Source organism: Vibrio sp. 10N.222.55.C7, from assembly GCF_041473335.1.
GTDB lineage: Bacteria > Pseudomonadota > Gammaproteobacteria > Enterobacterales > Vibrionaceae > Vibrio > Vibrio crassostreae_C.
In genome coordinates this window covers 8,462-101,027 of the sequence record NZ_JBFRSC010000040.1, presented here as the reverse complement: position 1 = coordinate 101,027, position 92,566 = coordinate 8,462, and the positions used below count along the sequence as shown (strand labels likewise).

General features: G+C 45.8%; 69 protein-coding genes, 1 tRNA gene and 1 pseudogene. 48 read left to right on the top strand and 23 right to left on the bottom strand.

What is annotated here, in order from left to right:
• From AB4482_RS14840 to AB4482_RS14780, 13 genes are all read left to right on the top strand, one after another.
• On the top strand, window positions 1-925 hold a 925-nt coding region (locus AB4482_RS14840; RefSeq protein ID WP_372082571.1), incomplete at its 5' end, for a chemotaxis protein CheW.
• A gap of 72 nt (window positions 926-997) precedes the next feature.
• Window positions 998-1,492 (top strand): chemotaxis protein CheW, encoded by a 495-nt coding sequence (locus AB4482_RS14835; RefSeq protein ID WP_017064109.1) that lies wholly within the window; start codon window positions 998-1,000, stop codon window positions 1,490-1,492.
• On the top strand, window positions 1,492-2,004 hold the full coding sequence (locus tag AB4482_RS14830; protein ID WP_017060660.1) for a DUF2802 domain-containing protein: 513 nt from the start codon (window positions 1,492-1,494) through the stop codon (window positions 2,002-2,004). The genes AB4482_RS14835 and AB4482_RS14830 overlap by 1 nt, the downstream gene beginning before the upstream one ends.
• Window positions 2,005-2,282: 278 nt before the next feature.
• Window positions 2,283-2,900, top strand: a complete 618-nt coding sequence (ccmA, locus tag AB4482_RS14825) for a cytochrome c biogenesis heme-transporting ATPase CcmA (RefSeq protein WP_017060659.1) — start codon at window positions 2,283-2,285, stop codon at window positions 2,898-2,900.
• Window position 2,901: 1 nt separating this feature from the next.
• Window positions 2,902-3,570: a heme exporter protein CcmB gene (ccmB, locus tag AB4482_RS14820; protein ID WP_017060658.1), complete on the top strand. Its 669-nt coding sequence runs from the start codon at window positions 2,902-2,904 to the stop codon at window positions 3,568-3,570.
• 148 nt (window positions 3,571-3,718) lie between these two features.
• Window positions 3,719-4,459 carry a heme ABC transporter permease gene (locus tag AB4482_RS14815; protein ID WP_102332830.1) on the top strand — a complete coding sequence of 247 codons (741 nt, stop codon included), beginning with the start codon at window positions 3,719-3,721 and terminating at the stop codon, window positions 4,457-4,459.
• Between the two features lie 14 nt (window positions 4,460-4,473).
• Window positions 4,474-4,680: a heme exporter protein CcmD gene (gene ccmD, locus AB4482_RS14810; RefSeq protein WP_009848525.1), complete on the top strand. Its 207-nt coding sequence runs from the start codon at window positions 4,474-4,476 to the stop codon at window positions 4,678-4,680.
• Window positions 4,677-5,159: a cytochrome c maturation protein CcmE gene (gene ccmE / locus AB4482_RS14805; protein ID WP_017064106.1), complete on the top strand. Its 483-nt coding sequence runs from the start codon at window positions 4,677-4,679 to the stop codon at window positions 5,157-5,159. The genes ccmD and ccmE overlap by 4 nt, the downstream gene beginning before the upstream one ends.
• Window positions 5,156-7,126 (top strand): heme lyase CcmF/NrfE family subunit, encoded by a 1,971-nt coding sequence (locus tag AB4482_RS14800; RefSeq protein WP_372181154.1) that lies wholly within the window; start codon window positions 5,156-5,158, stop codon window positions 7,124-7,126. The genes ccmE and AB4482_RS14800 overlap by 4 nt, the downstream gene beginning before the upstream one ends.
• 5 nt (window positions 7,127-7,131) lie before the next feature.
• Window positions 7,132-7,683 carry a DsbE family thiol:disulfide interchange protein gene (locus tag AB4482_RS14795; protein ID WP_017060653.1) on the top strand — a complete coding sequence of 184 codons (552 nt, stop codon included), beginning with the start codon at window positions 7,132-7,134 and terminating at the stop codon, window positions 7,681-7,683.
• Complete coding sequence (locus AB4482_RS14790; RefSeq protein ID WP_017066364.1) at window positions 7,680-8,171, top strand: cytochrome c-type biogenesis protein; 492 nt, start codon at window positions 7,680-7,682, stop codon at window positions 8,169-8,171. Before AB4482_RS14795 ends, AB4482_RS14790 begins: the two co-directional genes overlap by 4 nt.
• Window positions 8,171-9,391 carry a c-type cytochrome biogenesis protein CcmI gene (gene ccmI / locus AB4482_RS14785; RefSeq protein ID WP_372181152.1) on the top strand — a complete coding sequence of 407 codons (1,221 nt, stop codon included), beginning with the start codon at window positions 8,171-8,173 and terminating at the stop codon, window positions 9,389-9,391. Before AB4482_RS14790 ends, ccmI begins: the two co-directional genes overlap by 1 nt.
• A 124-nt stretch (window positions 9,392-9,515) precedes the next feature.
• Window positions 9,516-10,301, top strand: a complete 786-nt coding sequence (locus AB4482_RS14780; protein ID WP_372136980.1) for a VacJ family lipoprotein — start codon at window positions 9,516-9,518, stop codon at window positions 10,299-10,301.
• A gap of 89 nt (window positions 10,302-10,390) precedes the next feature.
• Here the strand turns inward: AB4482_RS14780 and AB4482_RS14775 are convergent, their stop codons facing one another.
• The 4 genes from AB4482_RS14775 to AB4482_RS14760 all read right to left on the bottom strand — a co-directional run bounded on the left by AB4482_RS14775 (window position 10,391) and on the right by AB4482_RS14760 (window position 14,826).
• Window positions 10,391-11,695, bottom strand: a complete 1,305-nt coding sequence (locus tag AB4482_RS14775) for an outer membrane protein transport protein (RefSeq protein WP_372181150.1) — start codon at window positions 11,693-11,695, stop codon at window positions 10,391-10,393.
• Between the two features lie 296 nt (window positions 11,696-11,991).
• Window positions 11,992-13,260, bottom strand: coding sequence for an outer membrane protein transport protein (locus AB4482_RS14770; RefSeq protein WP_069597167.1), 1,269 nt, complete (start codon window positions 13,258-13,260; stop codon window positions 11,992-11,994).
• A gap of 296 nt (window positions 13,261-13,556) precedes the next feature.
• The gene (locus tag AB4482_RS14765) at window positions 13,557-14,285 is read right to left on the bottom strand and encodes a DUF3379 domain-containing protein (RefSeq protein WP_372181148.1); all 729 of its coding nucleotides are present in this window, start codon (window positions 14,283-14,285) and stop codon (window positions 13,557-13,559) included.
• Window positions 14,278-14,826: a sigma-70 family RNA polymerase sigma factor gene (locus AB4482_RS14760; RefSeq protein ID WP_017060646.1), complete on the bottom strand. Its 549-nt coding sequence runs from the start codon at window positions 14,824-14,826 to the stop codon at window positions 14,278-14,280. Before AB4482_RS14760 ends, AB4482_RS14765 begins: the two co-directional genes overlap by 8 nt.
• Before the next feature lie 553 nt (window positions 14,827-15,379).
• Here AB4482_RS14760 and fadI point away from each other — a divergent pair.
• Both fadI and fadJ read left to right on the top strand, forming a co-directional pair.
• Window positions 15,380-16,687, top strand: a complete 1,308-nt coding sequence (gene fadI / locus AB4482_RS14755; protein ID WP_017060645.1) for an acetyl-CoA C-acyltransferase FadI — start codon at window positions 15,380-15,382, stop codon at window positions 16,685-16,687.
• Window positions 16,687-18,903 (top strand): fatty acid oxidation complex subunit alpha FadJ, encoded by a 2,217-nt coding sequence (fadJ, locus tag AB4482_RS14750; protein ID WP_372181146.1) that lies wholly within the window; start codon window positions 16,687-16,689, stop codon window positions 18,901-18,903. The genes fadI and fadJ overlap by 1 nt, the downstream gene beginning before the upstream one ends.
• Window positions 18,904-19,206: 303 nt before the next feature.
• Here the strand turns inward: fadJ and AB4482_RS14745 are convergent, their stop codons facing one another.
• Complete coding sequence (locus tag AB4482_RS14745; protein WP_372181145.1) at window positions 19,207-21,984, bottom strand: insulinase family protein; 2,778 nt, start codon at window positions 21,982-21,984, stop codon at window positions 19,207-19,209.
• 305 nt (window positions 21,985-22,289) lie between these two features.
• Between AB4482_RS14745 and sixA the strand changes: the two genes are divergently transcribed.
• Complete coding sequence (sixA, locus tag AB4482_RS14740) at window positions 22,290-22,754, top strand: phosphohistidine phosphatase SixA (protein ID WP_372181143.1); 465 nt, start codon at window positions 22,290-22,292, stop codon at window positions 22,752-22,754.
• A gap of 111 nt (window positions 22,755-22,865) precedes the next feature.
• On the opposite strand, the gene smrB is transcribed toward sixA, so the two are convergent.
• Window positions 22,866-23,396, bottom strand: a complete 531-nt coding sequence (gene smrB / locus AB4482_RS14735; RefSeq protein WP_017064096.1) for an endonuclease SmrB — start codon at window positions 23,394-23,396, stop codon at window positions 22,866-22,868.
• 62 nt (window positions 23,397-23,458) lie between these two features.
• Here smrB and prmB point away from each other — a divergent pair, with 62 nt between their 5' ends.
• From prmB to hflX, 10 genes are all read left to right on the top strand, one after another.
• The gene (gene prmB / locus AB4482_RS14730) at window positions 23,459-24,391 is read left to right on the top strand and encodes a 50S ribosomal protein L3 N(5)-glutamine methyltransferase (RefSeq protein WP_017060640.1); all 933 of its coding nucleotides are present in this window, start codon (window positions 23,459-23,461) and stop codon (window positions 24,389-24,391) included.
• A 253-nt stretch (window positions 24,392-24,644) separates the two neighbouring features.
• Window positions 24,645-25,286, top strand: coding sequence for a LysE family translocator (locus AB4482_RS14725; protein ID WP_372181141.1), 642 nt, complete (start codon window positions 24,645-24,647; stop codon window positions 25,284-25,286).
• A 535-nt stretch (window positions 25,287-25,821) separates the two neighbouring features.
• Complete coding sequence (locus AB4482_RS14720) at window positions 25,822-27,279, top strand: protein adenylyltransferase SelO (RefSeq protein ID WP_372181139.1); 1,458 nt, start codon at window positions 25,822-25,824, stop codon at window positions 27,277-27,279.
• 159 nt (window positions 27,280-27,438) lie between these two features.
• Window positions 27,439-28,167, top strand: a complete 729-nt coding sequence (locus AB4482_RS14715; protein WP_017060637.1) for a response regulator — start codon at window positions 27,439-27,441, stop codon at window positions 28,165-28,167.
• Between the two features lie 45 nt (window positions 28,168-28,212).
• A complete protein-coding gene (locus AB4482_RS14710) occupies window positions 28,213-29,658 on the top strand; it encodes an ATP-binding protein (RefSeq protein ID WP_372181138.1) in 1,446 nt (481 codons plus the stop codon).
• A 111-nt stretch (window positions 29,659-29,769) separates the two neighbouring features.
• On the top strand, window positions 29,770-31,017 hold the full coding sequence (locus AB4482_RS14705) for an ABC transporter substrate-binding protein (protein ID WP_017066147.1): 1,248 nt from the start codon (window positions 29,770-29,772) through the stop codon (window positions 31,015-31,017).
• Window positions 31,018-31,198: 181 nt separating this feature from the next.
• The gene (locus AB4482_RS14700) at window positions 31,199-32,137 is read left to right on the top strand and encodes a carbohydrate ABC transporter permease (protein ID WP_017060634.1); all 939 of its coding nucleotides are present in this window, start codon (window positions 31,199-31,201) and stop codon (window positions 32,135-32,137) included.
• A complete protein-coding gene (locus AB4482_RS14695) occupies window positions 32,134-32,991 on the top strand; it encodes a carbohydrate ABC transporter permease (RefSeq protein WP_009848502.1) in 858 nt (285 codons plus the stop codon). Before AB4482_RS14700 ends, AB4482_RS14695 begins: the two co-directional genes overlap by 4 nt.
• A 6-nt stretch (window positions 32,992-32,997) precedes the next feature.
• Entirely contained in the window at window positions 32,998-34,110 is a 1,113-nt protein-coding gene (locus tag AB4482_RS14690) for an ABC transporter ATP-binding protein (protein WP_372181137.1), read from the top strand.
• 270 nt (window positions 34,111-34,380) lie between these two features.
• A complete protein-coding gene (gene hflX, locus AB4482_RS14685) occupies window positions 34,381-35,748 on the top strand; it encodes a GTPase HflX (RefSeq protein WP_371713634.1) in 1,368 nt (455 codons plus the stop codon).
• 113 nt (window positions 35,749-35,861) lie between these two features.
• On the opposite strand, the gene pfaD is transcribed toward hflX, so the two are convergent.
• Genes pfaD through AB4482_RS14665 form a run of 4 tightly spaced genes read right to left on the bottom strand, consistent with a single transcriptional unit; the run spans window position 35,862 to window position 53,352 of the window.
• Complete coding sequence (gene pfaD, locus AB4482_RS14680; protein WP_372181134.1) at window positions 35,862-37,499, bottom strand: eicosapentaenoate synthase subunit PfaD; 1,638 nt, start codon at window positions 37,497-37,499, stop codon at window positions 35,862-35,864.
• A gap of 30 nt (window positions 37,500-37,529) precedes the next feature.
• Window positions 37,530-43,448, bottom strand: coding sequence for a beta-ketoacyl synthase N-terminal-like domain-containing protein (locus AB4482_RS14675; RefSeq protein WP_372181132.1), 5,919 nt, complete (start codon window positions 43,446-43,448; stop codon window positions 37,530-37,532).
• Window positions 43,445-45,493, bottom strand: coding sequence for a PfaB family protein (locus tag AB4482_RS14670; protein ID WP_372181130.1), 2,049 nt, complete (start codon window positions 45,491-45,493; stop codon window positions 43,445-43,447). Before AB4482_RS14670 ends, AB4482_RS14675 begins: the two co-directional genes overlap by 4 nt.
• Window positions 45,493-53,352: a phosphopantetheine-binding protein gene (locus AB4482_RS14665; protein ID WP_372181129.1), complete on the bottom strand. Its 7,860-nt coding sequence runs from the start codon at window positions 53,350-53,352 to the stop codon at window positions 45,493-45,495. Before AB4482_RS14665 ends, AB4482_RS14670 begins: the two co-directional genes overlap by 1 nt.
• Window positions 53,353-54,073: 721 nt before the next feature.
• On the opposite strand from AB4482_RS14665, the gene AB4482_RS14660 reads away from it, so the two are divergent.
• The gene (locus AB4482_RS14660) at window positions 54,074-54,886 is read left to right on the top strand and encodes a 4'-phosphopantetheinyl transferase superfamily protein (RefSeq protein ID WP_017060627.1); all 813 of its coding nucleotides are present in this window, start codon (window positions 54,074-54,076) and stop codon (window positions 54,884-54,886) included.
• 75 nt (window positions 54,887-54,961) lie between these two features.
• Here AB4482_RS14660 and AB4482_RS14655 read toward each other — a convergent pair whose 3' ends face one another.
• Window positions 54,962-55,369, bottom strand: a complete 408-nt coding sequence (locus AB4482_RS14655; RefSeq protein WP_004736070.1) for a thioesterase family protein — start codon at window positions 55,367-55,369, stop codon at window positions 54,962-54,964.
• A gap of 346 nt (window positions 55,370-55,715) precedes the next feature.
• Between AB4482_RS14655 and AB4482_RS14650 the strand changes: the two genes are divergently transcribed.
• From AB4482_RS14650 to AB4482_RS14640, 3 genes are all read left to right on the top strand, one after another.
• Complete coding sequence (locus tag AB4482_RS14650; protein WP_016788636.1) at window positions 55,716-56,711, top strand: TRAP transporter substrate-binding protein; 996 nt, start codon at window positions 55,716-55,718, stop codon at window positions 56,709-56,711.
• A gap of 64 nt (window positions 56,712-56,775) precedes the next feature.
• Complete coding sequence (locus tag AB4482_RS14645; protein ID WP_029235189.1) at window positions 56,776-57,531, top strand: TRAP transporter small permease; 756 nt, start codon at window positions 56,776-56,778, stop codon at window positions 57,529-57,531.
• Between the two features lie 2 nt (window positions 57,532-57,533).
• A complete protein-coding gene (locus AB4482_RS14640; RefSeq protein ID WP_136981877.1) occupies window positions 57,534-58,895 on the top strand; it encodes a TRAP transporter large permease in 1,362 nt (453 codons plus the stop codon).
• Between the two features lie 54 nt (window positions 58,896-58,949).
• Here the strand turns inward: AB4482_RS14640 and AB4482_RS14635 are convergent, their stop codons facing one another.
• From AB4482_RS14635 to AB4482_RS14625, 3 genes are all read right to left on the bottom strand, one after another.
• The gene (locus AB4482_RS14635; protein WP_017060624.1) at window positions 58,950-59,123 is read right to left on the bottom strand and encodes a hypothetical protein; all 174 of its coding nucleotides are present in this window, start codon (window positions 59,121-59,123) and stop codon (window positions 58,950-58,952) included.
• Between the two features lie 78 nt (window positions 59,124-59,201).
• Complete coding sequence (locus AB4482_RS14630; RefSeq protein ID WP_102393527.1) at window positions 59,202-60,551, bottom strand: sigma-54 dependent transcriptional regulator; 1,350 nt, start codon at window positions 60,549-60,551, stop codon at window positions 59,202-59,204.
• 29 nt (window positions 60,552-60,580) lie between these two features.
• Window positions 60,581-62,401, bottom strand: coding sequence for an ATP-binding protein (locus tag AB4482_RS14625; protein ID WP_017060622.1), 1,821 nt, complete (start codon window positions 62,399-62,401; stop codon window positions 60,581-60,583).
• Window positions 62,402-62,564: 163 nt separating this feature from the next.
• On the opposite strand from AB4482_RS14625, the pseudogene AB4482_RS14620 reads away from it, so the two are divergent.
• The 8 genes and pseudogenes from AB4482_RS14620 to AB4482_RS14585 all read left to right on the top strand — a co-directional run.
• Window positions 62,565-62,747, top strand: a pseudogene (locus tag AB4482_RS14620) (hypothetical protein); the annotation flags it as partial.
• Between the two features lie 294 nt (window positions 62,748-63,041).
• Window positions 63,042-64,340 (top strand): trigger factor, encoded by a 1,299-nt coding sequence (gene tig, locus AB4482_RS14615; RefSeq protein WP_372181127.1) that lies wholly within the window; start codon window positions 63,042-63,044, stop codon window positions 64,338-64,340.
• Window positions 64,341-64,445: 105 nt separating this feature from the next.
• The gene (gene clpP / locus AB4482_RS14610; RefSeq protein ID WP_004736080.1) at window positions 64,446-65,072 is read left to right on the top strand and encodes an ATP-dependent Clp endopeptidase proteolytic subunit ClpP; all 627 of its coding nucleotides are present in this window, start codon (window positions 64,446-64,448) and stop codon (window positions 65,070-65,072) included.
• Between the two features lie 81 nt (window positions 65,073-65,153).
• On the top strand, window positions 65,154-66,434 hold the full coding sequence (gene clpX / locus AB4482_RS14605; RefSeq protein ID WP_009847283.1) for an ATP-dependent protease ATP-binding subunit ClpX: 1,281 nt from the start codon (window positions 65,154-65,156) through the stop codon (window positions 66,432-66,434).
• 132 nt (window positions 66,435-66,566) lie between these two features.
• On the top strand, window positions 66,567-68,918 hold the full coding sequence (gene lon / locus AB4482_RS14600) for an endopeptidase La (RefSeq protein ID WP_017060619.1): 2,352 nt from the start codon (window positions 66,567-66,569) through the stop codon (window positions 68,916-68,918).
• Window positions 68,919-69,087: 169 nt separating this feature from the next.
• The gene (locus AB4482_RS14595; protein WP_012604504.1) at window positions 69,088-69,381 is read left to right on the top strand and encodes an HU family DNA-binding protein; all 294 of its coding nucleotides are present in this window, start codon (window positions 69,088-69,090) and stop codon (window positions 69,379-69,381) included.
• Window positions 69,382-69,600: 219 nt separating this feature from the next.
• Complete coding sequence (gene ppiD / locus AB4482_RS14590; protein ID WP_372181126.1) at window positions 69,601-71,466, top strand: peptidylprolyl isomerase; 1,866 nt, start codon at window positions 69,601-69,603, stop codon at window positions 71,464-71,466.
• Between the two features lie 246 nt (window positions 71,467-71,712).
• Entirely contained in the window at window positions 71,713-72,012 is a 300-nt protein-coding gene (locus AB4482_RS14585) for a ComEA family DNA-binding protein (protein ID WP_102432832.1), read from the top strand.
• On the opposite strand, the gene rrtA is transcribed toward AB4482_RS14585, so the two are convergent.
• Window positions 72,003-72,551 carry a rhombosortase gene (gene rrtA / locus AB4482_RS14580; RefSeq protein ID WP_102432831.1) on the bottom strand — a complete coding sequence of 183 codons (549 nt, stop codon included), beginning with the start codon at window positions 72,549-72,551 and terminating at the stop codon, window positions 72,003-72,005. The genes AB4482_RS14585 and rrtA overlap by 10 nt on opposite strands.
• A gap of 9 nt (window positions 72,552-72,560) precedes the next feature.
• Here rrtA and AB4482_RS14575 point away from each other — a divergent pair, with 9 nt between their 5' ends.
• Window positions 72,561-73,160, top strand: a complete 600-nt coding sequence (locus AB4482_RS14575; protein ID WP_372181124.1) for a tRNA-uridine aminocarboxypropyltransferase — start codon at window positions 72,561-72,563, stop codon at window positions 73,158-73,160.
• 26 nt (window positions 73,161-73,186) lie between these two features.
• On the opposite strand, the gene AB4482_RS14570 is transcribed toward AB4482_RS14575, so the two are convergent.
• The 3 genes from AB4482_RS14570 to AB4482_RS14560 form a co-directional block, all read right to left on the bottom strand.
• Window positions 73,187-74,530 carry an anti-phage deoxyguanosine triphosphatase gene (locus AB4482_RS14570; RefSeq protein ID WP_048616031.1) on the bottom strand — a complete coding sequence of 448 codons (1,344 nt, stop codon included), beginning with the start codon at window positions 74,528-74,530 and terminating at the stop codon, window positions 73,187-73,189.
• Window positions 74,531-74,585: 55 nt separating this feature from the next.
• Window positions 74,586-75,170 carry a 5'-deoxynucleotidase gene (yfbR, locus tag AB4482_RS14565; RefSeq protein WP_017080360.1) on the bottom strand — a complete coding sequence of 195 codons (585 nt, stop codon included), beginning with the start codon at window positions 75,168-75,170 and terminating at the stop codon, window positions 74,586-74,588.
• A gap of 169 nt (window positions 75,171-75,339) precedes the next feature.
• Window positions 75,340-76,572 (bottom strand): pyridoxal phosphate-dependent aminotransferase, encoded by a 1,233-nt coding sequence (locus AB4482_RS14560; protein WP_048613093.1) that lies wholly within the window; start codon window positions 76,570-76,572, stop codon window positions 75,340-75,342.
• Between the two features lie 296 nt (window positions 76,573-76,868).
• Here AB4482_RS14560 and AB4482_RS14555 point away from each other — a divergent pair, with 296 nt between their 5' ends.
• The 6 genes from AB4482_RS14555 to menE all read left to right on the top strand — a co-directional run bounded on the left by AB4482_RS14555 (window position 76,869) and on the right by menE (window position 84,260).
• Window positions 76,869-78,176, top strand: coding sequence for an isochorismate synthase MenF (locus AB4482_RS14555; RefSeq protein ID WP_372181122.1), 1,308 nt, complete (start codon window positions 76,869-76,871; stop codon window positions 78,174-78,176).
• Complete coding sequence (gene menD / locus AB4482_RS14550; protein ID WP_372181120.1) at window positions 78,173-79,897, top strand: 2-succinyl-5-enolpyruvyl-6-hydroxy-3-cyclohexene-1-carboxylic-acid synthase; 1,725 nt, start codon at window positions 78,173-78,175, stop codon at window positions 79,895-79,897. The genes AB4482_RS14555 and menD overlap by 4 nt, the downstream gene beginning before the upstream one ends.
• Window positions 79,898-79,906: 9 nt before the next feature.
• Window positions 79,907-80,707 carry a 2-succinyl-6-hydroxy-2,4-cyclohexadiene-1-carboxylate synthase gene (gene menH / locus AB4482_RS14545; protein ID WP_048661466.1) on the top strand — a complete coding sequence of 267 codons (801 nt, stop codon included), beginning with the start codon at window positions 79,907-79,909 and terminating at the stop codon, window positions 80,705-80,707.
• Between the two features lie 102 nt (window positions 80,708-80,809).
• Window positions 80,810-81,676 carry a 1,4-dihydroxy-2-naphthoyl-CoA synthase gene (menB, locus tag AB4482_RS14540; RefSeq protein ID WP_017060170.1) on the top strand — a complete coding sequence of 289 codons (867 nt, stop codon included), beginning with the start codon at window positions 80,810-80,812 and terminating at the stop codon, window positions 81,674-81,676.
• Window positions 81,677-81,751: 75 nt separating this feature from the next.
• Window positions 81,752-82,759 (top strand): o-succinylbenzoate synthase, encoded by a 1,008-nt coding sequence (menC, locus tag AB4482_RS14535; RefSeq protein WP_017060171.1) that lies wholly within the window; start codon window positions 81,752-81,754, stop codon window positions 82,757-82,759.
• 64 nt (window positions 82,760-82,823) lie between these two features.
• Window positions 82,824-84,260 (top strand): o-succinylbenzoate--CoA ligase, encoded by a 1,437-nt coding sequence (gene menE, locus AB4482_RS14530; protein ID WP_017060172.1) that lies wholly within the window; start codon window positions 82,824-82,826, stop codon window positions 84,258-84,260.
• Window positions 84,261-84,384: 124 nt separating this feature from the next.
• Here the strand turns inward: menE and nagE are convergent, their stop codons facing one another.
• Window positions 84,385-85,830 (bottom strand): N-acetylglucosamine-specific PTS transporter subunit IIBC, encoded by a 1,446-nt coding sequence (nagE, locus tag AB4482_RS14525; RefSeq protein WP_017064077.1) that lies wholly within the window; start codon window positions 85,828-85,830, stop codon window positions 84,385-84,387.
• A 193-nt stretch (window positions 85,831-86,023) separates the two neighbouring features.
• On the opposite strand from nagE, the gene AB4482_RS14520 reads away from it, so the two are divergent.
• The gene (locus tag AB4482_RS14520; RefSeq protein WP_017064076.1) at window positions 86,024-86,902 is read left to right on the top strand and encodes a LysR substrate-binding domain-containing protein; all 879 of its coding nucleotides are present in this window, start codon (window positions 86,024-86,026) and stop codon (window positions 86,900-86,902) included.
• A gap of 106 nt (window positions 86,903-87,008) precedes the next feature.
• Entirely contained in the window at window positions 87,009-87,176 is a 168-nt protein-coding gene (locus AB4482_RS14515) for a hypothetical protein (protein ID WP_372181118.1), read from the top strand.
• Between the two features lie 133 nt (window positions 87,177-87,309).
• On the opposite strand, the gene AB4482_RS14510 is transcribed toward AB4482_RS14515, so the two are convergent.
• The 3 genes from AB4482_RS14510 to AB4482_RS14500 form a co-directional block, all read right to left on the bottom strand.
• Window positions 87,310-88,230, bottom strand: a complete 921-nt coding sequence (locus AB4482_RS14510) for a YeiH family protein (protein WP_017060176.1) — start codon at window positions 88,228-88,230, stop codon at window positions 87,310-87,312.
• A gap of 146 nt (window positions 88,231-88,376) precedes the next feature.
• On the bottom strand, window positions 88,377-90,251 hold the full coding sequence (locus AB4482_RS14505) for an MFS transporter (RefSeq protein ID WP_372181116.1): 1,875 nt from the start codon (window positions 90,249-90,251) through the stop codon (window positions 88,377-88,379).
• A 17-nt stretch (window positions 90,252-90,268) separates the two neighbouring features.
• Window positions 90,269-90,859, bottom strand: a complete 591-nt coding sequence (locus AB4482_RS14500) for a TetR/AcrR family transcriptional regulator (protein ID WP_048613073.1) — start codon at window positions 90,857-90,859, stop codon at window positions 90,269-90,271.
• Between the two features lie 196 nt (window positions 90,860-91,055).
• Here AB4482_RS14500 and AB4482_RS14495 point away from each other — a divergent pair, with 196 nt between their 5' ends.
• A complete protein-coding gene (locus tag AB4482_RS14495) occupies window positions 91,056-91,964 on the top strand; it encodes a Tim44 domain-containing protein (RefSeq protein ID WP_371721892.1) in 909 nt (302 codons plus the stop codon).
• 502 nt (window positions 91,965-92,466) lie between these two features.
• Here the strand turns inward: AB4482_RS14495 and AB4482_RS14490 are convergent.
• A tRNA-Tyr gene (locus AB4482_RS14490) sits at window positions 92,467-92,551 on the bottom strand.
• Window positions 92,552-92,566 lie beyond the last annotated feature (15 nt).

Sequence of the window (92,566 nt, the reverse complement as noted above, 5' to 3'; positions counted from 1 at the left end):
GCCAGAGCCAGAGCCAGAGCGCCAATTTTCGAGTCACCACTCAAGCTACGCAGAAATACGCGCGGCTGAGTTTGAGGTTCCTAACCTTGAAGATGTTCAGAAACTACTGAGTCGTTTAGAGGCGACCAATGTTGTTGATGAACTGAACCTTGATGAGTTGATGGATCAGAACACCCAGAAAATCGCCCAGCAAGCAGACATGCAAATGTTTGATGCCGCGGTTGAGTCTGTTCAAGTGTTCGAAGAGCCAGAGATTCAGGATTGGAATCTTCCAGAACCCGATTTATCAATTGTTGTCGAGCCACCTGTTGAATCGCAGCAAATTGAAGAGTTACAAGCTGAATCGTTGGAGACGGAACAAGTAGAAGTTAAGGCTGTTGAGCCTGAACTTGACGTTCCTGATCCCGAGACAGTTATTGAACCCGAAACTCAAGCAGGAGGTGCTGACCAGTTTACCTCTTGGGAAAGTACGGTTCGCAAAGAAGACTTTCAAGTCTTGTATTTTGATGTAAACGGCGTGACCTTTGCGGTGCCACTTGATGAGCTTGGCGGCATCCATCGCCTTGAAGAGTTAAGTCATATCATTGGTAAGCCAGCTTGGTATTTGGGTTTACAAACCAACCGTGATAGTCAGCTAGATGTGGTCGACACCGCAAAATGGGTGATGTCTGAGAAACTATCAGGTGACGAATACAAAGAAAACTATCAATATATAGTGATGCTTGGAGAGAGCTTGTGGGGCCTGGCGGGCACAGAGCTCAAAGGCACCGAGCTACTTAATACAGACAAAGTACGTTGGCGAGAAATGGCAGGGAAACGCCCATGGCTCGCTGGTATGGTAAAAGAAAAAATGTGTGCTTTGATTCATGTTGAAGCATTAATCGCCATGCTAAACGCAGGGCTAGATGTAAAAGCATTAAGCTAGTAATAAGCATTGGGCTAACAATAAGCATCAAGTTAATAATAGTGGTCGGTAACGACGGCAAGAGGATTATCTATGTCTCATATGAGTGAAGTTGAAGTAAGAAAAGAGCAAACGAATGATGAAGTACTTCAATGGGTGACTTTCCAGCTAGAAGAAGAAACTTACGGCATCAACGTAATGCAAGTACGTGAAGTACTACGTTACAGCGAAATTGCTCCAGTACCGGGTGCTCCAGATTACGTTCTAGGTATTATTAACCTACGTGGTAACGTTGTTACTGTTATCGACACTCGTTCTCGCTTTGGTTTGATGCAAGGTGAAATCACAGACAACACTCGTATCATCGTTATTGAATCTGAGCGTCAAGTAATTGGCATTCTAGTAGATAGCGTTGCTGAAGTGGTTTACCTGCGTTCTTCTGAAATCGACACAACGCCAAGTGTTGGTACTGATGAAAGTGCTAAGTTCATCCAAGGTGTAAGTAACCGAGATGGCAAGCTACTTATCTTAGTAGATCTAAACAAACTACTAAGCGAAGACGAATGGGATGAGATGGCTCACCTGTAATGTTTGAAGCGCTTCCTTTAAGCCCTGTCGCTCTGATATCAGGCGTTGGGGTTTTTACGTTATTTATCCTGATTTTGATTAGCAAAGTAAAACGTGCGATTCAAAAGCAGCTCGATCAGTCACGCCTGCAAGTTCGTAACTTGGACAAAGAGCTTCAAAAATCGAGTAAGCAATTACTTGAGGTTCGCTCTGTTGTGGTTGGCCTTGGCCAGAAAGTGACTGAACAACAAGATCTTATCAAACATTTGAATGAACGTATTGTTGAGCTGGAACATGCGGATACCGATGGACGTTTGTACACACGTGCAACGAAAATGGTTCAGCTTGGCGCTGGGATTAACGAGTTAATTGAAGAATGTGAATTACCCAAAGCAGAAGCTGAGCTGATGATGTCTCTGCAGAACAAGCTTGCTGGTAAAGAGAAAATTCCTTCATTACGAAGCGACCCTTCATCGTACGATCAGCAACCCGATGCCTCTCGCGATCGCAGAGACCCGCCTCGACGTCGTTAAATTGAGCGCTTAATTCGTATTGAGCAATTGATGTTTATTACGTATTCCTCTTAAAAGAAGCTTCGGCTTCTTTTTTTATGCCTGTCCGATCTATATAGAACGATGTTTATAAGTGCTTGTATCTACGACAATATCTTGTTTGTTGATGAAAATGTGTAAATTGTGATGAGGTGGTAACAGTTTCTTACCGACTTTGTTCTATCGAAAACGCCTAGTCCTGTTTTGTCACCATGTTGGTGTGCTACTATAGTGCTCTCATTACTCGACTAAATTTACCTATGCTAGAAGTCTCAAATTTAACTGCTATTCGTGACGACAGGATTCTGTTTGAATCGTTGTCTTTTCAATTGAAACCAGGTGAGCTGGTTCAAGTTGAAGGTCGTAACGGTACCGGGAAAACGACACTCCTTAGGATTATTACTGGCTTAGGCGATCGCGATGACGGCACTATCTCTTGGGACGGTGAGTCTATTGAATCGAGTCGAGATGTTTATCATCAAAATTTACTTTTTCTTGGTCACCAAACAGGCGTAAAGCGCGAGCTTAGTGCTTATGAGAATCTGAGCTTTTATCAGTCGATTCACAGTGGCGGTACCAGCAAAGAAGAGCTTTATCACGCGCTGGCTCAAGTGGGGCTTGCGGGCAGAGAAGACGTACCTGCGGGGCAACTTTCAGCAGGCCAACAACGCCGAGTTGCGTTGGCTCGCCTTTGGTTGAGCAAGCAAATGTTGTGGATTCTTGATGAGCCGCTGACTGCCATTGATAAGCAGGGCGTGAAAGTTCTCGAATCTCTTTTTTCTCAGCATGCAGACAACGGTGGCATTGTGTTGTTAACCACACACCAAGATATGTTTGCTGATAGCCCGAAACTAAGAAAAATAAAGTTGGGTGAGTAATATGATCTCTTCAATGACCACGATTATCCGACGCGAACTGCTTATCGCGTTTCGACGTCAAGCGGATATCTTTAACCCTTTGTGGTTCTTCATCATTGTTATCACGCTTTTCCCTTTGAGTATTGGCCCAGAGCCAAACCTACTTGCGCGTATTGCTGCGGGTATTGTTTGGGTGGCCGCTTTGCTCTCGGCATTGCTCTCTTTAGAGCGTCTTTTCCGTGATGATTTTCAAGATGGCGCCCTTGAACAGATGATGCTGATGCCCATCCCGTTGCAGTTGGTAGTCTTGTCCAAAGTCATAGCACACTGGTTGTTGACCGGGTTACCATTGATTTTAATCAGCCCATTATTGGCTGTTTTGTTGTCTTTAGATTTTGATACATGGCTCTCAGTTGTGTTGACCTTGCTGGTAGGAACACCCGCATTGAGTTTTATTGGTGCGATTGGTGTTGCGTTAACCGTTGGGTTACAGAAGGGCGGAGTCCTGTTAAGCCTGTTAATCTTGCCGCTTTACATCCCCATTTTAATCTTCGCGACGTCAGCAATTGACGCTGCGGCTTTGGGCGTTGCATACAACGGTCAATTGGCGGTGCTTGGGGCAATGTTAATGGGTGCGATGACTATGACGCCTTTTGCGATCAGTGCCGCACTTAGAGTAAGTGTGAACTGATTGGGGTTCCGTTATCGTATAGCCAATGTGAACCAAATGTGTCGATTGGACTCATAGAGTCAATAAAACTGAAAGCAAGACAAATAAAATTATTATAATTATAGCTTTAATAGCTGTAAGCAATATGAAGTAAGAGTGAGATTACAACATGTGGAAATGGCTCCATCCCTATGCCAAAGCAGAAACCTCTTATCAGCTTGCTGGTAAACTTTTGCCATGGTTTTCGATCCTAGCGCTATTGTGTCTATCCGTCGGTACCGTGTGGGGGCTTGCATTTGCGCCTTCTGATTACCAACAAGGCGATAGCTTCCGTATCATCTACATCCATGTTCCGTCTGCAATCTGGTCGATGGGCGTTTACATGTCGATGGCGATTGCTGCCTTTATCGGTTTGGTATGGCAGGTAAGGCTATCAGACATGGCCGCACTGGCGATGGCGCCGATTGGCGCTGTGTTTACCTTCATTGCGTTACTAACTGGCGCAGTTTGGGGTAAACCAATGTGGGGTGCTTGGTGGGTTTGGGATGCGCGTTTAACCTCAGAGCTGATTCTTCTATTCCTATACTTGGGTGTGATCGCACTACACCACGCATTTGATGACCAAAAAACAGCAGCGAAAGCGGCAGGCATTTTGGCTATCGTTGGTGTCATCAACCTCCCTATCATTCACTTCTCTGTAGAGTGGTGGAATACACTTCATCAAGGCGCGACGATTACTAAGTTCGCAAAACCTTCGATCTCAAGTGACATGCTATGGCCGCTTCTTCTTAACATCTTCGGCTTCGCTTTCTTCTTTGGCGCTGTGACTATGGTTCGTTTCCGTAACGAAATCATCAGTAAAGAGAGTCACCGTCCATGGGTTCGCAAGCTTGCGGCCGAAAAAGCGTAGTAGGGTAGGTAATTATGTATTTTGAATCTTTGAGTGATTTCTTTGCCATGGGGGGCTACGCCTCATATGTATGGAGTGCATTTGGAATCACATTTCTCGCGATGATCATTTTACTGGTCGTAAGCGTTCGTCGTGGTAAGCAATTACTAAATGAAGTACAAGCTAAGATTGATCGTCAGGCTCGTATCGATGCAGCAAAAAATATGGAGAACACTCTATGAACCCAAGACGTAAAAAGAGGCTGGGCATTGTCTTAGCGATCTTTTTTGGTATCAGTGCGACTGTTGGATTGATGGTTTACGCACTTAACCAGAACATGGATCTGTTCTACACACCAACTGAGCTGGTCAACGGCAAAGATGGTAAAAAACCTGAAGTTGGTCAACGCCTACGTATTGGTGGCATGGTCGTAGTCGGCTCTGTAAGCCGTGACAATGAATCACTACGTGTAAGCTTTGATTTGCAAGATGTAGGCCCTAAAGTAACGATACTATACGATGGCATCCTTCCTGATCTTTTCCGTGAAGGCCAAGGTATTGTTGCTCAGGGTGTGCTTAAAAATGCAACGACAATCGAAGCGTTTGAGGTGTTGGCAAAGCACGATGAAGAGTACATGCCTTCTGAAGTTGCGGAAGCAATGAAGAAAACCCATGAGCCTTTGCAATACACGACTGAACAAAAAGAAGGAAATGCTCAATGATAGCCGAGATCGGCCATTTTGCGATGATCCTGTCCTTGGGACTTGCATTGCTGCTAAGCGTGCTCCCATTATATGGAGCCGCTCGAAATAACACATTATTGATGAACAGCGCACGACCGTTGTCGTGGGGTATGTTCGGATTCTTAGCGATTTCGTTCTTTATCTTGTGTTACGCGTTCTACACCAATGATTTTACGATTCAATACGTAGCAAGTAACTCGAATAGCCAACTGCCTTGGTACTACCGAATTACGGCGGTTTGGGGCGCTCACGAAGGTTCATTACTGCTTTGGGTTCTTATCCAAGCGGGTTGGACAGTTGCAGTAGCGACGTTTAGCCGTGGTATGCCTCAAGAGTCTGTGGCTCGCGTACTGGCTATCATGGGTTTGATTACTGTCGGCTTCTTGCTGTTCATTATCGTAACGTCTAACCCGTTCCTACGTACATTGCCTTTCTTCCCTGTAGATGGCCGCGACTTGAACCCACTACTGCAAGACCCGGGTTTGATTATTCACCCGCCAATGCTTTACATGGGTTATGTAGGTTTCTCGGTAGCGTTCTCTTTCGCCATCGCTTCTCTAATGAGTGGTCGTTTAGATACGGCATGGGCTCGTTGGTCTCGTCCTTGGACAATCGCAGCTTGGTTATTCCTAACAGTAGGTATCGCACTAGGCTCTTGGTGGGCTTACTACGAACTTGGCTGGGGTGGCTGGTGGTTCTGGGATCCAGTAGAAAACGCTTCATTCATGCCTTGGTTGGCTGGTACTGCGCTGATGCACTCACTAGCGGTAACAGAAAAGCGTGGCACATTTAAAGCTTGGACAGTATTGCTGGCTATCTCTGCATTCTCGCTAAGCTTACTAGGTACATTCTTAGTTCGTTCAGGCATCTTGGTATCGGTTCACGCGTTTGCGTCGGATCCTGCTCGCGGTATGTTTATCCTAGGTTTCCTAGTCTTCGTTATCGGTGGTTCACTGCTGTTGTTTGCTGTTAAAGGCGCATCGGTTCGTGTTCGTGGTAACTTCGATCTGGTTTCTCGTGAAAACGCACTGCTTGGCAACAACATCTTATTGATTGCAGCCCTAGTGGTTGTGTTAGTAGGTACGTTATTACCACTAGTTCACAAACAGTTAGGCTTGGGATCGGTATCTATCGGTGCTCCATTCTTTGACATGCTGTTCTTTTGGTTAATGATTCCGTTCTCGTTCTTGCTTGGTATCGGTCCTCTGATCCGCTGGAAACGTGACAACCTGTCTAAGCTTGTTAAACCAATGCTGATTTCAGGTGCATTCTCACTGGGCTTGAGTGCGCTAATGGTTGCTCTATTGGCTGACCGCTTCAGTGGTACTGCGTTTGCTGGCTGGGTAATGGCATTCTGGATCATCTTCATGCACGGCTTTGAGCTGCATGAACGTGCGACTCACCGTCATACGTTTATGAAAGGTCTAACTAAGTTGCCTCGTAGTCACTGGGCGATGGTGTGTGGTCACATCGGTTTAGCTGTGACAGTGATTGGTATCGCGATGGTGCAAAACTACAGCATCGAACGCGATGTTCGTCTGGCACCTGGTGAAAGCTACCAGCTTGAAGAATACAGCTTCCTGTTTACAGGGGTTCGTGACAAAGATGGTCCTAACTACGATGGTTACATTGCTGACTTTGAAATTACTAAAGAAGGCAAATACATCAACACGCTTCACGCTGAAAAACGTTTCTACACCACCGCTAAGTCTATGATGACAGAAGCAGCGATTGACCGTGGCGTAACGCGCGACCTTTACATTGCAATGGGTGAACGTTTAGACGACAACAAATCTTGGGCTGTACGTATCTACTACAAACCATTTGTACGTTGGATCTGGGCAGGTTCTTTGATTATGTCGATTGGTGGCGCTATTGCTATCAGTGACCGTCGTTACCGTTTCCGTAAGCCAATCAAAAAGTCGGCTGAAGAGCAGGAGGCTTAATTCGAATGAACAAGAAGATTTTATTCATTCCATTGATTGCGTTCATGGTTCTAGCTGGAATCTTTGCAACGCAATTAATGCGCAACCAGTCGGGCGATGACCCAACTAAGCTAGAATCCGTATTGATTGGTAAGCCTGTTCCTGAGTTTGGTCTAGAAGACTTAGAACAACCAGGTAAGTTTCATGATCAAGCGATCTTTAAAGGCGAGCCACTGCTTCTTAACGTGTGGGCGACTTGGTGTCCTACTTGTTATGCAGAGCACTCTTACCTGAACAAGCTTGCGGATCAAGGCGTTAAGATCATTGGTCTTAACTACAAAGATGATCGCAACAAAGCGGTTGGTTGGCTAAAAGAGTTGGGTAACCCGTACCTAATTAGCCTGTTTGATGGTAATGGCATGCTAGGCCTTGACCTTGGCGTGTATGGCGCGCCTGAAACTTTCCTAATCGATGCTAACGGCGTAGTTCGCTACCGCCATGTTGGTGACGTGAACCCAACCAACTGGGCATCGACGCTTGAGCCGATGTATCAAGAGTTGTTGGAGGAATCGAAATGATTAGAAAGGCATTGATTACTCTATTTGCTACGTTCGCAATCTCAGCGACGGTTTCTGCTGCACCTATCGAATTTCATGAATTTGATACCGTAGATCAAGAGCAGCAGTTCAAAGAGCTAAGCAATACATTACGCTGCCCTAAATGTCAGAACAACACGATTGGTGATTCGAACGCTGAGTTAGCGGTCGACTTACGTCAAAAAGTGTACGAGATGACAAAAGACGGTAAGTCGAAGCAAGATATCATTGATTACATGATTGCTCGCTACGGTAACTTTGTGACTTACAATCCACCACTGACACTAGCAACATCGATCCTTTGGATTGGTCCGTTTGCGGTGGTTGTGTTTGGATTTGGCTTGATCATTTTGCGAAGCAGAAAGTCAAAATCGAAAGCGGCAGTAGAGTCAGATAAAGACTGGGATGCAGACAAAGAAGCTCGCTTAAAAGCGTTACTCGATGAAGAGAACGACGGAGATAAGAAGTAATGACTCTATTTTGGATTTCTACCATTATCCTTTCGCTAGCGGCAATTTTCTTAATTGTTCTGCCTTTCATTAACAAGAAGGCAAACAATGACGAAATGCTTCGCGACGAGTTGAACAAAGCATTCTATAAAGACCGTCTTGTCGAGTTAGAAGTAGAAGCAGAGGAAGGTCTTGTTGATAACCAACAAGAACTGATCGATGATTTGAAACAGTCTCTGCTTGATGATGTTCCTGCACAAGAAGAGATGAAGAAGACTCAAATCTCTACGCTTGGTGTGGTTGTACCGTCGATCATCCTTGTCGTCGTTGTGACTTATGGTATGTACTTTAAGTTCGGTGCGTTGGACAAAGTTCAACACTGGCAAGAAGTGAGCTCGAACCTTCCTGAATTGTCTAAAAAGCTAATGTCATCGGAAGGTGGTGCACTAACGGATGATGAGTTGGAAGATTTGACTCTAGCGCTTCGTACTCGTCTGCATTACCAACCAAAAGATTCAACAGGTTGGTTACTACTCGGTCGTATTGCACTGGCTAACCGTGATGCTGAAACAGCAAAAGATTCTATGGAGCGAGCTTACAAGCTTGAACCTAAGAATGAAGATGTTCAGTTAGGTTTCGCACAAGCACTGATGCTTTCACCTGATGAAGCGGATCAAAACCAAGCTCGTTTGATTTTGAGCCGTTTGGTTCAAAACGATTACGTCGACCTTCGTGTGTTCTCACTGCTAGCGTTCGATGCATTTGAGCGTCAAGACTACCCGGGTGCGGTGAAGTACTGGAGCATCATGCAACAGATGATTGGTCCACAAGACAGTCGCTATGAAATGCTTTCGCGCAGTATTGAAAGTGCTCAGAAGAAAATGGGCGACACTATGGGTGTCGACCAAGGTAAGACTGTTGCTGTAACGCTCGATCTATCTGCAGACGTGAATGCTGACCCTAACTCAGTGTTAATTGTGTCAGTACACAGAGCTGATGGTTCTCCAATGCCTATCGCAGCGGCACGCTACCCACTAGGGACTTTCCCTCGTACGGTTGTGCTAGATGACGGCAACAGCATGCTGGAAGGGCAAGAGCTGTCTAGCCTTGAAACACTGATGGTTAGAGCTAGGCTTGATACAGACGGCAACGTTTCAACTCGCGAAGGTGATTGGTACGGTGAAAGTGAAGTGGTTGAATTGGGCGCTCCAGTTACCATTGATATCAATAAGCAATATTAATCATCACTTTGCATAGGTGTTATCTATTCCGATTTGCAGATAAACGGTATAGACTTAGCCAAACAATTGAGGCCAGCGATTGCTGGCCTTTTTTATTATTTGAATTCCTTATGGAAAAGGTGATATGTCTGTCAGTGTTTTAAGACTCTCGAGTTTACTTTTTATCGCAAGCTTAACGGTTGGGTGTTCAAGCGCGCCGGACGAAAGTGTTGACGATGATAACCTCGAAACCTCTGAATACGTCGAAGAGTCCCACTCCAATGATCCTTTTGAAGGTTTCAACCGAGCGATGTGGGATATCAACTACGAATATCTAGATCCTTACTTAGTTCGCCCTGTTTCCCTCGCTTATGTTGACTACACCCCTGTGCCAGTGCGTTCTGGTATATCCAATTTTCTAGCCAACTTAGACGAACCATCAAGCATGGTGAATAACCTTATTATGGGCAATGGTGAAAAAGCACTCGACCATTTCAATCGTTTTTGGATTAACTCAACGATTGGTTTGTTAGGCTTAATCGATATTGCCAGCGAAGCGGGGATCACCAAATACGATGATAAGTCGTTCTCTGATGCGATTGGTCATTACGGGGTAGGGAATGGTCCGTACTTCATGGTGCCGGGTTATGGCCCAATAACAACGCGTGAAGTAACTGAAACCGTTGATGGTATGTATGTGCCTCTGTCTTTCTTGAACTTCTGGGCTAGCTTAGGAAAGTGGGCATTCGAAGGCATGGAAACTCGTGCTCAGTTAGTGTCACAAGAAGCGCTGTTGGATGACTCGCCAGATCCATATGCGTTAACGCGAGATGTTTATATTCAACGTCGTGACTTTAAAGCCGAGATCGAGCCTGAAGAGGTCGACCTTGAAGAAGAAGATTTGATCGATGGTTATCTAGAAGATTACTAGAAACATGATTTAGAAAATCGATAAAAGACAGGCTCGATGTTGATGCAACATCGAGCCTTTTTAATGCTTTCTACTTTTAGGGAGGTAGATTAGAAGCGGTAGTTAGCTTGGATACCTACTAGCCAGATGCTACCTGTTACTTCACCTTCGAAGTCACCACCAAATGGTGCAGAACTTGCGTCATCTTCAACCATTTTTGCGTCTTTAGCTAGAATGTAAGTGAAGCCAGCATCTAGAGTTAGTTGCTCAGACCATTGATATCCAGCACCAATGCTTAACCAAGTGCGGTCTGTTTCTGGGATCGTTGCCGTACGGTGCTCATCGCTTACCGCTGAAGTATCGTATGCGATACCAGAGCGTAGAGCTAACTTAGGCGTCATTTGGTAAGTAGTACCAAGAGCAAAGCGGTAGTTATCTTCCCAGTTCTCTTGCTTGATATCTTGAGTTCGAGCAGGACCGAATTCAGGGATGTCAGCTACTAGTTCTTTAAAGCTGCTCCAGTTAGTCCAGTTAACGCTCGCATGTACAGCGACCTTATCTGATAGTTGATGGAAGCTTGCAAGCTCGGCGGTTGCTGGCAATGCAAGTTGCATAGAGCCGTTATATTTTGACTTCACAGGAGTACCTAAAGCGCCTGCAACAGCATCAAAAGCGACACCATTTGCGTGGCCCTCAAGCGTTAGGTCTACTTCTGACTTGTAGGTAAAACCAAGGCGGTTGTTTTCATTGATCTGCCAAGCGGTACCAACTTGCCAGCCCCACGCTGTGTCATCACCTTCCATGTATTTTAAAGCTGTACCTTGAGGCATAGGAACTAGAGAGTTAGCTGTAGATACCGCACCAAAGCTACCTTCAGCCATGATGTAACGAATACCACCACCAATAGATACGCTTTCAAGTACTTGGTAAGCCGCGTTTAGGTTTAGCTCCATTGTCGTAACGCTTGCTTCGTTACCATGGTTAGCGCCACCAAAGTCTTTACCTAGGTCTGTTTCCATACCGTAGTTAGTACCCGCAGCAAAGCCTAATGCGAACTTGTCATTGTACTTATGAGAAACATAAAAGTTTGGGATTACTGCACTGTGCGCAAAATCGCTAGAATTTGACGAAGTAGATTGTCCCATCATGGACGTAGAAGTACCGTCGATATCGATGTTCGGGTCAACATAGATAGCACCAACAGAAACCTGAGTGCCTTCTAGGTAAGTCAGCATTGCAGGGTTACGCCATTGTGCGTCTGCACCGTCAGCCATTGCTGCTTCACCCGCGTATGCGCGGCCTAGGCCTGTTGCTGAGTATTCTGCTAGTTGAAAACCTGCCGCGTGAGTCACGGTAGAAGTCGAAAGTAGTCCAACTGCCACTGCAGCAGATAGAAGAGTCTTATTCATTTTCATTATTATGTTCGCTGAATCATAAGTATTTAGTGGCGTGATTCTACTTTTAGAGTCATTACTTTAAAAATGAAATTCGAATAAAACAGTGTTTTAGGGATTTAATGAGTAAATGTGTTTAATTATTAGAGAAATAATCTAAATGTTTCGGCTGTGTTGCGAAATTTGAGCGTACACTTGTAGTCATATATTGACCTTGCAGGCTACAACTGTAAGCTTAAATTGATGTGAGTCAGTGGTTTAGGCAATGAAAAAGGGTCGCATAATGCGACCCTTTGGGGATAAATTATTAGCTTATATTAGAAGCTACGGCTGTACTGCAGACCCATCAGGATTGCATCAGCATGTGTTGTTGCGTTAACACCGGTTGAAAGCCCAGGAGCGACTGGCGTAGTTTCTGATACATCTACATCATCACCCATTAGGTATGTGAAGCCGAAGTCAACATTAGAAACTGTGTCAATGTGGTATGTGAAACCAGCAGAGAACCATTGACGATCAGAATCTGGAACAGAAATTGAAGTCAGTTCATCCTGTGCACTTGTGTCGTACATGTAACCTGCACGAAGAGTCCAATCAGAGTTTAGGTAGTATGTACCACCAATAGCGTAGTGCCAGCCATCTTGCCATTGGTATTGTTTCGCATACGACGAGCCAAGAGGTGAGCCTTGTAAGTTTTCAAAGTCGATTTGATCGAATGCACCCCAACCAATCCATTGTACAGAGTAGTGAACTGCGAATTTAGTATCTTCGATTTTGTGGTAACCCGAGAATTCAGCGATATCAGGTAAAGGTAAGGTGATTTCTTGGCCTTTATCATCTTTAGCTGTGATCTCTGGACTGTAGCGGTAAGCTAAGCCGAAGCGGTTGTTTTCGTCTAGTTCATATACAGTACCAACATTGAAGCCCACAGCCCAACCATCAGCCTCATCAACATCGACTAATGTTGTTCCGGCAGGAACTAAACCGCCACTAGCTACACCTAGAGCTGCACTAGTTTCTCTTTTCATGGTGCCTTGACCGTAAATAAGGTCTAAACCTGCACCAAAGCTCCATTGTTTATTCAGTCGGTATGAACCAGCAAGGCCAAAGTTAATGCTCTGAACATCTGTTAAGCCGCCGTATTCAGCTGCAGTATAACTATCATCAAACTCTGTCTTAGTACCGAAGTTTGAGTACGCATTAACACCCCAAGCGAATTTATCGTTTACTGGAACGATAAGGTGGATATTTGGCGCGATAGATGTATCACCAACATCATCCGTGTCGGCAACCGGAATTGGACTGCCATTAATATTGTATTCAGCATCGTTTACTTCAATCATTGAAGTAATGCTTTCAAAACCAAGCGAAAGCTCAGTTTTGTCAAATAGTGCCATTGCTGCAGGGTTACGTGCCATTACTGACGCGTTATCTGCGATTACTGCATCACCAGCGAAAGCACGGCCGATGCCGGTTGCTGATTGTGCGTTAAGTTGGAAACCTGCTGCCATCGCTTGCGAAGACGCCAGTGTAATTGTTACTGCTAAAAGAGACTTTTTAAACAGACGCGTGTTGTTGGTAGTCATTCATTTATTCCTTTATATATCCGCCTCTACAGGGCGATTAATTTGAGCAATTGCTCAATGGTGGCTGATCCTATTCGCAAGTATACGATATACAAATCCGACCATTGGGAGTTTTGAGTGGAAAATTATGGAAATGACGCCTATCTGGCACGAAAATGGTGCGAAATGCTGATTTTTAGAGTTTTAACTCTAGAGGTATTGATGGTGTGAATGGTTTCTGATTTATTTATAAATAAAGCCCAGCGATATCAGTAATATAATTGCTGGGCCTTTTGTGACGGGGCTTTAAGAGTGAATTAGCTCATTGGTTTGATCATTTTTGTCAGCTTTTCGGCGATTTTGGAAACATCCTCACCATTTTCACCAACCAGGATTAAGCTGCTGCCATCGACGGGTGTTACCGAGCCGGACATGCCTTTTTCATCAAAGTCGATAGACTTGTCAGTCGGAATTCCAGTTAAAAACAGAGTGACCTTGCCTTTTGCGCCTTGGAAGACCATATGTACCGCGTTGGATTTACCAAAGCCACAGTGGTTTAGGTAATAAACGTGGTAAGGGAAAGCGTCATCAAACTGAAAAGCAAATGGATTCATTTTTGCATTGATCTGCTGCGATGTGACCTGTTCATCGATGTTACTAACAAAGCTCTTCTCATCAACAACATGCTTCATCGCCGTATCAACTAAACTCGCTTGCGCAGGTGAAACGAATGCATTTCCCCAATTCACTTGGCCAACTAATAAACCAGCAACAAACGCCACCGAGGCAGCCATTGCCATTGCTCGTCTCGCAAACGTAGGCCTTACTACTTTGCTCTCTTCGCTTGAGGTCTGATTGAACAGAATACGATCAGCAAGATCGTCTGGCACATCCACATTCATTGCAGAGTGGATCTGTTTATCAAGCGCTAGTACATCGTCTAAGAAGTTACTATTGGCTTCGCTATTCGCGGTCGCATCAACAATATCTTGTGTACGTTGTTTAGGTTCCGACAATACACGACGACGAAATTCCAAATCATCCATTATGTTGTCCCCTCTCTGCCTCTTCTGTATCCAACAGCTCTTTCAACTGATTTCGAGCTCTGAATAAACGTGTCATCACCGTGTTTTTGTTGAGATCGAGAATATCGGCAATCTCATCACCACTAAAACCACCAATCACTTGCAAGAAGAGAGGTTCACGGTAATCAATTTCAAGTTTCATGATCTGGGCTTGCAACCACTGATGCTGATGGTGCGGGTCATCACTGACACTAGCATCGTTACCGTGATCGTCGATATCAACCAGATCAAACTGTTTGCGTTCAAAACGTCGAGCGTTCTCGCGTCTCAAGATGGTAATCAGCCAAGATTTAGCGGCTTTTTCATCTTGAAGGCTATCGAGTGACTTCCATGCACGAAGGCAAGTTTCTTGAACTAAGTCTTCGGCAATGCTTTTGTCTTTGCATAACCAATAGGCGTAGCGAAAGAGGTCACGATGATAGGCACGCACGAGTGCTTCGTATTTTCTTTGTTTGTCCATATCAGAGTTGACCGGACGCTTGGCTGTTTTCTTTCCAAACATTTTTATTATTGACACACGAGCCTCCATAATTGCTCTGCGTATAGCTGTCCTCTATACGTTGTGCTTCGTTTTTTATATTTTTAGAGCTAACGATCGGCAGGAAATCGTAAAATCACATTAAAATTGATCTACTTCAAAATTTAAGGCCTCGAACCCGTTATAGTACACCTTGTCGTCTAGTTAGTCATTCGTGGCTAGCATGTTGAGCAAGACGACACTTCCTTTTGAAGGCTGACTTTACTTTCTCCTAATCAGGAAACTGATTATTTCAATTGGCGCTAAGTTAATTGCTTTATATACATTCCGACCACACAGCTTTGTGTGGTTTTTTTTTGCCTCAAGAAAACCATTCCCTACACAGCGATAACAGTCTTTGCTTACAATAGTTTAGTCTCTTACGACAACCTTTCCCCCAAAAAGGTTCGCCTGAATGCGCAGTTATATTTTCAAACAGTGAGATACTCGTATCACGTTTATTTAAACGCTCGTTTGATTTAATTAACAACTTCTTTACAATGCTTCAGGTCAGACCTCTTAACTTTAAGGAGAAACCATGGGCAAACAGGAAGTCAAAACGCGTTCTGGAGAACGTGTTGCCGTTGTCGCTGGATTACGAACCCCATTTGCTCGTCAGAGCACAGAATTTAGCCAAGTGCCTGCGGTTGACCTAGGCAAAATGGTTGTGAGCGAAATGCTTGCAAGAACGGATGTCGATCCTGCGCTTATCGAACAAGTTGTGTTCGGCCAAGTAGTGCAAATGCCAGAAGCGCCGAACATTGCGCGTGAAATCGTGTTGGGCACAGGCATGAACATCAATACCGATGCCTACAGTGTCACACGAGCATGTGCGACCAGCTTCCAAGCGGCAGTTAACGTGACCGAAAGCATTATGGCTGGCACGATTGATATCGGTATTGCGGGCGGTGCGGACTCTTCTTCTGTATTGCCTATCGGTGTTTCGAAAAAGTTAGCGGCAAATCTATTAGCGCTGAGTAAAACGAAAACTATGGGTCAAAAGCTGAAGATTCTTAAAACGCTTTCCGTAAAAGATTTGATGCCAGTACCACCTGCAGTTGCAGAGTACTCGACCGGTTTATCCATGGGACAAACGGCTGAGCAAATGGCTAAGACGCATGGTATTACTCGCGAAGCTCAAGACGCACTTGCTCACCGTTCTCACTCTTTGGCTTCTCAGGCATGGAAAGAAGGCAAGATTAAAGACGAAGTGATGACTGCATTCCCGGCGCCTTACAAAAAGTATCTAGCGGAAGACAACAACATTCGCCACGACTCAACGGTTGAAGGTTACGCTAAGCTGCGTCCTGCTTTTGATAGAAAGTACGGCAGTGTAACGGCAGCCAATGCTACGCCTCTTACCGATGGCGGTGCAGCAGTGATGTTGATGCGCGAAGGTAAAGCGAAAGAACTAGGCTTAGAAGTGCTTGGTTATATTCGTGGTTATGCGTTCTCAGCGATTGGTGTTGAAACAGATATGCTGATGGGCCCGACTTACGCGACCTCACAAGTATTAAAGAACACCGGTTTAGAGTTGTCAGACCTAACACTGATCGAAATGCACGAAGCATTCGCTGCCCAAGTTTTGGCTAACGTGAAAATGTTCGCAAGCGATGAGTTTGCACAGAAGAATCTTGGCCGCGATAAAGCGATCGGTGAGATTGATATGGAGAAGTTCAACGTGCTGGGTAGCTCGATTGCTTACGGACATCCGTTTGCAGCGACTGGCGCACGCATGATGACTCAAACATTACGTGAACTGAAACGTCGCGGTGGCGGCTTGGCACTGAACACAGCGTGTGCGGCTGGTGGTTTAGGTGCAGCAATGATCTTGGAGGTAGAATAATGTCTACGACTCTTGATGCAACAACAGAAAAAGAAACAGTCGCTCAACCAGATTCAACCTCTGCGACTGAATCAACCAAAAAGAAAGCGACAGCATTTACTCTCAATATCGATGAGCAAGATATTGCTTGGTTAGCGATTGATGTACCAAACGAGAAAATGAACACGCTGCAAGCGGCTTTTGCTGAAGAAATGAAAGCCATCTTCGAGCAACTCAAAGAAAAGCAAAGCCGAGTTAAGGGCCTAATCGTTCATTCTCTTAAGCCAGATAACTTTATCGCTGGTGCTGATGTAAGAATGCTTGATGCGTGTAAAACGGCTGACGAAGCACAGTCTCTGGCTCGCCAAGGGCAGGAGATGTTCCAAACGCTTTCTGAACTACCGTACCCAGTAGTCGCAGCGATTCACGGCCCATGTTTAGGTGGTGGTTTAGAGCTTGCACTGGCGTGTGATTACCGTGTATGTACCGATTCAGATAAGACTCGCGTTGGTCTGCCAGAAGTACAGTTAGGTCTGTTACCAGGCTCTGGCGGTACACAGCGTCTACCTCGCCTTATTGGTTTGCTGCCATCTCTTGACCTAATCCTTACGGGTAAGCAACTGCGCGCTAAGAAAGCGAAATCGCTCGGTGTTGTCGATGCTTGTGTGCCTGAAACTATCCTGCTTGAAGTCGCTAAAAGCTTTGTTGAAAAGAATACGGGCAGTAAAAAAGGTAAGCGCCTTGCGTCGAAAAGCCAAGCGTCGACCAAAGAAAAGCTGATTTCACGTAACGGCCTTGGTCGTAAAGTGATTTTTGAACAAGCTTCTAAGAAGATCAATCAGAAAACACGCGGCAATTACCCAGCAGCGGATGCGATTTTAGACGTGATTCGTTATGGCCTTGAGAACGGCTTTGATAAAGGTCTTCAGTATGAAGCGAAGCGTTTCTCAGAACTGGTTATGACTTCAGAGTCTAAAGCCCTTCGTTCGATTTTCTTTGCAACCACGGAAATGAAAAAAGAACACGGCGCAGACGCAGAACCCAAAGCGGTTAAGCGTGTTGGTGTGCTAGGCGGTGGTCTTATGGGCGCAGGCATCAGCCATGTCAGTGTTGCTAAGGCGAAAGTGCCTGTACGCATTAAAGACGTATCAAATGAAGGTGTACTGAACGCGCTTAACTACAACTTCAAGTTGTTCGATAAGCAGCGTAAGCGTCGCATTCTGAGCCGAGCGGGCCTTGAAAGTAAGATGCTTCAGCTATCTGGTGGTATCGACTTTACGAGTTTCAACCACACTGATGTAGTGATTGAAGCGGTATTTGAAGACCTCGACCTTAAGCAATCAATGGTTGCGGATATCGAAGCCAATGCCAAGCCAGAGACTATCTTTGCGACCAACACGTCTTCGCTGCCAATCCATAAGATTGCGGAGAAGGCGCAGCGACCAGAAAACGTGGTCGGTCTTCACTACTTCAGCCCAGCCGAAAAAATGCCGCTAGTAGAAGTTATCCCTCATGAAACTACGTCAGAAGAGACGATTTCTACGGTTGTTGCATTAGCGAAGAAGCAAGGTAAAACGCCGATTGTTGTGAAAGACACGGCTGGTTTTTATGTGAACCGTATTCTTGCTCCGTACATGAACGAAGCAGCGCATTTACTGCTAGCGAACGAGCCGATTGAAAAGCTCGACAGCACGTTATTGGACTTCGGTTTCCCGGTTGGTCCTATCACTTTATTAGATGAGGTGGGTGTTGATATCGGTGCGAAGATCATTCCGATTTTAGTGAATGAGCTTGGCGATCGTTTCCAAGGTCCTGATGTGTTCGATATTCTTTTGAATGACAACCGTAAAGGCCGCAAGAGTGGTAAAGGTTTCTACACTTACAAAGGCAAGAAGAAGGAAGTGGATAAGTCAGTTTACAAGCTGCTTAAGCTGCAACCAGATCCTAAGTTGAGCGATAACGATATCGCGATGCGCTGTGTGTTACCTATGCTAAACGAAGCGGTTCGTTGTCTAGACGACGGCATTATCCGCAGCCCTCGTGATGGTGATATCGGTGCGATTTTCGGTATCGGTTTCCCGCCATTCCTAGGTGGTCCGTTCCGTTATATGGATCAAATCGGCATTAAGTCACTGGTTGAGATGATGAACGATTTCGCTAAGAAGTACGGTGATCGTTTCGCGCCATGTGATGGCCTACTGACACGTGCTGGATTGGGTGAGTCTTTCTACAAGTAACTCTCTAACTCATTGATTAAGAAGCCCGTATCAAGCAATTGATGCGGGCTTTTCTGTTTTATGAACGAGTGTGAAAGGAATGAGATTCCCGACTCAGTCGTTCCTCCTTCTCGGGAATGATGATTGAGAGATAAAAAGTAAGTTATTGCGTTGATTAGAAAGGTGGTCAAACACACGTCAATCAAAACTACCGTCATCTCCTAAAGCGACGAAGGAGCGTAATAGGAGATCTGCTTTTGGGCTGCATCCAATAAAAAAGGTTGATGCTTTCACATCAACCTTATGATTTTCATTCCAGCTTTATCAGCCTAGCTCAGTATCTTTCGGGCGTAACTGAAACTCATCAATAGAGCCAATTTCAACACCTGCTGACAGCTTCTCTTCCTCATTATGAGCATTACCGTGAGCATGCATAATCAGGCGATTTGCCGTGCGTGGTTTTAGCTGGCTAACCACAAAACGCATCATGTCTGAGCGAGTTAACCCCTTAAGGTCTTCCAATACGCGCTCTCTCTGGTTGAACTCAACATCCTTATTGCCTATCGCAACCCATAAGCGCTGAGCTCGCCCTCGCAAAGTCGTATCTGGTGTCGAAATCTGATTCCAGAGACCGCGCTTACTGCTGTGCCATTGATAGTCGTTAAGCTCCAACAGCACCATGTAAAAGGCATTGAGGAACTCATCTATTGAAGCTAACAAGTCAGCAGGGGCGGCATTCGGTGATTGCACATACAACACAATACCAGGGTGTCGGTTGAGCGGCATATTGCCAGTACCGACCATGTAACCTAGCTGCTGCTTGGTTCGTATCTCATGGAAGAAAGTGGCCGACATCAAATGGTTTGCCAATGAATACAGCGCGATATTTTTAGGTGAAATATCAGGGCATTGGTAATAAACCACAATTGCTGAATCATCTTGGTTACACACCACTTCACGTTGGAAGCTGCCGTTTTCACCGAGCATGATGAGCGGACGCAGTGATTCTTCGTAAGCCTGATCTTGAACACGCAGTGCATCTTTTAGCGTTTCAGCCATCTTGTGTGCATCGGCTTTTTTCCAGTCGCCATACACAAACATCTCAACATGAAGTTCCGCCAAGATTGCTTGAACAAAAGAGGAGAGCTCATCGACCTCTATCGTTTCTAGGGCTTCAATTAACACGGAATAAGGCGGGTTATTTGGTTGAAGTATCCCAGTCATTGCATTAAACAACTGCGAAATAGGGCGATCTTGCGACGCGTTGTTCCAGTTTCTGAGCAATTGATGCTTGATGGTTTCGAAGCGTGTTGGACTAAAGTCGCGTGCTTGGAAACGTTCAAGAATCATATTGAGCAGTTGTGGCTGTTTCTCGCTAAACCCGGACAGAGTGAGCGTTACACCGCCCTGATGGGTGTACATGTTGTAGCCCATTCCGGCGATTTCAGCCTGATACGTATCTTTTTCGAGTGAGTCTAAGAACATCTCTACGCACAAGCGTGTTTTAACGATATTTCTTGGGCTAGCAACTGAGTGCGGGCTATCGATAGCAACATACACCACACCTTTAGGAACTCGAAATTGATGGTCTTGCAGGTGCCACAGCTTAAAGCCGTCGAGCTCTTCTAACAGTTGTGGGAACTTAGCGTCACCTTCCAGTTCAGTCGGGTCTAGATCGTAGCAAATAAACGGGTTTTTGCTTGGGAGTTCAAACTGCCAACCGGGGTTAATGCACGTAAAGCATTGAACTTGTTCAGCGCTAAAAGGTGTGACCGAGTAGGGAGTAAAGTACCACTTCGCTTCCCTGTCATACTCGAATCCCTGAGCAACAATGGTCGCTCGCATGTTGTCTACGGTTAAGTAAGGCAGCAAAGAACGCTGTAATTCGTCATCGAAATGCGACATTTTGTAATCGCCATACACCACATCTTGCTCTTGGTAGTGCTGCATGTTGATGACGAGGTGGCTGACGACATCAAGCGGTCTTGCTGGCTCTTGAAAGCGGAAAGCAGACTCTAAAACGGCGCGTTTTTCTAGGTAGCGCCACTCTTCTATGCCTTGTTGTTCGACTAACTTGATGTACTGAAATATCGCTTGGATGATGTTATCGGTTTTGGTTAAACCTTCTATGGTCAATGAGCAACTGACTGTGAAATCACGGTAGTTACTGCCACTCGCGCCACCACCTGCAGAGAGAGATGTTATCCAGCCTTTCTCTTTGAGTTGCATCATCAAACTGCCTCCACCTTCGTAACCTAAAAGGTGGGCAAAGAACGACAATGGCTTAACGCCGTAGTGTTCGTCCATGCTTGGCATCGGGAAGGTTAAGATCAGTTTGCGCACTTCTTTAATCGGCTCAACGCGGACTTGTACACCCGTACTTAACTCGCCGACAATCGGAACTTCAACCTTTTTGCCTTGTAGGTTGTGATTGGTGATTGAGCTAAAGCGATCCTCAACCCAGCTTTGCATCTCATCTAACGACTGATTGCCAGACAGTGTCAGTGTCATCAAGTCAGCAGAGTATTGTTGCTGGTGGAAAGCCAAGATCTCTTGTCGAATCGTCTCGCCGTTTCTGTCACCCAACGTATCGATATTACCGACAGAAAACTTCGAGAATGGGTGATTGTGATTCACCAGTTCTTTGGTAACTTGGTACAAGCGTCGTGAGTCGTCGTTGAGTTTCATCTTGTATTCGGAGTCAACGGCTTGGCGTTCTTTGTCTAACGCTTCTTCGTTGAAAAGGGGAGCGGTAAAAAATTGGCTGAAGCGATCGAGTGCGGTTTCAAAGGCATTCAATTCAACATCAAAAAAGAAGCAGGTGTGCTCTGTTCCTGTCCAAGCGTTGTTGCTACCGCCATGCTGGCTGATAAAACTTTGGAACTCTCCGACCTTTGGATACTTTTCAGTTCCCAAAAATAGCATATGCTCTAAGTAGTGAGCTAAACCCTCTCGGTCTGTAGGGTCATCAAAATGCCCCACATTGACGGCTAATGCGGCTGCTGCTTTTTGAGCATTTTGATCCTGAACTAACAGTACACGTAACCCGTTATTTAAGGTTATGTAGCGGTATTGATGTTCATCATTTGGGCTTAAGTGCACAGGAGCATCTCCAGAGAAGGTGGTTTTTAAATTATGTACCCGATGATTCGGCGTGCAAACCTTGTGATCATATTTTGGGATATGAAGTGCTTTTTGGCGATTTCTAAATCACTTTTATCGATTTTTATCAGTAATTTATTTTCTTTTAACAAGATTGTTAAGAAAGTCGAACTCTTTGGCAAGTGACTTGATATAATTATTTATATTGACTGCGGTTTCTCTGGATTGAGAGCCAAACCTAAGTAGCGTTTCGCTGATATATGGGATATATCGACTTTCGACATGTTACGAAGACAGGATTGAACATGAAAATATTCATTATGCGCCACGGTGAAGCAGAACATTTTGCCAACTCGGATGCAGAAAGAGCGTTGACCAAGCGCGGGAAAATGGCTTCTCTTGCCGTGGCACAAGCTGCAAATGAGCAGGGGATTAGTCAATTCGATAAAGTGCTGGTGAGCCCATATTTAAGGGCACAAGAAACGTGGTTAGAGATCTCTCAGGCGTTTTCTGGAAAGAAAGTAGAAACCTGTGATGATATTACGCCTTATGGAATGTCCGACGATGTGTTTGATTTGACCTTAGCAATGGCTGAAGTAGAAAAACTAGAGACCATTTTATTTGTTTCTCATTTACCTCTAGTTGGCTACCTAACTGCAGAGTTTGCAACAGGCATGGCGCCGCCTATGTTTCCCACTTCGGGCCTAGCGTGTATCGACTTCAGCCTTGAGACACAAAAAGGTGAGTTGCTTTGGAACATCAATCCATAAGCTCGTTGAGCTCTGTTTGATGACAAAGTTGCAGACAATTAGAAAGGGCATCTCAATATGATTGGGATGCCCTTTGTTGTTTTTTGGTGAGAGAGAGTTTGTTAACCAGAATTACTTCTCAGGAACCGAAAGCAAGACTAACAGCGCGCCATTGCCGCCAAACTCTAACGGTGCTTGGTGGAAAGCCATCACGTCTGGGTGCTGTGCTAACCACAAAGGCACCTTCTGTTTAAGGATGTGTTTACCGATACCGTGCTGAACGCAGGCACACGCCACGCTCTCTTTCACGCAGTGCGCAATCATCGCGCCAAGCTCACGTTTGGCTTCTTGTTGAGTCATACCATGCATATCGAGATACACGTCAGGCACGTAGACACCACGACGGAGGCGCTTGACCTCATATTTAGAGACATCATCACGCGCATAGCGCGTCGGACCGTCTTCGCTAAGATGCGGAATGAACTCATCCGAGAAATAAAACTCGCTATCACTGGCTTGTCTTGCCGTTCGAGTAATTTCTTTTTGCTTGGCATTTCTTTTTGGCTGCTGGACTATGGTATCCTGTTGCAACTTTTTAACGCCCTTTACTGCATCGTTGAACAGGGCGAAATCGTCATCGAAGTCGGTGTCTTTTTTGCTCATCAGGTTATGAATTCTAATTAGAAACGTAATTAGCAGTATTGTAGCGCTTTTCGGAGACAATTTTGGATAAGATTTTTGTAGAAGAAGCGGTATCAGAACTACACACGCTTCAAGATGTGATTCGTTGGACTGTTAGCCGCTTTAACGCAGCGGGCCTATTTTATGGTCACGGCACTGATAACGCGTGGGATGAGGCAGTACAACTTATCTTACCTACTCTTTATCTGCCGATTGATGTTCCTTCGCATGTGATGAACTCCCGTCTAACGAGCAGCGAACGTCTACGTATTGTTGAGCGCGTAATCAAGCGTATTAATGATCGTACACCAACGGCTTACCTAACCAACAAAGCTTGGTTCTGTGGTCTTGAGTTCTTCGTTGATGAGCGCGTTCTTGTGCCTCGTTCTCCAATTGGTGAGCTGATCGAAGCTCAATTCCAACCTTGGTTAACTGAAGAGCCAACTCGCATCATGGATATGTGTACGGGTAGTGGTTGTATCGCTATTGCTTGTGCTCACGCATTCCCAGACGCTGAAGTAGATGCGATTGATATCTCTACTGACGCATTGCAAGTTGCAGAGCAAAACGTTCAAGATCACGGCATGGAGCAGCAAGTGTTCCCAATCCGTTCAGATCTTTTCCGTGATTTGCCAAAAGAGAAATACAACCTGATCGTATCTAACCCACCTTACGTGGACGAAGAAGATATGAACAGCCTGCCAGATGAGTTTACTCACGAGCCAGAACTTGGCCTAGCAGCGGGTACAGACGGTCTGAAATTGGTTCGTCGCATCTTAGCTAATGCACCAGACTACCTAACTGACGACGGTATTCTTATCTGTGAAGTTGGTAACTCAATGGTTCATATGATGGATCAGTACCCAGAGATTCCATTCACTTGGATTGAATTCTCTAACGGTGGTCATGGCGTATTCATGATCACTCGTGAGCAGCTTGTTGCTTGCGCTGATGAGTTCTCTATCTACAAAGACTAGGTTTCAATTATTAGGTTAGTGCCCCTATCTTAGGGCTGTAAGCTTAGAACCTGACATCTAGTAAGACGTTCGATTTGAAACGTTTTTATTTAAACGCCATGCAGCAATGCATGGCGTTTTTTATTGCCTAGATTAAAGATGTTTGCATTTATATCGAAGACGTTAAGCGCAATATTTAGTTGATTAATATGAGGGCTTATTACATATTGGTGTTTAATATTTAGTCGTTTTAGTGAGTTAAGGAGGATTCACGATGAGCTTTGATACATGGATTTATTATTTATTAGCGGTGCTAATTTTAACGGCATCACCAGGCCCAAGTTCTTTATTGTGCATGACCAAAGGTGTGCAATCTGGCTTTAAATTATCGATATTTACTGCCTTGGGGAGCTTAACTGCGATTACTGGTATTTTAACTTTATCGTTTACCGGGCTAGGGGTAATTATTGCTTCGTCTGAAGTGGTATTTAATGTCATAAAATGGACTGGTGCAGCTTATCTGATCTTCCTCGGTTGGAAGTCTCTGCGCTCTAGCCAACAAGATTATGACAAGTTATCGGATCAACAAGGCGGTGCTCAATCTGTCAAAGAAAGCGCTGCGCAGCATTACTTAAGTGGCTTTATTGTTGGCGCGAGTAACCCCAAAGCTATCTTGTTTTTTACTGCACTTTTCCCACAGTTTATTGATCCCTCAATTGTGCTATTACCACAGTTTACCGTGTTTGCTTTTACCTTCGCAGTGATGGAATTGTCTTGGTTATTGGTGTATGCCTACTTGGGGGCGAAGTCGTCAAATTGGTTGTTTGCGAAAGGTCGAGCCAAGGTCTTTAATCGTGTCACTGGAGGTGTCTTTATTGGGGCTGGCGCACTGCTTTCGACGACCAGTCGAGCATAACTTTCTGTTTTATCAGAGAGGTGAATGGTTACAGAATATTCTTGATGCTGTCATAAAAGGTTAATATTAATGTGCTTGCTGCTTTTGGCGAAAAGCCGATATATTGTAGTTACACCATCACGTTCTCAAGGAGAGACATATGCAGCATCAAGAAATGATTCAACACAGTAACTTTGGCGTAATCAGTCGTACTTGGATTTTCTCTACCCTTTCTCTAGTGGGTATTCTTGCTCTAATGTAGTCAGCTTCATGGCTCTATAGTTTTAGTTTTTATTATGAAATCACTTGTTAAAAAGTCTTCAAAGTCAGAACTCTTTCTCTTATAAATGTGGCTTTTCTCATCAGGCTAGCCACTTAACTTTTTCTTAGTCATCTTCTTCTAGCAAGCATCCCCCAGTAATTTACTCCTAGTCACCACTTTCTTCTTGTGGAATGGTTTATCACCTTACCTCTATAAACAAGCGCCATCGCACTTCTGAAGTTGTTACGAAACTGTGATAATCTTAAGTTATCTTTTATCTACAGTGTATCTCTCATGTCTGTCTGGGATTCTATTTCATTTAACAATCGATTTACTGCATTACCTCGACTGTTCTATACCCCAATTCAACCTACACCGCTCAGCAATGTCCAATGGCTCGCATGGAATCATAAGCTTGCGGATGAACTCGGTTTTTTGTCATTTGATGATGCTTCCGAGGAATTGCTTGAAACGTTATCTGGCAATGTTGAACCTGAGCAGTTTTCGCCTGTAGCAATGAAATACGCAGGCCACCAGTTTGGTTCTTATAACCCGGATTTAGGTGATGGAAGAGGGCTGTTATTAGCTCAAATTGTCGCGAAAAGTGGCGAAACGTTCGATTTACACCTTAAAGGTGCCGGTAAAACGCCCTATTCACGTATGGGCGATGGACGCGCTGTTATTCGATCAACCGTTCGTGAGTACTTATGTAGCGAAGCGATGGCAGGGCTCAATATCCCAACCACTCGCGCGTTGGCTATGATGACCAGCGACACACCGGTATATCGAGAGAAGCAAGAGTGGGGCGCATTGTTGGTGCGTGCTGCCGAATCACACATCCGTTTCGGTCACTTTGAACATCTGTTTTATACCAATCAGTTGGCTGAGCATAAGTTGCTGGCCGATAAAGTCATTGAATGGCACTTCCCTGAGTGTCTCGATGAAGAGAAACCCTACGCTGCTATGTTTAATCAGATTGTTGACCGTACCGTGGAGATGATTGCGTTGTGGCAAGCGAATGGTTTTGCTCATGGCGTGATGAACACCGATAACATGTCGATCATCGGGCAAACTTTCGATTATGGTCCGTTCGCGTTTCTTGATGAATATGACCCAAGATTGATCTGTAATCACTCGGATTACCAAGGTCGTTATGCTTTTAACCAGCAGCCAAGAATAGGGCTTTGGAACCTGTCGGCACTGGCTCACTCACTTTCTCCGCTGGTGGATAAGGCCGACTTAGAGGCGGCTTTAGAGCAGTACGAACCGCAAATGAACGGTTACTTTAGTCAGATGATGCGTCGTAAGTTGGGGCTACTTTCGAAACAAGAAGGTGACAGTCGTTTGTTTGAATCTATGTTCGAGCTGATGTCGCAAAACAAAGTCGACTACCCAAGATTTTTTAGAACGTTGTCGAATTTGGATACCTTGCAGCCGCAAGAAGTGATTGATTTGGTTATCGATCGCGAGGCCGCGAAGCTATGGGTAGATAACTATTTACAGCGCTGCGAATTAGAAGAGAGTTCAGTGGTAAAGCGCTGCGAAAACATGCGACAGGTAAACCCGAAATACATTCTCAGAAACTATCTAGCTCAACTAGCTATCGATAAAGCTGAGCGCGGTGATAGTAGCGACATTGACGCTTTGATGGTGGTGCTTGCAAACCCTTATGCGGAACATCCGGACTATGAACATCTAGCGGCTTTACCTCCTGAGTGGGGCAAAGCCATGGAGATCAGCTGCTCGTCATAATCAACTAATAGCGGATTAAGCCGTTAAGATTCAGATAGAGGTCACTAAGTTGTGATCTTTATCTGTTTGTTCTTCTAACTTTACAAACATGTCAATAATCAAACAATCGGCCAGCCTATACACTATGTGAATAAGTTGTAAATTTAATAGGTTTGGGCGATGCCAACAAATACTCGAATTCTCGTGGTGGATGATGATCAAGAAATCCGCGAGCTGCTGGAAGAGTACCTCACAAAATCTGGTTTCGATGTTTCTTCTGTGGGAGACGGTGTTGAACTAGAAGCTCATCTGCAAAACCAAGGTTATCCAGATCTGATTCTGCTTGATGTGATGCTACCCGGTGACGATGGTTTTACCTTGTGTCAACGCGTCCGTAAGCAATCGAATGTGCCTATCATCATGCTGACTGCCGTATCGGATGAAACCGACCAAATTATCGGCTTAGAAATTGGTGCTGATGATTACATTGCCAAGCCGTTTAGCCCTCGTCAGTTAATGGCGCGTATCAAAGCGTTGTTGCGCCGCGTTCAAGTGGTGGATGACAAGACAAGTGATGCATTGCCAAAACAGATTGTTTTTGGTGATTGGACGCTTGATACGTTAGCGCATCGAATTTCCCACAATGAAAACTCGGAAGAGATGGATTTGTCGGGCAGTGATTTTTCTCTGTTGATGTTGTTCTTAACTCGCCCTAACGAAGTTCTCGACCGTGACACTATCTCATTCGCGACCAGAGGCCGTGAAGCGTTGCCTTTTGAGCGAGGCATTGATGTGCAGCTTAGTCGTCTGAGAAGCCGATTGGGCGACAGTGGCAAGTATCCTCACTACATCAAAACCATGCGCGGTAATGGCTATATCCTCGCTGTGCCTGTTCAGTATGAACACTGATAATCAAGTGATGTTAATGAGCACCTCGGCAATGAAGTATTTCCTATGAACGGGTTGAGTCGGTTAAAGCCAAACTCTTTGGTTGCCAGAACATTGTTACTGACCTTGTTAGCTGTGGTGATAGCTCAAGGTATCGCAACGTCTATTTGGTATAGCGAATCCAAACACAAAGAACTGGAGGGGATTCGTTCTGCCTCTTCAAGCATGGCCAATATGTTTGCCTCGACGGTGACTTTCTTCCAGTCTCTGCCCGTTAAATATCGCCATATCGTGTTGGATCAAATCCGCAATATGGGCGGTACGCGCTTCTTCGTTTCTTTCAATAAAGAGGCGTTGATTGTCGAACCGATCCCTGATACCCGTTTAAAAACCGCCTCGATTGAAGCGATAGAAAGTGTTTTGAGTAGCAAGCTCAATAAAGTCGAATCAGTGCGGGTTGATTTCTCTCACCCTGAACATCTTCGTTTGCTTAAAAATGATATCTACTTGAGCGATCTCCCACGATCGTGGGCACATCATACTTTAACCTTAGAACCTCTTAACCCTCCTATTCTGGTTGTTCAGATAGAATTAGCCAGTCATGAATGGGTGTATATCGCCGCGTTGTTGCCTGCGCCTTACGTCAAACTCGACGATACGATTCTCGGCAGAGAACAGGTGATCTTCTTAGTTTCCTCGACCCTCATTCTTTTGGTTTTGACTTACTTGATGATTCGTCGGCAAGTACGCCCTCTTAAAAAATTAGCAAGAGCGGCCAATGAGATGAGTATGGATATTCAGCAGCCGCCACTTAACGAAGAGGGGGCTACTGAGCTGGTGACGGCGACCCGAGCGTTTAATCGAATGCAGCAACGGATTCGTCGCTATGTTGCCGACCGTGAGCACCTTTTCTCTGCAATCTCACATGATTTAAAGACACCAATAACACGGCTTAGATTGCGTGCAGAGTTGTTGGAGAGTGAAGTAAAGAAAGACAAATTCAACAAAGATCTCGATGAGCTTGAGATGATGGTTAAAGGTGCTTTGCAAGCGGTAAGAGACACCGATCTACACGAGAATAATGCCATAATTGACCTCAACGAAATGGTACTTGCAGTGATTGAATCTCATAACCAGTATCAGACAAAGGTTGAGTTCGAGCCGGTCGTCATTGAGCCATTGGTCGCTAAACCACTGGCGATAAAGCGTGTACTCACCAACTTAATCGACAACGCGGTTAAGTATGGTTCCTCAGCAGTTGTTGAAATCAGCGGTGATGATCTTTGGGTGGTCGTGACCATTCAAGACCGTGGTCTCGGTATTCCAGAAGACAAGCTAGAGTTAGTTTTTGAACCTTACTTTAGGTTAGCAACGGATGATCAAGGACACGGTCTTGGCCTCGGGATCTGCCGAAATATCCTGCATGGACACGGCGGAGATCTCATTATTCGTAACTCCCCTCAAGGCGGCTTAGAAGCTAAAGTCTATATTCCACGCGGCCTAGAAGTTTAATGTAACAATTGTGTTACATTGAGCTTACCTTTTGTTTCAATCTTACAAATCAGAATAAGTAGACTCTGTATTGAACCGGACGTCGAGTCCGCTAAAACATGGAAGATAATAATGAAAATCAATAAAACCCTACTTACTCTATCTCTTCTTGCTGCCTCAACATTTTCTCAAGCTGGTGAAGTGGAAGTGCTTCACTGGTGGACTGCCGGTGGCGAAGCGAAATCCGCAGCTGTACTGAAAGAGATGATTGAAGAACAAGGCCATACTTGGAAAGATTTCGCTGTTGCTGGTGGCGGCGGTGAAAGTGCGATGACTGTTTTGAAAACTCGAGCAGTGTCGGGCAATCCTCCATCTGCGGCGCAGATTAAAGGTCATGATATTCAAGAGTGGGGTGGTTTAGGTTTTCTAACGTCTCTCGATGCAACTGCGAAACAAGAAAAATGGGATGAGCTACTGCCAGAAGTGGTCACTAAAGTGATGAAGTGGGATGGCGAATATGTCGCAGTTCCTGTCAACGTTCACCGTGTTAACTGGCTTTGGGCTAACCCTGTTGTTTTAGAAAAATCAGGAGTGACGGTTCCAACTACGTTAGATGAGTTCTTTGTTGCCGCAGACAAGATTAAAGCGGCTGGCTTCATTCCACTGGCTCACGGTGGTCAACCTTGGCAAGACGCTACGGTATTCGAAGCTGTAGCACTTGATGTACTAGGCAGTGAAGATTACAACAAAGCGTTCGTTGATCTGGATATGGACGTGTTATCTGGCGACAAAATGGTGGAAGTGTTCACCAAGTTCAAAAAGATGCGTGATTACATCGACAGCAACTCTCCGGGTCGTGATTGGAACGTAGCAACTTCGATGGTTATCAATGGCGAAGCGGCAATGCAGATCATGGGTGACTGGGCGAAAGGTGAATTTACTGCGGCAGGCAAAGTACCGGGTAAAGATTACATCTGTGCACCAGCACCGGGCACTGATGGCCAATTCACTTTCAACATCGATAGCTTTGCGTTCTTTGAGCTGAGTGACAAAGAGAACCAAAAAGCGCAGCAAGACCTAGCGAAAACCATTCTTACCAAAGATTTCCAAGAAGTCTTCAACCTTAACAAGGGTTCTATCCCTGTACGTCTAGATATGGACATGTCTAAGTTCGACCAATGTGCGTTGGATTCAATGGCAACCTTCAAAGCGAGTGCGAAATCTGGCGATCTTGTTCCGAGTATGGCTCACGGCCTAGCGACAACAAGCTACGCTCAAGGCGCGATTTACGACGTGGTAACCAACTTCTTCAACGAAAAAGATGCCGATCCAAAACAAGCGGCGGCTAAGTTAGCGAAAGCTGTGAAAGCGGCTATCTAATATAACTTGATAAGCGACACACAACGCACGTGAGTGACGGGTTGTGTTGCTTTACCAAACCCCCAGGGTGGGTAGGCTCGTAGGGAGCCTATCTACTCTTCACTCCCAATTCTGATATGCGTGATGCTGATGTGGTGCCGAAAGGTAAGCCATTGGCTCGATTGTGCAACAAGGATAAGTTATGGAGCATGTTTTGACTGAGTCGACTCCAAAACCCACAAGGAGCCAGCCTGCGCCCAAGCCTAGCTTTGCTGACAGGTTGCAACATTGGTTACCCAAGATTGTACTGGCGCCGACCGCGTTAGTGACCGTGGTGTGTATCTACGGCTATATATTCTGGACGGCGGCGCTGTCGTTTACGAATTCTCGATTTTTACCGAGCTTCAACTTTGTTGGTTTAGCTCAATATGAAAAGCTGATGGACAACGATCGCTGGATCACCTCAATCACCAACCTCGGTGTGTTTGGTTTTCTGTTCATGGCGATTGCTATCTTGTTGGGTGTGGGTTTGGCGGTATTGCTTGACCAGAACATCCGTCAAGAAGGCGCGATTCGTACCATTTATTTATACCCAATGGCCTTGTCATTCATCGTGACGGGTACCGCTTGGAAATGGATTCTCAATCCGGGTCTTGGCATTGAAAAACTGATGCAAGATTGGGGCTTTACCGACTTCAAATTCGATTGGTTAGTCGACTCTGAAATGTCGGTCTATACCTTGGTTATCGCAGCACTTTGGCAGTCGTCAGGCTTCGTGATGGCGATGTTCTTAGCCGGCCTTCGTGGCATTGATTCTTCAATCATCAAAGCCGCTCAAATTGATGGGGCAAGCTTACCCACTATTTATCTGAAAATCATTCTACCTTGCTTGCGCCCTGTGGTTTTCAGCGCGGTGATCATCACCTCACACATTGCGATTAAGAGTTTCGACCTTGTGACCGCGATGACAGCGGGTGGCCCAGGTTATTCATCGGATCTTCCTGCGCTATTCATGTACGCACACTCATTTACGCGTGGACAAATCGGCCTTGGTGCTGCCAGTGCCATGATGATGCTTGCTGGTATCTTAGCGATTCTCGTGCCTTATCTTTACTCTGAACTTAGGGAGAAAAAGTCATGATGAATAACATCAATTTTGCTCGAATCTTTATTTATTCAGCACTGCTTTTCTTCTGCTTGGTGTATCTAATGCCATTGTTTGTCATGGCGCTGACCTCATTCAAAACTCTGCCAGACATTAAGGCAGGTAACTTGATGAGCTTACCGAAAGAGTGGGTGTTTGATGCTTGGTATAAAGCGTGGGACACCGCCTGTACGGGCGTGAAATGTGAAGGCATCAAAGGCTACTTCTGGAACTCGTTCCAAATGGTGATTCCTGCGGTTGCGATTTCAACATTGCTCGGTGCATTCAATGGTTATGTAGTGACGAAATGGCAATTCCGAGGCTCGAATCTGTTCTTCAGCTTACTGTTGTTTGGTTGCTTCATTCCGTTCCAAGTGGTGCTACTACCAATGGCAACCATGCTCGGCAAGATGGGGCTAGCGAACACAACCATCGGCTTGGTGATTGTGCACGTTATCTACGGCATGGCGTTTACAACTCTGTTTTTCCGTAACTTCTACATCTCGATTCCGGATGAATTGATCAAAGCAGCAAAACTGGATGGTGCAGGCTTCTTTACCATTTTCTTCAAGATCTTATTACCGATCTCTACGCCTATCATCATGGTGACGGTGATCTGGCAGTTCACCGCAATCTGGAACGATTTCTTGTTCGGGGTGGTGTATTCCGGCTCAGAGACTCAGCCAATCACCGTAGCATTAAATAACTTAGTCAACACCAGCACGGGCGTTAAAGAATACAACGTTGATATGGCTGCCGCGATCATCGCCGCGCTGCCAACGCTGTTGGTGTATGTCTTCGCAGGAAAATATTTTGTTCGTGGCCTAACGGCAGGATCAGTAAAAGGATAATTACCCATGGCAACATTAGATTTAAAACAGATCCGTAAAACCTATCGCAACGCGGACAACGAAACGTTAAAGGGCATCGACATCAGTATCGATTCGGGGGAGTTCTTGATACTTGTCGGCCCTTCGGGGTGTGGAAAATCCACCCTAATGAACACCATTGCTGGGCTAGAAAATATTAGCTCGGGTGAAATCGTGATTGATGGTGTTGACGTGGCCCAGGTTGAACCTAAAGACCGCGACATCGCGATGGTATTCCAGTCGTACGCACTTTACCCAAACATGACGGTACGCGGCAATATCGCCTTCGGCTTGAAGATCCGCAAGATGCCACAAGACGAAATCGACGCAGAAGTGAATCGCGTCGCTGAAATGCTACAAATCGAACAACTGCTTGATCGTAAACCATCGCAGCTATCTGGTGGTCAGCGTCAACGTGTCGCTATGGGGCGCGCTTTGGCGCGTCGTCCTAAGCTGTATCTGTTCGATGAGCCGCTTTCTAACTTGGATGCCAAGCTACGTGTCGAGATGCGACACCAGATCAAACGTCTGCACCAAAAGCTGAACACCACCATTGTCTACGTGACCCATGACCAAATCGAGGCGATGACCTTGGCTGACCGTATTGCGGTGATGAAAGATGGTGAACTGCAGCAACTCGGTACGCCGCAAGAGATCTACACCAAGCCAAATAACATGTTCGTGGCGGGCTTTATGGGTTCACCATCTATGAACTTCATTAAGACCATGGTGGATTTGGATGATGAGCAGAATCCGATCGTCAAAGTAACGGGTACAGCTGAGCAAGAGCACCACATTCGATTACCACAAAGCATGCGTGAGCAAGATGGCAAAGAAGTGGTGATTGGCCTGCGCCCTGAACATATTACCGAGCAGGAAAGTGAAGATGTGTCGGCAACGACCAAGCTAGACTTGCAGTTAGAAGTGCTAGAACCAACAGGGCCAGATACGATTGCGATGGTGAAAGTGAACGACCAAGAAGTGGCATGTCGCTTGTCGCCAGAATTTGAAGTGTCAGTTGGGCAAATGGCGCCGCTGCATTTTGACTTATCAAAGGCGGTATTCTTTGATGCTCAGACTGAAGCGAGAATTGATTTTTAGTTTTTGAGACAGTAGCTCAATGAGAGTCTAAGCTTAAGCAAAGGCAGTATCACTAATTACTAATAAGTAACGTGATGCTGTCTTTTTTGTTGTTTTAGCCTGTTTTATTTCCTCACGAAAACAGAGGGATAAACGAGATAAATGGATTAACTGCAATAATATCGCCAAATAGCCTCCGTTAGCTCTATAAAGCTGACCGAGAACAGCGTAGGATCGCGCTACTTTAGACCAAATACTAGGTTGCACATTAGTGCATAAACAGAAGAATACATGAAACTAACAGCAAAACCCTCAGCTAGTAACGCTTTACTTATTTCTATTACGACACCGGACTTCAAAGGTGACGAAGCAAAAGAGTCTCTTGCCGAACTTGCTCGCTTAGTAACAACCCTAGGGTTTAAAGTGGTCGGTACTCAATCGCAGCACCACAGTTCAACTCAACGACAAAACGTGTTGGGTGCTGGTAAGCTTGCGGAAATTGCACACCTAACCGGCTACCAAGGTTCGATTGAAGAAGCAGAAGATGAAGACTTCCTTGATGAATCTGGTCTGTTTGATTCAGAAATCGACGAGCTAGATTTTGATGATCTTCCAACGGGCGACTTTCAATACGGCGCTGCTGATGTTGTGGTATTCGACTGTGATTTGAGCCCGTCTCAACTGCGTAATGTCGAATCTCACCTAGGTGTCGAAGTTTTTGACCGTACAGGCATCATCATTGAGATCTTCAGTCGCCACGCTCGTACTCGTACTGCTCGTCTGCAAGTTGATATCGCTCGTCTAAACTATTTAGTGCCACGACTTCGTGAAACGGCTGAGGGTGACAAAGAGCGCCAGATGGGTCAGGGCGCTGGTGAAACTTCACTAGAGCTAGACCGTCGTAACGTACGTGACCAAATTGCTGCGCTTAAGCGTGAGCTAGTAAGCGTACAAGATGAAATGAAGACCCGACGCACAAGGCGTGCGGAGCTTTTCACTGTTGCTTTAGTTGGCTACACCAATGCCGGTAAGTCTTCGATGATGCGTGCAATGACCGCAACCGAAGTGGTGGGTGAAGATAAACTGTTCGCAACGCTAGACACCACGGTTCGTGCGCTTCAACCAATTACTCAGCCGCGTATTCTGGTTTCAGATACAGTAGGTTTCATCAAGAAACTGCCACACGATTTGGTTGCTTCGTTCCACTCTACGCTAGCAGAAGCGCATGATGCTTCATTGCTGCTTTATGTCGTTGATGCTTCTGACGTTTCATTCCGCGCACAACTTGATGTGGTACACGACGTATTGGCACAAGTGGGCGTTGAAGGTAGCGAAAAACTATTGGTGCTGAATAAGTGCGATAGATTGACGGAAGAACAGCAGTTAGAGCTGATCGAAGAATTCCCAGATGCGATGCTAACGTCGACTCGTGATCCGTTAGATATCACTAAACTGCACAAGTACATCGTTGGTGTTGCTGAAGAAGGCATGATCGAAGAAGAGATCACTATCCCTTATTCTGGACAAGGCATCATCGGTGAGATTCGCTCAAACATGAGTGTGGTGAAGGAAGAATACGACTACGAATGCATCAAGCTTACTGTACGCTCAAGTGCAATTGATTTAGCGCGCTTGAAAAAGCGTATGCAGAAGTCTTAATTTTGTAGCGAGCCTGGCAAGAACAACCAAAAGAAAAGCGACCCGATAAGGTCGCTTTTTTGTTTCCTGTCGCTGAGTAATTAGTTACTCGTCAACCAGTCCATTTAGGTCATTTACGCCATTCTTTGAGTTGGCTTCCATCGTGCTAGTTCTGGATCAAGCTTGATGCCTTGCGAAGTCAGCAGGTTAACACGTGCTAAGTAAGCCGCACCGTGCATCAGGTGCTTAGCAAGGTCGACCGCATTACGCTGCTGGTAATCATCTAGGTAGCTGTCTTTTGCCCACGCGTTGAATGCGCCAAGTGCAGGGCCAGCCCATACTTGATAATCCATTTCACGACCTTGTTCGCCCGTGTTTGACCAGCGGCTAGAAAGCCCCAAGTACCAGCGGAAAATCAACGCCATTTTACGCTTCGGGTTGCCTTCAGCGCGTTCGATCTGTTTAGGGTCGCGCTCGTTAAAGTGAGCAACAGTACCTGCCCAGATGTCATCCAATGTTGAACGGAATACCTGCTTCTCTAGCTTTTGACGTTCTTCAACTGGAATCGCTTCAATGGAGTCGTAGCGTGTGTAGATCTCGTAAAGCTTGTTTGCACGCATTGGGAACAAGGTACCGCGCTTAACCACTTGCAGCTTCACGCCCATTTCGAACATGTCTGCTGCCGGAGCCATAGTCACGTCAGCCATTTCAGTTGTCGAAAGCAGCTTACGTGTGTGTTCGCTCGCGCCAGCTTCAACACAGGCTTGGTTAATAGAACCAGTAACAATGTATGCCGCGCCCATGTTAAACGTTGCTAGAGCTGCGTCAGGCGTGCCGACGCCACCACCACAACCAACACGCAGCGGTGTTTTGAATTGGTACTGAGCTTGGATCTGTTCTTTCAACGCAAGAATCGTTGGTAACAGGGTAACTAGAGGGCGGTTATCGGTGTGACCACCAGAATCCGCTTCTGCAGTAATGTCATCCGCCATTGGAACCAACTGTGCTAGCTCCATCTGTTCTGCTGTGATTCGACCTTCATCAACCAAAGCTTGCAGCATTTTCACAGGAGCAGGCTGCATGAACTTGCTTGCGACTTCAGTACGGCTCACTTTTGCGATGACTTTGTTGCCAATCTGGATTTCGCCTTTTGCATCACGGCTTAGACCAGCAGCACGATAGTGAACAATTTGCGGTGTTAAACCTAAGAAGGCTGAAGCCTCAACCGTTTTCACTTTGTGCTTCAAAAACAGCTCTACACTGCCGCGCTCTAGTGCAGGTTCACTTGGGCTGTGAATCAGGTTAAACGCGTAAGGGCCGTTTGGTAGCGCTGCTTGAATACGGTTGATCGCTTGCTCAACGCGAGACGGGATTAAGCCTGCCGCGCCAAATGAACAAAGAATGCCTGCCTGACCAAGCGCAATTACAAGCTCTTCAGATGAGATGCCGTTGGCCATTGCGCCTGCGTAGTACGCGTATTTTACGCCATGACAGCGACGAAACTCTTCGTCGCCCAAGCTTTGTGTACCGAGTGCAGGAGCAAATGCGCCAACAGGTTGGCTGTTCGCTGCACTTGCTGAATCACCCGATGTAATTTCAGCTTGTTGGCTGACGCCTAAGCCTTTTTCTGGGTGGCTCACTACGTAACAAGCAAGGCTTAAGTCTTTTAAGATGGTCGACATTGCCGCGCTATCAAAATGAGTTGTGTTCTCTTCAATCTGCCAAGGCCACGGAGATAGCTTTTCGTTATTGATAGTAGTTTGAGTTGTCATAATTATTTCTTTCCTAGTTCCGTGTCAGGCTTATGCTTCTTCGATACAAATGGCGATGTCTTTCACTTCGTAAATACGCAGACCATCTTTGCTCAGGTTTGCGTCACCAACGATGGTGCGTTTGCCGTCTTCGTCTTTAACCGCTGTGATATGTACATCGAGAGACATCTGTTTGTTCAGAGGGTTAATCTGACCACGGTATTTCCATTTCACTTCAGATTGGATTTGACCGAACTTTGGATTGCGGAAGTCAGCGCCAAGATCTTTGTTTAGCGCATAGGTTTGCATCAGCTCGATGATCGCTTCGACACCTAGAGAACCTGGCATTACAGGATCTTGATGGAAGTGGAATTGGAAGAACCAATCACTTGGGTCAATCGTACGCTCAGCGTATAGGTAACCAAGACCGTCTTTACCACCATCGCTAGTGATCTGCACGGTATCGATAAAGTTCAAACGACCGCCGGCCAATTTGTAGTGCTCTTGTACTTCACCAGTAGACGAGACAGGTGCATTGAAGTAACGCGTCGTTTTGTCTAGCAGGTTGATGTTTACATCCGGCGTGCGGTTGTTATCAACGTGCCAAGGATGAGTCACCTTACCGTTGTCCAAACCCAGTTGGTCTTTCAGTGCTGCGCCTTTGAAGTAACCAAATACCGCTGTACCTTCGTAGAATGGCACGCCGTCAGTGCTCAGTTCGAAGCTAAAGCTCTGTACGATGTTTGTACCCATCATTACGGTTGAAAGCAGGCGAGAATCGTTGGTGATCGTTTTGCCACGCAAGTCGACGTTACGCAGCATTTTGCCGCTGCCGTCTAGGTTACGGAAAAACAGTTCTTCACCTGGGAAGCCTAGTGTGGTGCCCATGTAGCCAGAGATGAAGCCGTTTGGCTGCAGTGAAATCTCCATCAACACCGAGTAAGGCATCAAGGTATGGTGGCTGTTTTCATCAAAGTACCATGCATTTTCTGGCACTTCGTATTCAGCGATACACGATGAAGGTTTCTTGAAGTCGCCACGCTTGCCGTCGATCTCAACGACACGAGTGGTTAACTGCAAGTCGCCACACGGAGTACGTGGTGGAATCATCCCACGGTAGATAGAGAAATCAGGGCCGAAACATTTTTCGATGTCGCCAGTCGCGAATTCGAACATGTGGTATGGCGTGAATGGAACCGTATCGGGTGTGCGGTTCGGGTAATCAGGCGTTACCGGAGCTTCAACATGTTGAAGAGGAATCACGCCTTTATTTGGCGCTGTTTCTAGGTCTTCAATTTGCGCCATGAGTGGTGCATTCGCTGAAGCCTGTTGGTTCACTGCTGGTGTATGGCCCAAGCTTTTATGGTCCAAGCTTTCGATAACAGGGGTCGCGACAGCTGTTTCTAAAGAAGGCAGATAACGAGTACATTCGTCGTCTTCTTTGATCATCACACCCAAGTTTTGGAAATCAACAATCACTTTGCCGTTCAGCAAGATATCGATGTTAGCTTTCGCGTATGGGCGAGGGTTTAGACCAATCTCAGTCACTTCCATGCGGTAAGTCAGTTCTGCCGATTGTGGTAGCACTTGTCCACGACAGCGTACTTGTTGAGGCGCATTTTCAAGCGGTTGGAAACGACCATTTTGAACAAGCGTATGCATGCCAAGGTGCATCATGAAGAATTGAAGCAGTTGACCACAACCTTCTGCCATCAAAGAACCAGCCATTACCGAGTCATCTTTGAAGTGGCAAGGGAAGTACCAGTGCTCAGGCTCTAGCTGCTTGTGACCTTCAATCAGACCAAGTCCCCATGTGCCGCCTTGCGGTTCAACACGGCTAACCTTTTCGATCATCATGAACTTCTCTGAGCTGAAGCACAAAGAAGGCTGGTGGCGATCAGATTGGTGAGTTGGGCCAAAACACTCTGCAATGTTTGCAGTCAGTAGGTGGCGCAGTTCTTGGTGGTTAAACTGGGTTTTAGGGCAGTGCAACATAGGGTCGAAGCGTTGCTTAGTCGCAAGTTTACGAGCCTTGATTTCATCTTCAGTGTGAATCACACCTTTGCCGTCTGCTAGCTCTTCATCAGTGAAGAAGCCCGCACAGCCGTTATCCATTTTCAGGATCATCTTGTCGCCAACGAAACATTCGTACGAGAAGAAGAACAGTAGCGTGTCGCCATTGCGAGCAAAGCTGTTGATTGAGATGTCGTAACGCAGCGTATCGCCACCACGAGGCAAGTCGCCAAGGAAGGTCAGTGTACAATCAAGCAGGCGATAAACACGCTCGCCTTTGTTTTCGAAATCAATGCCTAAGTAGCTGATCAGCATTAGGTCACACTGACCAGATTCTACCGCTACAGCCCAAGGGATTTGACCATCAACAAGATACGGCGCATCAACTGGGATGTCGTACTCTGTGGTCATGGTGCTTGGCTTGTATTCGTTCACTGTCGCGTTGAGCTTGGTTACACGAGATACCAATAGGTAGTCTGTGGTTGGTAGGCGAACGCGGCGCGAGTAGCTATCGATGATCGCGTAGTCAGGGCCAAATACATTGGCGATGTCGCCTTCAGCGTATTCAACCAGATCATCGTAATCCCAGATACATGGTTTACGGATAGGTTTTACTGGTGCTGGTGTCGCAAGTGCGTTTACTGGCGCTGACTGAACCTGAGCTGGTTGAGCTTGCACAGGCTGAGTTGATGTTTCGGCTGAGCTATCTAAACCAGACGTAATTGCGTTTAACTGTGCTTTTAATAGCGCATCAGCCATCTGCATGCCTTGGGCTCGAGTGTGCAGGAATGCTTTGTGTACCTGTTGAGCTGCTTGCTGATTTTGAGCAAAAGCTTGGTTGTGTGGTGTTACAGACGGCTGTGATGCTGCATCCGTATTAGCGTCGATATTTGATACGCCATTTTTAGCGGATAGGACATGAGTCATATTGCTGTGGTTACCTGTTAGCTGACTGTGGCGAGTTGGCGCCAGAGTAGGGGATACTGATGTAGGAGTTTCGATGACTGGCTCTACCGCGTTCTGCGCTAATGCCTTCTTCTCTAACTCTTTTTGCGCAAGGGCTGCTTTGATGTTTGCTGTCGTTGGAATCGACGCCACTTTTGCTGCTTGTTTGCCAGAAGCTTTCTGCTGAATCGTTGCCAAGTGAGTCACTGGGGTTTGGGTAATATGTTGATAGATATCGCGACCACCAAGAGTCACTTGCTTAACCAATTGACGTTTAGCATCGCTCGCCAGTTCATTGCTTAAACGAACGGAAAGTGACTGAGATTCAACACTCGACTGGCTTAGTAGCAGCTGTGAACATTGTCCTTCGCTGATGTTGGCAACAATCGCGCTCTTAGAGCTGATATTTGGATTCAGAGACTCAAGGTTCAGGTTGAGGAGACCGTGTAGCAGGCTTGCCATGCCAGAAGCTGCAGAGCAGTGACCAACACGTTGGCTCGCTTGAGTGGTCTTGGTAACTTCTAAGTTGAGAGATACAAGCTCGTGTGACAAAGACTCAGGTGCATGGTTAAGCTCAAGCAGAGAAACATCGTTTGAGCTCATACCGACTTGAGTCAGTAACTCATCAACAACGGCGTTGTTACGCTCGCTTGAGCCAAAGGCCAAGGCGTTAATGCTGCCGTAAGCTGTGTCTTGGTTGCTCGCTACTCGACCTTCTTCCACAAGAACAATTGCACCTGCGCCTTCGCCCACATTCCAACTGCCGTCTTGCGGTTGTCCGAATTTTGGATCAAGCGACACTGGGCTCACGCTGTTCTTCAGAATCACATGTTCCGCACTGCCGCTTAGGTCGACGGCTGCAATTACGACTGCATCCATCGATTCTTGCGACATTAGGTTTTGCGCGACATCGATACAACGAGCAACCGACTGTTCAGCGGCTGAAATCGTAAAGGCAGGGCCGTTAAAGTCCCACAACGAAGAGATGCGCGAAGCCATGATGTTGCCGATGAAACTGGTGTATTGGTTCAGCTTGGCTGCGTCCATCACACTGTCCATCGCGATGGTTTCTAGCGCTTGGTATTCGTCTTGAGTTAGTTCGATACCCATGTTGGCAAAGCTGTCAGCCAATTGGCTATGCAGGTTTACGCGTCCACGGAATTGGTGCATCTCAAGCTCTGTTTCCATCGCAACTAAAACCGCAACCTTTTGGCCTGCAATAAGCTTGGCATCTTTGATGGCTTCGTCTGCAACTTTCATCAGTAGCAATTGCTGAGAGATCAAACGGTCATCTTCATTAGGCGGCACTTTAAAGCGCAGGAAGTCGAGATCGAACTGATCGATATAGGCTCCGTTTGGAATGCCGTGTAAACCAAACTGATTCAGTAGTTCTGGATGTTGGTCTAAGCCTTTCCAGCGTTTCTTAGGCAAAGCAATGAAAGCATCGTTGTTGGTTTCAATCGCAGTGCTCAGCGCATTGATACTTTGCAGAGAACCGAAGTGAGATGCGAGACCAGTAATGCTTAAATTAGACGGCTGTAGGCTTGGAGAAACCGATTCTTGAGTCTGGTTTACATGACTGGTGTCTGAATACGCTTCAAGCAGTAAGTGAGCATTACAACCACCGAAACCAAATACAGAAACACCCGCACAGCGCTCTTGGTTGCCCGCTTTACTTGGCCAAGGTTGAACCTGCGTTGGTAGCGTCTGTGAGCCAAATAAACCTTCAGGCGACGATAGTGGCTTGTCCAAATTAATACTTGGAGGAAGCACGCCTTCTTTCATCGCAAAGATCATTTTCATGATCCCCGGCATACCCGCAGCAGTCAGTAAGTGGCCGAGGTTTGACTTCGCAGAGCCAATCAATGGCGGGTTAGAACCATTCAATTTGTCAGCAAAGAAACGCTCCATTGAGGTTAACTCAACCTTGTCACCTAATGGCGTGCCGGTTGCGTGACACTCAATCACTTCGATGCTGTCTGGTGTTAGGTTTGATGCCTCGTAAGCGCGTTCAAAGGCTTGTATTTGTCCTTTGCTGTTTGGGCTTAATACGAACTGGCCACGGCCATCGTTCGACAAGCCAATACCGCTGACGACTGCGTAGATATTGTCGCCATCACGCTCTGCATCAGCTAAGCGTTTTAGGACTAAAACACCAGCACCTTCGCCAGCAAACAAACCTTTACTGTTGCTATCAAACGGAACCGACACACCGTGGTCAGGGTAAGCGTGGAAGATGGAAAAACCCATGTTGATAAAGAATGGGTCAGCACCGGATACCGCGCCTGCCAACATCATGTCGGCCTTGCCCGTGTTCAAGTAATCACATGCTAACTTCAATGAATACACTGAGCTTGCACATGCCGCATCTAGGCTAAGTTGCACGTTGCCTAAACCTAGCGCATCAGCCACTAACTTAGAGGCGTTGTGTGCTGCAGCGCCATTGATAGGGTTGAGATCTTGCGCGGTTTCATTGGTTGGTAGCAGTGAAAATTGGTCATTAGCCAATTTATCTTTAAGTGCTTTCTCGACCACTGAGTGATACATCGGCAGAAACAAGTCGTTTGAGCGTGTCGTTGGGAACGAAAGGGCACCCATGATCACGCCTGTACGCTCTAAAACATCGGCATTTAAACTAATGCCTGCGTCAACTAACGCCTTACGACTGGTATCCAAAGCCCAAAGGAAACTCTGGTCAACACCGTTGAACGATTCTGCTGTTAAGCGGTAGCCATTGCTGTCGAAATTGAAGTTTTCGATGTAGCCGCCTTTATCACAGTAAAAGCGGTCTGATTCGCCTTGCACGCCCTGATAGCTTTCAGGTTTAGCACCTAACTTTTCAGCGCTTAATGTGGTGCGAGAATCTTTTTTATCTAGCAAGTTTTGCCAAAAGTCTTTTGGCGTATCCGCTTCTGGATACTGGTTAGCAATACCAACAATCGCGATCTTATTGCACTTCACTTGCTGCTTATTCTTAGTTTGAGCCTGATACTGGTTCGATTGAGAACTCATACTAGCTCTCCTTGATGATTCACTGCGCTGCCTTGAGGCACACCACGTAATTGCTTAGCGGCGGTGATCTGTTGTTCTAGCCCTTGAATAAGTGGCTCGACAGACAGTGGAATTTGATGAGTAATGAGCTGGCCAATACACTTGATGAGCGTGACAACATCGTCACCGCCTTTGGCATTGGAAGCGATTGTGCAGTACTGGTCGGCTACGTCGTCGCTACGATTGATCTTGTCGATCAATGTGCTGGTTTGACGATCGGCACCTACTTCGACAAACAGACGCGCACCTTGTTGACGCGCACTCTGGATCAACGCGGTGAAATCTAACGTTGAACAGAAAGTGTCGGCAATCGAAAGGGCGATGCTGTCGCTGTCGATATCGATTGGTGCGCCAGTCGGTAGACCTGCTGCGCTGATAAAGCGGATATGCTTTGGCAATTCGTCGAACAGTGGTTGCGTGTAAAACTCACGCACTTGGCTATGCTGACTCAGCGCTGGTGTAGTGTGCATTGCGGTAACACGATTCGCGGCAATGCCACGTTTACCTAGTTTTTTGAGTAGTGCACGACATGTGCTTTCACAACCAGCCAGTACGCAGGTGTCACCTTGGATGATAGCGAGATAAGCGCGTGGGAATTCTGGTAACAGAGCCTCAATCGCTTGTGCATCACTGCGAACCACAAAGCTATTCCATTGGATGCTTTCGTTGCCGTTCAGCTGCCAATCTTGACGCACTGCGGTGAGTTCGCCAGAAATAGCCGTGGTGAAGATAGGACTGGTTTGAGTCATCTCGATCAGCGCATGTGGGTTTTTCCAAACATTTAAGCTGGCCCACATGGAAGCTTCACCTTTGGAGTAGCCCAAGGCGAAATCTGGCTGCACTTTGAATTCATCACATAGCAGTTGTGTTAACAGATAACTGCTGCCCACACCTGCAATTGCCAGCTCGCTGAGCGACATTTCTTGCGAGTCCTCAGCGTAGGTTTTTTCAGCCTGCAGCATCTCTTTCAAGTTACCCTCACGTTCTAAACGAGCAAATAACTGTGGGAAATGGTGGTGAAAATCGCGCAACATACCGGGATAAACCGTGCCAACACCAGGGTAAACAAATGCAACGCCACCTTTGCTTTGAGGCTTTGGTGAGAAACAACTGCCTGCTGGAGTCTTGTATTGGCTATTGTCAGCCATTATTTTTGGCAACGCATTTTCTAGCGCTGTGATCTCTTGCAGTGCAGCATCGATTGAAGCCGCCTGAATCACGATATTCGCACCACAGTCAGCATTGTGTTGAGCGCTTTGGAAATGACTTAGGTTTGAATACATCAAGCTGGCGATAGCAAGTTCTCTGTCTGCCGAATCACTAACGCATTTAAGCTCAGCTCTTAGTGAGGCCAACTGAGAAACCAATTCAGTTTGCTCGCAGCCAGAAACCACAAACATCAAACTCTCGCTGGATAGCAATGGCTTTGGCTCGTGCAAACCGGTCGCTTGAGTCAATATCAGGCTGGTGGCTTTTGGGCTATCGTCACTGAAAGTTAACGCAGCAACACGTGCTTTGTTTGGCTCAGTGAACCAGTAATGGTTAGGTAATGAATGGCTCGGTAATGAACGGCTCGATATCGCATTAACTATATTCAACAATTCATCAAACTGCTGCGAAGCCGATAAGTCAGAGTGTTGCTGTTGATGACTTAAATCTGAAGCGGGGCGGCGTGCAATATCCAGAGCTAGCTGAATGCTATTTCCGGTAGCTGTATCTACAAAGCTCGCCAAATTCGCGTGTGGGTGAATCTTATTCTGAGCAGCATTCAGCGCACTTAACATCAACAATGATGGTGAGTGATGATCCAAACAGAGCTTAACGACATTACCTTGATTGACTGTCTCGATGGCGTGAGCAAGTGCTTGATTAAAATTGCCATCAACCACAACAGTTATCATCTCTGGGAACGAGGGAAATAAGTCGGCAGAAAGCTCAGCCGCGTTTGCTGGCTGAGCTAAAAGAGCGATGCGCAATGGCATCGCTTTATTAGTAGGAACAGTCACTATGACAATTGCTCCTTTTCTGGGTTCTTAGTCGCTTCTTTCTTCGGCACTGCTGAGCTAGATTTTGGCAAAAATGCGTCATTTAAGCTCTTGCTGATGGTGACTTTGGCACCTTTCATTACTGCGCTTAAACGACCATCTTGGTGGTAAAGCGAGATATCAGCTTGCAGAGACCGAGCCGTGCTTTTTATCACGTTCAGCTCTAGCCAACCTTGGTCACCATTGCGCATCGGTGCGTAGCAAACAAACTCACCAATTGAAGACGGTAGGCTTGCCGCGCCGTATTTCAATCGAGCCCATACCAACATGGCTTGCAACAGATAATCTTCAGCAAATGGCTGACTATCGCCAAAACCTTGCTTCGGAATAAATGATCCGCAGTCGCTGTTTTCAATCCGAGGCAATTGGCACTGAGCCAGTAAGCCTAAGTCGTCAAAGCGTTCAACTGAAGTAATACCTTGCAGTCTTGGTCCATGAAACAGAGTGCCGTCACTGTATAGAGCTTGTGCCGTTGTTACTGGTGTTGAAGAGTTAGCTTCAAAGCGTTTTGTCGACGCTTGTTGAACATCTTCATACACTTGCACAGAGGCAACTTGCAACTGAGCTTGATACTGTGGTCGCCCTTGGCAGCTGATTACTGCTTTTAGCTGATCTTTTGATTTAGCATCAGAGGAAAGAACCAGTTTCAGCTCTTTCACTTCATCAGTATCAAAAATCACACCTTTCAGCAGTTTGTAGTTGTGAACGCTAACGTTCACCCCTAACAGTTGCTCTGCGACTTCACGCATCCATTGGATGGCACACACTGTCGGTAACACTGGGTTACCGGCAATGCAGTGATCTTGAATGAAAGGCAATGCCTTTGGATCAAGATGACGTGTCACAGTAATGCTTGTATTCAGCGGACTCTCTGCAAGGTGCACAGACTCCGCATTAAGCTTTTTTACAGCAGCTTCCTTGTTGTCAGAACCTTGCATGCTCGTACCAACCAGCAGTTGAATGCCAGTTTCGTTCAGTAGTTGAGAACTAAATAGCTCTGCACCCGCCTGAAGAGGAATTACGTACACACCGCGCTCTGTAAACATACGTTTCAGTGCTGCGTTGACCATGCCACCGTCCCACGGTCCCCAGTTGAAGCTCATCACTTTCGCTTGAGGGTTACGAGCAGACAGCTGTAGAGCCGCTTTGTTCAGGATCTCGTTGGACATTGAGTAATCGCTTTGGCCTGTGTTTCCGTAGAAACCCGCCGCCGAAGAGAACATCGCAATCAGTTTTAGCTTGCTGCTATCAAGACCACCAAGAACCGCTTCTAGTCCGCCCACTTTGGTGCCGTAAACCATGTTCAGTTCATCAAGCGTTTTGTCTTGAATATGCTTGTCAGCCAGTACACCTGCACCGTGGATAAGACCTGTGATGCCTTCGAAGTTTGCCAGTGTTTTTGCTACTGACTCATGGTTCGATACATCTAGGCTTAGGTATTCAGCGCTCGCGCCAATCTCGTTGAAAGCGGCAAGTGCTGCGTTGATTTCAAGGCTGCTCAATACCGGTTTTAGCAAGGCATCAACTTTCTTAGGCGTTGGTTTGTCACCTGTTGCTTGTAGGTGAGCGATAGCCGCTGGTTTTAGCTCTTTCTCTTGCTTGTCTTGTGCCCACTGAGGTAGCTCAACTGAAGTAATATGCTTACTACGACCTGCAAGAACGAAATGAGATTTACATTGCTTAGCAAGCGTCAGTGCACATTCAAACGTCACGCCTTTAGCGCCACCAGTTACGAGAACTTTGTCGCTCTTGGTGAGTTGAGCGCCTGTGTTTTTAGTTTGTGCAGCGCCTGGTGTTGTCGCAATCAGTTTTGCACGACCAGATTCACCGTTTTCCGTATGGCTAAGGCCGATTTCAACCGTGTTGGTATCGATATCGAACAGTTCACCTGTGATAGCTTCAGCTAGGTGACGAGCATCAATAGAAGCGTCAGCATCCAATGCACGGCAGAATACGTTTGACCATTCATGGCTCAGTGTCTTAGTTAGACCAGATAGAGCCGCTTGGTTAAGTTCTGCATTCGCTAATTGCTTAGTATCTAGGTAACCAAAGCCACCATCGATACGGCTTAGTGTGAAGAACACGCTACGACCAGAAACGGCATTCAGTTGGCCATTTAGGTGCTTGGCGAATAAGAACGCTGTCGTCAGTGAAGCTCTTGAGTCTGCATTCAAGTTAACCGCTTGCTCGTTGCTTTGTTTAGCATCAACGATAGCTTGTAGGTGAATGAAGCCAGCAATCACTTTGTTCGACGTTTTAAGGTCTGCTTCGATGTCGTTAATAACTGCAGTCACACCCGCATCATCGACGCTGTTGAGTGTGTAGCTTGCGATTTCACTGTTTAAAGGTGACGCGGCAGAAAGAGCACTACGCACTACAGCAACTTGAATGCCGTTAGCGGTCAACTTTTCTGCTAGAACACCGGCGTTGTGACCATCATCTGTGATCACGACACAAGCGTCTTTTGAGAAACAATCGACGAGTTTATCTGCCGCTGGTAGCTTTTTTAGCGCTACCTCATTGTGTGGAGGAAGTTCCGCTGTCGCTGTTTCTGCGATAGGCGTTACTGATTCAGCTTTAGCAGTCGCTACAGGTGCAGCAACGGATAGCTTGCTTTGCATGTAGGTAACGATTTCACCAAGAGTACGACACTCAGCTAAGTCTTCAGGGTTTAGCTCTGGCAGCGTTGGTAGCTGGTCTTGAACCGTACCCAAGATCTCAACGCGTTTAATCGAATCGATACCAAGGTCAGCTTCCATGTCCATCGCTAGGTCGAGCATTTCTGCTGGGTAGCCTGTTTTGTCGGCAACCACTTCCATCATAGTTGATTGAACGTGAGCAGGGTTTAGGTCGTTGCTCGTGCTTTCTACAGCGGCTTCTGGAGCAGGAGCTACTGTCGCTGCTTCCGAATTCGGAGCTAGCTTGCTGTTCATGTAGTCTACAATTTCACCCAGAGTACGACACTCAGCTAGGTCTTCAGGGTTCAGCTCTGGCAAGGTTGGTAGTTGGTCTTGAACCGTACCAAGGATCTCAACACGTTTGATTGAGTCGATGCCAAGGTCAGCTTCCATGTCCATTGCTAGGTCGAGCATTTCTGTTGGGTAGCCCGTTTTATCCGCTACTACGCTCAACATTGTGCTTTGAACTTGTTCTGCGTTTAAACCGTTTGATACTGCTGGCGCAGATGCTTGAGCTGCTACTGGAGCAGAAGCTGGAAGCTTGCTGTTCATGTAAGCAATGATTTCACCCAGAGTACGACACTCAGCTAGATCTTCAGGGTTCAGCTCTGGCAATGTTGGTAGTTGGTCTTGAACTGTTCCAAGGATCTCAACACGTTTGATAGAGTCGATGCCAAGGTCTGCTTCCATGTCCATTGCTAGGTCGAGCATTTCTGTTGGGTAGCCTGTTTTATCAGCCACTACGCTCAGCATTGTTCTTTGAACTTGCTCCGCGTTTAAACCGTTTGATACTGCTTGCGTTGGTGCAGATACTTGAGCTGCTACTGGAGCAGAAGCCGGAAGCTTATTGTTCATGCTTTTAGTATTCATGTAAGCAACTATCTCGCCTAGAGTACGACACTCAGCTAAGTCTTCAGGGTTCAGCTCTGGAAGAGTAGGCAGTTCATCTTGAACCGTACCAAGAATCTCAACACGCTTGATTGAGTCGATACCAAGGTCTGCTTCCATATCCATTTCTAGATCAAGCATTTCCGTTGGGTAGCCTGTCTTCTCAGCAACCACTTCTAGCATGGTTTGTTGAACGACTTTCGCATCAAGACCGTTAGCGGCTTGAACAGGAGCAGTTGCGCTTGGTTGTGCTGCCACAGGCGCTGATGCTGGCATCTTGCTGTTCATGCTTTTACTGTTCATGTAGCCGACGATTTCGCCAAGAGTACGACACTCAGCTAAATCTTCAGGGTTCAGCTCAGGTAGGTTTGGCATTTCGTCTTGAACGGTACCAAGGATCTCTACGCGCTTGATTGAGTCGATACCAAGGTCTGCTTCCATGTCCATTTCTAGATCAAGCATTTCCGTTGGGTAACCCGTTTTCTCAGCGACCACTTCTAGCATCACTTTTTCAGCATCGGCTGATTGTACTGCTACTGGTGCAGCCACAGAAGCTGGTTGTGCTTTAACTGGCACAGGCTGAGCTGCAACAGGCGCTGCCGCTTGAGCCGCTACTTGCGGTGCAGGCACGGCTTTCTGTACTGGCGTAACTTGAACAGATTGAGCTTGAACTGGCGCGGCTTGTACAGGAGTCGCTTGTACTTGAGCTACAGGCTGTTGAACGATAGCTGCTGGAGTAGTTTGAGTAGCTGGAGCTTGAATCGCTGGCTGAGCATTTACAGAAGCAACGAAGGTTGGTTGTACCGTTTGTACTGAACCTTGTGTCAGCATGTTAAGTGCTGAGTTGTTGCTGTGCGCTTGCATCTCTAGGTAATGAGCGTGAGCTTTTAGCGTTTCAGCTTGGTGCTGGTGGAACATTTCCATAGAACGCTGTAGGTTCTCAGGAATTGCTACGCCTGCCGTTGCCATTTTCGCTTGCTCAGACATTAGGGTGTTGAACGTGTCACCGTATTGCTGAGGAATCGCAAGGAACTGCTGATGTACTTCTGCTGCTTGTTGTTGAGCATTGAAGAATGATTGCAGTGAAGACTCATCAACCGTTACTGAAGCTGTTGGTTGAATAGTCGCTGGTGCAGGTTGTGCTACTTGAGGCTGCTGAGTTGCTGTTGCTACTTGTACACTTGGTGCTGCAACTGATTGTTGTACATTTGAAGCTTGAGGAGCAGCGACAGGTACTTCAACGATTTCTGTTTTAATCACTTCTTTTTCCACGATTTTCTCGACTTCAACTTTCACTTCAACAATCTCAGTCTTTTCGGTGACGTTGCCTGAAGCCAATGATTGATCCATTTTCTTACGAGTAGCAGGGCTGATGTAGTTGGTTGCATTCAGCTTGATGTTCATTGGTGATGCCTTTGCAGGTTCAGCAATGTCAGCTTGGTAAGGGTCAATGTTGTCTAATGAAACACCTGCCACGCACAGTTGAACCGCAGCTAAGCGAAGCTGTTGGTCACTGTCGCCTTTAGGGCTTGGGTTGATGCTGATTGCGTAAAGCTCTTCGTTCTTATCAGCCAATGTTTTCTCAACCAGCTTTTGAAGAATGTTCTTAGGACCGAACTCAACGAATACGCGCGCGCCGGCTTCATACATCGCTTCAATTTGCTCGCTGAAACGAACCGATTGCAGCATGTGCTGTTTGAATGCTTTCTTGATCGCTTTAGCGTCTTTGCTGTGCAGTTTGCCCGTTGCGTTTGAGTAAAGCGGCAGCGTTGGAGCGCTGAATGAAGCTTTATCAATTGCAGCAGCAAACGGTTTTTGAGCGTGAGCAACAAGTGGAGTGTGGAAAGCGCCGGAAACAGGCAGAGCAATCGCTTTGAAGCCTTGTTCTGTTAGCGCTTGAGCTGCTTGTTGAACCGTCGCTGTTGGACCTGCAATAACCAATTGAGTCGGAGCGTTGTAGTTGGCAATGCTCACGCCTTCGAATTGGCTGATGCAGCTTTCAACGGCTGGAAGTTTGTCTGCGTCTAAGATGACCGCAAACATAGTACCGCTGTCACCTTGTTCAGGTGTTGCAGCCATCGCATCGCCACGAGCGAAAGCTAGCTGGTAGTAATCGTCTTGCGAGATAACACCCGAAGCACATAGTGCGCTTAATTCACCAAAGCTGTGGCCTGCGACCATGTCAGCTTTGAAGCCAGCTTGAGTCATGATGTCGAACTGACCCATAGACACAGTACCAATCGCACTTTGAGCATTGGCGGTGTTGGTTAACACAGCTTCTTGAGTTTTGGTTGCTTCTGGTGTGAAAGTTGGAATTGGGAACAGAATTTGCGACAGAGCCGTTTTCTTGTGCTGACCAAATACCTGATCCGCTTGAGCAAGCTGTTGGCGCATTTCAGGGTAATGACACGCAAGTTCGCGACCCATGTTGAGGTATTGCGAACCTTGACCTGCAAATAGCGCTGCCATTTTACCTGCACCATTTTCTGCAATCAGTGCCGACTCACGGTAGCTAGTACCGTTTGGCATCTGCCAATGTGTTTTGGTTTGGCTCTCAAGCATAGAAACCGCTTGAGTCAGTTGCGCTTGAAGGTCTGCTTGGTCAGTGACAACTAAACCAATACGAGCATGCTTAGCGTCAACTTCGCGTAGAGCGTGTTGTTCAGCAAGCGCTTCCAGTTTGAATGCAGCGTCTGCAGCTTGAGTTGAAACCTGCTTGAGCTCATTGATCAGTGCTTGACGAGATTCTGCGCTGAATAACAGCGTTTGCGGCACTTGGCGCTGACGGTATTTGTCACCGCGAGCGTGCTCTGGTGTGTACTCTTCCAATACAACGTGGAAGTTAGTGCCACCAAAACCGAATGAGCTGATACCTGCACGGCGTGGTGTGCCGTCGACACGTTTCATCCAAGGACGCGTTTGTGTGTTTAGGTAGAACGGAGAGTTCTCGATATCCAGTTTAGGATTCGGAGCCGATACGTTGATCGTTGGCGGCAGTACTTTGTGGTGCAGTGCTAAGGCAGCTTTGATTAAACCTGCAGTACCCGCGGTTGATTTAGTGTGACCAATTTGAGATTTCACCGAGCCTAACGCAATGTGTTGCTTCTCTTCGTTGTTCTCACTGAATACCGAGTTTAAGCCACCAAATTCAGCCACATCACCCGCTGCAGTACCTGTGCCGTGCGCTTCTAAAAGGCCAAGTGTGTGCGGTGCGAAACCAGCATCATCGTAAGCACGTTTTAGTGCTTTTGCTTGTCCTTCAGGGCGAGGTGCGTAGATACTCTTGAACTTGCCATCCGAAGAAGAACCGACACCTTTAATCACTGAGTAGATTCTGTCGCCGTCGCGCTCTGCATCTTCAAGACGCTTAAGAGCAACCATGCCGATGCCTTCACCAATCATCATGCCTTTTGAGTCGATGTCGAAAGGTTGAATGGTTTCATTAGTAGTGAATGCTGGAGTTTTAGAGAAGCTCATGTACATGGTTGGTGAGTTATCAGTACACACACCACCTGTGATCATCATTTCACTGCGGCCTTCAACCAATTCACTTAGAGCCATACGCATTGCGGCTAGAGAGCCAGCACACGCAGCATCTACCACACAGTTGATGCCACCAAGGTCAAAGCGGTTAGCGATACGACCTGAAATTACGTTACCCAATGAACCAGGGAATGAGTTCTCTTCCCAGTGGATGTATTGGTCTTGGAATTTTTTGATCAGCATTTCGCTGTCTTCGTCGTTGATGCCACTGCTCTTGAAGACTTTTTTCAAAACAGGGTATTGAAGACGAGCATTCAAGCTTTGAGCGATCTTCTGACCACCGCCTACACCGAGTGTAATACCGATCTTATCGCGATCGTAACCTTCAGGAAGTTTCGCATCTTCAAGTACTTCTTTTGCCACGATCAGAGATAGCAGCTGTGACGTATCAGTCAGTTCTAGGATATTTGGCGGAAGGCCGAATTCCATAGGGTTGAAGTCAACTTCTGGGATGAAGCCACCGCGCTTACAGTAAGATTTGTCTGGCGTAGTACGATCTGAATCGTAGTAATCTTCTGGGCGCCAGTGTGTATCAGGCACTTCGGTAATTGCATCGATCTTTTCGCTGATCAAATCCCAGAATTTGTTTAGGTAGCGAGAGTTCGCAAACATGCTTGCCATACCAACGATAGCAATAGGCATGTCTTTAAGACGTTTATTAAGTCGAGTGTCGTCGACTGATTCCGGTGTATTTTTTTCGGGTTGGCTCATTATGAGTCTCCACTTGAAATCACTGAGGGCGATGTCGTGTTTTGAGGCTGCGCTTTTAATTGAATCGAAAATAAATCTGAAACAGATTTGGGCAAACGCAGCTGAAGAGTAAGGCTGCCGAAAGTTGGCCACCTGACTGAAATAGGGGGTGCGAAGTTCATTGACTTGCAGACGTTGAGAACGTGTTTCATGCGTGAAGGGGGTATTCGAATGTGAGGTTAATGTCCATTTAAATCCTGTCCAAAGTACTGCTTTATGCAAAGCAGGTATCCGCAATAAAAACGTGTGAATTTGTTTAATGGTTGAGCAGGCTACCCGAGGTGAGTGGCCGATACAATGCTCCCAGAGGCCACTATGATCTGTTCAGACCAGATGATTTTACTGAACTTTTGTTTTTTGTATTTTTAATGCAATTAACTTATTGATAATTAATGGATATGAGTAGTTTTTTAGTGTTTATGCTCTATTTTTTGACTTGGTGAGATCTATGTCAGATTTTTGTAAGTAACATTTAATAGATGACTGTTCTGTAAGGCTAAGTGTGATCTGTGTTTTAATTTGTTATTATTTGAAAAATTAGTTTTAAGTCCGCATATGAAGGGTGTTTCCTGCCCAAATTCTCTATGTTTCTCTCAAAACATAGGTGAGTTAAATTTGTTCGTTTTGATGTTTTATTGATGGCTTTATGAATAGTGATTTTTAAGAAGTGAGTGCTCAAAAGATGGAAACACCAGTCGTTGATTTGTGGCTTTGTTCTCTAAGCAATTTGGATGAAGGTACTGATCATGTGTCGTGCCTTAAACAGAAACTGACCGACGATGAAGTCGCTAAGGTTGAGCGTTATCGAATGCCTTCATCTCAGATCCAAGCGCTCTATGTTCGTAACTACTTACGAGAGGTTCTGTCGATCTACTCTGATTTGACGGCTGAAGAGTGGCGATTTGAGTATGGTGAAAAAGGCAAACCAAGCTTGATTGCAGAGCAGCAACACAAAACCGGACTGAATTTCAATATTAGCCACAGTCAAGATCATTTACTGATTGCTGTCTGCCGAACGAAAGGGCAACCACTACAGCTTGGGGTGGATATAGAACATGCAAGAAGCTCGACCAACATCGCGGCGATCATGAAGCATTACTTTTCGGAATTTGAGATTAACGATTTACTCGAGCTGGATGAGGTATCTCAAAGAGAACGTTTTTTTGATTTGTGGGCACTGAAAGAGTCGTACATCAAAGCGACAGGTAAGGGGTTGGCCACATCATTGAAAAGTTTTTCGTTCGATTTTTCCAATCTAACTCAACAAACGCTGCCAGTTCATTCGTCGGGTTTACGACCAGAGTTACATGGAGGAATCATTGTCCATAACGGTGTAGGGTTGGATGCTGCTGAAAATGACAATACTTCAACAGATTGGCAATGCAGTTTAGGAAGGCTGGATAACCAGTTTCGATTTGCCGTGACGCTTGGTGGTGCAACGCTTCCTATGCAATTAGAGATTAAGTGCTTCCCCAAATCGAAGCTACTTGGCTGAGTTTACGTTCGTTACACTAGAACCTTTAGCTTCTAATCTTGAGCACGGCTCGCTCTCAGCCATTCGTAATATTGGTTAACTCGTTTCGCCAAGCATCGCTTTTAATACTTCTGCGGGTACAGGCTGAAGTTGTTTGTCTTTATCTAGGCAAACCATCTCGATATCACCAATCACGGCAGGTTTGGTTGCATCTTTACGCCATACCTCTTGTCGCCATAAGGTTTTGTATTTGCCATCGAGCTCAAAAGAGGTTCGGATATCGCAGATCTCTGCGAACTCAACGCCGTCTTGAAAGGTCATATTGGCTTTATAGACTGCAAAGCCTAGTCCATGTTCATTCCACAACTCTGCCAGTTTATCGCTGCCCAACACATGCTCGCGCGCACGCTCAAAGTATTTAAGAAAGTTAGGGTGATAAACCACACCTGAGTGATCGGTATCTTCGTAGTAAATCTGTACTGGGTGATGGTAGATCTGACTCATGGGTAGCAACTCTTGGTAAGTAGTGGATCAGTAAATCTGACTAAGTTGTGCAGCACTCTACAGGATAGGTTGAAATTACTTCAAGGCATCATCGTGAAAGGGGCTTTTGGTCAGACCTCATTTATCACTGATGCTTTGGTCAACTCCCACCCATTTACAAATATTCTATGTGTCATTTTCCACCCATTAATTTTTGTAGCGAGTTAGCGACAACTGCAGGCAGATCTGATGAAGCCTTGCGGTTAAAGGCTTGTTAATGAATTGTGTCAATATGGCGCGCTAATTGCCTTAGTGAAAGCACGCAGTTCCCATTGAAGGGCTGCTTTGTTTACTAAGGAGAATAATAATGTTTAAGCCTCTTACCCTGCTGTCTGTATCTGCTCTGGCGCTCACAAGTTTTAATGCTGCTGCAAACTGTGACCCTGGTGAAATCGTGATTAAATTCAGTCATGTAACCAATACCGATAAGCACCCGAAAGGCATCGCCGCTTCTTTACTGGAAGAGCGAGTAAACACAGAAATGAATGGAAAAGCTTGTATGCAAGTTTTCCCTAACTCAACACTTTACGATGATAATAAGGTACTGGAAGCCCTGTTAAATGGTGATGTTCAAATGGCGGCGCCATCGCTGTCAAAATTTGAGAAGTTCACTAAGAAATACCGCATTTTTGACCTTCCTTTCCTATTTGAAGACGTAGAAGCCGTTGACCGTTTCCAAAACTCAGAATCTGGTGAAAAGCTGAAGAACGCGATGAAGCGTCGTGGCCTGCAAGGTCTTGCGTTTTGGCACAATGGCATGAAACAGATGTCGGCGAACAAACCTCTTATCAGCCCTGAAGATGCAAAAGGTTTGAAATTCCGTGTTCAAGCATCGGATGTATTGGTGGCTCAGTTTGAACAACTAGGCGCTAACCCACAGAAGATGTCTTTCAAAGAAGTGTACGGTGGCTTGCAAACTAAAGTTATCGATGGTCAAGAGAACACATGGTCAAACATCTACGGTAAGAAGTTCTTTGAAGTACAAGACGGCGTGACCGAAACTAATCACGGTATCTTGGATTACCTAGTTGTAACGTCAAACGACTTCTGGAAAGACCTACCTGAAGATGTACGCACACAGCTTGGTACTATCGTTCAAGAAGTGTCTGAGACGCGTAACGCAGAATCTTCAAAAGTTAACCTAGCGAACAAAAACAACATCATCGAAGCGGGTGGTGAGGTTCGTACACTTACGCCTGAACAGCGTGAAGCATGGGTAGCTGCACTTCAACCAGTATGGAAGAAGTTTGAAAAAGACATCGGTTCAGACCTTATCGATGCAGCGTTAGCTTCAAACCAATAACACCGCTAAGGGAGTGGCGAGTATTCGTCACTCCTTATTAAAACAATTATAAGCGGAGTCAATTATGGAAAAGCCTCAAATGGAACAACCAAATTCTAGCGAATCAGCACTGGAAACCTCTCTTTTTTCCAAAGTCGGAAGAGTTACGGATGTGATTGAAGAGTCACTAATCGCATTTTTCCTTGGCGCAATGACGCTACTTACTTTTGCCAACGTGGTATTTCGATACGCATTCAATGACAACATCTTATGGGCACTGGAACTGACCGTGTTCATGTTTGCTTGGATGGTGTTAGTGGGCGCATCTTATGGCGTTAAAAAACACTTCCACATTGGTGTTGATGTGATCATCAACCTTGCCCCAGAAAAGCTACGCAAAGTGTATGCGTTAATCGCCGTGACAAGCTGCCTAGCATTTTCAATCTTACTTCTTATCGGTTCTTGGAATTATTGGTACCCATTCGCGACCGATCGCGCATGGTACGAGACCGACGATATTCCAATGCCAGAGATGCTTCAGTTTCTTGCTGACTGGCTGAATGAAGGCGAGCGATACGAGAAACTGCCACGTTTTATTCCTTATATGGCGCTGCCGATTGGTATGGCAATGCTAACGTTCCGTTTTGCTCAAGTTGCTTACCAAGTCGTCACAGGCAAGCTTGACCGCATGATTGCAGGACACGAAGCCGAAGAAGAGCTGGATGCGTTGAAAGCAGACGTGCTAGCGGGCCCTGACGAAGATGCAACAGCGGTATTGAATTCGACTCCGCAGAACAAAGCGAATGAGTCGAGTACAAAATCTAACGGTAAGGAAGACTAATCATGGCAATGTTATTTCTATTTTTAATGGTAATTGCTTTCATGTTGGTCGGTGTACCAATTGCAATTTCCCTCGGTTTATCGAGCGTAATATTCTTATTGATGCACTCAGATGCGTCATTAGCTTCAGTCGCACAAACGCTGTTTAATGCATTTGCAGGCCACTACACACTCTTAGCGATTCCTTTCTTTATCTTGGCCTCTAGCTTTATGTCTACTGGTGGCGTGGCGAAACGTATTATCCGTTTTGCTATCGCGATGGTGGGTTGGTTCCGCGGCGGCTTGGCGATGGCGTCGGTTGTGGCATGTATGATGTTCGCAGCCCTTTCTGGTTCATCTCCTGCAACGGTAGTGGCGATCGGTAGTATCGTTATCGCAGGTATGATCAAAAACGGCTACTCAAAAGAGTTCGCGGCAGGGGTTATCTGTAACGCAGGTACGTTGGGGATCTTGATTCCACCGTCCATCGTGATGGTGGTATACGCGGCGGCGACCGATGTATCGGTAGGTCGTATGTTCTTAGGTGGCGTTATTCCTGGTTTGCTGGCGGGTGTGATGTTGATGATTGCTATCTACATCGCAGCACGTATTAAGAAGATTCCGGCACAGCCATTTGTGGGCTGGGGCGAGATGTTCGCAGCTGCGAAAGATGCGAGCTGGGGCTTGCTGCTGATTGTCATCATTCTAGGTGGTATCTACGGCGGCATCTTTACTCCGACAGAAGCGGCGGCAGTGGCTGCGGTGTATGCCTTCTTTATTGCCAACTTTATCTATAAAGATATGGGACCGTTTGCGGACAAGAACAACACCAAACCAGCGCTGGTCAAGGTGTTCCAAACGCTTTTCCATAAAGACACCAAAGACACGCTTTACGATGCAGGCAAGCTGACGATCATGCTGCTGTTTATCATTGCCAATGCTCTGATTCTTAAGCATGTACTGACCGAAGAACGCATTCCTCAAATGATCACTGAGTCTATGCTATCTGCAGGCTTAGGGCCGATCACCTTCTTGATTGTAGTGAACGTTTTACTCTTGATTGGTGGGCAGTTCATGGAGCCATCAGGCTTGCTGATCATTGTTGCTCCTTTGGTATTCCCAATTGCAATTGCGCTCGGTATCGACCCAATTCACCTAGGTATCATGATGGTGGTGAACATGGAGATAGGGATGATAACGCCGCCTGTCGGGCTCAATTTGTTTGTGACCGCAGGTGTCGCGAAGATGTCGATGATGAACGTGGTAAAAGCCGCATTGCCGTGGGTTGGGGTGATGTTCTTATTCCTGATTATCGTCACTTACGTACCTTGGGTATCAACATGGTTACCAACCACCTTGATGGGACCAGAGATCATAACCAAGTAGCTATTTGAGTCATTCACTGACATGGAATTTAATCCATAAAAAATGAGGAGGTCGCTAGACCTCCTCATCTATATTTCTGCCACGATTTGAATGAGGCTTTATCTGCTCATACAAAGCGCGTTTTGCCTCTAATTCTGGCGTGTGTAGATCGACATGATTGTCAGCATAAAAAATACCATCTATCTCGAAAGTATCGGTAATCGATGGCACTTTTGTTTTCTCACCCATAACCACTTCCTTATTATATTTATTGCATAACATCCTGTTGTCGAAATAAGTATAGGTGATCTTGCTCCCAAATCTAATTTAGTTTGGTTCTACCTTATAAGATTCTTTCGTTAGCTGGTGCTTTTGCATCTTATCGTAGAGGGTTTTCCTCGGTAATTGCAGCCTCTCCATGGTCTCTTTTATACTGCCATTGCATTCAATAAGTGCCTGCTTCAACGTGTTTTTTTCAAAGTCAGATACCAATTCTGCCAAAGACAGTTCTTGAGTAGTTTCAGTGGCGCTGTCTGATAAGTGAGAAAGCTTACCTAAAAGTACAAAACGCTCTGCAGTATTACGTAATTCTCGAACATTTCCCGGCCAATCATGAGCCAAAAGTGCGTGCAGCTCCTTTTGTGGAAGGGCAGGGGCAGTCTTGCCATAACGCGCCGCAGCGACCAGTAAGAAGTGGTGGAAGAGTGCTGGGATATCTTCTTGTCGGCTTCTTAACGGCGGTAAATCTAAGGTCACAACATTGAGTCGATAATAGAGATCTTGGCGGAAAGAGCCTTCTTCAGCGGCTTTCTTTAGGTCGACTTTGGTTGCTGCTATCACTCGAATATCTAGTGGCACTAAACCGTTTGAACCAACTCGCTCAATAACGCGTTCTTGTAAGACGCGTAATAGGCGAATTTGTGCCTGCATCGGCATGGATTCAACTTCATCTAAGAATAGAGTTCCGCCTTGAGCAAACTCGAATTTACCCACTCGCTTGCTTTCTGCGCCCGTGAATGCCCCTTTTTCATGGCCATACAGTTCACTCTCAATCAGGTTTTCAGGAACAGCACCACAGTTGACCGCGACAAAGTTTTGCTCTCGACGGCTGCTTTGTTCATGCAGAGAACGTGCTACTAACTCTTTACCTGTACCTGTCTCGCCAAACAATAATATATCGGCATTGGTGTCGGCAATATGGGTGATGATGGAGCGCAGCTCAGTCATGGATTGCGTATCACCAATGATTCTAGGGCCGAGCGCTTGGCTGGCTTTGAGTGAACGTTTTAACTCAAGGTTCTCTAGTGTGAGCTGACGTTTTTCTATCGCTCGCTTAGTGGTTTCGATTAGGCGTTCATTAGCGAAAGGTTTTTCAATGAAGTCATAGGCGCCGTATTGGATGGCTTGAACGGCCATTGAAATATCGCCGTGACCAGTAATCATGATCACGGGGATCTCTTTGTCTTTGTGCATCACGGTGTTGAGCAGATCATGCCCGGATAGACCTGGTAGACAGATATCAGTGATGATCACGTGAGGTAAGCCGTTTTCTTGAATCGCGAGCAGAGCAGACTCCGCATCGGGAAAGAATTCGGCATCAATGTCGGCGAGCTCGAAGCTCTGTTCAATCGCCATTCTTAGATCGGATTCATCATCAATGAAATAGACGTGACACATAGTGATTCCTTTACTTCTTTGTATTCTGGTTATTGCTGAGTTTTTGTTTGCTGTTCATGTCCAACAAGGGGCAACTCTATGCTGATTCGAGCACCGCCTTGAGGGCTACTACCGGTAACGAGCTTGCCATTTATTCCGTTGATTATTTGTTGAGAAATCGATAGCCCAAGTCCAAGTCCGTTTTTCTTGGTGGTATGGAAGGGTTCAAAAAAGTTTCCGCTAGAAGGGGAGGTGAAGCCGGGGCCGTTATCATCGACATGAATTAGCAAGGTATTGGCTTGTTGATGGTCGGACTCTCTAATCTCTAACAGAATAGCTAATTGTTTGTCATCTTGTTGTTCCACCGCCTGAATCGCGTTGGTCAGCAGGTTAATGATCACCTGTTCCAGTTGAATGGCGTTGGCGAGCACGCAAGCATCAAAGGTCTCAGGGAGTTCGTTGACCTTAACTCGCTCGCTCTTGAGTTGTGGCTTCATCAGCTCTTTCGATGAATGTAAAACTGGGAGTATTTGTAAGGTGTGTAGCTCTTCCGCAGTAGATTTTTTGGCGAACGAGCGAAGCTGGTGGCTGATTTTCGCCATACGATCAGTGAGTGCCGAGATTCGCGATAGATTGTCATCGACACGATCGGTTTTTTCTTTGGCAAGAAACAATCGGCCGTTGTCGGCATAACTGCGAATCGCGGCAAGCGGGTTATTCAGTTCGTGACTGATGCTCGCTGACATCTGCCCTAGCACTGCTAGTTTGGCGGCTTGGATGAGCTCGTCTTGGGTTTGCCTCAGAACATGCTCGGTTTCGATACGGTGTTTGATCTCAACATGTAACTCCGATGTACGTTCAAGCACTTGAAATTCGAGTTTTTGCTTGGCTTCGGATTGCAGCCTGTCTATCTGTGCTCGTCTTTGTTGTCTATGGTGGTTGAGCTGCATTGTTAGATAAATAATCGCAAAGATTAGGCTCAAAACCACAAGGTAAGCAACCAAGTCCCACCAAACTAAGTGGGTTGGAGAAAATACCCGTATGGTGAGTCTTGGTTCGGCTAGGAAACGCGAAGAACTAAAGAACTGCTCTTGGACGAGTTTGTGTGGCGACTCAATACGACTGGTGGCACTGTCTAAATCGCCGGAGAAGTGCAGGCTTTCTATTTTTGTATCGAGATACTGCCTGCTTTCTTGAATTCGAGTGTGTTGTACTTCGCTTAGCGGCTGAAGGCTTTTGAACAGCCACTCAGGGTTACTCGACATAAATACAATTTGATCTTTATCGTCAGCAACAAAAAAACTCTGTTTGCCTTTCCAACTTGCTTCAATCAGCGATAAATCCATCTTTACGACAATGACGCCAATAATCTCGGCGGCATAGGAGACGGGGTAAGAATAATAATAGCCTCGCTTTCCAGAGGTTGAACCTAGCGCAAAATATTGATTTTCATTGCCAATAATCGCTTCTTGAAAGTAGGGGCGGAAAGCAAAGTTACGACGAATAAAAGAACGCGGTTGATTCCAGTTACTGGCTGCAATGGTGGTGCCGATACTGTCTAGTAGGTAGGTGTCGGATGCTTGAATCACCGAGTTTACGTGCTCTAGATAACGATTAGTGAGTTCGATTTGCGCAGAGTTACTTGGAGAGTGCAGGGCATCGACCAGCTCTTTGTCTTTTGAAAGCAGCTCGGGAATGTGGGCGAACTTATCCAATTGGCTTGAAATATGAACAGAAAAGCGGTCCAGCTTAGATTGATGATCATTTAACAAACTTTCATGGCTCGTGCTCCACACCCAATGACCGCCAAACACCATCAGTAAACTGTATGTGACCATTAACAGTATTGGGATTTTAAAAGCTTGAAACATGAAGGCTCTCCGCTGATTTCTTTGGTAAACAATCAAGCCTGTCTTCTCTCGTTTATGGTAGCAAATAGCGGTAGTTTTTGCTGAAAGCAGAGAGTGAACAGATGGATGTAGGTTAAGGGTTTGTAACGGGGATTGTTGAAAAAGTTATCGACTCTGAGGGGTAAAACAAGAGCAAGATCTCTTTTTAAGGTTTTTAGCAAAAAAAGCCCTCGATTCCCTTGAAAAAGTCGCTATTGTCCCCATTTCTGTTGTGCTAAGTGATGATTTGATCGTTTTTGTATCACTTAGTTGGACGAATTTAGAGCATTCATCATCATGCAGAGGTGAACGGCTCGACAGAGATTAAACAGATCGCTAGAATGTCGCGTCTAAAATTTCTGTCCTGAGGCTAATCGGAGATACCTTTCTTGTTTCTGAAAACAAGCTTTATTGCGTTTTAATCGACGTGTGAAGAACGAAGATATCGCTGATTAGTCTGGTGTTTGGTTGAATAATCAATTCAGACATCAATGCTCGATTTTAAATTAGGTGTTCGGATAGAGCACTACACAAGGATGCAGCCAACAACGTCTGCTTTTGAATTAAAGCTAAGTTACGGCTCATATGCTCAGATTACTGAGCCAGTTTTGAGGTTTATATAATGCAAGTTACTGTTGAAACGCTAGAAGGCCTAGAGCGCCGTCTTAATATTACTGTTCCTGCTGCTAACATCGAAGATGCAGTTACAGCTGAACTACGCAACATCGCGAAAAACCGTCGTTTCGATGGTTTCCGTAAAGGCAAAGTGCCAATGAAGATGGTTGCTAAAATGTACGGCAAAGCAGTACGTCAAGACGTGATGGGCGAAGTAATGCAACGTCACTTCATCGAAGCGATCGTTAAAGAGAAAATCAACCCAGCTGGCGCACCTACTTTCGCACCAGTTGAAAACAACGAAGGCGCTGACCTAGTATTCAACGCAACTTTTGAAGTTTACCCAGAAGTTGAGCTGAAAGGTCTAGAAAACATCACTGTTGAGAAACCAGCAGTAGAAGTTAAAGAAGCTGACGTTGAAGAGATGATCGAAACTCTACGTAAGCAACAAGCAACTTGGACTGAAGTTGAAGCTGCTGCTGACGCTGGTTCTCGTGCAACTATCGACTTCGTTGGTTCTATCGACGGTGAAGAGTTCGAAGGCGGTAAAGCTGAGAACTTCCCACTAGAGATGGGCGCTGGTCGCATGATCCCTGGTTTTGAAGACGGTATCGTTGGTAAAACAGCAGGTATGGAATTCGAAATCGACGTAAACTTCCCAGAAGATTACCACGCTGAAAACCTAAAAGGTAAAGCAGCTAAGTTTGCAATCAAAGTAAACAAAGTTGAAGCTCGTGAACTTCCAGAACTAAACGAAGAATTCGTTGCTAAGTTCGGCGCAACTGACGGCGTTGAAGGTCTTAAAGTTGAAGTTCGTAAGAACATGGAGCGTGAGCTTAAGCAAGCTGTTAAGAACCGCATCAAAGAGCAAGCTATCGACGGTCTAGTTAACGAAAACAACATCGACGTACCTTCTGCTCTAATCGATCAAGAGATCGGTGTTCTACGTCAACAAGCTGCTCAACGTTTCGGTGGCAACACTGAAGCTGCTGACCAACTTCCACGTGAGCTGTTCGAAGAGCAAGCTAAACGTCGCGTAGTTGTAGGTCTTCTACTTGGTGAAGTAATCAAGACTGAAGAGCTAAAAGCTGACGACGAGAAAGTTAAAGCTATCATCGAAGAGATGGCTACAGCATACGAAGATCCAACAGAAGTTATTGCTTACTACGAGCAAAACGAGCAAATGATGAACAACATGCGCAACGTTGCTCTAGAAGAGCAAGCTATTGATGCAATCATCGCTAAAGCTCAAGTTTCTGATAAAGAAGTTAGCTTCAACGAGCTAATGAATCAGCAACCTGCTTAATATAGTAATATCTGACGTAGAAGGTTGACGTACGGTCAACAATTCTGCTAACAATGGTCCGTATGATTTAATCATTCGGGCCATTTATTTTAGGGACATAAGAATATGAGCTACCAAGAAAAAAATACAATGCCATCGATTATGGACGCACTAGTTCCTATGGTGGTTGAACAGACTTCCCGTGGTGAACGTTCTTACGATATTTATTCTCGTCTATTAAAAGAACGTATCATTTTCTTAACAGGTCAAGTGGAAGACCACATGGCAAATCTTGTCGTGGCTCAACTGCTTTTCTTGGAATCAGAAAACCCAGACAAAGATATCTATCTTTACATCAACTCACCTGGCGGTAGCGTAACAGCAGGCATGTCTATCTACGACACAATGCAGTTCATCAAGCCAAACGTGAGCACAGTATGTATGGGTCAAGCTTGCTCTATGGGTGCATTCTTACTAGCGGGTGGTACTCCTGGTAAGCGTCACGTGCTTCCAAACTCACGTGTAATGATTCACCAGCCACTTGGCGGTTTCCAAGGCCAAGCGTCTGATATTCAAATTCACGCGCAAGAGATCCTAACGATCAAACAAAAGCTAAACAAACTATTGGCAGAGCACACAGGTCAGCCTCTAGAAGTTGTTGAGCGCGATACAGATCGTGATAACTTCATGTCTGCTGATCAAGCAGTAGAATACGGCTTGGTGGATTCAGTTCTTAATCACCGCGGTCAATAATTGCAGGGCAATTGTTTAACGCAAAGTGATTCAAATTGATATACACTCAAGCATAGAGAGTTAAGGCTAAGAGGTTAGCGAATGACAGATAAAAGCAAAGAGGGTGGTAGCGGTAAACTGCTTTACTGCTCTTTCTGTGGCAAAAGCCAACACGAAGTTCGCAAGTTAATCGCAGGTCCTTCTGTTTACATTTGTGATGAATGTGTCGATCTTTGTAACGACATTATTCGTGAAGAAATTAAAGATGTTCTTCCTAAGAAAGAATCGGAATCGCTGCCAACGCCGCGTGAGATTCGTGAGCATCTTGACGACTATGTAATCGGTCAAGAATACGCGAAGAAAGTGCTAGCAGTTGCAGTTTATAACCACTACAAGCGTTTACGTAATGGTGATACGACAGCTGAAGGCGTAGAGCTAGGTAAGAGTAACATTCTTCTTATCGGTCCTACTGGTAGTGGTAAAACACTACTGGCTGAAACATTGGCTCGTTTCCTAGACGTTCCTTTCACAATGGCAGACGCAACAACACTAACCGAAGCGGGTTACGTGGGCGAAGATGTTGAAAACATCATCCAGAAGTTGCTTCAGAAATGTGATTACGACGTAGCGAAAGCGGAACGCGGCATTGTTTACATCGATGAAATCGACAAGATTTCTCGTAAAGCTGAAAACCCATCAATCACGCGTGACGTGTCTGGTGAAGGTGTACAGCAAGCTCTACTAAAACTTGTTGAAGGTACAGTAGCTTCAGTTCCACCTCAAGGTGGTCGTAAGCATCCACAGCAAGAGTTCTTGCAAGTGGACACGTCTAAGATCCTATTTATCTGTGGTGGTGCGTTTGCAGGCCTAGATAAAGTGATTGAACAGCGTGTAGAAACAGGTTCAGGTATCGGCTTTGGCGCAGAAGTGCGTTCAAAAGATGAAACCAAAACTATCGGTGAATTGTTCACTCAAGTAGAACCTGAAGATCTAGTGAAATATGGTCTGATTCCAGAATTCATTGGTCGTCTACCTGTGACAACAACACTGACAGAGCTTGATGAAGAAGCGCTAATCCAAATCCTATGTGAGCCAAAGAATGCACTTACAAAACAGTACGCAGCATTATTTGAGCTTGAGGATACAGAGTTAGAATTCCGTGAAGATGCTTTACGTGCCATTGCTAAGAAAGCAATGAACCGTAAAACAGGTGCTCGTGGTCTACGTTCTATCTTGGAGGGTGTTCTACTAGAAACTATGTACGAACTGCCATCTTCAACTGATGTAAGCAAGGTTGTGATTGATGAGTCGGTAATTAATGGTGAGTCAGAACCACTATTAATTTACAGCAACTCAGATAACCAAGCAGCTGTTGCAGAGTAGGTCTTTTTTAGACAAGTCACTCAAATTGAAAAAGGAGGTAAGCAATTACCTCCTTTTTTTTATTCTTCCATTGAATCCAGTCGTTTAAGCCCCATATACTGCTTTATAAGTTAAAGCGGAAGAGAGAAATATATGAACTTGGAACGTTCCGAGCGTATCGAAATCCCCGTGCTACCTCTACGTGATGTAGTGGTTTACCCACACATGGTTATTCCATTGTTTGTTGGTCGTGAAAAATCGATTACTTGCCTTGAATCGGCAATGGAAGCTAACAAACAAGTACTACTTGTAGCGCAGAAAGAAGCGGACACTGATGAGCCTTCAATTGACGACCTATTTAAAGTAGGAACTGTCGCTACCATTCTTCAGTTACTAAAGCTCCCTGATGGTACTGTTAAAGTGCTTGTCGAAGGTCAGCAGCGTGCAAAAATTCACCAATTCAAAGAAAGTGAGTTTTTCTTAGCGGACGCAGAATACGTTGTAACCTCAGAACTTGACGAAAAAGAACAAGAAGTGGTTGTTCGCAGCGCGATCAATCAATTCGAAGGCTTTATTAAGCTGAACAAAAAGATTCCACCAGAAGTTCTAACATCTCTGAACGGTATTGATGAGGCAGCTCGCCTTGCTGATACGATTGCTGCACACATGCCACTTAAACTGGTAGACAAGCAGCACGTTCTAGAAATCTTAGATGTGACTGAACGTCTGGAATTCTTGATGGGCCAAATGGAGTCAGAAATTGACATCTTGCAAGTTGAAAAACGCATTCGTGGCCGCGTTAAGAAGCAAATGGAAAAATCTCAGCGTGAGTACTACCTGAATGAGCAAATGAAAGCGATTCAGAAAGAACTTGGCGAGATGGACGACGCTCCTGATGAATTCGAGACTCTGAAGAAGAAGATCGAAGACTCTAAGATGCCTCAAGAAGCTCGTGAAAAAACCGAGCAAGAACTGCAAAAACTGAAAATGATGTCGCCAATGTCTGCTGAAGCAACAGTAGTACGTAGCTACATTGATTGGATGGTGGGCGTTCCTTGGGCTAAGCGTTCAAAAGTGAAAAAGAATCTAGCGAAAGCGGAAGAGATCTTAAACGAAGACCACTACGGCTTAGAGCGTGTTAAAGAACGTATTCTTGAATACTTGGCAGTACAAAACCGTATCAACAAGCTAAAAGGCCCAATCCTTTGTCTTGTTGGTCCTCCTGGTGTAGGTAAAACCTCGCTAGGTCGTTCGATTGCTGCGGCAACGGGTCGTAAGTACACGCGTATGGCACTTGGTGGCGTTCGTGATGAAGCTGAGATTCGTGGTCACCGTCGTACGTACATCGGTTCACTTCCGGGTAAACTGATCCAGAAGATGTCTAAAGTTGGTGTTAAGAACCCACTGTTCCTATTAGATGAGATCGATAAGATGTCTTCTGATATGCGTGGCGACCCATCTTCAGCACTTCTAGAAGTTCTAGATCCAGAACAAAACAACGCATTTAACGATCACTACCTAGAAGTAGATTACGATCTGTCAGATGTTATGTTCGTGGCAACATCGAACTCGATGGACATTCCTGGGCCTCTACTGGACCGTATGGAAGTGATTCGTCTATCTGGTTACACAGAAGATGAGAAGCTGAACATTGCTAAGAGCCATTTACTGGACAAGCAAGTTCAACGCAACGGTCTTAAGCCTCATGAAATTGAGATTGAAGACTCTGCAATCATCGGCATCATTCGTTACTACACGCGTGAAGCGGGTGTACGTAGCCTAGAGCGTGAAATCTCAAAGATCTGTCGTAAAGCAGTGAAGAACATCTTGCTAGACAGCGATCTTAAGTCTGTAACGGTTAACATTGATAACCTGAAAGAGTACTTAGGTGTTCAACGCCACGACTTCGGTAAAGCGGATGAAAGCAACCGTATCGGTCAAGTAACAGGCCTAGCGTGGACTCAAGTGGGTGGTGATCTACTGACTATCGAGACCGAAGCAATGCCGGGCAAAGGTAAGCTAACGCAAACTGGCTCACTTGGCGACGTGATGAAAGAGTCGATTCAAGCGGCAATGACAGTGGTTCGTTCTCGTGCTGAAAAACTGGGTATCAACTCAGATTTCTACGAAAAACGTGACATTCACGTTCACGTACCAGAAGGTGCTACACCGAAAGATGGCCCGAGTGCGGGTATCGCAATGTGTACTGCACTTGTCTCTAGCTTGACGGGTAACCCGGTTAAAGCAGAGGTCGGTATGACAGGTGAAATTACCCTTCGTGGTGAAGTTTTACCTATCGGTGGCTTGAAAGAAAAACTGCTTGCAGCACACCGTGGCGGCATCAAAACTGTACTGATTCCTAAAGACAATGAGCGTGATTTGGAAGAGATTCCAGACAACGTAATCGCTGACTTGAAGGTGATCCCGGTTCAGTGGATTGATGAAGTACTCAAAGTAGCGCTAGAACGAGATCCGTCTGGGGTCGAGTTTGACGTGAAAAAATAGTGATGCATAGCAAAAATAAGTAAAGAATTACGCTGATAGGCCCGAAAAGGCTTGTCAGCGTTTTTTTTGGACGCTAAGTTATTGATCAAAGCGGCAGCCCTTTTGCAATAAGGCTTGCGGCTAAATTAAAACCAAAATGGAACGTACAGTCATCAAGAAGTAGTCACAGATGACACATAGGGGAAAAACAGTGAATAAAACACAACTAGTAGAATCAATCGCAGAAAACGCAGACATCTCTAAAGCTTCAGCTGGCCGCGCTCTAGACGCATTCATCGAAGCAGTTGGCACAACGCTACAATCAGGCGACCAAGTTGCACTTGTTGGCTTTGGTACTTTCAGTGTTCGTACTCGTGCTGCTCGTACAGGTCGTAACCCAAAAACTGGTGAAGAGATCCAAATCGCAGAAGCTAAAGTACCTGGCTTCAAAGCGGGTAAAGCACTTAAAGACGCATGTAACTAATTTCTACGGCTGAAACCTCGGTTTTGCGAGGGGAAGGCTGTAAAATGCGTTTACTGTTTGAAAAATGATGTTTCATTCTTAAACAGTATGTGTACAAAGCACATTGAACTTATTTAAATTATGCGCATCCTACTGATGCGCATTTCTTTTTCTGATAATATCGCGTGAATAGATTTTTATTTTGAAGCCAATGCTTCATATCCGGAGAGCACTTAAATTATGATGGATCGATTACGCGAAGGCGTGAATAGCATCGCGGTAAAAATTATCCTTGGGTTGATTATCCTGTCATTCGTATTCGCAGGTGTAGGCAGCTACATCACCGGTGGCGGTAACAACGCAGCAGCTAAAGTTGGCAACACAGAAATTGCTCGTGGTGAGTTCGAACAGGCTTACCAAAACGAACGTAATCGCATGCAGTCTCAACTTGGCGATTACTTCGCTCAAATGCTTGCAGACCCTGCATACGTAGAGTCTTTCCGTAAATCAGTACTTGATCGCATGATCAACGATGTACTGCTTGAGCAGCAAGCTGAGTCTTTAGGCCTACGAATCAGTGATTCTCAAATCCGTACCATGATTCTAGAAATGCCTCAGTTCCAAACAGCTGGTCAATTCGACCAAGAAGTTTACCAATCGGCACTACGTCGTGCAGGTTTCAGCGCAGAGAGCTTCGCTGAATACATGCGTCGTGACCTAATGCGCAACCAGCTTGTGACTGCACTTCAAGGCAGTGAATTCGTTCTTCAAGGTGAAATCGATACTCAGAGCAAGCTTATCGCACAAACTCGTGACATTCGCACAGTGACACTGTCTGTTGCTGACCTTGCGAAAGGCATCGAGCTAACTGACGAACAGATCGAACAGTACTACCAAGAGAACCCTGCAGCTTACACTCGTCCAGAGCAAGCGAAGGTATCTTACATTGAGCTTTCTGCTGAAGCACTTAAGTCTCAGCTTGAAGTAAGCGATGAAGAAGCGCAGAAGTACTACCAAGAGCACCTAGACAAGTACTCAACTGAAGAGCAACGTAAAGTTAGCCACATCTTAGTTCAAGGCGATGACGAAGCGAAAGCTCAGTCTATCCTAGACGAACTAAATGCAGGCGCTGATTTTGCTACGCTAGCGGAAGAGAAATCTGACGACTTCGGCAGTGCTGACGTTGGCGGTGACCTAGGTTGGATCGAACGTGATGTGATGGACCCAGCATTCGAAGGCGCGGCTTTCGCTCTTGAGAATATTGGTGACACGACTGGTCTAGTTAAATCTGATTTCGGCTACCACATCATCAAGCTCGACGAACTAAAAGCGTCTCAAGCTCAGCCTTACACTGAAGTAGCGGCAGAGATTAAGCAAGAGCTTCTAGACCAGCACGCTGTAGACCAGTTCTACGAGCAACAAACTGAGCTAGAAAAAGTAGCGTTTGAATTCCCAGATTCTCTTGATGATTCTGCAGAAGCTATCAATGCGAAGATCACAACAACAGATTTCATCTCTCAAATTGACGCTCCAGAAGTTCTGATGACGCCTGCAGTTATGCAAGCTATCTTGAGCCCTGAAGTGAAAGAAGACGGTCTAAACTCTGAAGTTATCGAAGTTGCACCTGAGCACGTAATTGTTGTTCGTGTAGAAGAGACTCGTGACGAGACAGTTCTTCCTCTAGCTGAAGTGAAAGATCAAGTTGTCGCTGCATTGTCTGCTGTACAAGCTGAGCAACAAGCGGTTGAACTAGGTGTTTCTCTAGTGAACGAACTAAAGCAAGGCAATGAAGCAGTGCTAGCGGACAACAATCTTGAGTTCACTGAACTTGAAACGATTGACCGCAACTCTCCGTTAGCAGCATCTGTATTCGCTCTAGCGAAACCAGAAGCAGGCCAAGCTGTGTTCGGTCAATCTAAAGACCAAGACGGTAACATCGTTGTTGTTGAGCTTTCTAAGGTAACGGCTGAAATCAACCCAGCTTACAGCACTCAAATTGGTGCACAGTTGGAACGAGTTGGTAACCAACAAGATCTGACTAACGTACTAAACGTACTTCGTAAAAACGCAGACGTTGAATACTACGTAGTAGGCCAAGGTCAGTAAGCATCGATTAGCTCGGTAGTTAAGCCTATTTGGTTACTGACTACCGAGAGTCAACATGCGATGGTTGTTGTTTTGCAAATTAGGTTTATTCGATAAATCAGATTTGTGAGCCAACAAACAAACTGATGAAAACAAGATGTATAACGAAGCGGGTCACTTAGGAGACCCGCTTTATTTTTGTCTGGTGATTGTGTTATCTAGTGCTGCAAATGCATAAGTTACCTTTTTTGTACAAAGGAACGATTTATGCGCACGATATATTCAACACTACTTCTTTCATTTCTGATGCTCTTAAGCCCTGCAGTGTTTGCAGACAGCCCAACTAAAGCTGAGCTTTACGATGGCATTGAGATTACGGTTAACATCAATACCGCGACAGCAGAAGAGCTATCAGCACTACTGGTTGGTGTTGGTGACAAAAAAGCCCAAGAGATTGTCGACTACAGAGAGCAGAACGGGGCATTTACTACTGCTGATGATTTGGCGAGTGTCAAAGGGATAGGTGAAGCGACGGTTGAAAAGAACCGTGAAAGAATTCAGCTTTGATCCATTTTTTTGTTGATTAGAAATGAAATGATAGCCATGAAGCCCCCGACCAGAGCACCTGCTAGGTGGGCTTCAATTGCGACACGAGCGTTAATCAGTTCGCCAGTCGTGCTAGAGGGGCCAACAAGCTGCTCCCAAGCGATTTTAGCTACTAACCCCAACACTAATAGCCAACTAGATTTCCTGCCGTTTAAAGCCTCTCTGAGCGCGAATAAGCCAAACAACCCATGCAAAGTGCCAGATAGGCCAACATAGATCTGAATACTCGAAAACAACAGAGCGATCCCAGTCACTAGACTAATCACAAGCAGAGCAAGAACAAGCTGTTTTTTACTCGGTTGAAACAGATAGCTGATGATCCATAAGCCTGCTAGATTCATCAGAAGGTGCGAGTAGTTGGTATGTGAAAAGTTTCCTGTTAGGATCCGCCACCATTGCCCCTCGGCAATCGCATTGCTATCCCATACGACCCAAGCTTGTATTGGCTCAAATTGGAATAAGACGCATAAAAGTGAAGTGAAAATTAAAACAGGGTACACATTAAATCCATGTCTCGTTATTGCCCCCAATGCAGCAAGGCTTTGAAAGCTTGTATTTGTCAGTGGGTTACACCACTCGAATCGAATGTTGAGCTTATCATTCTTCAGCACCCATCAGAAGAGCACCGTCCGATGGGAACCGCGCGTATTCTCTCGTTATCTCTAAAAAACAGCGTGACGCTTGTTGGTGAAGACTTTTCAGACAACGAACAACTGAACGCATTGCTGGCCGATGAACAGTACCAACATGTGATTTTATACCCAAGTGAAAATTCTGTGCCTGTTGAGTCGGCAACATACCCAAGCAAGAAGCTACGTGTGATTTTATTGGATGGGACGTGGAAGAAAGCATTCAAGGTGTGGCAAGTGTCGAATAACTTGCATGCGTTGAACACGGTCCACTTACCCAAAGATCTCAAGGGTAATTACCGAATTCGCAAAGCACCCAGTGAAAACAGCCTTTCAACCGTTGAAGCTGGCTATCATTTGCTTAGCTTGTTAGAGAGTGATGGCGATTTTAGCCCTTTGCTAATGGCATTTGACCAAATGATTCAGTTTCAAATCAATCAAATGCCGCCGGGTGTATTTGAGAAAAACTACTTAGATTAAGCCGTTTTAGTAAAGTGAGTCAGGAATTAAAACTCGGTATGAGCCGAGAACAATTGCTGATGCATCTTCTGCGCAAGATCATCAGTCATCGATGAAATGTAATCCGCAATCACGCGCATTTTTCTTGATTCATCTTGATGCTGTAGCCATTGCTTCTTGATGGGCAGTGGCAACAAGCGTTCAGGATCTGCGCTGAATGCTTCAAACATATCCATGATGATCTGTTGGCCTTTGTATTCGATGACTTGAACCTGTGGCACTTGAATCACGAACTCGCTGACAAAGTGTTTCAGCTTATCGAGTGTGCCATCCATGCTCGGTTCAAGCACCGCATTGTAAGCCAAAAGCACATTCTCAAAGTTAGCATCCACTCGCTTAATCGAGATGCTGGTCAACAGGGCGTTGACTATCCCACCAATGGCATCCTTTCGACGATACTGTTCACCAGAGAAAAGCATCTCTGTAATAGAATCTAGGTGTTCACAAATCCATGGGTCGGCCATCTCTTTCAGTTGAGGATAAGCCGATTCGACCCACTGGGCTTTGGTCACAGAACCAAGCACAATCGCATCTTCTAAATCATGCACGCCATACGCGATGTCATCAGCCAACTCCATGATCGAACAATCCAGCGACTTATATTTGGTCTTGTTATGTTCAAGTGGCTCGGTGTGTGTTTTTCTTTTCTGTTTTAGGAGCTGTTGGTCGCTGCTTGAAAGCGGCTCAAGCACCCAGTTAAACAGTTCTTCATCATGATCGTAGATGCCTTTTGCTGGCATCCAATCTTTAGCACGGAGCTGTCGTTGATGCTTAACGGGCTCAGACTGTAATTTAGCTTGAACCTCACTAAGCAGAGAAGGGTACTTAATCAGACCTAACAAAGTGCGTCGAGATAGGTTCATCCCGTGATGTTCAGTGTAAGGTTCTAGCTGTGTGACAATACGAAACGTTTGAGCGTTGCCCTCAAAGCCGCCGTGGTCGCGCATCATGTAGTTGAGTGCGACTTCGCCACCATGTCCGTATGGTGGATGACCGATGTCGTGAGCCAAACACAGTGAATCAATCAAACTGTCTGAGGGCAATAGGTCTCGAAATTCGGGTTGCTTTTTCTTCAATTGAGCGACGATACCGGTGCCAAGCTGAGCGGCCTCAAGAGAGTGAGTAAGACGCGTTCGGTGAAAGTCGTTGACCGTGGTGCCATGGATCTGGGTTTTCGCTTGTAAGCGACGAAAGGCAGCAGAGTGAAGCACGCGCGCACGGTCGCGTTGATACGGGCTGCGGTGATCATCCCGTCTTATTTTGTGTTCATCGTCATTTCGATGCTGCCATTCTTGTTCGAGTACAAAGGGTGGTTCGAGTTGAGAATTCAAAATAGCACCTATCAAATTGATTTTATTTAGCTAATTAAAAACAACTTATACCCAGCTAGCTTATCTCGTCTAGTGATAATTCAAAGCTCGGCGCAAATGTGGTGAGAAAGTAGTCCATTTCTGGGCTTTTGCGTTGTTCGAGTGTCTCTTCCAGTCGGCGCTTGGCTTGCTCGTATTCATGATTGCCCGCACTGAGCTCTTCCAAGCATTTCAGGTAAGCACAGATAGTATCTGCCTGCTTGACGATGCTTTGTTCTTCTTTACTTGCGGTACCAGATATTAAGAAGGGGGAGAAGTCGTCTCGGAACTCTTCTGGCAACATCGAAAGCAGTCTTTGTTCTGCTGCGGCTTCTATCTTCTTATACTCTTGTGCAATGTCCGGGTTGTAGTATTTAACAGGCGTTGGCAAATCCCCTGTCAGTACCTCACTGGTGTCGTGGTACATGCCAAGCAGAGCAATGTGCTCGGGGTTAAGCTGACCATCAAACTTCTTGTTTTTGATCAGCGCTAAAGCGTGTGCCACGAAAGCAACCTGTAGGCTATGTTCTGAAATGTTCTCGCTTGAGACCGATCGCATCAGGGGCCAACGTTGAATTAGCTTCATACGTGCGAGATGGGCAAAGAAATGGCTCTGCTTCATAAGTGTCCTTTCTAAAGAGTGCTCAACTCGTATTTTGTGTTTGCACAGGCATACGAGACAGCGGATACAAAAAAGGTTCCTAAACAGGAGCCTTTTAAGCATAGAAGTGAATGAATACAAGTTAAAGTCTTTTAAAACAGCAAATTGTAGCCATCTTTCTCTGTGCTTATTAACCTTCGACGAGGTCGTCTTGGCTGTAAGTCTGCAAGAAGCGCTCTAGACGACCAATCGCGATTTCTAGATCTTCGATGTGCGGCAGAGTCACGATGCGGAAGTGGTCCGGTTTCGGCCAGTTGAAGCCAGTACCTTGAACCAATAACACTTTCTCTTGCTTAAGGAAGTCGAGTACAAACTTCTGATCGTCTTTGATGTTGTACATGTTGGTGTCGATTTTAGGGAACAGGTACATTGCACCTTTCGGTTTCACACAAGAAACGCCAGGGATCTTGTTGATCAGTTCCCATGCACGGTCACGCTGTTCAAGCAGTCGACCACCTGGAAGAATCAGCTCATTGATACTCTGATAGCCACCGAGTGCAGTTTGGATAGCGTGTTGCATCGGAACGTTGGCACACAAACGCATTGAGGCCAGCATTTCTAGCCCTTCTACATAGCCTTTCGCTAGATGTTTAGGGCCTGTTAAGAACATCCAACCACCACGGAAACCACATACACGGTAAGCTTTAGATAGGCCGTTGAACGTGACCATTAGGACGTCTTCAGCAAGCGTTGCTACTGAAGTGTGTACCGCACCGTCGTAAAGTACTTTGTCGTAGATTTCATCAGCGAAGATGATCAAACCGTGCTCACGAGCAATCTCAACCACTTGTAATAGGAAATCACGGCTGTATACCGCGCCCGTTGGGTTGTTCGGGTTGATAAGAACGATGCCGCGCGTCTTTGGTGAGATCTTTGCGCGCATGTCGTCTAAATCTGGATACCAATCAGCATCTTCATCACACATGTAGTGAACCGGTGTACCACCAGAAAGCGCAACAGACGCTGTCCATAGTGGGTAGTCCGGAGCGGGAACTAAGATTTCATCACCATTATCCAGTAGCGCTTGCATAGACATAACGATAAGCTCTGATGCGCCGTTACCAATGTAAACGTCTTCTACATCAAGGTTACGTAGGCCTTTTTTCTGGTAGTGCTGAACAACCGCTTTGCGGGCTGAATAGATGCCTTTTGAGTCGCAGTAACCTTGAGATGTCGGTAGGTTACGGATTACGTCAACAAGGATTTCATCAGGGGCGTCAAAACCAAATGGGGCGGGGTTACCAATATTAAGCTTTAGTATTTTATGCCCTTCTTCTTCCATGCGCTTAGCATGTTTGAGTACAGGCCCCCTGATTTCGTAGCATACGCTGTTGAGTTTTGACGACATCCCGATATTTTGCATTGCCGATTTCCTGAAATTAATTTAAATACTTTATTAAAGTACCGCAAAATGGCGTTTGATAGAATAAAAATCTGATGAATGTCGCATTTCAGTGTCACGTTTAGCCTTTTTGTTGTCACTCTTTTCTAAATTTTAATTAATCGCTTTCTTGGTTATTGGCTAAGATGAATAAAGGGGCGGGATCGCTTAAAATCACAGGAATGTTGAAAAGATATAGTACATTCTTGATCTAAGTGGGTACTGCCCATAAAGTATCAAACTAATATAATAATAATTTAGATGTGAACGAGGTCGATTTGTCACATTTCCAGCAAACTATCTCCGCTTTGATTGAGCGAGTACAAAATGCCCAAGCAAGCGAAGTTCGTTGTGTTGAAGTTCTAACGCAAAAACCATCGTTTGCATTTATAGAATGGCTTCATGCTCAACCGCTCTTTCCTAAGTTCTACTGGCAGTCACGCGACACTCGTGAAGAGGTTGTTGCGCTCGGACAGTTACATACGTTTTCAGATCCTGCACCCGCGTACGCGATTCTTGGTGAAGACCAACGAATCTGGGGTGGACGCTCGTTTGACGGGCACACCGCAAAGAACCGTCGCTGCATGGAGTCGTTTTTCTTCCTTCCTCAGGTTGAATTGATCCGCTTTGACAATACTTGGTCGCTGGCGGTTAATTTGTCCCCTGATCGCGTTTCTTCTATTAATGCTTTGAATAAGCTTTCTGGAGAAGCCGCGATATTGGCGCCTTTGTCTGCCCATATTGAACAGATCAATCACGTTCCAGAAAGAGAGCAGTGGGGCAACCTTGTCGATAAAGTGCTGCAAGGCATTAGCGACGAAGAGTACAAAAAAGTCGTTTTAGCGCGTAAAACCACACTGCAGCTCGATGCGCCTATCTGCGCAGCTCAATTACTTAAAGCCAGCTATCTGCAAAATCACCACAGTTTCCACTTTATGTTGGTGCTGGATTCTAAACACAGTTTCATTGGCTCGACACCAGAGCGCTTATATAGCCGACATGGTACGGAGCTCGATACCGAAGCGCTTGCTGGAACCATTGGTCGCGGAGAGAACGCTACTGAGGATATGGAACTGGCCAACTGGCTTTCTCAAGACAGCAAAAACCTCAATGAGAACCAGTATGTGGTCGACGATATCATTGAGCGTCTCACTCCTCATTCTCAAACGGTCCATGTTGAAAAGGATGCGCGTCTAGTGCGCTTGCGTAAGGTGCAGCATTTGAAGCGTAATATCCATGCTCAGCTTAATAATGGTGTTAATGGTGTGCAGTTGCTTGCTGCCTTACAACCAACTGCTGCGGTGGCGGGTTTACCTCGTAAAGAGGCGATGGATTTCATTCTAGAACACGAGCCGTTTGCTCGAGGCTGGTATGCAGGGTCTGTAGGCTATATCAGTCATCAGCGAGCGGAATTCTGCGTAGCGATTCGCAGTGCCTTGATTGTAAACGATCAAGTACAACTGTTTGCTGGCGCGGGGATCGTGCCGGGATCGGTTGCCGAACATGAGTGGCAAGAGCTGAACAAGAAGATGTCTACTCTGCTTAGCTTAATTTCAGATCACCCTCCATTGGGTGTCGCGTCATGAATCACGACCAAGCCGTATTAAACAGAGTCTGGTGTCACACGTTACTTGAAGAGCTTGCGCGCAATGGCGTTGAACATGTTTGTGTTGCGCCGGGCTCTCGCTCAACGCCGTTAACTCTCGAAGCTGAAGCCAACTCCAAGTTAACCTTACACACGCACTTTGATGAGCGTGGTCTTGGATTCTTAGCTTTAGGTTTAGCAAAAGCAAGTGATAAGCCAGTTGCGGTGATTGTGACATCAGGAACTGCTGTGGCGAATTTGCTTCCTGCGACGGCTGAATCTGGGCTGACACGAGAGAAGCTGATCTTGCTGACTTCTGATCGACCAGTCGACTTGGTCGACTGTGGTGCTAATCAAGCGATTCAGCAGCATGGTATCTTTTCTTCCCATGTAGAAAGTGCTTTAAACCTACCAAGCCCAACCACACAGATTTCTTTGAATTGGCTTCTGACATCGGTTGATAGCGCGCTTGCGAAACAACGCAATGTGGGCGGTGCGATTCACATCAATTGTCCGTTCCCAGAGCCGCTCTATTCTAAGAACAGTGCTGACATGTATGCTGACTACACCAACAGTATCGCTGGGTGGAGCTCGTCAACAACCCCGTATTCTAATACCTGTTTACCCAACCATTTGACTGTACAGCCGATAGCGCCGGGCGATTACCTAGCGCGTAAAGGTGCGGTGATTATTGGTTCGATTGATAAAGGAGCGGCAACAAAAGCGCAGCAGTTTGCTTCGGCTTTGGGCTGGCCAATTTTCTGTGATCCTCAATCGGGCGTGAGCAGTGATTGGAAGCATTATGATCTGTGGTTACAGAGTGACTCAGTCAAAGAGCAACTCAACCAGTGTGATTTCATTCTTCAGTTTGGTGAGCGCATTGTTTCTAAGCGATTAAACCAATGGGTTAAGTCACAAGCGGCTTGGTTCGATTGCACGCAATATGTCGTGGTTTCACCTGATGCGCACCGTATAAATCAAGACCATCTGCCTCAAACTCATATTGTTGCCAATATTGAGTCATGGATAACAGATCAACACCTGCCAACATTGTTAGGCAAACATTCGGGTTGGGCGACGCCTTTAATCGAGGTGGCCAATACCGTTCAGCAACTTGCATTCGCGCAAATATCCAATAATGACCAACTGACAGAGTTGAGTGTTGCGGTTGACTTGTCGTCTAGACTTAAAGACAGAGAGTTGTTTGTGGGAAACAGCTTGATGGTAAGGCTGGTGGATATGCTGTCGTCAATATCTGCGAATCGGGTTTACAGCAATCGTGGTGCATCGGGCATTGATGGCTTGGTGGCAACGGCTGCGGGTGTAGTGAAAGCTAACCAAAATCCCTTATTGATGTTGATTGGTGATACTTCTTTGCTTTACGACCTCAACTCACTGGCTCTGCTGACTCATAATTTAACGCCGATGGTTATTGTTGTGACCAATAATGATGGTGGTGCGATCTTTGATTTATTGCCGGTACCAGAACAGCAGAAACAGTCACTTTATCAAATGCCTCATGGTTTCAGTTTTGAACACGCAGCTGCGCAATTCCAGTTGGGGTACGCTGCGCCAGAAACCTTGAACTGCTATCAAAACATTATCGAACAACATTTCGAACAGGGTCAGGGTACCTTGCTCGTGGAAGTTAAGACGCCTCCCGAACAAGCGTCTACTTTGCTGAAACAATTCAGTTCAATGCTCACCGAGGCATTAGCCTAAGGACTTTACATGCTTTACTCCGATTATTACCCAGCTGTACAAGATTCTTCTGACAAACCTTTGCTTGTTTTCTTACATGGTTTACTCGGAAGCGGGGATGATTGGAGTGCATGTCATCCATTCCTTGAGGATTTTCCTCTCCTTTGCATAGATTTACCCGGACACGGACAAAGTCGCTTTATCGATCCGGTAGGGTTTGATCATTGCTGCAAGAAAATTGTCCAGTGCATCACATCTCAACTGGCTCTCAACGATCTTCCTGCCGATTATCCTATCGTAGTGATTGGGTATTCTATGGGCGGAAGGCTCGCAATGTATGGGGTGACAAGCCCTTGCTTTGAGACGCTCAATCTAGAGAAAGTCATCATTGAAGGTGGCAACTTTGGCTTGGAATGTGATGAAGAAAGAGCACAAAGGTTAGTACATGATACGCAGTGGGCTGTTCGCTTTGCACAGCAGTCGATTGAAGATGTTTTAGACGATTGGTATCAACAAAGCGTCTTTTCTTCACTAAATCATGAGCAAAGACAAACTTTGGTCATAAAGCGTAGTGGTAACCTTGGAGTATCCGTAGCAAATATGTTGTTATCTACTTCGTTAGCTAAGCAACCGGATTTACGTGCCACATTGAAATCTCATGAGCATTTATTGCATTATGTATGTGGAGAAAAAGATCGTAAATTCATGGAGCTAGCTGAGAATAGTGGCTTTGAATATAGTCAGGTGGATTACGCGGGTCATAATGTTCATTTTGAGCAACCTGAGCTGTTTTCTAACCTGATAATCCAATGTATCGCCAGTCGTCGTTAATCTGACTGAGCGGTTCTCTCGTATCAAGCACTATCAAAAGCAGAGCAACACCGTCACGACTACTCGTTAGTCGTGGTCTCTAATAGAACAATGGGAATCACCATGGCTAAAACAGTAGGCATCACAGAAGAAGAACTTTACGCGGCAGTTAACTGGAGCGATGAAAGCAGTCAATACGAAGATATTCAGTACCACAAATCTGACGATGGTATTGCAAAAATCACGATTGCACGTCCTCAAGTCCACAATGCGTTCCGTCCACAAACCGTAAAAGAGATGATCAACGCACTGGCTGACGCTCGTTACGACGAGAAAGTAGGCGTGATCATTTTGACGGGTCTTGGTGAGAAGGCGTTCTGTTCTGGTGGTGACCAAAGTATTCGTGGTGACTACGGCGGCTACCAAGATGATTCAGGTACACACCACCTGAACGTACTTGATTTCCAACGTCAAATTCGTACTTGTCCAAAACCAGTTATCGCAGCGGTATCGGGTTGGGCAGTAGGCGGCGGTCATGTACTTCACATGATGGCAGACCTTACTATTGCTGCTGAAAACGCGCAGTTCGGTCAGACGGGTCCTAAAGTGGGTTCTTTCGATGGCGGTTGGGGTGCTTCTTATATGGCTCGTATCGTAGGTCAAAAGAAAGCACGTGAAATCTGGTTCTTGTGCCGCTTCTACGATGCACAAGAAGCACTGGACATGGGCCTTGTAAACACCGTTGTTCCTGTTGCTGACCTAGAAAAAGAGACAGTTCGTTGGTGTCGTGAAGTGCTTCAACACAGCCCAATGGCACTGCGTTGCTTGAAAGCGGCACTGAACGCTGACTGTGATGGTCAAGCAGGCTTACAAGAGTTGGCTGGTAACGCAACCATGATGTTCTACATGACAGAGGAAGGCCAAGAAGGCCGCAACGCATTCAACGAGAAACGTCGACCGGACTTCGACAAGTTCCCGCGTAATCCATAGTCTTTCTCCTCTTCAAAATGAGTCGCTAATAGCGGCTCGTTTTGTTTTGATGTTCCCCGTTTTTTAGGAAACTTTATGAACTCAGTGAATTCTCAGCGTCACGCTAAACTTTACCGTTATCAATTACCTATGGATAGTGGTGTGGTTCTTCGTGACAATAAGTTGAACGAACGTGTTGGCTATATCATCCAACTTGAGTGTGATGGTAAAACTGGTTTTGGCGAAGTTGCGCCTTTGCCCGGTTTTAGCCAAGAAGATGCCGAACAAGCTGGCATTCAGCTTCAACACGAATTAGAGCTTTGGAGCCACAATAAGCCTCAAACGCCTTTCGACGAGCTGTATCCTTCTGTCGCGTTTGGCTTTTCAATGGCGATGATGGAATTGCGAGGCGATCTTAACGCTCAAGGTAACTACCAAGCGGCGCCTTTGTGTACAGGCGATCCAGATGAACTGATTCCTGTATTGAATGAGATGGTAGGCGAGAAGGTCGCGAAAGTGAAAGTCGGCCTCTACGAAGCGATTCGCGATGGCATGTTGGTTAGCTTATTCCTTGAGTCGATCCCTGATTTGACTCTAAGACTTGATGCCAACCGTGCGTGGAAGCCAGAGAAAGCGAAGCAATTCATTAAATACATTTCGCCGTCAATGCGCCAGCGTATAAGCTTTATCGAAGAGCCTTGCCAAAAGCCAGAAGACAGTTTGGCCTTTGCCATTGACCATGGTGTGGCGATTGCGTGGGACGAGACACTGCAAGAAGCGGTGCGCAGCCCGGAATTTGATCTTAGCGACCTTACTGGTGTTAAAGCAGTCGTGATCAAGCCAACTCTTATTGGTTCTGTCGAGCGTTGCGTGGCAATCATTGAGCGAGCACAGAAGCTTGGAATGAAACCTGTATTGAGCTCAAGCATTGAGTCGAGCCTAGGTCTGACTCAGATTGCTCGTCTGGCGCAGCAATATTTGCCAAATGAAGTGCCGGGGTTGGATACGATTGGCTTGTTCAAGCAGCAGCTAGAGGTTTCTTGGCCGGGCTGTCAGTTGCCTGTCTCTACGCTTGAAAAGCAACAATTGATTTGGTCTTCTTAGACCGAGCTATTTGAATGGCTATTTAGTTAGCTTAACAAGTTCTTAATCTATTTTTGGTTATCATATGATGCGCCCACAATCTAATCATCCCCCGCTCTGGGTAAAGTGGGCGCAGCAAAACCCACTTCAACCAGCGTTAGTGACCACTCACCGCACTTATACTTGGCAGCAAGTGTTTGTGTTGGTTAGTGAGTACCAACAACAGCTATCTCATCAAGGCCTATCTGAAGGTGATGTACTGACGATTGTTGGTAAGAATCAAGCTGAAGTGATCCCTGTTTATCTTGCCGCACTCAATTTGGGTGTGGTTTGTGCGTTTACGATGCCTCAGCCTAGTTTACGCCTGAAGCAAAAGCTCGATTCCTTATATCAAGCAGATCAACAGAGCTACCTTTGGCTCTTGGGCAATAGCGGAATAGAGCAATCAGAGACTGCCGATTTGAATACTCAGTTGGTGACCTTGCCTTGCCTAAGTGAACTGAAGTTTGATGGTGATGATGAGCAGATAACGACACCTCAAGAATCCAATTTCAATCCGCAAAATCTAGCGAGCATCGTATTCACTTCAGGTTCTACCGGAAACCCAAAAGCGGTCGCTCATACACTTGAGCAGCACCTATGCTCTGCGTCAGGGCTGCTTGAGGTGTTTCGTTATCAACAAGGTGACACGTGGTTACTGAGTTTACCTATGTACCATGTGTCGGGGCTGGCGATAGTTCATCGTTGGTTGGCGGCTGGTGGTTGCATCAAAATAGGCACAGGTCAGCTTGAAACCGATATAGAAGAATGCAGTCATGCTTCATTGGTCGCTACTCAACTACATCGATTGTTAAAGAGTAAGCAAGCACTTACTTTAACGCATGTACTTTTGGGTGGTAGTCATATACCAGAAGCACTTGGGCTCGAAGCTCAACAAATGGGCATCGAAACATGGCTTGGATACGGCATGACTGAAGCGGCTTCAACCGTGACTGCGAAGCCCGTTGATGCCGGCAGCACCGCCGGTTTTGTCCTTAACCATCGCCAGCTAAAAATTGAAGAACAACGTATCTTTATTGGTGGCGAGACGCTCGCGTCCGGGTATTACTATCAAGGTAACTTAACGCCATTAGTTGATAAGAGCGGTTGGTTTGATAGCAAAGATCTTGGTGAGTGGCTTGGCGAACAAGTGTCGATTATTGGCCGTGCCGACAACCAGTTTATTTCTGGTGGTGAGAACATTCATTGCGAAGAAATTGAGCGAGTACTCAATCAATTGTCTGAGGTTAATCAGGCTTTTATTGTTCCCATTGAAGATGATGAGTTCGGATTTCGACCTGCAGCGATTGTCGATTGTGCTGAGTTGCCAACCAAAGAGTGGTTTATCGAGCAGTTAACTGGTCGTCTTGAACGGTTCAAATTTCCTATTGAGTATTATCGAATGCCTCAGCAGGAACAACATGGTATTAAGGTTTCGCGCGCTGGATTGGCGCAGTGGTTACAGCAGACCCGTTCTAAATAGAGCGAAGAGCAATAAAATGAAGCGCAATACACGGTGACTAGTCGTAATTGCGCTTCAGGGGGGTGTGACGGTGGTGAAGCCGTCACAAATTCTAATTATTTATCGTGTCATTCAAGATTTGGCGTTAAGCGAGTGCCTTCTTCATTTGTTCAGCGACTTTATCTACCTTACCTAGACCAATGATAACTTGTAGACCACCTTTCCCAACCGGTACCACACCTGCCGCACCGAGTTTCTTCAGTTTCTCGCTGTCTGCTGCACCTGAGTCTTTCACAGTTAAGCGTAGACGAGTAATACAGTTATCGACTTCTAGAATGTTGTCTGCACCGCCAACCGCTTCAATGTAGCTGTTGGTTAGGTTAGCCAATGCTTCTGGCGTTTCAGTTTCTTTTTCTGCTTCCATCTCTTCACCACGACCTGGAGTACGTAGGTTGAACTTGATGATAGCGAAGCGGAAAATACCGTAGTAAAGCGCGAAGAACACCACACCTTGAACCAGTAGCATGTACCAGTTAACCGCGAGTGGGTTTTGGCTTGATAGTACTAGGTCAACGAAACCAGCAGAGAAGCCGAAGCCTGCCATCCATTCCATGCTTGCTGCAATGTAAAGCGATAGGCCTGTTAATACTGCGTGCAGTAGGAACAACACGGGTGCTAGGAACATGAAGCTGAATTCTAGTGGCTCTGTGATACCCGTGAAGAATGAAGCCATAGCTGCCGCAAGCATGATTGCGAATACTTGGTTTTTGTTTTTCGCATCAGAACAGTGATACATCGCCAATGCTGCTGCTGGTAGGCCAAACATCATGATAGGGAAGAAGCCCGCTTGGTACATGCCAGTTTTACCTGGAATACCCGTACCGTTAGCGATAGATTGCGCGCCGCCTAAGAAGTTTGGAATGTCGTTAATACCAACAACGTCGAACCAGAACACAGGGTAAAGAGCGTGGTGCATACCTACTGATAGGAACAAACGGTTGAAGAAACCAAACAGACCAGCACCCACCGCACCCATGCTTTCTAGTTTAATACCCAGAACGATCAGAGCGTCGTAAACAGCTGGCCAGATGTAAAGTAGAGCAAAAGAGAGAGCCATACCTGCGATTGAGGTCAGGATAGGAACCAAACGCTTACCGCTGAAGAACGCTAGAGCTTGAGGAAGTTCAACCGTTGAGTAGCGGTTGTAGATCTCAGCAGAGATGATACCCACAATGATACCTACGAATTGGTTGCTGATTTTGCCAAATGCCGCAGGCACTTCACTGAGTTCAACATCCATTAACTGAGCAACAGAGCCCGGAGCAAGTAGCGTGGTGACGACGAGGAACATCACAAAGCCAGACAGTGCCGCAGAACCATTCTTATCACGGCTCAAACCAAATGCGACACCCACCGCGAATAGAACCGCCATGTTGTCGATGATCGCGCCACCAGATTTGATCAAGAATGCGGCTAAGATACTTTCAGAACCCCAACCAACAGGATCCAACCAATAGCCGATCCCCATAAGGATTGCTGCAGCTGGCAGTGTGGCTACGGGAACCATCAATGCCTTACCTACTTTTTGCATATACCCGAGTATATTCATATGTGCCCCTAAGTTTGTAATTAATTTTTTTAATGTTTCTGCTCGTCAACGTATGGAGTCAAATATTGATCGAGGCAGGATTTTAAGTAACTGCGGTTATTAAAAACTTATTTCTTAATGCAAACAAACGAAACGGGTAGTAGTATGAATTAAAATTTTTAATGCATGAGTTCGTATGGCTAACCATCAATCTTTACTTAGAAATCTTCATACTTTTAATGTTGCTGCAGAGAAAATGAGCTTTACGCTAGCGGCTAGAAAGTTGCATTTGACTCAGGGAGCCGTTAGCCATCGAATCAAAGTGTTAGAAGGTGAACTCGGATTTAACTTGTTTGTGCGAGGGACTCGTAAACTGGAACTAACGGAAGAAGGTCAGCGCTTTCAACGAACGTTATCCAAGTCGTTAAGCTCTATTTTTGGTGAGATCGAAGACATTACCAACACAGACTTGTATGGACAGATCAATATCGGTACCAGTCCTGCATTTGCCAACAGTTGGTTACTGCCGAGGTTGGCTGATTTTAAACAGCGATACCCAAAGTTTAATCTCAATATTTTCTCGCAAGAAGAGCAGGATTTTCATCAAAATCATCTCGATGTCGCTATTTACTATGGTGCTGAAAATCTCAAAGACATGCATCGACAGCGCCTGTTTGGTGAAAAGTATATTCCGGTATGTACACCGAGTTACGCGGCTGAACACGACATCTTTGATGATGGCTTAGAATCGCTGCACCGGATTAATTTCATTCATGCACTAGGGTCAGATGTATGGCAGCGTTGGATTAAACACCACGGCTTAGATGTGAACTTGTTTGAGCAATTTTACTGTGTGAGCCACCGGGATATGGGCGTAAGAAGTGCCCTCAGCAATATCGGTGTCGCGATGGGGCGCTATCATTTTGTTAAGCAGTATGTTCAGACTGGCGAGCTCATAACACCTTATCCGAGCATGGATACAGACCAAGGGTATGACTTAATCTGCCCGTTAGGCACGGAAAAACGACCTAAGGTAAGAACCTTTATTAAGTGGTTAGAAGGGCAGTTGCGTTAGGTTAGTTAATTTAGCAATTAGATAGTTCAAAACAGAATTTATTATCTTTATAACCATCCATCATAATAAGCCATATAAATAACGGATTATAGAATAAGGTCTTATTATGAAAATTGCCCTCACCATTGCGGTTTTACTGCAGATAGGCCAAGCGGTTACTTCGTCAGGGTTGACTCGTTCGTTGGCTGAGCTCACCGCATTTGTGTTGGTTGTGGTACTTGTTTTAATGAAAAGAGAGAGCAAGAAGAGTGATAAGCCCCTGTTTGATTCGTGATTGTTACAACAAAGAATACCCTTACCACAAACGATAAAGGCAAAGCCCATTGGAGCTTTGCCTTTTTGTTTTTCTGCTCGCTAACCCGAGTGTCTAGGTAACCAGACAATCATCTAAAGCGTTTCTATGCGGGCTAAGCGAGAGTTAACCACGCCAATGAACCCGTTGAGATCATGACCCACATTGTAATACCAAACATCAGTGGTTTCGGCCCTGCCGCTTTTAACTTCTCAACTGAAATACCACAGCCAATTAAGAACAAACACACGACCAGTGCTCGCTTAGACACATCAAAGATTCCTTGATAGACCATCTCAAATTGTGGCAGTAAGTCACTCACCGCGATAGCGGCGCAATAGAAGAAAATGAAGTAGGGAACCGTAATCTTCTTTTGATCGTTCTTGAAGATCATCGCACTAATTAAAGCGATTGGGATGATCCAAAGTGCGCGAGCGAGCTTCAATGTTGTCGCTGTCGTCAGTGCTTCTTCGCCATACGCTGAAGCTGCACCTACTACAGAAGACGTATCGTGAATCGCTATCGCTGCCCAAGTACCAAATGTTTGTTGGCTGAGCTCAAGCGCGTGACCAATCATCGGGAATAAGAATAGAGCAACCGAGTTCAACACGAATACGGTAGCTAATGCCAAGCCAATCTGTTCATCGTCTGCTTTGATCGCGGGTGCCACTGCTGCTATCGCGCTACCACCACAAATCGCGGTACCAGAAGATATAAGATAGCCCGTAGTGCGGTCTAGCCCCATTTGTTTCGCCAAGAACCAACCAATGACTAATGTACCGATAATCGTAGTTACAATGAGCCCAATACCATCGCCTGTTACTGCTAATGCTTTTTCAAACTGAATACCAAAACCCAAGCCAACAATAGAGTAGGCCAGTAGCTTTTTGGTAAGCTTGCCGACTTCCAAGTGTTCAGGGACTAATCCTAAACTAGCAAGCAGGAAACCGATAACCAGGGCTGTCGGTGAGCTAACCCAAGGCGTTAAGCAAAACAGTGCAGCAAGATAAAATGGAACGGACTTTTTTAGGTTCATTGTATTTAGAGTCTTGTTTTGTTGTGGCGTTATTGTGATGAGACCACTATACGTTCAATAAAATGATAAGTAAGTCTAAATGAATTGAACAAACGTTAAGGAAAACTTAACGCTTGTTCAACTGATATGAATAAAGGGCTGGTTAACTAGCGTAATGATCCGCGAAGGTCAGAGACTGACTGTCGAAGCGTTTCACAAGAGGCTTGTTTAGGTGAAATCGGCTCGCCAGCTTCTATCTCTAGCTTAGTCCAGAAGCGAGTGGGTAACCCTTTGCAGGCACGGCCTTTGTAACGACTAAAGTAGCTACCCCATAATCCTTTAAGAGCCATAGGAATCACTGGGACAGGGGAACGTTTGATGATCAGCTCCATACCACGCATGAACTCAGCCATTTCGCCATTAGAGGTGAGCTTTCCTTCTGGGAAAATACACACGATGTGATCTTCATGCAGGGCACGCTCTACTTCTTTGAAAGCGTTTCGAATCGAGTTGCGGTTGGTCGCGGAGATTGGAATCACCCCAGCTCTTTTCAAGAAGCGTCGAATTGGCGGCAACTTGGTGTAATCCTCTTCCATCACAAAACGGATCAAGCGAGGGCAAACCGCACTCAGCAGCAGTGCATCCATATAACTCACATGGTTGCAGACAATCAACGCACCGCCCTTTTCTGGCAGGTGATGTAAGTTCTTATGTTTAACTCTGTACATGGTGTGAGTGACCACCCACGTAAAGAAGCGGAAAGCGTAGATAGGCACCTGATAAAACAGGTACAGCATCACCAAAGTGTTGCCCACTGCGAGCAAGATAAACAGCTGCGGAATTGAAAGATCTAGAACACTAAGGCAAACAATACCTAATACCGCACTTCCCACCATGAACAGTGAGTTGTAGATATTGAGCCCGGCAATCACTTGGGCACGCTCGTCGGGCTTGGCACGTAACTGCATCAGTGAATACAGAGGAACAATAAAGACACCACCAGAGATACCCAGAAGCAGAAGGTAAGCAAACAGTGGCCACAGCTCTGAGTAGGTTACGAATTGATGGAAAGAACTAAAGTCAGGCAAAGACTCCGGGATGGATATCGCCATCAGAAGACCGAAGATCGAGATACCTAAGCTGCCCATTGGCACGATGCCGATTTCAATTCGGTGATTAGATAACTTATCACAAGCTAAAGAGCCGATTGCAATGCCTACCGAGAATAGTGCCAGTAAAAAGGCGACGGAGCTTTCAGTGCCGTTTAGATGCAGTTTAGTGAAGTTGGGAAACTGAGTTAGGTAAGCCGCACCAAGGAACCAGAACCAGCTGATAGACATCAGAGCTTGAAAGGTCGGGCGATCTTTTTTTGCAATCGCCAGTGTCGCGCGGGTCAGTTTTACAGGTTGCCACTTTACTTTAAGGTCTGGTGCATTACTTGGCGCTTGTGGGATAAACCAGCTTGATACATAGCCAAGCACGGCGAACGAAACAATACACACCGCAGCAATGAGCTTCGCGCCTTCTTCAGATGCAATGATGCCTGCGCCGAGAGTACCAATCAGGATCGCTAAGAATGTACCTGTCTCGACGAGAGCGTTACCAGATACCAGTTCTTTTGTTTCTAATTGTTGTGGAAGCAGGGCGTATTTCACCGGGCCAAAGAAAGCACTCTGCGTTCCCATAAGGAACAGGAGCAGAAGTAATATTCCGTAGCTTTCGTAGATGAATCCGATCGCACCCAGTGACATGATCACTACTTCGAGGAGCTTAACTTTACGGATAAACCACGATTTTTCGTATTTGTCGGCCAGTACACCAGCCAAAGCTGAAAATAGGAAGAAGGGCAGAATAAAAAGGCCAGCGGCCAAATTAATGAATAGATTGCTGGAAATAGGCAGCGTGTCTACGCTTGCGAAAGCAACAAACAGTAACAGGACATTTTTGAATATGTTGTCGTTAAAGGCTCCTAGAAATTGGGTAATAAAGTAGGGTAGGAACCTTTTTTGCGTTAACAGCGAAGATTGGCTGCTGTTGTTCATTGTCTTTCCTTGGATGATTACCAGTTGGTTAAGTAGTTTGAGACTAGGTTATTGATCAGCTCTTTACCATCAATAGGCTCAGAGGCGAAAAATTTATCATCAACGCTAAGTAGAGTAATTCCGTGTACTCCAGACCATAATACACGGCTGGCTTTAACGACTTCGCTTTTCGTATGTTCAGGAGCAATCGCTACTAGCAACTGTTCTAGCATGCCTGTCATTCTATCGATGCGGTTCGATTGCCATTCAGGAAGGTTTTCACCGTTCATGTTGTGCTCAAAGATAAGCTGCCAACGGTGAGGGTGTCTCTGTGCAAAATCGTGGTAGCAGTAGGCAAGGTTGAATAGAGCTTGTTGAGGGTTGCTCGATTGTTCAACAGTTGCAGCGGATTCTGACGCCAGTTCATCTAATGTTTGAGCGACCACATGCAAAAGCAGTAGGTTGTAATTACCAAATACATTTACTAAGGTACTTGGAACGTAACCAATCATATTGGCGATTTTACGTAGACTTAGCTCGTGATAAGAGTGCTCTTCTAAGAAGTCGGTCACCGTTTTTAAGGTTAATTGCACTAATTGTTCGCGAGTATGATCGTTTCGTCTTGCCATGGGTACTTTCTATTAAATGAACATCGTTCAATATTTTAATGCTGCCCCAGAGTGCCGTCAATCCCTTCGCTAGTTTAGTAATCAATTAATAGCCGCAATATTATGATACATGTGTAAACACGGTGAATATTTCATTGTTCTTTGTTAACGAGTATGATTAAGGTGTCGAAAGATAAAAAACCTATAAAGGATAATAATGAAACGATTTTTCTCACTAGTCGCGATCCTGTTGGTAACAGTCGCGGTGACGCCAATCGCGGAAGCGAAAAAGTTTGGTGGTGGTAAGTCATTTGGCAAAAGCTTTAAAACGGCTCCAGCACCAAAACAACAAAACACGAATTCGATCCGTCAAGATCAAACGGGTAAGAACACAGCAGCTAACTCTAGCAAGAAAGGCCTTATGGGCGGTCTGCTAGGTGGTTTACTTGCTGGTGGTCTTTTAGCTGCATTCTTTGGTGGCGCATTTGAAGGTATCCAGTTCATGGATATTCTGATTATGGGTCTGATTGCTTTCCTAGCGTTTAAATTCCTACGCGGAATGTTGGGCGCGAAGCAGGGCTCAATGAATCAGCAGAATGCACGTGGTCAACAGCCAGCATTCGGCGGCATGGGTCAGAACAAGTTTGAACAACCTAAGCAACAACCAAATGTTCATAACTTCGAGCAAACACAACCTCAATCACAAGGCGCTGCTGGTGGTTTCGGTTTTGGTGCACAAAGCGATGTTCCACATAACTACCCACCGGGCTTTGATCAAGCGGCATTCATCAATGGTTCTCGTGAGCACTACCGTACACTGCAAGGTGCATGGAATCACAACGAGCTAAACACGATTGAAGAATACGTATCTCCAAGCCTATTTGAAGACCTAAAAGCTGAGCGTAATAAGCTAGACGGTGCTCAGCACACAGACGTAATGTACGTTGATGCTGAAATAGTTCGCGCAGACCACGATGGTAGCAAAGCACAGCTAAGCCTTCAGTTTAGCGGTCGTTACCGTGACACAGCGGATGGCGTTGAAGAAGATATCACTGATATCTGGCATCTAGAGCGTGACCTAACAACTAACAATGCACCTTGGTTAATTGTTGGTATTCAAGGTTAATTCCAGGATTTAACTCAACATCAATAGGATGTAGTTATTCGGAATAACACCAAATAATAGAAAGCCCCTGCTGAGAAATCAGCAGGGGCTTTTTTGCGTCTAATGATATGTATCTTAGTTAAAGATTGGATTAACCTGAGACTAACTAACTAACTAACTAACTGATTTTATTGGATGTAATGAGTAATGACAAAGTTCTTTGAACCCGTATTGGAGCCTGAGGTTACTTTGCAGCAGAAACAGATAATTGCGAACGAATGCGAAGAACATGTATCGAGCAATTGTTTAGGCTGCGCTGCTTATCTGGTTTGTGAGCGTCATGCTGAAGTATGGGATCACTGATGTTTGAATGATTTAGCTCGATTAGTTATTTGTAGTAGCGGGTTAGTGTTTAGGAAGTTGAGGGTTGTTTTAGAAGACACGTTTAGTAAGAGATAAAGCTCAGAAACGAAAAAAGCCAACTCAATGAGTTGGCTTTTCGATTTTCCAATTAAGGAGAATATGGTGGAGGGAGACGGATTCGAACCATCGAAGGCAGTGCCGGCAGATTTACAGTCTGCTCCCTTTGGCCACTCGGGAACCCCTCCAGGGTGTGTCTTACT

Bases quoted from the DNA above. Each gene is read 5' to 3' on its own strand.
- AB4482_RS14715 (WP_017060637.1), top strand. From the start codon at position 27,439: ATGCCAACAAATACTCGAATTCTCGTGGTGGATGATGATCAAGAAATC.
- ccmA (WP_017060659.1), top strand. From the start codon at position 2,283: ATGCTAGAAGTCTCAAATTTAACTGCTATTCGTGACGACAGGATTCTG.
- menE (WP_017060172.1), top strand. From the start codon at position 82,824: ATGATGCGCCCACAATCTAATCATCCCCCGCTCTGGGTAAAGTGGGCG.
- AB4482_RS14815 (WP_102332830.1), top strand. From the start codon at position 3,719: ATGTGGAAATGGCTCCATCCCTATGCCAAAGCAGAAACCTCTTATCAG.
- hflX (WP_371713634.1), top strand. From the start codon at position 34,381: ATGAAACTAACAGCAAAACCCTCAGCTAGTAACGCTTTACTTATTTCT.
- AB4482_RS14515 (WP_372181118.1), top strand. From the start codon at position 87,009: ATGAAAATTGCCCTCACCATTGCGGTTTTACTGCAGATAGGCCAAGCG.
- AB4482_RS14500 (WP_048613073.1), bottom strand. From the start codon at position 90,859: ATGGCAAGACGAAACGATCATACTCGCGAACAATTAGTGCAATTAACC.
- ccmD (WP_009848525.1), top strand. From the start codon at position 4,474: ATGTATTTTGAATCTTTGAGTGATTTCTTTGCCATGGGGGGCTACGCC.
- AB4482_RS14835 (WP_017064109.1), top strand. From the start codon at position 998: ATGTCTCATATGAGTGAAGTTGAAGTAAGAAAAGAGCAAACGAATGAT.
- smrB (WP_017064096.1), bottom strand. From the start codon at position 23,396: ATGAGCAAAAAAGACACCGACTTCGATGACGATTTCGCCCTGTTCAAC.
- AB4482_RS14650 (WP_016788636.1), top strand. From the start codon at position 55,716: ATGTTTAAGCCTCTTACCCTGCTGTCTGTATCTGCTCTGGCGCTCACA.
- AB4482_RS14660 (WP_017060627.1), top strand. From the start codon at position 54,074: ATGGAAACACCAGTCGTTGATTTGTGGCTTTGTTCTCTAAGCAATTTG.
- AB4482_RS14830 (WP_017060660.1), top strand. From the start codon at position 1,492: ATGTTTGAAGCGCTTCCTTTAAGCCCTGTCGCTCTGATATCAGGCGTT.
- AB4482_RS14775 (WP_372181150.1), bottom strand. From the start codon at position 11,695: ATGAAAATGAATAAGACTCTTCTATCTGCTGCAGTGGCAGTTGGACTA.
- AB4482_RS14595 (WP_012604504.1), top strand. From the start codon at position 69,088: ATGACACATAGGGGAAAAACAGTGAATAAAACACAACTAGTAGAATCA.
- AB4482_RS14770 (WP_069597167.1), bottom strand. From the start codon at position 13,260: ATGACTACCAACAACACGCGTCTGTTTAAAAAGTCTCTTTTAGCAGTA.
- ccmB (WP_017060658.1), top strand. From the start codon at position 2,902: ATGATCTCTTCAATGACCACGATTATCCGACGCGAACTGCTTATCGCG.
- AB4482_RS14700 (WP_017060634.1), top strand. From the start codon at position 31,199: ATGGAGCATGTTTTGACTGAGTCGACTCCAAAACCCACAAGGAGCCAG.
- sixA (WP_372181143.1), top strand. From the start codon at position 22,290: ATGAAAATATTCATTATGCGCCACGGTGAAGCAGAACATTTTGCCAAC.
- AB4482_RS14505 (WP_372181116.1), bottom strand. From the start codon at position 90,251: ATGAACAACAGCAGCCAATCTTCGCTGTTAACGCAAAAAAGGTTCCTA.
- tig (WP_372181127.1), top strand. From the start codon at position 63,042: ATGCAAGTTACTGTTGAAACGCTAGAAGGCCTAGAGCGCCGTCTTAAT.
- AB4482_RS14520 (WP_017064076.1), top strand. From the start codon at position 86,024: ATGGCTAACCATCAATCTTTACTTAGAAATCTTCATACTTTTAATGTT.
- AB4482_RS14645 (WP_029235189.1), top strand. From the start codon at position 56,776: ATGGAAAAGCCTCAAATGGAACAACCAAATTCTAGCGAATCAGCACTG.
- AB4482_RS14695 (WP_009848502.1), top strand. From the start codon at position 32,134: ATGATGAATAACATCAATTTTGCTCGAATCTTTATTTATTCAGCACTG.
- menB (WP_017060170.1), top strand. From the start codon at position 80,810: ATGGCTAAAACAGTAGGCATCACAGAAGAAGAACTTTACGCGGCAGTT.
- AB4482_RS14655 (WP_004736070.1), bottom strand. From the start codon at position 55,369: ATGAGTCAGATCTACCATCACCCAGTACAGATTTACTACGAAGATACC.
- yfbR (WP_017080360.1), bottom strand. From the start codon at position 75,170: ATGAAGCAGAGCCATTTCTTTGCCCATCTCGCACGTATGAAGCTAATT.
- AB4482_RS14640 (WP_136981877.1), top strand. From the start codon at position 57,534: ATGGCAATGTTATTTCTATTTTTAATGGTAATTGCTTTCATGTTGGTC.
- AB4482_RS14575 (WP_372181124.1), top strand. From the start codon at position 72,561: ATGTCTCGTTATTGCCCCCAATGCAGCAAGGCTTTGAAAGCTTGTATT.
- AB4482_RS14625 (WP_017060622.1), bottom strand. From the start codon at position 62,401: ATGTTTCAAGCTTTTAAAATCCCAATACTGTTAATGGTCACATACAGT.
- AB4482_RS14630 (WP_102393527.1), bottom strand. From the start codon at position 60,551: ATGTGTCACGTCTATTTCATTGATGATGAATCCGATCTAAGAATGGCG.
- clpP (WP_004736080.1), top strand. From the start codon at position 64,446: ATGAGCTACCAAGAAAAAAATACAATGCCATCGATTATGGACGCACTA.
- pfaD (WP_372181134.1), bottom strand. From the start codon at position 37,499: ATGACAACTCAAACTACTATCAATAACGAAAAGCTATCTCCGTGGCCT.
- AB4482_RS14705 (WP_017066147.1), top strand. From the start codon at position 29,770: ATGAAAATCAATAAAACCCTACTTACTCTATCTCTTCTTGCTGCCTCA.
- ccmE (WP_017064106.1), top strand. From the start codon at position 4,677: ATGAACCCAAGACGTAAAAAGAGGCTGGGCATTGTCTTAGCGATCTTT.
- ppiD (WP_372181126.1), top strand. From the start codon at position 69,601: ATGATGGATCGATTACGCGAAGGCGTGAATAGCATCGCGGTAAAAATT.
- nagE (WP_017064077.1), bottom strand. From the start codon at position 85,830: ATGCAAAAAGTAGGTAAGGCATTGATGGTTCCCGTAGCCACACTGCCA.
- AB4482_RS14800 (WP_372181154.1), top strand. From the start codon at position 5,156: ATGATAGCCGAGATCGGCCATTTTGCGATGATCCTGTCCTTGGGACTT.
- AB4482_RS14765 (WP_372181148.1), bottom strand. From the start codon at position 14,285: ATGGATGATTTGGAATTTCGTCGTCGTGTATTGTCGGAACCTAAACAA.
- fadI (WP_017060645.1), top strand. From the start codon at position 15,380: ATGGGCAAACAGGAAGTCAAAACGCGTTCTGGAGAACGTGTTGCCGTT.
- AB4482_RS14495 (WP_371721892.1), top strand. From the start codon at position 91,056: ATGAAACGATTTTTCTCACTAGTCGCGATCCTGTTGGTAACAGTCGCG.
- AB4482_RS14635 (WP_017060624.1), bottom strand. From the start codon at position 59,123: ATGGGTGAGAAAACAAAAGTGCCATCGATTACCGATACTTTCGAGATA.
- menH (WP_048661466.1), top strand. From the start codon at position 79,907: ATGCTTTACTCCGATTATTACCCAGCTGTACAAGATTCTTCTGACAAA.
- AB4482_RS14510 (WP_017060176.1), bottom strand. From the start codon at position 88,230: ATGAACCTAAAAAAGTCCGTTCCATTTTATCTTGCTGCACTGTTTTGC.
- AB4482_RS14665 (WP_372181129.1), bottom strand. From the start codon at position 53,352: ATGAGCCAACCCGAAAAAAATACACCGGAATCAGTCGACGACACTCGA.
- AB4482_RS14720 (WP_372181139.1), top strand. From the start codon at position 25,822: ATGTCTGTCTGGGATTCTATTTCATTTAACAATCGATTTACTGCATTA.
- clpX (WP_009847283.1), top strand. From the start codon at position 65,154: ATGACAGATAAAAGCAAAGAGGGTGGTAGCGGTAAACTGCTTTACTGC.
- AB4482_RS14690 (WP_372181137.1), top strand. From the start codon at position 32,998: ATGGCAACATTAGATTTAAAACAGATCCGTAAAACCTATCGCAACGCG.
- AB4482_RS14790 (WP_017066364.1), top strand. From the start codon at position 7,680: ATGATTAGAAAGGCATTGATTACTCTATTTGCTACGTTCGCAATCTCA.
- menC (WP_017060171.1), top strand. From the start codon at position 81,752: ATGAACTCAGTGAATTCTCAGCGTCACGCTAAACTTTACCGTTATCAA.
- AB4482_RS14725 (WP_372181141.1), top strand. From the start codon at position 24,645: ATGAGCTTTGATACATGGATTTATTATTTATTAGCGGTGCTAATTTTA.
- AB4482_RS14585 (WP_102432832.1), top strand. From the start codon at position 71,713: ATGCGCACGATATATTCAACACTACTTCTTTCATTTCTGATGCTCTTA.
- fadJ (WP_372181146.1), top strand. From the start codon at position 16,687: ATGTCTACGACTCTTGATGCAACAACAGAAAAAGAAACAGTCGCTCAA.
- menD (WP_372181120.1), top strand. From the start codon at position 78,173: ATGAATCACGACCAAGCCGTATTAAACAGAGTCTGGTGTCACACGTTA.
- AB4482_RS14760 (WP_017060646.1), bottom strand. From the start codon at position 14,826: ATGTTTGGAAAGAAAACAGCCAAGCGTCCGGTCAACTCTGATATGGAC.
- AB4482_RS14795 (WP_017060653.1), top strand. From the start codon at position 7,132: ATGAACAAGAAGATTTTATTCATTCCATTGATTGCGTTCATGGTTCTA.
- AB4482_RS14780 (WP_372136980.1), top strand. From the start codon at position 9,516: ATGTCTGTCAGTGTTTTAAGACTCTCGAGTTTACTTTTTATCGCAAGC.
- ccmI (WP_372181152.1), top strand. From the start codon at position 8,171: ATGACTCTATTTTGGATTTCTACCATTATCCTTTCGCTAGCGGCAATT.
- AB4482_RS14560 (WP_048613093.1), bottom strand. From the start codon at position 76,572: ATGCAAAATATCGGGATGTCGTCAAAACTCAACAGCGTATGCTACGAA.
- lon (WP_017060619.1), top strand. From the start codon at position 66,567: ATGAACTTGGAACGTTCCGAGCGTATCGAAATCCCCGTGCTACCTCTA.
- AB4482_RS14675 (WP_372181132.1), bottom strand. From the start codon at position 43,448: ATGAGTTCTCAATCGAACCAGTATCAGGCTCAAACTAAGAATAAGCAG.
- AB4482_RS14710 (WP_372181138.1), top strand. From the start codon at position 28,213: ATGAACGGGTTGAGTCGGTTAAAGCCAAACTCTTTGGTTGCCAGAACA.